This window comes from Sporosarcina sp. SAFN-015 (assembly GCF_051966875.1).
In the GTDB taxonomy this organism is placed as follows: domain Bacteria; phylum Bacillota; class Bacilli; order Bacillales_A; family Planococcaceae; genus Sporosarcina.
In genome coordinates this window covers 150,351-248,891 of record NZ_JBQCKP010000005.1, presented here as the reverse complement: position 1 = coordinate 248,891, position 98,541 = coordinate 150,351, and the positions used below count along the sequence as shown (strand labels likewise).

General features: G+C 42.4%; 96 protein-coding genes, 7 tRNA genes, 2 other RNA genes, 2 pseudogenes and 1 riboswitch (1 of these 108 cut by a window edge). Of the genes and pseudogenes, 76 read left to right on the top strand and 31 right to left on the bottom strand.

What is annotated here, in order from left to right; genetic code table 11:
• Positions 1–115 precede the first annotated feature (115 nt).
• The 6 genes from ACTHPA_RS11400 (at position 116) to ACTHPA_RS11375 (ending at position 715) form a co-directional block, all read left to right on the top strand.
• Positions 116–191, top strand: a tRNA-His gene (locus ACTHPA_RS11400).
• Positions 192–200: 9 nt separating this feature from the next.
• Positions 201–272 (top strand) — tRNA-Gln (locus tag ACTHPA_RS11395).
• A 5-nt stretch (positions 273–277) separates the two neighbouring features.
• A tRNA-Gly gene (locus ACTHPA_RS11390) sits at positions 278–352 on the top strand.
• Between the two features lie 10 nt (positions 353–362).
• Positions 363–436 (top strand) — tRNA-Cys (locus tag ACTHPA_RS11385).
• A 34-nt stretch (positions 437–470) separates the two neighbouring features.
• A tRNA-Leu gene (locus ACTHPA_RS11380) sits at positions 471–551 on the top strand.
• Positions 552–634: 83 nt separating this feature from the next.
• Positions 635–715, top strand: a tRNA-Leu gene (locus tag ACTHPA_RS11375).
• Positions 716–815: 100 nt separating this feature from the next.
• On the opposite strand, the gene ACTHPA_RS11370 is transcribed toward ACTHPA_RS11375, so the two are convergent.
• Positions 816–1,529 carry a B3/B4 domain-containing protein gene (locus ACTHPA_RS11370; RefSeq protein WP_440500381.1) on the bottom strand — a complete coding sequence of 238 codons (714 nt, stop codon included), beginning with the start codon at positions 1,527–1,529 and terminating at the stop codon, positions 816–818.
• Positions 1,530–1,584: 55 nt separating this feature from the next.
• Between ACTHPA_RS11370 and queG the strand changes: the two genes are divergently transcribed.
• From queG to ACTHPA_RS11355, 3 genes are all read left to right on the top strand, one after another.
• Positions 1,585–2,712 carry a tRNA epoxyqueuosine(34) reductase QueG gene (gene queG / locus ACTHPA_RS11365; protein ID WP_440500380.1) on the top strand — a complete coding sequence of 376 codons (1,128 nt, stop codon included), beginning with the start codon at positions 1,585–1,587 and terminating at the stop codon, positions 2,710–2,712.
• 13 nt (positions 2,713–2,725) lie between these two features.
• A complete protein-coding gene (trmL, locus tag ACTHPA_RS11360) occupies positions 2,726–3,199 on the top strand; it encodes a tRNA (uridine(34)/cytosine(34)/5-carboxymethylaminomethyluridine(34)-2'-O)-methyltransferase TrmL (protein WP_440500378.1) in 474 nt (157 codons plus the stop codon).
• 407 nt (positions 3,200–3,606) lie between these two features.
• Positions 3,607–4,392 carry an aldo/keto reductase gene (locus tag ACTHPA_RS11355; RefSeq protein WP_440500392.1) on the top strand — a complete coding sequence of 262 codons (786 nt, stop codon included), beginning with the start codon at positions 3,607–3,609 and terminating at the stop codon, positions 4,390–4,392.
• Between the two features lie 54 nt (positions 4,393–4,446).
• Here ACTHPA_RS11355 and ACTHPA_RS11350 read toward each other — a convergent pair whose 3' ends face one another.
• From ACTHPA_RS11350 to ACTHPA_RS11340, 3 genes are read right to left on the bottom strand one after another with little or no spacing between them, the layout of a single operon-like run.
• Positions 4,447–5,301: an RluA family pseudouridine synthase gene (locus tag ACTHPA_RS11350; protein WP_440500376.1), complete on the bottom strand. Its 855-nt coding sequence runs from the start codon at positions 5,299–5,301 to the stop codon at positions 4,447–4,449.
• Complete coding sequence (locus ACTHPA_RS11345; RefSeq protein ID WP_440500375.1) at positions 5,301–5,777, bottom strand: thioredoxin family protein; 477 nt, start codon at positions 5,775–5,777, stop codon at positions 5,301–5,303. Before ACTHPA_RS11345 ends, ACTHPA_RS11350 begins: the two co-directional genes overlap by 1 nt.
• 1 nt (position 5,778) lies before the next feature.
• Complete coding sequence (locus tag ACTHPA_RS11340) at positions 5,779–6,204, bottom strand: disulfide oxidoreductase (RefSeq protein ID WP_440500373.1); 426 nt, start codon at positions 6,202–6,204, stop codon at positions 5,779–5,781.
• A gap of 129 nt (positions 6,205–6,333) precedes the next feature.
• On the opposite strand from ACTHPA_RS11340, the gene ACTHPA_RS11335 reads away from it, so the two are divergent.
• Positions 6,334–7,878, top strand: a complete 1,545-nt coding sequence (locus ACTHPA_RS11335) for a GNAT family N-acetyltransferase (protein WP_440500372.1) — start codon at positions 6,334–6,336, stop codon at positions 7,876–7,878.
• A gap of 281 nt (positions 7,879–8,159) precedes the next feature.
• On the opposite strand, the gene ACTHPA_RS11330 is transcribed toward ACTHPA_RS11335, so the two are convergent.
• Entirely contained in the window at positions 8,160–9,494 is a 1,335-nt protein-coding gene (locus tag ACTHPA_RS11330; protein ID WP_440500370.1) for a hemolysin family protein, read from the bottom strand.
• A gap of 163 nt (positions 9,495–9,657) precedes the next feature.
• Here ACTHPA_RS11330 and chrA point away from each other — a divergent pair, with 163 nt between their 5' ends.
• From chrA to ACTHPA_RS11310, 4 genes are all read left to right on the top strand, one after another.
• On the top strand, positions 9,658–10,839 hold the full coding sequence (chrA, locus tag ACTHPA_RS11325; protein WP_440500368.1) for a chromate efflux transporter: 1,182 nt from the start codon (positions 9,658–9,660) through the stop codon (positions 10,837–10,839).
• Between the two features lie 615 nt (positions 10,840–11,454).
• Positions 11,455–13,194, top strand: a complete 1,740-nt coding sequence (locus ACTHPA_RS11320) for an ABC transporter ATP-binding protein (protein ID WP_440500367.1) — start codon at positions 11,455–11,457, stop codon at positions 13,192–13,194.
• Between the two features lies 1 nt (position 13,195).
• Positions 13,196–14,947, top strand: coding sequence for an ABC transporter ATP-binding protein (locus ACTHPA_RS11315; protein WP_440500366.1), 1,752 nt, complete (start codon positions 13,196–13,198; stop codon positions 14,945–14,947).
• 722 nt (positions 14,948–15,669) lie between these two features.
• A complete protein-coding gene (locus ACTHPA_RS11310; RefSeq protein WP_440500364.1) occupies positions 15,670–16,926 on the top strand; it encodes an MFS transporter in 1,257 nt (418 codons plus the stop codon).
• Between the two features lie 37 nt (positions 16,927–16,963).
• Here ACTHPA_RS11310 and ACTHPA_RS11305 read toward each other — a convergent pair whose 3' ends face one another.
• Both ACTHPA_RS11305 and ACTHPA_RS11300 read right to left on the bottom strand, forming a co-directional pair.
• A complete protein-coding gene (locus ACTHPA_RS11305; protein WP_440500362.1) occupies positions 16,964–17,122 on the bottom strand; it encodes a hypothetical protein in 159 nt (52 codons plus the stop codon).
• Between the two features lie 46 nt (positions 17,123–17,168).
• A complete protein-coding gene (locus tag ACTHPA_RS11300; RefSeq protein ID WP_060204273.1) occupies positions 17,169–17,372 on the bottom strand; it encodes a YheE family protein in 204 nt (67 codons plus the stop codon).
• A gap of 70 nt (positions 17,373–17,442) precedes the next feature.
• Here ACTHPA_RS11300 and ACTHPA_RS11295 point away from each other — a divergent pair, with 70 nt between their 5' ends.
• Both ACTHPA_RS11295 and ACTHPA_RS11290 read left to right on the top strand, forming a co-directional pair.
• Positions 17,443–17,832, top strand: a complete 390-nt coding sequence (locus ACTHPA_RS11295) for a ferritin-like domain-containing protein (protein WP_440500361.1) — start codon at positions 17,443–17,445, stop codon at positions 17,830–17,832.
• A gap of 172 nt (positions 17,833–18,004) precedes the next feature.
• Positions 18,005–19,342 carry a serine hydrolase gene (locus tag ACTHPA_RS11290; RefSeq protein WP_440500360.1) on the top strand — a complete coding sequence of 446 codons (1,338 nt, stop codon included), beginning with the start codon at positions 18,005–18,007 and terminating at the stop codon, positions 19,340–19,342.
• A 44-nt stretch (positions 19,343–19,386) separates the two neighbouring features.
• Here ACTHPA_RS11290 and ACTHPA_RS11285 read toward each other — a convergent pair whose 3' ends face one another.
• The 3 genes from ACTHPA_RS11285 to ACTHPA_RS11275 form a co-directional block, all read right to left on the bottom strand.
• A complete protein-coding gene (locus tag ACTHPA_RS11285; protein ID WP_440500359.1) occupies positions 19,387–20,166 on the bottom strand; it encodes a helical backbone metal receptor in 780 nt (259 codons plus the stop codon).
• Positions 20,167–20,184: 18 nt separating this feature from the next.
• Positions 20,185–21,207 (bottom strand): hypothetical protein, encoded by a 1,023-nt coding sequence (locus ACTHPA_RS11280; RefSeq protein ID WP_440500358.1) that lies wholly within the window; start codon positions 21,205–21,207, stop codon positions 20,185–20,187.
• Between the two features lie 70 nt (positions 21,208–21,277).
• Positions 21,278–22,297, bottom strand: a complete 1,020-nt coding sequence (locus ACTHPA_RS11275) for a S66 family peptidase (RefSeq protein WP_440500356.1) — start codon at positions 22,295–22,297, stop codon at positions 21,278–21,280.
• 107 nt (positions 22,298–22,404) lie between these two features.
• Here ACTHPA_RS11275 and ACTHPA_RS11270 point away from each other — a divergent pair, with 107 nt between their 5' ends.
• The 7 genes from ACTHPA_RS11270 to ACTHPA_RS11240 all read left to right on the top strand — a co-directional run bounded on the left by ACTHPA_RS11270 (position 22,405) and on the right by ACTHPA_RS11240 (position 28,417).
• On the top strand, positions 22,405–22,695 hold the full coding sequence (locus ACTHPA_RS11270; protein ID WP_440500354.1) for a hypothetical protein: 291 nt from the start codon (positions 22,405–22,407) through the stop codon (positions 22,693–22,695).
• 2 nt (positions 22,696–22,697) lie between these two features.
• Positions 22,698–23,348, top strand: a complete 651-nt coding sequence (locus tag ACTHPA_RS11265) for a glyoxalase (protein ID WP_440500353.1) — start codon at positions 22,698–22,700, stop codon at positions 23,346–23,348.
• Between the two features lie 185 nt (positions 23,349–23,533).
• Complete coding sequence (locus ACTHPA_RS11260; protein WP_440500351.1) at positions 23,534–24,676, top strand: DUF445 domain-containing protein; 1,143 nt, start codon at positions 23,534–23,536, stop codon at positions 24,674–24,676.
• A 13-nt stretch (positions 24,677–24,689) separates the two neighbouring features.
• Positions 24,690–25,040, top strand: coding sequence for a YlbF family regulator (locus ACTHPA_RS11255; RefSeq protein ID WP_440500350.1), 351 nt, complete (start codon positions 24,690–24,692; stop codon positions 25,038–25,040).
• A gap of 71 nt (positions 25,041–25,111) precedes the next feature.
• Positions 25,112–26,617 carry a coproporphyrinogen III oxidase gene (locus ACTHPA_RS11250; RefSeq protein WP_440500349.1) on the top strand — a complete coding sequence of 502 codons (1,506 nt, stop codon included), beginning with the start codon at positions 25,112–25,114 and terminating at the stop codon, positions 26,615–26,617.
• A 127-nt stretch (positions 26,618–26,744) separates the two neighbouring features.
• Positions 26,745–27,524 (top strand): enoyl-CoA hydratase, encoded by a 780-nt coding sequence (locus ACTHPA_RS11245; RefSeq protein WP_440500348.1) that lies wholly within the window; start codon positions 26,745–26,747, stop codon positions 27,522–27,524.
• An 80-nt stretch (positions 27,525–27,604) separates the two neighbouring features.
• Positions 27,605–28,417, top strand: coding sequence for an STAS domain-containing protein (locus tag ACTHPA_RS11240; RefSeq protein ID WP_440500347.1), 813 nt, complete (start codon positions 27,605–27,607; stop codon positions 28,415–28,417).
• A gap of 5 nt (positions 28,418–28,422) precedes the next feature.
• On the opposite strand, the gene mgsA is transcribed toward ACTHPA_RS11240, so the two are convergent.
• Together mgsA and ACTHPA_RS11230 are read right to left on the bottom strand one after the other, a co-directional pair.
• Positions 28,423–28,869: a methylglyoxal synthase gene (mgsA, locus tag ACTHPA_RS11235; protein ID WP_440500345.1), complete on the bottom strand. Its 447-nt coding sequence runs from the start codon at positions 28,867–28,869 to the stop codon at positions 28,423–28,425.
• A 76-nt stretch (positions 28,870–28,945) separates the two neighbouring features.
• Positions 28,946–29,131, bottom strand: a complete 186-nt coding sequence (locus ACTHPA_RS11230) for a YhzD family protein (RefSeq protein ID WP_440500343.1) — start codon at positions 29,129–29,131, stop codon at positions 28,946–28,948.
• A 161-nt stretch (positions 29,132–29,292) separates the two neighbouring features.
• Between ACTHPA_RS11230 and ACTHPA_RS11225 the strand changes: the two genes are divergently transcribed.
• The 8 genes from ACTHPA_RS11225 to yhaM all read left to right on the top strand — a co-directional run bounded on the left by ACTHPA_RS11225 (position 29,293) and on the right by yhaM (position 37,504).
• Entirely contained in the window at positions 29,293–29,490 is a 198-nt protein-coding gene (locus ACTHPA_RS11225; protein WP_440500391.1) for a helix-turn-helix transcriptional regulator, read from the top strand.
• Between the two features lie 2 nt (positions 29,491–29,492).
• Positions 29,493–29,804 (top strand): hypothetical protein, encoded by a 312-nt coding sequence (locus ACTHPA_RS11220; RefSeq protein ID WP_440500342.1) that lies wholly within the window; start codon positions 29,493–29,495, stop codon positions 29,802–29,804.
• An 18-nt stretch (positions 29,805–29,822) separates the two neighbouring features.
• Positions 29,823–30,125, top strand: a complete 303-nt coding sequence (locus tag ACTHPA_RS11215) for a DUF3796 domain-containing protein (protein WP_440500340.1) — start codon at positions 29,823–29,825, stop codon at positions 30,123–30,125.
• Positions 30,126–30,187: 62 nt separating this feature from the next.
• On the top strand, positions 30,188–31,087 hold the full coding sequence (locus tag ACTHPA_RS11210) for an ABC transporter ATP-binding protein (RefSeq protein ID WP_440500339.1): 900 nt from the start codon (positions 30,188–30,190) through the stop codon (positions 31,085–31,087).
• Positions 31,080–32,333, top strand: coding sequence for an ABC transporter permease (locus ACTHPA_RS11205; protein ID WP_440500338.1), 1,254 nt, complete (start codon positions 31,080–31,082; stop codon positions 32,331–32,333). Before ACTHPA_RS11210 ends, ACTHPA_RS11205 begins: the two co-directional genes overlap by 8 nt.
• A gap of 121 nt (positions 32,334–32,454) precedes the next feature.
• On the top strand, positions 32,455–33,684 hold the full coding sequence (locus tag ACTHPA_RS11200) for a metallophosphoesterase family protein (RefSeq protein ID WP_440500336.1): 1,230 nt from the start codon (positions 32,455–32,457) through the stop codon (positions 33,682–33,684).
• Positions 33,681–36,569: an AAA family ATPase gene (locus tag ACTHPA_RS11195; RefSeq protein ID WP_440500335.1), complete on the top strand. Its 2,889-nt coding sequence runs from the start codon at positions 33,681–33,683 to the stop codon at positions 36,567–36,569. Before ACTHPA_RS11200 ends, ACTHPA_RS11195 begins: the two co-directional genes overlap by 4 nt.
• An 8-nt stretch (positions 36,570–36,577) precedes the next feature.
• Positions 36,578–37,504, top strand: a complete 927-nt coding sequence (yhaM, locus tag ACTHPA_RS11190) for a 3'-5' exoribonuclease YhaM (protein WP_440500390.1) — start codon at positions 36,578–36,580, stop codon at positions 37,502–37,504.
• Between the two features lie 35 nt (positions 37,505–37,539).
• Here yhaM and ACTHPA_RS11185 read toward each other — a convergent pair whose 3' ends face one another.
• Positions 37,540–38,418, bottom strand: coding sequence for a peptidylprolyl isomerase (locus tag ACTHPA_RS11185; RefSeq protein ID WP_440500334.1), 879 nt, complete (start codon positions 38,416–38,418; stop codon positions 37,540–37,542).
• Positions 38,419–38,559: 141 nt separating this feature from the next.
• Here ACTHPA_RS11185 and ACTHPA_RS11180 point away from each other — a divergent pair, with 141 nt between their 5' ends.
• Entirely contained in the window at positions 38,560–38,652 is a 93-nt protein-coding gene (locus tag ACTHPA_RS11180; protein WP_440500332.1) for a YjcZ family sporulation protein, read from the top strand.
• A gap of 48 nt (positions 38,653–38,700) precedes the next feature.
• On the opposite strand, the gene ACTHPA_RS11175 is transcribed toward ACTHPA_RS11180, so the two are convergent.
• The 3 genes from ACTHPA_RS11175 to ACTHPA_RS11165 all read right to left on the bottom strand — a co-directional run bounded on the left by ACTHPA_RS11175 (position 38,701) and on the right by ACTHPA_RS11165 (position 40,312).
• Positions 38,701–38,886, bottom strand: coding sequence for a hypothetical protein (locus tag ACTHPA_RS11175; protein ID WP_060210602.1), 186 nt, complete (start codon positions 38,884–38,886; stop codon positions 38,701–38,703).
• Positions 38,887–38,945: 59 nt separating this feature from the next.
• On the bottom strand, positions 38,946–39,545 hold the full coding sequence (locus tag ACTHPA_RS11170) for an HTH-type transcriptional regulator Hpr (protein ID WP_440500331.1): 600 nt from the start codon (positions 39,543–39,545) through the stop codon (positions 38,946–38,948).
• 272 nt (positions 39,546–39,817) lie between these two features.
• Positions 39,818–40,312, bottom strand: coding sequence for an SRPBCC family protein (locus tag ACTHPA_RS11165; protein WP_440500330.1), 495 nt, complete (start codon positions 40,310–40,312; stop codon positions 39,818–39,820).
• Positions 40,313–40,456: 144 nt separating this feature from the next.
• Here ACTHPA_RS11165 and ACTHPA_RS11160 point away from each other — a divergent pair, with 144 nt between their 5' ends.
• On the top strand, positions 40,457–40,867 hold the full coding sequence (locus ACTHPA_RS11160) for a hypothetical protein (protein WP_440500329.1): 411 nt from the start codon (positions 40,457–40,459) through the stop codon (positions 40,865–40,867).
• 73 nt (positions 40,868–40,940) lie between these two features.
• Complete coding sequence (locus tag ACTHPA_RS11155; RefSeq protein ID WP_440500328.1) at positions 40,941–41,375, top strand: NUDIX hydrolase; 435 nt, start codon at positions 40,941–40,943, stop codon at positions 41,373–41,375.
• Between the two features lie 58 nt (positions 41,376–41,433).
• On the opposite strand, the gene ACTHPA_RS11150 is transcribed toward ACTHPA_RS11155, so the two are convergent.
• The 4 genes from ACTHPA_RS11150 to ACTHPA_RS11135 form a co-directional block, all read right to left on the bottom strand.
• On the bottom strand, positions 41,434–42,444 hold the full coding sequence (locus tag ACTHPA_RS11150) for a hypothetical protein (protein ID WP_440500326.1): 1,011 nt from the start codon (positions 42,442–42,444) through the stop codon (positions 41,434–41,436).
• 88 nt (positions 42,445–42,532) lie between these two features.
• Positions 42,533–42,895, bottom strand: coding sequence for a YtxH domain-containing protein (locus ACTHPA_RS11145; protein ID WP_440500325.1), 363 nt, complete (start codon positions 42,893–42,895; stop codon positions 42,533–42,535).
• A gap of 118 nt (positions 42,896–43,013) precedes the next feature.
• The gene (locus tag ACTHPA_RS11140; protein ID WP_440500323.1) at positions 43,014–43,538 is read right to left on the bottom strand and encodes a tryptophan transporter; all 525 of its coding nucleotides are present in this window, start codon (positions 43,536–43,538) and stop codon (positions 43,014–43,016) included.
• Positions 43,539–43,654: 116 nt separating this feature from the next.
• A complete protein-coding gene (locus ACTHPA_RS11135) occupies positions 43,655–44,080 on the bottom strand; it encodes an HIT family protein (protein WP_440500322.1) in 426 nt (141 codons plus the stop codon).
• A gap of 151 nt (positions 44,081–44,231) precedes the next feature.
• Here ACTHPA_RS11135 and ACTHPA_RS11130 point away from each other — a divergent pair, with 151 nt between their 5' ends.
• The 7 genes from ACTHPA_RS11130 to ACTHPA_RS11100 all read left to right on the top strand — a co-directional run bounded on the left by ACTHPA_RS11130 (position 44,232) and on the right by ACTHPA_RS11100 (position 53,188).
• A complete protein-coding gene (locus ACTHPA_RS11130) occupies positions 44,232–44,981 on the top strand; it encodes an ABC transporter ATP-binding protein (RefSeq protein ID WP_440500321.1) in 750 nt (249 codons plus the stop codon).
• The gene (locus ACTHPA_RS11125; RefSeq protein ID WP_440500320.1) at positions 44,965–46,176 is read left to right on the top strand and encodes an ABC transporter permease; all 1,212 of its coding nucleotides are present in this window, start codon (positions 44,965–44,967) and stop codon (positions 46,174–46,176) included. The genes ACTHPA_RS11130 and ACTHPA_RS11125 overlap by 17 nt, the downstream gene beginning before the upstream one ends.
• 100 nt (positions 46,177–46,276) lie before the next feature.
• Positions 46,277–46,510, top strand: coding sequence for an IDEAL domain-containing protein (locus ACTHPA_RS11120; protein WP_440500319.1), 234 nt, complete (start codon positions 46,277–46,279; stop codon positions 46,508–46,510).
• Between the two features lie 199 nt (positions 46,511–46,709).
• Complete coding sequence (gene uvrB / locus ACTHPA_RS11115) at positions 46,710–48,692, top strand: excinuclease ABC subunit UvrB (RefSeq protein ID WP_440500317.1); 1,983 nt, start codon at positions 46,710–46,712, stop codon at positions 48,690–48,692.
• A gap of 7 nt (positions 48,693–48,699) precedes the next feature.
• Positions 48,700–51,570: an excinuclease ABC subunit UvrA gene (gene uvrA / locus ACTHPA_RS11110; protein WP_440500316.1), complete on the top strand. Its 2,871-nt coding sequence runs from the start codon at positions 48,700–48,702 to the stop codon at positions 51,568–51,570.
• Between the two features lie 118 nt (positions 51,571–51,688).
• On the top strand, positions 51,689–52,855 hold the full coding sequence (locus ACTHPA_RS11105) for a DUF4097 family beta strand repeat-containing protein (RefSeq protein WP_440500315.1): 1,167 nt from the start codon (positions 51,689–51,691) through the stop codon (positions 52,853–52,855).
• 57 nt (positions 52,856–52,912) lie between these two features.
• Entirely contained in the window at positions 52,913–53,188 is a 276-nt protein-coding gene (locus ACTHPA_RS11100; protein ID WP_440500314.1) for a hypothetical protein, read from the top strand.
• A 102-nt stretch (positions 53,189–53,290) separates the two neighbouring features.
• On the opposite strand, the gene ACTHPA_RS11095 is transcribed toward ACTHPA_RS11100, so the two are convergent.
• Positions 53,291–53,851 (bottom strand): N-acetylmuramoyl-L-alanine amidase family protein, encoded by a 561-nt coding sequence (locus tag ACTHPA_RS11095; protein ID WP_440500313.1) that lies wholly within the window; start codon positions 53,849–53,851, stop codon positions 53,291–53,293.
• Positions 53,852–54,019: 168 nt separating this feature from the next.
• Between ACTHPA_RS11095 and hprK the strand changes: the two genes are divergently transcribed.
• From hprK to ACTHPA_RS11035, 12 genes are all read left to right on the top strand, one after another.
• On the top strand, positions 54,020–54,970 hold the full coding sequence (hprK, locus tag ACTHPA_RS11090; RefSeq protein WP_440500312.1) for an HPr(Ser) kinase/phosphatase: 951 nt from the start codon (positions 54,020–54,022) through the stop codon (positions 54,968–54,970).
• Between the two features lie 4 nt (positions 54,971–54,974).
• Complete coding sequence (gene lgt / locus ACTHPA_RS11085) at positions 54,975–55,781, top strand: prolipoprotein diacylglyceryl transferase (RefSeq protein WP_440500311.1); 807 nt, start codon at positions 54,975–54,977, stop codon at positions 55,779–55,781.
• Between the two features lie 15 nt (positions 55,782–55,796).
• Positions 55,797–56,741: a nucleoside recognition domain-containing protein gene (locus ACTHPA_RS11080; RefSeq protein ID WP_440500310.1), complete on the top strand. Its 945-nt coding sequence runs from the start codon at positions 55,797–55,799 to the stop codon at positions 56,739–56,741.
• Positions 56,734–57,384, top strand: coding sequence for a pyrophosphatase PpaX (ppaX, locus tag ACTHPA_RS11075; protein ID WP_440500309.1), 651 nt, complete (start codon positions 56,734–56,736; stop codon positions 57,382–57,384). Before ACTHPA_RS11080 ends, ppaX begins: the two co-directional genes overlap by 8 nt.
• Positions 57,381–57,905: an acyltransferase gene (locus ACTHPA_RS11070; protein ID WP_440500308.1), complete on the top strand. Its 525-nt coding sequence runs from the start codon at positions 57,381–57,383 to the stop codon at positions 57,903–57,905. The genes ppaX and ACTHPA_RS11070 overlap by 4 nt, the downstream gene beginning before the upstream one ends.
• A 101-nt stretch (positions 57,906–58,006) precedes the next feature.
• Complete coding sequence (locus ACTHPA_RS11065) at positions 58,007–59,530, top strand: tetratricopeptide repeat protein (protein WP_440500307.1); 1,524 nt, start codon at positions 58,007–58,009, stop codon at positions 59,528–59,530.
• Between the two features lie 93 nt (positions 59,531–59,623).
• On the top strand, positions 59,624–60,574 hold the full coding sequence (gene trxB / locus ACTHPA_RS11060) for a thioredoxin-disulfide reductase (RefSeq protein ID WP_440500306.1): 951 nt from the start codon (positions 59,624–59,626) through the stop codon (positions 60,572–60,574).
• A 431-nt stretch (positions 60,575–61,005) separates the two neighbouring features.
• A complete protein-coding gene (locus ACTHPA_RS11055; RefSeq protein ID WP_440500305.1) occupies positions 61,006–61,488 on the top strand; it encodes an NUDIX domain-containing protein in 483 nt (160 codons plus the stop codon).
• Entirely contained in the window at positions 61,488–62,375 is an 888-nt protein-coding gene (rapZ, locus tag ACTHPA_RS11050) for an RNase adapter RapZ (protein WP_440500304.1), read from the top strand. The genes ACTHPA_RS11055 and rapZ overlap by 1 nt, the downstream gene beginning before the upstream one ends.
• A 4-nt stretch (positions 62,376–62,379) precedes the next feature.
• Entirely contained in the window at positions 62,380–63,363 is a 984-nt protein-coding gene (locus ACTHPA_RS11045) for a gluconeogenesis factor YvcK family protein (RefSeq protein WP_440500303.1), read from the top strand.
• Between the two features lie 27 nt (positions 63,364–63,390).
• A complete protein-coding gene (gene whiA, locus ACTHPA_RS11040) occupies positions 63,391–64,338 on the top strand; it encodes a DNA-binding protein WhiA (RefSeq protein WP_440500302.1) in 948 nt (315 codons plus the stop codon).
• 31 nt (positions 64,339–64,369) lie between these two features.
• Positions 64,370–64,627, top strand: a complete 258-nt coding sequence (locus ACTHPA_RS11035; RefSeq protein ID WP_440500301.1) for an HPr family phosphocarrier protein — start codon at positions 64,370–64,372, stop codon at positions 64,625–64,627.
• Positions 64,628–64,728: 101 nt separating this feature from the next.
• Here the strand turns inward: ACTHPA_RS11035 and ACTHPA_RS11030 are convergent.
• A tRNA-Arg gene (locus ACTHPA_RS11030) sits at positions 64,729–64,800 on the bottom strand.
• Positions 64,801–64,984: 184 nt separating this feature from the next.
• Between ACTHPA_RS11030 and clpP the strand changes: the two genes are divergently transcribed.
• Positions 64,985–65,593: an ATP-dependent Clp endopeptidase proteolytic subunit ClpP gene (clpP, locus tag ACTHPA_RS11025; RefSeq protein WP_440500300.1), complete on the top strand. Its 609-nt coding sequence runs from the start codon at positions 64,985–64,987 to the stop codon at positions 65,591–65,593.
• Positions 65,594–65,600: 7 nt separating this feature from the next.
• On the opposite strand, the gene ACTHPA_RS11020 is transcribed toward clpP, so the two are convergent.
• Positions 65,601–66,227 carry a hypothetical protein gene (locus ACTHPA_RS11020; RefSeq protein ID WP_440500299.1) on the bottom strand — a complete coding sequence of 209 codons (627 nt, stop codon included), beginning with the start codon at positions 66,225–66,227 and terminating at the stop codon, positions 65,601–65,603.
• Between the two features lie 149 nt (positions 66,228–66,376).
• Between ACTHPA_RS11020 and ACTHPA_RS11015 the strand changes: the two genes are divergently transcribed.
• The 15 genes and pseudogenes from ACTHPA_RS11015 to ACTHPA_RS10945 form a co-directional block, all read left to right on the top strand.
• Entirely contained in the window at positions 66,377–66,955 is a 579-nt protein-coding gene (locus ACTHPA_RS11015; RefSeq protein ID WP_440500298.1) for a LemA family protein, read from the top strand.
• A gap of 20 nt (positions 66,956–66,975) precedes the next feature.
• Positions 66,976–67,773, top strand: a complete 798-nt coding sequence (locus tag ACTHPA_RS11010; RefSeq protein WP_440500297.1) for a TPM domain-containing protein — start codon at positions 66,976–66,978, stop codon at positions 67,771–67,773.
• Between the two features lie 105 nt (positions 67,774–67,878).
• Positions 67,879–68,106: a glutaredoxin family protein gene (locus ACTHPA_RS11005; protein WP_440500296.1), complete on the top strand. Its 228-nt coding sequence runs from the start codon at positions 67,879–67,881 to the stop codon at positions 68,104–68,106.
• 135 nt (positions 68,107–68,241) lie between these two features.
• Entirely contained in the window at positions 68,242–69,276 is a 1,035-nt protein-coding gene (locus ACTHPA_RS11000) for a sugar-binding transcriptional regulator (protein WP_440500295.1), read from the top strand.
• Between the two features lie 50 nt (positions 69,277–69,326).
• Positions 69,327–70,334, top strand: a complete 1,008-nt coding sequence (gene gap, locus ACTHPA_RS10995) for a type I glyceraldehyde-3-phosphate dehydrogenase (protein ID WP_440500294.1) — start codon at positions 69,327–69,329, stop codon at positions 70,332–70,334.
• Positions 70,335–70,587: 253 nt separating this feature from the next.
• Entirely contained in the window at positions 70,588–71,772 is a 1,185-nt protein-coding gene (locus ACTHPA_RS10990) for a phosphoglycerate kinase (protein ID WP_440500293.1), read from the top strand.
• 13 nt (positions 71,773–71,785) lie between these two features.
• The gene (gene tpiA / locus ACTHPA_RS10985; protein WP_440500292.1) at positions 71,786–72,547 is read left to right on the top strand and encodes a triose-phosphate isomerase; all 762 of its coding nucleotides are present in this window, start codon (positions 71,786–71,788) and stop codon (positions 72,545–72,547) included.
• The gene (gene gpmI / locus ACTHPA_RS10980; RefSeq protein ID WP_440500290.1) at positions 72,540–74,066 is read left to right on the top strand and encodes a 2,3-bisphosphoglycerate-independent phosphoglycerate mutase; all 1,527 of its coding nucleotides are present in this window, start codon (positions 72,540–72,542) and stop codon (positions 74,064–74,066) included. Before tpiA ends, gpmI begins: the two co-directional genes overlap by 8 nt.
• A gap of 17 nt (positions 74,067–74,083) precedes the next feature.
• Positions 74,084–75,379, top strand: a complete 1,296-nt coding sequence (gene eno / locus ACTHPA_RS10975; RefSeq protein ID WP_440500289.1) for a phosphopyruvate hydratase — start codon at positions 74,084–74,086, stop codon at positions 75,377–75,379.
• Positions 75,380–75,985: 606 nt separating this feature from the next.
• The gene (gene secG / locus ACTHPA_RS10970; protein WP_060209912.1) at positions 75,986–76,213 is read left to right on the top strand and encodes a preprotein translocase subunit SecG; all 228 of its coding nucleotides are present in this window, start codon (positions 75,986–75,988) and stop codon (positions 76,211–76,213) included.
• Positions 76,214–76,372: 159 nt separating this feature from the next.
• Positions 76,373–77,119: an alpha/beta hydrolase gene (locus tag ACTHPA_RS10965; protein ID WP_440500288.1), complete on the top strand. Its 747-nt coding sequence runs from the start codon at positions 76,373–76,375 to the stop codon at positions 77,117–77,119.
• 88 nt (positions 77,120–77,207) lie between these two features.
• The gene (gene rnr, locus ACTHPA_RS10960; RefSeq protein ID WP_440500389.1) at positions 77,208–79,496 is read left to right on the top strand and encodes a ribonuclease R; all 2,289 of its coding nucleotides are present in this window, start codon (positions 77,208–77,210) and stop codon (positions 79,494–79,496) included.
• Positions 79,497–79,557: 61 nt separating this feature from the next.
• On the top strand, positions 79,558–80,025 hold the full coding sequence (gene smpB / locus ACTHPA_RS10955) for an SsrA-binding protein SmpB (protein WP_440500287.1): 468 nt from the start codon (positions 79,558–79,560) through the stop codon (positions 80,023–80,025).
• Between the two features lie 103 nt (positions 80,026–80,128).
• Positions 80,129–80,489, top strand: a transfer-messenger RNA (tmRNA) gene (ssrA, locus tag ACTHPA_RS10950).
• A 404-nt stretch (positions 80,490–80,893) separates the two neighbouring features.
• Positions 80,894–81,033, top strand: a riboswitch (cyclic di-AMP (ydaO/yuaA leader).
• 176 nt (positions 81,034–81,209) lie between these two features.
• A pseudogene (locus ACTHPA_RS10945) lies at positions 81,210–81,369 on the top strand (Trk family potassium uptake protein); the annotation flags it as partial.
• Positions 81,370–81,406: 37 nt separating this feature from the next.
• On the opposite strand, the gene ACTHPA_RS10940 reads toward ACTHPA_RS10945, so the two are convergent.
• From ACTHPA_RS10940 to ACTHPA_RS10915, 6 genes are all read right to left on the bottom strand, one after another.
• Positions 81,407–82,510 (bottom strand): Ger(x)C family spore germination protein, encoded by a 1,104-nt coding sequence (locus tag ACTHPA_RS10940; protein ID WP_440500286.1) that lies wholly within the window; start codon positions 82,508–82,510, stop codon positions 81,407–81,409.
• Positions 82,497–83,630, bottom strand: coding sequence for a GerAB/ArcD/ProY family transporter (locus ACTHPA_RS10935; RefSeq protein ID WP_440500284.1), 1,134 nt, complete (start codon positions 83,628–83,630; stop codon positions 82,497–82,499). Before ACTHPA_RS10935 ends, ACTHPA_RS10940 begins: the two co-directional genes overlap by 14 nt.
• A gap of 4 nt (positions 83,631–83,634) precedes the next feature.
• Positions 83,635–85,110, bottom strand: a complete 1,476-nt coding sequence (locus ACTHPA_RS10930; RefSeq protein WP_440500282.1) for a spore germination protein — start codon at positions 85,108–85,110, stop codon at positions 83,635–83,637.
• Between the two features lie 497 nt (positions 85,111–85,607).
• Positions 85,608–86,381 carry an SDR family NAD(P)-dependent oxidoreductase gene (locus ACTHPA_RS10925; protein WP_440500281.1) on the bottom strand — a complete coding sequence of 258 codons (774 nt, stop codon included), beginning with the start codon at positions 86,379–86,381 and terminating at the stop codon, positions 85,608–85,610.
• Between the two features lie 47 nt (positions 86,382–86,428).
• On the bottom strand, positions 86,429–87,610 hold the full coding sequence (locus ACTHPA_RS10920) for an NAD(P)/FAD-dependent oxidoreductase (protein ID WP_440500278.1): 1,182 nt from the start codon (positions 87,608–87,610) through the stop codon (positions 86,429–86,431).
• Positions 87,611–87,648: 38 nt separating this feature from the next.
• Positions 87,649–88,092: a DUF1641 domain-containing protein gene (locus tag ACTHPA_RS10915; protein WP_440500277.1), complete on the bottom strand. Its 444-nt coding sequence runs from the start codon at positions 88,090–88,092 to the stop codon at positions 87,649–87,651.
• 447 nt (positions 88,093–88,539) lie between these two features.
• On the opposite strand from ACTHPA_RS10915, the gene ACTHPA_RS10910 reads away from it, so the two are divergent.
• From ACTHPA_RS10910 to ACTHPA_RS10900, 3 genes are all read left to right on the top strand, one after another.
• Positions 88,540–89,700, top strand: a complete 1,161-nt coding sequence (locus ACTHPA_RS10910) for a YhgE/Pip domain-containing protein (protein WP_440500276.1) — start codon at positions 88,540–88,542, stop codon at positions 89,698–89,700.
• 66 nt (positions 89,701–89,766) lie between these two features.
• Complete coding sequence (locus tag ACTHPA_RS10905; RefSeq protein WP_440500274.1) at positions 89,767–90,306, top strand: PadR family transcriptional regulator; 540 nt, start codon at positions 89,767–89,769, stop codon at positions 90,304–90,306.
• 129 nt (positions 90,307–90,435) lie between these two features.
• Positions 90,436–90,585: a hypothetical protein gene (locus ACTHPA_RS10900; RefSeq protein WP_440500272.1), complete on the top strand. Its 150-nt coding sequence runs from the start codon at positions 90,436–90,438 to the stop codon at positions 90,583–90,585.
• Between the two features lie 138 nt (positions 90,586–90,723).
• Here the strand turns inward: ACTHPA_RS10900 and ACTHPA_RS10895 are convergent.
• Both ACTHPA_RS10895 and ACTHPA_RS10890 read right to left on the bottom strand, forming a co-directional pair.
• Positions 90,724–91,257: pseudogene (locus ACTHPA_RS10895) on the bottom strand (polysaccharide deacetylase family protein); the annotation flags it as partial.
• Between the two features lie 752 nt (positions 91,258–92,009).
• Positions 92,010–92,438, bottom strand: a complete 429-nt coding sequence (locus tag ACTHPA_RS10890; protein WP_440500271.1) for a HEAT repeat domain-containing protein — start codon at positions 92,436–92,438, stop codon at positions 92,010–92,012.
• A 189-nt stretch (positions 92,439–92,627) separates the two neighbouring features.
• Here ACTHPA_RS10890 and ssrA (ACTHPA_RS10885) point away from each other — a divergent pair.
• The 4 genes from ssrA (ACTHPA_RS10885) to ACTHPA_RS10870 all read left to right on the top strand — a co-directional run.
• Positions 92,628–92,985: a transfer-messenger RNA gene (gene ssrA / locus ACTHPA_RS10885) on the top strand.
• A 285-nt stretch (positions 92,986–93,270) separates the two neighbouring features.
• The gene (locus tag ACTHPA_RS10880; RefSeq protein WP_440500270.1) at positions 93,271–95,463 is read left to right on the top strand and encodes an ATP-dependent nuclease; all 2,193 of its coding nucleotides are present in this window, start codon (positions 93,271–93,273) and stop codon (positions 95,461–95,463) included.
• The gene (locus ACTHPA_RS10875; RefSeq protein ID WP_440500269.1) at positions 95,448–97,382 is read left to right on the top strand and encodes a UvrD-helicase domain-containing protein; all 1,935 of its coding nucleotides are present in this window, start codon (positions 95,448–95,450) and stop codon (positions 97,380–97,382) included. Before ACTHPA_RS10880 ends, ACTHPA_RS10875 begins: the two co-directional genes overlap by 16 nt.
• Before the next feature lie 171 nt (positions 97,383–97,553).
• Positions 97,554–98,541, top strand: partial view of a threonine aldolase family protein gene (locus ACTHPA_RS10870; RefSeq protein WP_440500268.1) — the 5' portion only. It continues 47 nt past the right edge of the window; 988 of the gene's 1,035 nt are visible here — the first part of the coding sequence; the start codon lies at positions 97,554–97,556; its stop codon lies off the right edge, out of view.

Genomic DNA, 98,541 nt, shown 5'->3' with positions numbered 1-98,541 from the left:
CGGTCGTGGCGAAGTGGTTAACGCATCGGATTGTGGTTCCGACATTCGGGGGTTCGATTCCCCTCGTCCGCCCCATTCTATGCAATCTACAATTTTTAAAAAAATAATTATTATGGCGGTCGTGGCGAAGTGGTTAACGCATCGGATTGTGGTTCCGACATTCGGGGGTTCGATTCCCCTCGTCCGCCCCATTTATTCTTTGGGGTATAGCCAAGCGGTAAGGCAACGGACTTTGACTCCGTCATTCGTTGGTTCGAATCCAGCTACCCCAGTTTTTGCGGAAGTAGTTCAGTGGTAGAATACGACCTTGCCAAGGTCGGGGTCGCGGGTTCGAATCCCGTCTTCCGCTCCAACTTTCTTACGGCGGCATAGCCAAGCGGTAAGGCACGGGTCTGCAACACCCTTACCACCGGTTCGATTCCGGTTGCCGCCTCCATACTTCATGTATGCTGTAAGTAATTTGTTGTTATGCCCGAGTGGTGGAATGGCAGACACGTCGCACTCAAAATGCGATGCCGCGAGGCGTGCCGGTTCAAGTCCGGCCTCGGGTATCCACGTCGAAAAGATGCAACCCTGGTTGCATCTTTTCTCTTTCTACATTATTGTAATAAATGTTCTTGATACACTCTATTATGCCCAAGTGGTGGAATGGCAGACACGTCGCACTCAAAATGCGATGCCGCGAGGCGTGCCGGTTCAAGTCCGGCCTTGGGTATCCAGTACACATTTAATAAACGCTCCTTCCACATTCGCGTGGATAGGAGCGTTTTCCATGGGTTGGAGTCGTGTATTGCTAGTCAATCGTCCATATGTGTTCAAAAAGTGAATGGTTCCTTTCCATTCACTAGCACGGAAGGACTTTCTTCATCAATTACATAGCAAGACGCCTCTCCTCCGCTAATGGACGTAAACATATTGCCGCATGCAGTAGTCAGTTTCAAAGCTTCCTCCTTATCCATAGAAGGTCGGAGAAATAGAACGTGCAGCGCATCCGTCGTCTCTTCCGTCACGGCCGTTCTGATAGAGTCTACATAAGGACTGCCGAAAGGGCTGTATTCATCTTTTAATTGAAGGATGTTGTGAAGTGAGTTGAAACGTCCATTCAAACCATCATATCCATCTTCTTCTCCGCCAACGGTTAATTGGATATCTCCGACAAGCTTAGCTGCATCGTAAATGCCTGCAGGAATTTCATATTGGAGAGAGAAAAATGTATTGAGGTCAACCGCAGTATGGACAGTGTGCAAGTAATTCTGCTTCTTAATTCTTCGGTAAAGAGCTTCCACGGATGGTCTGTATCGGTTTGGATCCGCTCCAAAAGCTTTCCAGGTCTCTCTCCATTCCTTAATGCCAGGAAAGTCAGTCAGAGGTTTGGTGTCCAATTCGAAAAAGAGCTGTTCTTGGAATAATTGAAGCCTTCCTCTTAGCATTTGAGGAGATTCAGACACTGTAATTTTGGTATAATGGATAATGCCCAATTTCAATCCGGGCATCTGCTTCAATAGATGTTTATTTAAAGTTATTTTCATCCTCATCACCTTTGTTATCTTTTCATCAATCCTATCATAAAGGAGGCGGAATGTTGTGAATGTCGCTCATCTACAGTCGTCCATCAAAGAATATGCAGCTATGATCGGCATCGATAAAATTGGCTTTACAACCGCCGCTCCTTTTCTCGAATTAAAAAACAGGCTGCGACGTCAGCAGGAATTGGGCTATCAATCCGGCTTCGAAGAAAGTGATGTTGAAAAACGGACAGAGCCACTCATGTTGCTCGATCGCGCTGAAAGCATTATTTCCATAGCGATCGCTTACCCTTCTAAAATGGCAGAGGCGCCAAAAGGAAAGAGGGGAGAGCGGCGAGGCATATTTGCGAGGGCATCGTGGGGAATGGATTATCATCACGTTCTTCGTGAAAAGCTGCAGCTCTTAGAATCGTTTATATCCGAAAAGATGCCAAATGCGACAATGCGTTCGATGGTGGACACAGGAGAACTTGTTGACCGGGCTGTGGCCGTCCGAGCGGGAATTGGCTGGTCCGGTAAAAACTGTTCAGTGATCACACCTGAATTCGGTTCGTATGTGTATTTAGGGGAAATGATTACGAATATCCCGTTTGCGCCTGACGTTCCGATGGAGGATCAATGCGGGGATTGTACGCTCTGTTTAGATGCCTGTCCTACTGGGGCTTTGATTCAAGGAGGGCAGCTCAATGCACAACGATGCATCGCCTTTTTGACACAGACGAAAAAGCCTATACCTGAAGAATTCCGTGCAAAAATCGGAAATAGGGTATACGGCTGCGATACGTGCCAAACTGTATGCCCGAAAAATAAAGGTAAATATAATCTTCACCAGCCGGCGTTTCAACCTGAGCCCGAATTGGCGAAGCCGCTCCTCGTACCGATGCTTAGTTTGTCGAATCGTGAATTCAAGGAAACGTACGGACATATGTCGGGTTCCTGGAGAGGCAAAAATCCGATACAGCGGAATGCCATCTTGGCACTTGCTCATTTCAAGGACGAGACTGCTGTACCTACTTTGTCGGAACTACTTGTGAAAGATCCACGTCCGGTCATCCGCGGAACAGCTGCATGGGCACTCGGACAAATTGGGACGAACGAAGGCATTGAAGCGGTTGAGAAGGCATTGCATACAGAAGAGGATCCGAACGTACGGATCGAGATGGAAAAAGTATTGGAAATTATCTAAAGGAAGTGCTGAAATGGCAATACATGTCGCATTATTTGAACCATTGATACCCGCGAATACAGGCAATATCGCTCGTACATGTGCCGGAACAGGAACAAAATTGCATCTTATAAAACCACTCGGATTTTCCACTGATGATAAGATGCTCAAGCGTGCCGGGTTGGATTATTGGCAATACGTAGATATTACGTATCATGAAGGGATACAAGAATTTTTTGACGCATATCCTGAGGCACAGTTTTTCTTCATTACGAAATTCGGGGAACGGACGTATTCAGACTTTAATTTTTCGGATCCTTCCAAGGACATCTTCTTCGTTTTCGGGAAAGAAACGACAGGCCTACCTAACGAAGTGATTGAACAGAACAAAGAAAACTGCTTGCGCATACCGATGAATGATCATATAAGATCATTAAACTTATCCAACACAGCTGCGATTCTTATTTACGAAGCGCTACGGCAGCAGTCATTTTTAGAATTGAAATAAACAAAAGCGGAGGGTGGCGGTAAGCTGTCACCCGAAGCAGGATGATAAAAAACGGGACAGCCACTTATGGCATGTCCCGTTTTTACTACTTATTTTTTCACTTTACCTGGTTTATCTTCGTATCCGCCTGTAAGGATTGCAGAAAGGAAAGCGAAGCAAACGCCCATGATAAGGATAAGATTCATCAGATGTACCTCCTGTAAAATCAGTAGTCCTTCAATTAGTATACCCTAATAAGTTAGAAAATGAAATGACTGGACTGAAAAATTGTGTCATTCTTATTAACAATTGATTATCTCTATTCGTCAAAATTATGAAATACAGGTACAATATAATCAGAAACAAGATAGGAGGAGAGTGGATTGGATTCTTTCGACAGTAAGGTGACACTGACAAACGGAGTAGAAATGCCTCAGCTCGGTCTTGGCGTTTATAAAATGACTAACAGGGAAGAGACGATACAAGCGATTTCACATGCCTTAAAAGTCGGCTATCGTGCTATTGATACAGCTGCAATCTATGAAAATGAGAAAGAGACAGGCGAAGCGATCCGGCAATCGGGAATTCCGCGTGAGCAGCTATTCATCACGTCAAAAGTGTGGAACACTGATCAAGGGTATGATGCGACGTTAAAAGCATTTGAAGCCTCATTGGAAAGGCTCGGTATGGAGTATTTGGACCTTTACTTAACCCATTGGCCAGTGTCCGATACATTCGTGGACACATATCGTGCAATCGAGCGGCTTTATGATGAAAAACTGATCCGGGCTACAGGAGTATCCAATCATCATATCCATCATCTTAAGCAGGTTTTCAATATCGCGAATGTGAAGCCTATGGTTAATCAAATCGAATTGCATCCTCGGCTTACACAGGAACCACTACGTAACTTCTGCAACGAACATGGCATTGTCATCACTTCATGGTCGCCATTGGCAAGAGGGAGGCTTATGGACGAACCGACGTTGATGCAGATTGGAATGAAATACGGAAAGACGCCTGCCCAAGTCATAATCAGATGGCATTTGCAACATGGTTTGGTTGTCATTCCTAAATCGGTGACACCATCCCGCATTGAGTCAAACATTGATGTAAACGACTTCGAGTTGACGTTGGAGGATATGATGAAAATCGATTGCCTGAATCTCAACGAGCGAACGGGTACAAATCCGGAAACGTATGACGAGGCGTAAAATACCAATTAAAAAACGCGGAATAAATGAATTGTTCATTTACTCCGCGTTTTTTTATATAACTTCTATCGTAGTCTGTTCATTAGTAAAAGGATGTTCGAAAGAAACCTTTTTTGCCACTAAACGGTAGTTGCCATCTGCAGTTTCACTTCCACCATAAAGTATATCGCCTTTGACAGGATGTCCGATATGGGAAAAGTGTACCCGGATCTGATGGGTTCTTCCGGTTTCAAGGCTTGCCTCCACAAGTGTTGTGTCATCATTTCGTTCAATGACACGGTAGCGGGTGATGGCATCCTGTCCGCCAGGAGATACCCGGCGGCGCGTTGGATGGTGGCGGTCCCGCCCAATCGGATATTGTAGCGTCCCGCGCATCCGTTTCAAGCGTCCTTCCACTTCTGCGTGATAGTTTCGTGTAATGGCACGTTCCTCGATCATCCGGTCGAAAAGTGCTTTTGCAATTGGATGCTTCGCAACGAGCACGATTCCTTCCGTTCCTTTGTCAAGACGGTGGATATGCTCTGCATAAGCTCCGCCATTGCTTGCGACATGCGCCATGATGGAATTCATGAAAGTCCCGCCCTCATCGTTCTCATCGGGATGAATAGCTATGCCAGCCGGTTTCGTAGCGGCGATGATATGCTCATCTTCGAATAAAATGGAAACTTCCGCTGTATCATCCGGTTTATAGGAGGACACGGCGTCCTTAAAGTGAAAAACGAGTTCTGTCCCTGCTGCCAAAGGCGTGCGCCAGTCGACAGGCTGTATGGCTGTATCCGTAACAGCCTTTTCCATTCTCATTTGATGAACTGTCTTCTTACCTGCTTTCCAATCGTCCCGAAGAATTTCCTCAATCGTCTGTCCGTCTCGGATTATCTGATAACGGAAGGCTGTATGATGCTTTTCCATCATTCTTTATCGTACGCATCGAAGAAGGCTCGGATATCTTCTTCGGGATTTTTTGGCAAGCCAACGGAACGTGCAACTTCTTTTCCATCCTCATAATGTATTAATGCCGGCCAAGATGTAATGCCGTATGGCTGAGATTCCTGTTGGAACTCAAGCATATTGTACTGATACACGTGAATTCCTTTTTCCTTCGCAATCGGCATAAGGATTGGTGTCATTTCCATACAATATGGGCATTCTGGAGAAAAGAAGTACGCAGTAACAGATTCACCGGACGTCACTTTTTCGTAAAGGTCATCTGGTAAGATAATATTGCTGTAATTTTCATTTCCAAGCAAATCGATTGTCGCCTGGTCAAGTTTGTTTGTTCCATATGGATTATCTTTCAGCTTTTCTTTGTTGGATTGGTTATTCAATACGATGATTAAAGCGAAGATGGCGACGATGACACCGCCGATAATAAGTAATTTCTTCAATTCAATTAGACTCCTTTTGCCATTTCAATAAGAAAAGGCTTGTAATGAGGATCAGCACAAATGCCGTTAAAGCCATGAACGGAATTGTGATGAATCCAAGGTAGTTCACATACTGTCCTGTACAGGATACATCTCCGCAAGCGGGCGCACTATCTTGTAAAAAACGCAGTTTCTGCAGTCCGTAATGGTAGATTGAAATGGAACCGCCGACAATCGAAAAAACAGCTGCCGTCAATGCAATTTTTGCGTTTTTCTGGAATAAAGCGACGCCGGACATCAACACGATCGGATACATGAAGATACGTTGATACCAGCATAGTGTGCAAGGTTCAAATCCGCGTACCGTTGAAAAGTACAAAGATCCTAATGTTGCGATGAGGGAAGTAGTGAAAATGAAAACAAGTCCGTTCTCCAAGCGTTTGTGCATACGATCAACTCCTGTTCCTACGACTCCACCTTGATTATACGGGGAAGGTGTATTCATGTAAAATATTCGTAACTAGATGACTTTACTTCATTGATTATGGGTACATATTATGTAGAAAGGGTGAAGTGGATGAGTGAAGAAATTGATTTATCATCATTTGAAATGAGCATGATCATCCGGGAGATGAAAGAGGATGACATCGAAAAGATTTTGAAGATGCAAGAAGTATGTTTCCCGGGCATGGATCCGTGGGAAGAGGGGCATTTGAAAAGCCATCTGTCCATATTTCCGGAAGGGCAGTTCGTTGCTGAGCTCGACGGGGAAATTATCGGATCCTGTTCAAGCTTGATCATCAATTTTGATGAATACGATGATCGGCATTCGTGGGATGATATTTCCGCGCATGGCTATATAACGAACCACAATCCTGAAGGCTATAACCTATACGGCATCGAAGTGATGGTTCATCCGGATTATAGGAGAATGAAGGTAGGGCAACGGCTGTATGAGGCGAGGAAAGAGCTTGTACAACGATTGAATTTGAAGTCTATAATTATCGGGGGAAGAATCCCGAATTATCATCGGTATGCTGCGGAAATGTCTGCCCGTGAATATGTAGAAGCGGTAACGCGACATAAAATTTATGACCCCGTCCTCACATTCCAGCTACTAAATGATTTCACGCTTATGCGGATCAATCCTAATTATTTGCCTGATGACAAGGCATCAAAAAGATACGCTACATTGATGGAATGGAATAATGTCGATTATAAGGCGACGACGAAGCGGCATTATAAGACAAGCTATCCGGTACGTATTTGTGTTGTTCAATATTTGATGAGAAAAATATCTTCATTCGAAGAAATGGCAAATCAATGCGAGTACTTTGTGGATGTTGCGTCTGATGCAAACTCGGATTTCGTCGTCTTTCCTGAAATATTTACGACGCAGCTCATGTCGTTCTTGGATGAACCTTCTCCAAGCAGGGCCGTGCGGAAAATGACAGAATACACACCACAGTACATTGAATTGTTCACGAATCTTGCCGTCCGATACAATGTGAATATTATCGGAGGCTCCCATTTTGTTGAGGAAGATGATGAGGAAATTTACAATATCGCCTATCTATTCAGAAGGGATGGGTCGATTGAGAAACAATATAAGATCCATATTACGCCGAATGAACGGAAATGGTGGGGAATCAGCCAAGGCGATGAAATAAAAGTTTTTGATACAGACTGCGGAAAAATTGCCATCCAGATCTGTTATGACATCGAATTTCCAGAGCTTGCGCGCATTGCGACGGACAAAGGGGCGAATATTATCTTCACTCCTTTTTGTACAGAAGACCGACAAGGCTATTTACGCGTACGGTATTGTGCACAGGCCCGGGCAGTTGAAAATCAGATTTACACAGTGATTTCTGGAACTGTCGGCAATTTGCCGCAAACGGAGAACATGGATATCCAATATGCACAATCAGCCATCTTTGCGCCTTCTGATTTTGAATTTGCGAGGGATGGAATTGTAGGAGAGACGAATGCGAATTTGGAAATGGTGTTAATTGGTGATGTGGATCTTGAAATTTTGCGAAGACAACGCCAAGATGGAACGGTAAAACAGTTGAAAGACCGCAGGCATGATGTGTATCGAGTGGAGTATAAGAAAGGATAATACAGACAAACGGCACCCCTCAAAATGGGATGCCGCAGCCTGTTGACAAACGCTCGCATCCGTTGTTGCTCGTCTCGCTCGTCCGCTCATGAACTTTAGTTCTATTCGCGTCTTCGCTCGACTTCACGCCTAGGCTGACAAGCGTTTTCAATCAGGCTGGGGAAATTCCTGCCCATTGTCACTTGCCTTAAAAAGAGTGTAGACAAAGTCTGAAAACGACTTTGTCTACACTCTTCGGCATCCCTCAAAATGGGATGCCGTTTAGCTTTTATCTACTATAGTTACGCTTCGATCTGCAGGTCAGCAGATCCATTCGTTTTTTCATTTTTCATGACTTCCAAGTAAAGGATATGATGTCCTTCAACATCTTTCACAGTAAACTCATAGCCTTGTTCAATGATTTTTTCACCCGGAACAGCTTCGAAACGTTCCGACATGAACCATCCTCCGATTGTATCGATATCCTCTTCATTAATATCAATATCGAGTACATCGTTAACGCTTTCAATTAACATTTTTGCGTCCAAAATATAATGGTTATCATTGATTTTCTGTACTTCAGGCACTTCGTCCATATCAAACTCATCTTGGATTTCTCCGACAATCTCTTCTAAAATATCTTCAATTGTCACGAGTCCGGAAGTTCCGCCGTATTCATCCATCAGAATGGCCATATGAATCCGTTCGCGTTGAATTTTAAGTAATAAATCACCGATTGCCATCGATTCGATGACCCGGATGATTGGTTGCATATATTCGCTGACAGGCTGATCTCCTGTTTCAGGATCTTTAATGTAAGCTGTCAATAAGTTTTTCATATTCACCAAGCCGATGACATGGTCTTTATCGCCGTCTGTGACCGGGTATCTTGTAAATTGCTCAACACCCATCAATTCAAACATTTCCCTCAAAGTGACGTCTTTCTCAATTGTCATCATTTCAGTACGGGGCACCATGATTTCTTTGGCGAGCCGATCATCGAACTCAAATATTTTATTGACAAACTTATATTCCGACTGGTTGATTTCTCCACCTTTTAAGCTATCAGATAAGATCATCCTCAACTCATCCTCAGAATGGACCATTTCCGATTCTGAAGCTGGTTTGAAACCGAAAAGGCGGATAATGGCACGTGCCGATCCGTTCATCCCTTTAATGACAGGGTACATAATGAAGTAAAAAAATATGAGCGGTTTCGCTGATGCCAGCGTAATGGCTTCCGCTCGCTGAATTGCGATCGTTTTAGGAGCCAATTCACCTACTACCACATGTAAAAACGTTACGACTGTAAATGCGATGATGAAAGAAAGGATGGTCGCAGCATTCGGGGCAATATCAAATTGGGTAAATACTGGCTTCATAAGTAGTTTGACGGTCGGTTCGCCTAGCATACCGAGACCTAAAGCAGTTATCGTTATTCCCAATTGACAAGCAGATAAATACTCATCGAGATTGCTAATGATTTTTTTTGCTGTAATCGCCCGGCGGTTCCCTTCCGCAACAAGCTGGTTGATCCGTGTTGTTCGTACTTTCACTATTGCAAATTCACTCGCAACAAAAAATGCGGTGAGTGCGATCAAGGCAGCAAATGCTGCCAATCGTATGGCAATGTCCAAATAAGTTTACTTTGCCCCGCGCCCGAATGAGGGGTAGAACAAAGTGCACACCTCCTGTAAAATTAAAATGGGTATTTAAGATAATGATAAATTATTTACAAGAAAAAAACAAATGGTTTTGCCTAAGTTTTGTATAATGGATGAAATGATCGGAGGTTTTAATTTGAAGAAACGGAATAGTAAAACAGAGATTTTGCGTACATCTCTACTATTAGGACTAACATCTTTCGGAGGTCCCGCGGCCCATATCGGTTACTTCCGAGATGAATATGTAAAGAAAAAGAAATGGCTTGACGATAAAATGTATGCGGATATCGTGGCGTTATGCCAATTCCTGCCTGGCCCTGCAAGCTCGCAAGTCGGAATTGCAATCGGATTGATGAGAGGGGGGTTACTCGGAGGGATTCTTTCCTGGATTGGTTTTACATTGCCGTCTGTATTGCTGCTAATGGCATTCGCATGGCTAATTTCATCGTCAGCAACATTCGATATCGGGTGGATTAAAGGATTGAAGATTGTTGCAGTTGCTGTAGTCGCACATGCGCTAGTCGGAATGAGCAAATCATTGACGCCGGATCGGCCGAGAATATCACTTGCTATCGTTGCGGCAGTTTTGACATTATTGATTCCGACTGCGATTGGCCAAATCGCCATCATCGTTGGAGCTGGTATTGTCGGGTATATGTTATATCGGAGAGAAAAGGCGCCGAAGCCGGAGTCAATCGATCTTTCATTTGGAAAGAAGACGGGAGTGGCGGCATGGGCAATTTTCTTCTTACTTCTTATCATCGTTCCGGCGATTAGGACTTTCATTGAAAATACGTTCCTGGCCATTTTTGATATTTTTTATCGGGTCGGTTCAATTGTTTTTGGAGGAGGACATGTTGTATTGCCGATGCTGGAACGGGAAGTCGTGCCAGCTGGCTGGATGGACGCTGAGACGTTCATCGCAGGATACGGGGCGGCACAAGCGGTACCTGGGCCACTTTTTACATTGTCCGGTTATTTGGGACAGTTAATGAATGGACCGTCGGGGGCTGCGGTTGCGGTAATTGCAATGTTCTTGCCTTCATTCTTGCTTGTCATCGGCACATTGCCATTTTGGTCGGCAATTCGATCAAAGCCTGGAATTCAAGCAGCCTTAAAAGGAGTGAATGCGGCGGTCGTCGGAATTTTGCTTGCAGCGCTTTATGACCCGGTATTCACTAGCGCTATCGGCCAGCCGGTCGATTTTGGAATTGCAATCATCGCTTTCGGTCTTTTAATGTATTATAAAATGGCTCCTTGGCTCGTAGTACTGATTACGGCAATATTAGGAGCACTATCCCATTTGTTCATAGGATGATGCATTTTAAGCTGCAACTCGCGCATACAATGAAAAATGCCAGGAAACGTTCTCCTGGCATGCCCATTTCTATATATACTTTGCCGTGGGGTTCTGTTGATGAACTTTGCCGCACATCAATAACAACCAGTAGATGACCACTTCATCAAATACTTTGAGTGGTATAGTTTTTAATACCCGATTGCCATGTATTAAAACAATGGATGTAAATTGTGCAGAAATGTATTGACAAATGGAAATTATCAGTGGTACTGTTGAATTATTCGAAAATCGAAATAGTGAGGAAGGTGCGGAAAATGAAAAAAGTCCTTTTTATCAAAAAACAATCAAATATGTATCCCGTGCTGACCTGCTCTTTCTCTATTCTATGAAATGTACCAGGGCGGCATGACTTAGTCGTCCCTTTTTTTGAGCACACGCTTATGTTAAAAGGCGTGTGCTTTTTTGTCTTTAGAAGGAATATTTGGTGTTTCCACGTCATATACGTGTGAGATATAAAAAAATGAAGGAAAGGAGCGCTGATTATGAAAATTATCAATCAGCAACGGAAACTATTAAAGAAGGAATCTCTAGAAAGTGGATAGTTGAAAGATTTGAAGGAAGAAGGTTGAAAGTATGTTTTCAGTATTATTTAAATTAAAGTGGTTTTTCAAGGAAAATCGCAAAAGGTATACAGTAGCACTTGTCCTTTTAATGGTGGCGAATGTGCTCGTTATTTTACCGCCGTGGTTGATCGGGCAGGCGATTGACGCCATTTATACGAAGACGATGACTACGCATCTGCTTGCACTATTCATCGGAGCGATGTTTCTCATCATGCTTGTAGCGTATGTCGGAAACTTCGTCTGGCAGTATCAGCTTTTCGGAGGAGCATATGTAATTGAAAGGCAACTGAGGACACGGCTTATGCGCCATTTCCTTAAAATGACTCCGACATTTTATGAGAAAAACAAGACTGGGGATCTAATGGCGCGTTCGACGAATGACCTTCGCGCGATTTCGGAAACTGCAGGCTTTGGGATTATGACGCTCGTCGACTCGACTGCGTATTTGGGTACGCTCATTATTACAATGGGATTCGTCGTCTCTTGGAAATTGACATTAGCAGCAATTTTGCCATTGCCAATCTTAGCCTATATATTGCAAGTCCTCGGAAAGAAAATCCACGAACGGTATATGACAGCCCAAGAGGCATTCGGTGATTTGAATAACAATGTGCTAGAGGCTGTGGCAGGTGTCAGGGTCGTTCGTGCATACGTACAAGAGCGCGCTACGGAGCAACGTTTCGCGGATATGACGGAAGATGTGTACAAGAAGAATATGCATGTCGAAAAAATCGACGCGTTGTTCATGCCTTTTTCGAAAGTGCTCACAGCGCTGACATATATGATTGGTCTCGGGTACGGTGCCTATTTAGTGTCTGCTGAGGAAATTACGCTAGGAAACCTAGTCACATTTAATGTCTATTTAGGGATGATCGTTTGGCCGATGTTTGCAATCGGTGAGTTGATAAACGTATTGCAGCGAGGAAATGCTTCCTTGGATCGTGTTATGGAGACGTTGAATTATGAGGAAGATGTGAAAGATCCTGATAAGCCAGTCGATATCGATCAGCCGGAAAGTGTCGGCTTCAATGATGTCAGCTTCACGTATCCAATGTCACATGCGGTCAATTTGGATCATATCGAGCTTCAGTTGGACCGTGGGCAGACGCTCGGCATCGTCGGAAAGACGGGAAGCGGGAAAACGACGTTCGTCAAGCAACTGTTGCGTGAATATCCTGCAGGGGACGGGGAAATCGTCTTTTCGGATGTTGCCCTTCAATCGTTGAAGAAGGATCAAGTCCGTGATTGGATTGGATACGTACCACAGGACCATGTACTTTTCTCGCGTTCTGTTCGTGATAATATCCTGTTTGGACGTCCGGAAGCGACGGAGGAAGATATTGCCGAATCAATCCGTCTATCTCATTTTGAAAAAGATTTACAGATGCTGCCTTCAGGACTTGATACACTTGTAGGAGAGAAAGGCGTTGCATTGTCAGGTGGTCAGAAGCAGCGTATTTCAATCGCTCGTGCTCTTGTGAAAAATCCTGAAATCCTTATTCTCGATGACTCGCTTTCAGCGGTTGACGCGAAGACAGAAGCGAAGATCATTGAAAACATCCAGTCGGAACGGTCAGGGAAAACGACGATCATTACAACACACCGTTTATCTGCAATCCAACATGCGGATTGGATCATCGTACTTGACGATGGGCGTGTTATTGAAGAAGGAAGACATGAAGACTTGCTTGCGAATAACGGATGGTATAAAGAGCAATTCGACCGCCAGCAGATCGGGGAGGTTGAATAATATGAGTACTGGAAAACGTTTAGTGCGTTATGCGCTTGATTATAAGAAGCTTTTAATTACAGGAATGGTCCTTCTTGGATTTGCTGTTGCAGCAGATCTAATGGGACCGATGATTGCAAAGAAGATCATTGACGATCATATTGCCGAGGCGGTTGATAAGACGATCAATTTTACACCAATCGCTAAACTGCTGGCTGTATTCTTTGGGCTAGCTGTAGTGACAGCTGTTTTAAGGTATTTCCAATATTTATTGCTGCAAAATGCTGCAAACCGAATTATCCAGAAGATGCGGAATGAATTGTATGGGCATATCCAAACGTTGCCGATCCGTTATTTCGATAATTTACCTGCAGGAAAAGTCGTCGCGCGAATTACAAATGACACAGAAGCAATCCGAAATTTGTATGTGACGGTCGTTTCACAGTTTGCAATTAGCGGTATGTATATGCTTGGGATTTTCATCGCCCTTTTCATTTTGGATCCGAAAATGGGAGCCATTACGCTTTTCGTCTTGCCAGTACTATACGTCTGGATGAAATTGTATCGGAGATTCGCTTCGAAAGTGAACCATATTATCCGGAGCAAAAATAGTGAAATGAATGCGATGATTAATGAATCAATCAACGGCATGACGATCATCCAAGCTTTCCGCCGTGAAAAGCAGATGGATGGCGAATTCAATGAATTGAATGATGAACATTATAAGTACCAAAGTAAATTATTGAAAGTCGAAGCGGCGACGTCCCATAACCTGGTCGACATTATCCGCTCGCTAGCATTCGTCTTTCTGATCTGGTATTTCGGTGGTGCTTCATTGTCGGCGGAAAGTGTCATTTCTGTCGGGATGCTATACGCATTCGTCGATTATATTACACGGCTATTCAACCCGATTACCGGAGTCGTCAACCAGTTTGCGCGACTTGAACACTCACTTGTCGCCGCTGAGCGTGTGTTTAGCCTGATGGATCGCCAAGGGGAGCCAGTCAGCGATGAGAAGATTGCCCGGTATCGAGGAAACGTCAGATTCGAGAAAGTCTGGTTCGCTTATAAAGATGAGGAATATGTGCTGAAGGATATATCTTTCGAGGCGAAGCAAGGGGAGACCGTTGCGCTCGTTGGTCATACCGGATCCGGAAAAAGTTCAATCATGAACTTGCTATTCCGTTTCTATGATGTATCAAAAGGTAAGATAACGATCGACGGAATGAATATCGGCAACATGTCGCGCCAAACAATACGCGATCATATGGGAATCGTATTACAGGATCCGTATTTGTTTAGTGGAACAGTAGAGTCAAACATCAGCTTGGGAGATGCTCGTATTTCACGCGAAAAAGTACAAGAGGCGCTTGATGCGGTCGGTGGAGAACGCGTACTGAAGCACTTGCCTGGTGGGATTGACGAGCCGGTCGTGGAGAAGGGAAGCACGCTTTCTTCAGGGCAGCGCCAGCTTATTTCATTCGCACGCGCACTTGCCTTCGACCCTGCGATTTTAATATTGGATGAAGCGACATCAAACATCGACACGGAAACAGAGGAAATCATCCAGCATGCGATGGATGTGTTGAAGAAGGGGCGGACGACGTTCATCATCGCCCACCGTTTATCGACCATTAAAAATGCTGACCGCATTTTAGTATTGGACCGAGGCGAAATCGTCGAGCAAGGCGATCACGATGAGTTGCTTGCGCTCGGCGGACAGTATGCACAAATGTATAAACTGCAGGCGGGGAACGGTTCAAAAGTTGGATGAATTGTATGTGCGGACTGTCACGGAAAGTCAAAACAATGACTTTTCGTGGCAGTTTTTTGTTTGGGAGAAGGCGCGCGTCCAAAGTGAGAGGTTGCGCGTCCAAAGCGAGGGGTTGTGCGTCCAAAGCGAGGGGTGGCGCGTCCAAAGTGAGGGGTTGCGCGTCCAAAGCGAGGGGTTGCACGTCCAAAGCGAGGGGTTGCGCGTCCAAAGCGAGGGGTTGCGCGTCCAAAGTGAGGGGTTGCGCGACCAAAGCTCTTCCCCAAAGTCCGCTGAAACTTCCATGTTACTGAACCGTAAATGTAGCAAGGGCCATGCAGAAAATAGTTAGTTGAAATGAGGAGGAGTAACGTGAAAAACTTTAGTGTGAGAGAGTGTCCGAAATGCGGCAGTCACGAGATTGGTAGAGGGAAACAGTCAGGATATGCAGGGATAACACCATATGGAAAAATTGGATTTAACCATAGTTTAATACATTTGATATGTACAGATTGCGGATGGGTCGTTGGTAGTTATGTTGAAAATCCGGCAACTTTCAAAAAGACAGTTAGTGATTATGTCCGTGGTATTTAGCGTATCAAGTAGCAGAAATTAATAATGAAAGCGACTTCATTTTTTATTACTTTTCAAAGCTTAGATTATAATGAAAATTCCGTTGCGAAATGTTTCGTAAACACGTATATTTAGAGTGTCGAAGTATTTGTTGCGGAAAGTTGGAATTATAGATGAAATGGTTCAGTGAATGGGGACGTAAATTTTCCTCTTTCAATCGGAATGTTAGGCTTTTTATAATCGGGAACGCACTTATCCAAATCGGTATGGGTGTTTTCATGGTCATGTACAATTTATACATAAGAGAGTTAGGAATGCCCGAAACGGTAAATGGGAAAGTGATTTCCATGACTGCAATGGCTTCCGCAATCATGCTTGTACCTGCGGGTTTTTTAAGCGACCGATTCGGTCGTAAATGGATGATTGTCGGTGGTGCCGTATTAGCGGTGACAACGCTCTTCTATCGGGGGATTGCAGTAGCAGAGACTCCGATTATTACAGCTGCATTTTTGACGGGTTTATTCATGGCATTCGTTCAAGTATCGGGCATTCCGTTTCTGGCGGAGAATTCATCACCGACAGAAAGGGTAAAGCTTTTCAGCGTGAATTTTGCAATCGTCACGATCGCAAATGTCCTCGGTAGTTTGGCAGGAGGCATTATAGCGGACGTTTTGGAAACAGTGTTCAAGCTAAGTACAACGGAAGCAATTCGATATGCATTGCTTTTAGGCGCTGCGATTTTCACAGTCGGCTTAATTCCACTATTCAAATTGCAGGAAAAACCCATTGAATCTGCCAAGGAGAAAAAAGGGCAAATAGAAGAGACGTTACCACCAGATGATAGCTTCAAGCGGAATTTAATAGTCATTTTCCATTTTTCATTCGCAAGCTTATTGATAGGATTTGGTTCTGGTTTAGTCATTCCATATTTGAATTTGTATTTTGCGAATCGGTTTGATGCTTCCAATTCCTATATCGGGCTTGTTTTATCATTAGGTTCAGCAATGACCGCAGTTGCCGCGATGATTGGTCCAGCACTCTCGCGGAAAGTTGGTAAGGTGAGAGCGATTATTTTATTCCAAGCGTTATCGATCCCGTTCCTACTATTAACGGCGTATACGACATCATTATGGTTGGCGTCTCTAGGATTTTTGCTTAGACAGGCGCTTATGAACGCGGGCAACCCGATCCAAAGTGCCGTCGCGATGGAAGTCGTGTCCGACAAATACAAAGGACTCGCCAATTCTATGAATCAGATGGTATTTAATCTTGGATGGGCAACGATGGGATCGGTTGCAACAGGATTAGTCGTTGCGCATGGATCTTATTGGGGCTACGCGTATGCATTCACGATTACTGCTGGACTTTATATTGTATCGTCATTCTATTATTATTTCATATTCGGAAGAAGGAAATTGGCAGGGGAATGAGAAAAGCGGAGGGCTGTGTTTAGCCTCTCCGCTTTTTTTATTCGCCTCGTCTGTACTGAGTTTCTTTCCAAGCATTTTGCTCATTCGGTACTCGGCTTTTATCCTCGAAGACATTTTCGGTTTTCTGGTTTTGCACTTTCAACTGTTCTTTTTCTTTCTGCAACTGTTCAGGGGTCTTTTCATTTTCCTTCATCATATCTATCCCTCCTTATCGAGGGATAGTATGGACGGAAAAATTTCCATCATTCATAGACATGGAATGTCATCAGCTCGTGGATCATTTTTTTGACGTTTTCTTCGTCGGTTGGCGTTTCGCCAGTCCATTCAATAGTGCCGTCTGGCTTATAGTCTCCCGTGAAACGTTCGTTTTTATAAAAAAAGGAAAACGTCCATCCAGGCAAGCTGCCGCCTGCAAACATCGGTTTATAGCTAAAATGCTGAAGCAATTGAATCGCTCCTTTCATAGACAAGCGCCCATCCGCATAAAGTGTACAAAAGACGCGAAAGGGTGCTGACGTGTTTGTTGATAAATTAAAGCAGGCAATCGAAGGTGAGTACAAGGATTATTACTTTTACAAGTCCATGTATGAGAAAACGGATGATCCTCTTTGGCGGGACTTCATCCAGCATGCATATGAGGATGAAAAAAGCCATTATGAAATGTTTCAACAACTCTATTATATGATGACTGGGACGTTTGTACAAAATCCAAAGAAACCAATTCCATGCTACAATTTCAAACAATGTGTCAAACAGGCACTCGTTGGTGAATTGGATGGCGTAGAGACGTATAAAGAAATGTTATTGACGATTCCTTTTCAGCAAGCGTACAATCCTTTGTTCATCGCCATGCATGACGAAATGGAGCACGCGATCCGGATGTCGACAATCTATAATTCATTATGAATCAAAAACACGAGACCATCTAGTTATGATGATCCCGTGTTTTTTACATACAACGATACTCTTCCTTCCATAGTCTATTTTTGAATACCTGTATGATAAGTTTGAAATATTTTGCATTTCCTATATTATTAGACTGAAATGTCTTTAAATTTATTTTGCTGAAAAAGGATGAATGGAAAAAAGGAAAGGATATGACTTTATGAACGTTTGGGCCTGGATTGGAATGTTAGGTATTATAATTCTTACACCTTTGTCATTACTTAAAAAAGAGAATCGAACGAAAGAGGAAATCAGGAAAGTGGTCGTGATGGAGATAATTGCGCTAACAATTATTATCGCGGTCCTCTTGTTTAATGTGAATTATCTTCTTGCAATTGTTGTCGGTTTTATTGTGATGATTGTATTCAATAAAAAAACGTATACAAAGAAGAGATTAATAACTTATGGCGCAATTATTCTTGTTATAGGAATTGCAGTCAGTTATGTATTTCGAGATAATCCGGATTATGTTTTAAATCATTTAATAGAAAATCCGCAAACGACGTCTTTTTACTTAGCGGAAAATGGCGTTGAATTAATCACTTATCAATCGGATGTCGTCCGGCCATTAGCAAGCACAGTAAAGATGTTGATTGCTGTCGAGTATGCAATGCAAATAGATGAAGGGGTTTTGGATAAAGATCGGTCTGTGCCATTGGATGAGTTATCCCGTTATTATGCAAAAGGAACGGATGGCAATGCACATGTAGAGTGGCTTAAAGCGATGGAAGGCGAAGGGAAAGTTGTAGAAAATAAAGTAACGCTGCATGACGTTGCAAAAGGAATGGTGACGTATAGCTCCAATGCCAATACAGATTATCTAATAAATTTGCTTAGAGCAGATGCTATCAATGAGCGGGCAATATCGCTCGGGCTTACTAGGCATGAAGAAGTATATCCGATTGTTGGTGCGCTCTTAATTCCGGAATACTGGAAAAGTGAATCAATGAACAACGAGGAACTAATTAGAGGGCTTGAAGCGATACCGATTGATGAATATCGAGAGTTAGCGATGCATTTAAGTACTCAGCTGAAGGAAGAGGTGATCAAGATTGAAGATTATACATTTGATTTGCCTTTAAAGGTACAAAAAGTATGGTCGGATCGTCTAATTGGTGCATCAGCTAATAATTATGGGGAATTATTGGCGGTAGTTTCGAATGAGCAGCTTCCTGAGAAAGCTGCTGAGACAGCAAGGGATTTACTTGAGTGGCCAATGCAACTAAACGTAGGCAACAAGAAGCGTTTTGTTCATCTTGGGGCAAAAGGCGGATCGACTGCATTTATAGTAAACGATGCAATGTACGCAGAAAATCATAATGGGGATAAAATTGAAATGGTGATCTTCACCGATGACTTAAGCCTTTGGCAAGGAATGCTCATTCGAAACAATCTTAATTCGTTTGAATCCAAATTACTTGGTAATGAGGAATATCGTCTAAAGATTGTGAAAGAACTCTCCGATTTGTAATGAACCAAAAAAGCCAGCATCGAAGTGATGTTGGCTTTCGTTTACTATATTTCTAACTGTTGTTGAAAGTAAGCTGCAGCTTCCAGCATCCGCGGCCCGTACCAAAACATTTCTCCGTCAACGAGGACTGGTTCGGTTTCCGGCATCATATCCATAAACTCTTTGAAATGTTTTTCTTTAAACGGAAAGGGTTCTGATGCGAGCAATACATAATCCAATTTCGCATTTTGAAAATCGTCGGCTGTAATGGCGGGATATCTTCCTTCCGCTTCGGTAAATGGATTGACGAATCCCATCTTTTCTAATAACGAGTTGATGTATGTATCTTTCCCGACGACCATATACGGTTTTCTCCAAATGACGTAGCCAATGCGCTTACTAGATGCTTTTGGCAAGGAGGCGAATTGGTGTTGGATAGAGTTAATTAACTTCGCCGCAGCAGCATCCCGATCCGTCAAAGTTCCGATTTCCTCAATCATCACGTATGCATCATCTACTGATTGAACTTCGGCGACGTACACAGGGAAGAATTTCTCCAGTTGCTCTACAATTTCTTTCGTATTTTCCTCTTTTTCAACGATGATGAGATCCGGTCGAACATCTTGGATTGCCTCCAGTTTGATGTCCTTTGTGCCTGCAACAGCAGGTACATTTTCGACTATTCCTTTCGGGTAGATGCAAAATCGTGTCCGGCCAACAATCTTCTCTTCAAGGTCAAGTGCAAACAACGTATCAGTAATGCCCGGACATAAAGAAACGATTCGTTTTGGAGGAAAGGGAAAAGTAACACTTCGTCCGACACGGTCTACAACAGTTTTATTCAAAACTTTGCTTCATTCCTTTCATACGAAGAATTTTGCCGCTTCTTTGGCAACCTCTTCAGGGGCTTTCAAGGACAAAGGTTCTCCATGCAAGTAATTGAAAACATTCATATCGCTTGTTTCAAGCATCCCGATTGTCATTCGTGGAATCAGCCGGACATGAACTTTCTCGGATGTCTGCTTGTTCACTGGGATGAATAACGCAGCATTGAAGCTTGCCAATCCAACTTCTTTGAAATAGCTGAAGAAACGGAGAAGGCTTTTTGCAAGATCATCATAGCTGTCAGCAGTCAATTCATTGAAAGAATCCGCTTCGAAAACTCCGATAAAGTCGCAATGGCTCTTAGGAGCATAAGCGTGCATCCAGTTGATGCCGCCTTCATTTCCGATCCAGCGTTCGTTCAGCTTGTTTTCTTCATTAACAAGTGAAGTAAAGTAGTTCCTTCCTTCATTTTCATAAAAAGCAAGGCTGTTTGACGTCACGGTTGCCTGATAATTCGTCGGCTCCTCCGACGCCAAAACATGGATATGTGGATGAAGGATGCTGCCTCCTGAGGGTGGCAAGTAATTCCAATTGACAGAGACGTACTCGGTATTTTCATCAAACTCCAGCACTTTTTGGATATATTGATGAGCGGCTTTAAAAGCATCCGAAATAAGAGCTTCAGTAAATTCCTCAAGCTTCACATAATGTTGATTGGACATACGGACGACAGCATTATGCTTGCTGTAAGGAAAGAGATTCGGAAAGACAACCGCTTCTTTTCCAACGAATCGTCCACCTTCCACAAGTTCATCAGGAAAACGAGGCGTGATTTTGGATACATTTTCAGCGCAAAAAGGACATTTTTCGCCTTCCGTAACCTTGGCAAGCTCTGAATAATCCTTTGGCACGAATGGGGCACCCGGATCGAAAATGATCCGTGACGTTTCACCGGTTAACGGATCGAATCTAATTTCTGTTTTTCTGTCAATCAACTTCCCGTCTTGCATCGGATCATGGAATGTGAAAAATTCTTCACGTTTGCGAAATGAAATTGGCATCGTCATACTCCCCCTTAAAAACATCTTTCTTCCATTCTATCGTTGACTGACAGAAAAGTCAGCCGGTTGCTTATCGAAATGTCGTAATCACACGCCCTTTTCCATTTTTAACTGACACTCGTCCTTGAGCCCCATTCACGAATGTAATTTGAGGGGGGACGTGCCCTACATCAGCGTCGTATACGACCGGCAATCCAATCATCTCTTTTAATCTTTCCATTGAATCCAATACAGTAAATCCACCGACTTCTTGACCAGCAGGAGAGCGGCCGAAGATAATTCCCGCGGCATTGTCAAACCATCCTGCATAGGCGAACTGAAGCATTGATCTATGAAAATCAGTAGCGTTCATCTCGCAGTTCTCGAAATACCATAAAATCGGCTCGTCGTTCAAGAAGTTCTTCTGAAATGAAGCGATATCGCCATAAGGAGTTCCAACGAGATGACGGATCGTATCAATGCAACCGCCTAAAAAGCGTCCTTCCAATTCAATCGTTTCTGTTCCAATCGTCTTCCATGCTGTCGAAGAATCGAGTTTATATACATAAGGATCATTCGGAGCATCATGCTGCCATTTGGATTGAAACTTTTCAGATGAGTGTTGTTCAATAATTGATCCTTCAGAAGCTTGTAGTACATTCATGAACTGGCTTGCGACAGGTTCCCATTCATCACTGCGCAATTCTACGAAGTTTGGTCCATGCGCAGTCGCAATTCCCGTTTTGACAGTCATCGCAAATAGGAAGGTGCTCATATCCGAATAGCCTAAAATCCACTTCGGGTCAATTTTGTCCCAATCGATAAATGGCAATATTTCTAATAGGATTTCTCCACCCCATGGAGGGATGATTGCGTTTATGTCCGGATTGTTGAACATTTCCATTAGCTTCGCTGCACGGACTTCTTTAGTTGCTGAAGCAGCCTTGTATTGCGTCCAAACCGTATCATCGACATGTACATTGAACCCTCTTTTTTCAAACTGGTGTTTTGCATGATGGACAAGATGGTGAAGACTTTCGTCAACTCCGGACGAAGGAGCTGTCACGCCGATCGTGTCTCCTTGTTGCAATGGTCTTGGATAGCGGATCATAAGAATCACTCCATTTTCTTTCATAATATATGGTAAGATAATTGTATAGTAGTTTATCAAGAATTCTCTAAATTGTCCCGAACTATTTACAGAGGGGGGAAAAGGGCTTGTTGAAATATAAAAAGATGTTTGGATTGAGTGTCATCCTTTCAGTGGCTTCAGCGTTTATACTTCCGGGGAATGAAAATGGATTCGGATGGCCATTTGCATGGATGGAATACCATGGGCACTCCTCAATTACATTTGGATCGGAGCTATTTCAACCGAATAATTTCGGAGCTGTTTTCTTCGACCTATGGAATTTAGTATTCGGGGCATTACTAATTTACATTGTCCTTTTATTGATTTACAAAGGTCTGAATAAATTAAATATAGATGCAGAGATAGGGGAAAAGTGAAGATGATTAAGTCTGCGAAATTGTACACAAATAATATAAAAGCATTACGGCGTTTTTACGTAAATATATTGGAGCTCGATATGACCGAGTCGACATCGGAACAGTTTACAGTGAGAATCGGCGAATCTTATCTTACTTTTACTCAGACAGACAAACCGGCCTTTTATCATTTTGCTATCAATATTCCGGGGAATCAGTTCTCGATGATGAAATATTGGATCACGGATCGTATCACATTGAACCGCGAAGAAGGGAGAGACGAAGTCTATTTCCCAAGCTTTGATGCGGATTCAATGTATTTTGAAGACCCAGCCGGCAATATTGTTGAATTGATCGGTCGTAGGAAACGTGATCTTTTTGGAGACCTGACAAAAGAATCGTTCTTAAATATTAGTGAAATCGGCATCACAACCCCTCATGTTGTCGAAGTAGGCGATGAGTTGCAGGACCTTGGGATTCCGTTACGCAATGGAACCGAAGTGGAGCCAAATGAACTGAACTTCCTCGGACGCGGAGACACCTTCATCGTCCTTGTTCCGCCAGGCCGCCGCTGGTATTTTTCAAAGAAGGTAGCGGAAGCATATCCGCTTGAACTTACTTGGAATGATGCGCATATTAAATTGAACGGGGAAGGGAACCTTTCTATTGAATAACTGAGGAAAGCCGATTGCATCTTCAGCAATCGGCTTGATTTATGTTATGAGCTGGATTAATAGATCACTCACGCGGATTTATGATCACCTACCACGAAAATCCTCTCCATCATATCGTATGCTTTTTCCAATTGAACTCCTTCTGTTATAATGGAAACCGAACGAAATGGAAATAAGGTGAAGCGATGGATTTCATATGGACGTTATTGTTTATGGCTTTCATTGGGGCATTGATAGGTGCCTTTACGAATCATTTGGCGATTAAAATGCTGTTCAGACCCCATGAAGCGAAATATATCGGAAACTGGCGGCTTCCTTTTACGCCGGGGTTAATTCCAAAACGGCGTGACGAACTTGCCGTGCAATTAGGGAGGACGGTCACGAACTATTTAGTGACGCCCGATGTATTGAGAAATAAATTATTGACGCCAGAAATGGAAAGAAAAGCAGAAGCATTCCTCCAGAAAAAGATTGAGGATCATGTACTTCATTCGGACAAGACGTTGCATGATTGGCTTCACGTGGCGGGTGCGAACGATGTTGTTGAGAAAGCTGAGCGTAAAATCGAGTCTCTCTTAGACGCCCAGCTTTTGAGCGTCCGTACAAAATTGACGTCGGGCACGATTGAAGAGGTTGTACCAATGGAATGGCAGGAACGGGCGAAAGCACAAATTCCTGTCATGACAAACTATGTCCTGAAGCGATCCGAGCAGTTTGTGGATTCGTATGAGGGTAAGGTCATGTTCCAGAAATTGATCAATGACTTTCTTGAGTCAAAAGGGACGTTCGGCGGCATGTTGAACATGCTTTTCGGCGATTCCAACTCACTCGTTGAGAAGGTGCAGCGGGAAGCATTGAAATTCATCAATGCGCCAGGAACTTACAATCTCTTGCATTCTGTTATCGATAAGGAATTTGAGAAGCTGCAAAAACGGCCAATGGAAGAACTGCTTGCAGGGTTTAATTGGGATGGACTGTTCACTTCCGTCAAAGCATATGCTAACAAGGAACTTGCGCTAGATGCCCGGTTGAATAAAACAATCCGGGATTATTGGCCAAATGGTTCCGAATGGACGGCAGAAAATTTGACGCCAAAAGTTACACAGTTCGCTTTTGATCAAGCGCAAAAGCAGTTAGAGGAATCTTTGAAAAAACTGAAGCTCGATCAAATTGTCAAAGAGCAAGTCGATACATTCCCGGTAGCTGTCCTGGAAGATCTCGTCCTTGGCATTTCCAAGCGGGAATTCAAAATGATTACGATCCTGGGCGGGTTTTTAGGCGGTCTCATCGGGATTGTGCAAGGGTTAATCGTCTTGCTTACTAACTAAGGGGGAATAGAGGATGACTATTAATATTTATGACGACTTGAACAAATTGGAGTCTACACTTCGGAAGACAGACGAATTTGCAGAGGTGAAAAACGCGATTGAGGAAGTAAAGAATGATGAGCAGGCGCTTGAGTTGTTCAAAAGCTTCCGTAAAATCCAAATGACGCTTCAGCAAAAGCAGATGCAAGGCGAAGAGATTGCACATGAAGAATTGGAATATGCGCAAAAAACGGCTCAATTGGCTCAGCAAAACGAAAAGATTATGCAAATGCTGCAAGCGGAAATGAAACTGAGCGGCCTAATTGAAGAAGTGAACCGTGTTTTAATGAAACCGGTTCAAGAAATGTATGAATCCATGCAATAAAACCGGCCTAGCCGGTTTTTTTGTGTTATTATTTCAGGGAGTCGAAACGATAACAGAAAGATGGAGTAACCATGCAAAAAATAATTTTAACAAAATCATTCGAACAAGATTGGATACGGATGTTCACCCATCTCGCCAACCTCTTCTTCGAACAATCTAAAGTCATCACAGATTCAAAAGAAGAAGGCATACTTGTCGATTTATCCATAAATAAAGACAGTGAAACAATACGGGGCAGCGCCCATTTAACCTACGATGGCAATGAATTCAGCGCGACGTTTACTGAACAAGTAACAATGGACAATTCTGAAACCGAGACGCGTCAGTTGAAAAGGGTTTATTCCCACGTATTCCTCGAAGTATTGGAACAACTTACTGGAATGAAACAATCTTGGGGCATCCTAACCGGGATTCGTCCAATGAAACTTTTCCATAAATACCGCCAACAAGGACATGATATCGAAGCGGCAAAGCGCCTATTAATGGAGAAGCACCGGATTTCTGAAGAGAAAAGTGAGCTTTTAGCGACGATTGAAAACGTTCAGCTACAGGCAATCCCTGATTTGCATCAAATCCAAAACGATGTGAGCATTTACATCGGCATTCCGTTTTGCCCAACAAAATGTGCATACTGTACGTTCCCGGCTTACGCAATTCATCGGAAAAATGGCCGCGTCGAATCTTTCCTTGACGGGTTGCATGAAGAAATCCGTGAGATCGGGAAATGGTTGACAGAACGGGATATCAAGATCACGACAATTTATTTTGGCGGAGGAACGCCGACTTCCATCGAAGCAGACGAAATGGATGCTCTTTATAAGACGATGTATGATTCATTCCCTCATATGAATGAAGTGAGGGAAGTAACCGTCGAAGCGGGTCGGCCAGACACAATTACCCCTGCTAAAATCGATGTGCTGAAAAAATGGGGCATCGACAGGATCAGCGTCAATCCGCAATCATATACAGATGAGACGTTGAAGGCGATCGGAAGGCACCATTCCGTCCAAGAAACGATCGATAAGTTCTGGCTGTCGCGAAATATGGGAATGAAAAACATTAATATGGACCTTATTATCGGCTTGCCGAATGAAGGGCTCGAAGAATTCCGCCATTCGTTAGACGAAACAGAAAAGATGCAGCCGGAATCGCTGACAGTTCATACGCTTTCATTCAAACGGGCTTCCGAGATGACGCGGAATAAAGAGAAATATAAAGTGGCGGATCGGGAAACGGTTGAACAGATGATGCAGATGGGTGAGCGTTGGACGAAGGATAATGGTTATGTTCCGTATTATCTGTATCGACAAAAAAACATTCTCGGCAATTTGGAAAATGTCGGATATGCGAAACCTGGCGAAGAGAGCCTATACAACATCATTATTATGGAAGAAGTGCAAACGATCATCGGAATCGGCTGTGGAGCGTCAAGTAAATTCATGGATCCTGCTACCGGCAAAATTACGCAATTCCAAAATCCGAAAGACCCTGCTGCGTATATCCTTACATTTGAAGAGTATATCGATAAGAAGATCGAACATCTTGAAAGAATCTTTCCTGAAGTAAGTTATAGCTGAATAGTAAAAATTTAGACCTTAGTAATTTTCGAATGCTAAGGTTTTTATTTGAATAAAGAGGGTATAGCAAGACAGTTATCGAATTAAGTAGTGAATAGCAATTCATAAATGAAGGGGTGGGACATTTATGTACACTACAATAAAACTTTCAATAGATGGCCGGCTTGCCAGATTGATGTTGCATCGTCCACAGTCCATGAATGCAATGGATGATGTGATGATGAAGGAAATTGGGGATGCATTTGAATCATTGAAATCTAATCAAGACGTTCAAGTGCTGATCATTCAAGGTGATGGAAAAGCATTTTCAGCTGGCGGGGATATAAAGAAAATGGTTGACCCAGACTCTCCAATGGATATTGAGAAAGTGATGGTCGATGTATCGCGTTTGGCAAAAGCGTTATACGAACTGCCGCAAATTACGATTGCTTCAATTCACGGTGCTGCAGCTGGGCTCGGTTTTAGTATGGCGCTCGGTTGTGATTTCATCGTAGCTGAGGAGAGTAGTAAACTTGCAATGAATTTTATCGGTATCGGGCTTGTACCTGATGGTGCCGGCCATTTCTTCCTAAAAGAACGGATTGGAGTGCCGAAAGCGAAGCAGCTAATTTGGTCGGGTGAAGTGATGAATGCTGGAGTAGCTATGGAGAGAGGGCTCGTCGATCAAGTCGTTCCGGACGGTACTGCCGGACAAGCTACTGAAGCGCTTGTTGAAAAGTTTCTATCAGCTCCAATCGCGGCAATGCTTGCTTCCAAAAAGATATTACATGAGCAGAAAATTGCTGAGTTGGAAAATGTATTGCGAATGGAAAGCGAAATGCAAGTGGCGATGCGAAAAACAAAGGATCATTTGGAAGGAATTAAGGCATTTGTAGATAAAAGAAAACCGGTCTTTATAGGAGAATAATTTTTCGGACAGCTGTTGTCCTTTGTATTTTGGATGACAACTGTCACTACATAGAGACATGAACTCATCGGAGGGAAGTTATGACAAGCTCAATTAATTTTGAAGTGAATAAATTTATTAAAGAAAATGGGGAGCATTTTGAAGAAGAATTATTGAAAGAGGCGTCGACTGTAAGGGAAAAAATTAATGAAATCCTCGAAGTCGGGAATATTGATTTAATTAATAATGCACATAAACTTGTCTCCTATACGATGGAATCGAGAATGGAAGAACTTCAGCAATTCGCAAAAGGAGAAGGAATTGCTTGGGCAACTTATTCATTGACACTAGCGTTTAAATTGGAGTGGGTCCAAGCTATCCGGAGGACAGTTTGGACATTCGTTCAAAAATTTATCGAGGTTAGGGAAGTCGAAATCGACTTTTTTCACATGGAGAAACAAATTAATATATCTATCGATAAATTCCTGAACACATTTTTCATTAGTTATTCTGAATATAAGGATGAACTCTTGAAGGCACAAAGGGAACTCGTTGAGAATCTATCGGTGCCTATCATCCCGATTACCCCTACTGTTTGCATTCTTCCTATTATAGGTTCGATCGATTATTACAGGTCGAAAGTAATGGAAGAGAAGGTGTTGATGGAAGTTGGCAGATTGCACACTCAAACGTTGCTGATGGACCTATCTGGGATAGCGGTCATGGAAGCGGAAGTGATTGATCAGTTAAAGAAGATCATTGATGGGGTAGCCATGATGGGATGCACAACAGCAATTACAGGATTACGACCAGATGTCGTCCGAAGCATGGTACGTCTTGGTGTCCAATTTGAAAGGAACACACAAATGGTTGGAACACTGCAACAAGCACTGAGAATTTATTTCACAAATTAAAGGACTTACTCCCCTAGAGGAGTAAGTCCTTTTGTTTTGTATTTATCCGCTGTGTCGCGCCATGTGAAATAGCCTCTTTCCACTGCCGCTATTAACAATTCAGCAGTCGCAATATTCGTTGCGAGCGGTATTCCATAAACATCACAAAGACGCAGTAATGCACTGACGTCAGGCTCATGGGGCTGGGCGGTCAAAGGGTCACGGAAGAATAGGATTAGATCCAACTTTCCGGTAGCAACCATGGCACCAATCTGCTGGTCGCCTCCTAACGGTCCTGACATCATCCGGTTAACATGAAGATCAGTTTCCTGCATAATCCGTTTTCCAGTTGTACCAGTTGCATACAACTCATATTTTGAAAATACATGTTCATATGCAATCGTGAAATTCACCATTTCATCTTTTTTCTGATCGTGTGCAATGAGTGCAATATTCAAGTGGAGCACCTCCATACTGTGGCTTGCACCTTTAACATATCATAGGGGCATAATCGAAGCCAAATCTTATAAATGGTTTTACCAATTCTTATTATACGTGAAACAGCAATAGTTTCCCTGCTGGTGAAGCGAGGCGATGCGTTTGTTCAAGGAGATTTTTTTCTTCGAGCAAAGCATGGCCTTTTTCTTTTGCCGAATCATCGTTATCTGCCGTGAATGTTTCCTCTGTAATTAACTGTCCTGTTTTTTCATAAGCCGTCAATTTATAAGTTCTCAACCTAATCACCCTTCCGTCCTTTTCTCCATTATACTATGAACGCTTCAGAAATGAATAGCTATTCATTCCGAAAACGAATTGTAAAGGTTGCTTGACATTCTGCATATAGTAAAGTAACCTTTACGTAAAGCAACCTTTACAATGAAAGGGGGAGCATGTAACTGAATAACGTGATTAAGGAATTGCGAACGTCGATGGGTTGGACGCAGGATGATCTTGCGGAAAAGTTAGAAGTGTCAAGGCAAACAATCATCTCTCTGGAAAAAGGAAGATATAATCCATCGTTGATTTTAGCATTTAAAATTGCGAAGCTCTTTAATTGCCGTATTGAAGATATTTTTCAACCGGAGGAGGTTTGAAGATGTACGAAGGATTTGATATTTGGGCGTTTTTGGCGGGCTTGCCGCTCGGGCTAGTTATATGGGGAATTGTGCATTATTTAATGTGGAAAAAAGGAAAGAAGGAGCGGTTATTTGATGAAAGGTATACAAACCTTCATCGACACGCGAGATCGATTTCATGGAAGGTAATGACCGTAGCTATTTTACTTGCTTGGATCATCGTCATGATTGTTGAAGGAGCAAAATTGGCGTTTTTTATCTTAACTGGGCTGTGGGTTATTCACATGCTCTCCTGGATGGTAGGGGCAGCGATTGTGAACAAACATCATTAATGGGAGAGGGGGGGAACTATGGTTCCATCAATTGAAAGTATATCAGGATTTATAACAGGGGCGGGAATCGTACTATTGATCGCCTTCCTTTATTTCAAAAAGGGAAAGAAAGAACGCCGCTTTGATGAAAGATATCAGGAGGTTCACGGGAAAGCGAGAACACTGTCATGGTCAATTACACTTATTGCGCTTATGTTGATGTGGGTAGGAGCACTTATTTTCGAAGGTCCGAAATTGGCCTATCTCCTACTGTCATCAGCATATGGAGTGATGCTCATTTCATATTGTATCGGGGTCCTAATAATGAATAAGCGGATGTAGCGAAACTATTATTCAATGAAACACGTAAATGAATAAAGCCTGAAAAGGGAAGGGAGAAACAAATGGCATTACAAATCGAAAATGTAACAAAGCGGTTCGGGGATTTCACTGCTGTTGACCAATTGAATCTTACGGTGGAAAAAGGTTCTATGTACGGATTCCTTGGAGCGAACGGGGCTGGTAAAACGACTACGTTCCGCATGATTTTAGGGTTATTGAATGCGAATGAAGGACATATCACTTGGAACAATAAAACAATTTCCTATGATACAAGTCCGGAAATTGGCTATTTGCCGGAGGAACGAGGACTTTATCCGAAGATGAAAGTGGAAGACCAGCTAATTTTCCTCGGTGAATTGAGGGGAATGAAGAAGGCGGATGCAAAGAAGGCAATTGATTATTGGCTCGATCGGTTCGAAGTGTCGCAAAATAAGAATAAAAAAGTGGAGGAGCTATCGAAAGGGAATCAACAGAAAATACAAGTCATCGCAGCATTAATGCATGACCCGAAGCTCCTTATCCTCGACGAGCCATTTTCTGGACTCGACCCGGTAAACGTGGAAATGTTGAAGAAGGCAATCACCGATTTCAGAAATAACGGAGCGACCATCCTTTTCTCCAGTCACAGGATGGACCATGTGGAAGAATTATGTGAGAAGCTTAGCATCATCCATCATGGTAAGCAGGTCGTGAGCGGCTCGTTGCGGGATGTGAAACGGTCATTCGGCAGACAAAATGTACGAATCCGTTCTGATTATGATTTGAAGAACCTCGATAATGTTCCGGGCGTCATTTCCGTCGCTCATTCCGTTGAAGGCGCTGTCTTCCAGATCGAGGAGGAAGAAGTGGCGACCGATTTGTTGACAGCTGCATTGCAAGCCGGTCCGATCCGCCACTTTGAAATCGAAGAGCCTTCCTTGCAAGACATTTTTATCGCAAAGGTGGGGAAAGAATATGCGTGAGTTTTGGATCGTTTTTAAACAAGCATTTGCGTCAAAGGCAAAATCAAAGTCTTTTATTATAACAACCGTAATTATGATAGCCGCAATATTTTTATTAGCAAACATATCAAAAATTATTGATACAGTTCAGGAAGTGACAGGAGCAGGTGATTCACAGAATGCCCTACAAGTCGTAGATTCAAGCGGGATGCTCGTCGATAGGCTGCAATTGCAGTTAGCAGACGATATCTCTATCGAAGCGACCGACGAATCGGAAAAGAATCTTGAGGAGAAAGTGTCGTCCGGGGAAATCGATTCATTCCTTAGCCTCTCAGTCGATGATGGAGGAATTATCCATGCGAAGTATACGACGATGAGCATGATGGATTTTTCATTCCCGATGCGTATACAAGATGCATTGCAATCAATCCAAACAGAAATGAAGGCAGAAGAGCTTTCCCTTTCAAGTGCACAAGTTCAAACTTTGTTTACTCCAATTCAGTTTGACCAGAAAAACGTCTCGCCTTCCGCAAAATCGGAAGAGGAGCTGAATCAGGCGAGAGTTCTCGTTTATGTTCTCATGTTCGTCATCTATATGGCAGTCATCATGTATGCGAGCATGATTGCGATGGATGTCGCGAATGAAAAATCTTCAAGGGTAATGGAAATCCTTATTTCAAGCATTTCACCTGTAAAGCATATGTTTGCGAAAGTGTTAGGAATTGGATCATTAGGGATTCTTCAAATTATCATTTACGGAGTGACAGGCTACATCGCATTGAAAACGTCCGCGACGGAAGTACCTGGAGGGTTTTCGGATTTCTTCAGCATGAAAGATGTAAGTATAAGCACATTGGTGTATGCGGCAGTATTCTTCGTGCTCGGATACTTCCTCTATGCAACTCTTGCTGCTTTACTAGGTTCGTTGGTGAGCAGGGCAGAAGATGTCCAGCAAATGATTATGCCGATGACGATGCTTATTGTCCTAGCATTCATCATATCCGCAACGGGCTTGGGCAACCCTGAACTCGGCTATGTGACATACTCTTCATACTTCCCATTCTTTGCTCCGCTCGTCATGTTTTTGCGGGTAGGTATGCTCGATTTGCCGATGTGGGAACCGTTGCTTTCAATCGCCATTATGTTATTGACGATATTTGTTCTCGGCTGGTTCGGTGCGCGTGTGTACCGTGGCGGAGTCCTTATGTATGGACCTTCACGTTCATTGAAGGACATTAAAAAAGCGATCCAGTTAGGGAAAGAATAATGACAAGCCGTTTTTCGTCGAAATAATCGACGGAAAGCGGCTTTTTCATGAAATATTTTCTAATCTGCTTTCACGTATGGTAAAATTAGAACAAATATTCGTGAGGAAGGGAAGATGCTTCTTGTCTACAATCCGTTTTATACATACGGCAGATTTGCATCTCGACAGTCCGTTCAAAGGGATGACAGGACTGCCACCGGCACGGTTGAATGAACTGCGGGAAAGCACATTCACTGCTTTCAACCGACTCATTGACTATGCGGTCGAATCTTCGCCGGATTTCATATTAATCGTTGGAGATATTTATGACGGAGAAGATCGCAGCTTGCGGGCTCAGAGGAAATTCCAAGAAGGGATGGAAAAGCTCCATAAAGCAGGGATTCCTGTCTATATCACTTATGGAAATCATGATCATCTAAGTGGGAATTGGACCCGTTTTGAACTGCCGCCGAATGTCCATGAATTTTTAGGTGAGGTAGAAGAAGTGTCATTGACGGTAAGAGGGCAGGAGGTCGTGATCCATGGCTTCAGTTATCCAAACAGATATGTTAAAGAGGAAATGGTCAGCAAATACCCAACCGCTTCAAACAATCAATCATTCCATATTGGGCTGTTGCACGGAAGTCTCGCCGGAAACGAAACACATGCTGTCTACTCGCCTTTTACAATCTCGGATTTACAGTCAAAGCATTATGATTATTGGGCTTTAGGCCATATCCATCTCCGTCAGCAATTATCGGACAACCCTCCGATCGTCTATCCTGGGAATATTCAAGGACGTCACCGGAATGAATCAGGGGAAAAAGGGTTTTACGAAGTGGAGCTCAGTAAAACGGATGCAGTCCTATCATTCATCACGACTTCAGCCGTCCATTTCGGACGTATTCAAATCCCTTGTGCACAGATTACACATGCGAATGAATTCCTCACTGTTTGCGAGGAGGCATTGCTTTCATTCGCTTCGGAACATGGGCCTGCCGTCGTCGATGTTGAAATCTTGCATCTTGACGAGGAAACCTCCGCTTTTTTTGCACAGACAGCGGAAGATATATGGCTGGATGCCATACGTGAATTGATGGAAGGCGATGAACCGTTTGTATGGGTTCAGCGATTGACAAGTATCTATGCTCTCCATAAACAGGAAAACAATTCGCTCGTAGAATCTGTACTTGGACAAGTTGACAATTGGTCGACTGAACAGTGGAAACAAGTGCTGGAAGACGTTTATCAGCATGTGCGTACTACAAAATACCTCGACCCGTTAACAGAACAAGATATCCACGACTTACGGAATGATGTTGAGAATCTCCTGTTGAATGAGTTGCCTACGATGTTGGAGGTGAATCGGTGAAAATTAAAAAGTTGGTCATTTATGGCTTCGGAAAGCATGAAAACAAAACGATAGAATTCAGTGATGGCATAAATGTACTCTACGGCCATAATGAAGCGGGCAAGACGACGATCCAGCAATTCATTATGCAAACGCTTTTCGAATTTCCCCAAAAGAATAGTGCACAGATTCGATATGAACCGAAAGCGGGCGGTAAATTTGGCGGTCAAGTCCATCTGCACGATGATCTGTATGGAAACTGCATCATTGAGCGCGTGCAAGGAAAATCAGCGGGAGACGTTACCGTATATTTCGAGGATGGCACACAAGGCGGGGAAGAAGCTGTCAAAGCAATCGTAAGGCAGTACGACCGCGCCTCATTCGAATCAATTTTCTCTTTTTCTCTTCTTCAGTTGCAAGGCTTCGAGCGGATGGATGAAACCGAGTTAAGTAGGACGCTCCTCTCCTCGGGTACAACTGGCGTCGATACATTATTACGTGTTGAAAAAAAGATGGAGAAGGAGATGGGGGATTTATTTAAAAAATCCGGTCGCAATCCGGAAATGAATGCCCGAGCCAGCGAATTGAAGGAAATGGAGAAAGAGCTGAAAAGCGCACAGGAGCGGATTTCAGCATACGCTCCGAAAACGAAACGTATCCATGAACTTGAAAGGGAATGGGACGAAGCTAAACGAGCGTATGATTCATTGCGGGAGCAATATCGGGATCTGGAAGTAGATCTTCAATTATTACCGTTGAAGGAGAGGAAAATAAAACTCTCACGCAGACTGGAGGAAGTCCGTACTAACACTTTTCCAGCTGATGGAATTCGTCGCTTTGAAATGATTACTAGCAGACTGACAGAGATGGAAGCGAAGAAACGTGGTTTGGAAGCTGAAATAACGGCGCTGGCAGAGAAGGTGCCGGATAATCCTAGCCCGGAAAGGATCGCAAATTTTGAACGTTTGCTTGCGCGTGAGCCGGAGTGGCATGAATGGCGTTCGACAATCAGTGCGCTCCGCGAAAATATGGCACAGTTAAAAGTGAAAAGACTTCGCCTACTGGACCGTTTAGGCTTAGGTAAAGCAGATACTGTGCTGCATGTGGACGTTTCGATTCATAAAGAAGAACAGTTATATGAACAACTGCAGAGAGCGGATGCTATGAATCAGCAAATCGGCTTTATGGATAGGCAGCTTTCCCAATTAGAGAATGAATTGCGGGACATTCGAAATGAACAGCTCACATTGCAAAAGAACTCTCCTTCAGAAGTGGAGAGGAAGAAAGCGGAAGAGTGGCCATCCATTCGAAATCGGCTGGCCGAAGCGAAAGCGTTTATTCAAATGGGACAGTCAAGCAGGGAAGACGGCAATTCAACAATGCTTATGATTTTGCTCATAGTGGCGGCCGCATTGTCCGTTGTAGGGCTTTTTAGTGACCAGTGGATCGTCGTCGGACTTGGTGCGGTTCTTGCTGTGCTTGCTGTCATTGCAAAGCTTGGGAAACGCAGCGGTCAGCCGTCCCAAAAAGATATGGAAATGAAGCGGTTCGTCGATGCTTACGCCGGACAAGAAGCGATGATGGAAGCTATTGTTGAAAAGGTACGGGAATACGAAGAGAAGCAAAGTAGGCTGACAGAAGCCGCACAAGCAACTGAACGGAAAATGGGAATGATTGAGGAAGAGTATGGAGTTATCATGCAAGAAAAAGAACAGCTAGATACATCTTTAAGCGGATTCTTTCTTGCATATGGATTACGGAAAATACCGAACTCTGGAATCCTTCACGAGTTTTTTAGCATGGTCCGATCGTTGCAGGAAATGGAACGCGAGTTGGAAGACAATGAGCGCAGGTCGGAAGCGATCCAAGAGGAGATTCGCTTGAGGTACTCAGAAATAGAAAGTCTTTTATCGAAGGAAGTTCCGGAGTCATCGATCTACGATCAATTGCGCTCGGCTTACATTTCATTAAAAGAGAAGTCGCAATCATTTAAAACGACCACTCGTAGGATTGAAGAAATCAAAATACAAAAGCAAGAGGCGGAAGAGTTGCTATCTTCGTTAAGCAGTCAGCAACAAGAATTGTTCGGAGATGCCGGCGTAGAGACGGAAGAGCAATATTACAAAGCTTATGCGGCATTTCAGGAAACACTCACTTTGACGCAGCAAATCGATGATATTAATTCCCAACTCTCAATGCATGACGTGACAGAGAAAGAGCTTGGACGTCCGGAAGGCGAACTTCGGGAAAAACTCCATAAGATTGAAAAGCGCCTTTCTGGACTGGAAGAAGAGATGAATTCGTTAGTGAAAGAAAAAACCGCCTTGGAAGTTGAAACGGAGAAGTTGTTAACCGACGATTCTTATCAACGGAAACAGCAACTATTTGAAATGAAGAAAGCGGAGTTTGCCGAGCTTGCGAAACAATGGTCAGTCCGCCAAGCGATTGTCGCTGCAATCAGTGGCATGATGGAGGAATTAAAGGAGAAAAAGCTGCCTGAAGTGCTGAACAAAGCGGAAAATATATTCAATGAACTGACGGGCGGTGCCTATATATCTCTCGTATTATCGGAGAATGGTTTATTCCAAGCTGTTGCTCAAAACGGAATCCGTTACCCGATCATTGAACTGAGCCAGGCGACAAAGGAGCAGGCATATATCGCGTTGCGATTGTCATTGGCTAGCGCCAAAGAGGAAACAGCTCCATTTCCACTATTGTTGGATGATCCTTTTGTCCACTTTGACGAAACGAGATTTTCACGTATGATGGAAATTATGGAACGGCTTAGCACGAAGCATCAGTTCATCTACTTCACGTGTCATGATAAGATAGTAGAATACTGGACGAATGCAACGATTATTAACGTTTCCGAGATGGGAAGCGCCAAGGGGGCGATGACAAGGTGAAAAAAATAATGGAACATCAGGCCGGGGAACCGGTTGATCTTTTTTTACTCATTAAACAATCGACGAAGGGCATTACACAACAGGGAAGCCCTTTTATGACACTTATTTTGCAAGATAAGAGCGGTGATATCGAGGCGAAGCTTTGGGATACCGGTGAAGAGCAAGAACGTCTATATGCTGCCGCGACGATCGTCAAAGTCGGCGGAGAGGTGCATGAGTACCGAGGAAAGAACCAGTTGCGCATTAAAAGCATCCGTCCTGCAAAAGAAGAGGAAGGCGTGACAATTTCAGATCTAGTCCCTTCTTCTGCAAAAAGTAAGGAAGTCCTTTTTGAAGAGCTATTGCAATATTTCTTTGAGATGAAAAATCCGTATATCCAACGTATTACGAGACATTTATTGAAGAAGCATCAAACGGACTTCCTCGTATACCCGGCTGCGACAAGGAACCATCATGATTATGTATCGGGCTTGCTCGATCACGTCGTCTCGATGCTGAAGCTAGGCAAGGCGATTGCCGAACTGTATCCAGCTTTAAACAAAGATTTATTATACGCTGGCATTATATTGCATGATATCGGCAAGGTCGTTGAACTATCAGGCCCTATCGGCACGCAATATACGATAGAGGGGAACTTGCTCGGCCATATAACGATCATGGTGAATGAAATATCGAAAGCGGCGGATGAACTTGAAATTCAAGGGGAGGAAGTGATGCTTCTTCAGCATATGGTCTTGTCCCATCATGGAAAAGAGGAATGGGGAAGCCCGAAACGTCCAATGCTGATGGAGGCGGAAATTCTTCATTATATCGACAATATCGATGCGAAAATGAATATGCTTGGTCGGGCATTGTCCAAAACGGCGAACGGTGAATTTACAGAGCGGATTTTTCCGCTGGATAATCGATCATTTTACAAACCGAATATTGATTGAAAAAAAGGCTGCCTCAGGGGCAGCCTTTTTAGTCATTATTTTTCTTCTTTTGCGTCAGCTTTTGCAGGCAAGTAGCTGTCCAAAGCTTTTTTAAACTCATCGACTTTAATGTCGACATCAGCAGCTTTGATTAGTTCTTGAAGCTTCTCTTCGAATTGAACACGTTTCAAGCTATCTTCGATTTCAGCTTTGATTTCATCTTCTGTTTTTTCGGTTTCGGCTTTACGTGTGTCGAGCAATTCAATGATATGGTAACCGAAGCTTGTCTTTACAGGCTCACTGATTTCTCCTTTTTTAAGGGCGTAAGCTGCATCTTCAAATTCTTGGACCATTTTTCCAGGACCGAACCATCCAAGATCTCCACCTGTTTCTTGTGCAACAGGCTCAGTGGAATATTCCTTCGCTAATTTAGCGAAATCTCCACCGTCTTTCAATTTGGTCAATACTTCTTTTGCAGTCTTTTCGTCTTTAACGAGGATATGGCGTGCATGAATTTCTGTTTTCGCACGTTCTACGCCTTTTGCGATATCTTCATCGGACACTTTCAAAGACTCGATCATTTTCTTTTGAAGCATTTGAGATTTTACGTTCTTCTCAAAGAATTTTTCAGTAATTCCTTGTTGTTGGAGGTACATTTCAAAGTTTTCTCCGAAAGGTTCTTTTTGAGCTTTGATTTCCTCGTTTAGTTCCTTATCAGAGATTTTATATTCTGTTTCCAACGCTTGTTGAAGAAGCAAGTTTTCAACAACTTGTACACCAATTGCGTCCTTCATTTCTTCATATAGGTCTTCTTTTGTAATATTTCCGACTTTGGTTGTAGCGATGATTTCATCATCAGCTGCTTTTTGGTCGTTACATGCCGCTAACGTTAAAACTGAAGCTGCCATTGTTATTGCAAGGACTGTCTTTTTCATTATTTTTTCTCCCCTAACTTTTCTGTACGACAGTTGATACTATAACATAAAAACGATTATAAAACAAAAAGGTTCCTTACCGAAATGCCTATAACCAAAAAAGTCCAATGCATAGGATACAAAGAGAGAGGAGGTGCTCCAATGAGTGGATATGGCCAAGGCTCTTCTGGATTCGCTTTGATTGTTGTGTTGTTCATCTTGTTAATCATCGTCGGAGCTGCATACTTGTACTAAAAGAAAAAGTCCAACTCCCTGTTAAAAGGGAGTTGGACTTTTTCATCCTTAAACGTTCAATAAGACTTCAAGATAGAACGAAAGAATTAAGATCGTAATAAGAATATTGACGGTACGATATATTTTTGGTTGCTTTTCTTCAGGGATTTCCCGTGATTGACAAAGAGCGAATGTCATCTTGTTGATTTGGAATAAATAAAACAATGAGAACATGACAGTTACGATAAGGATCAAATCAATTCCTCCTCTTTACAGCTTCACTTCATCATAGCAGACATTTGAGGAAAATGACATTAATTTTCTTCGACGGCTTGTAATTCGGGAATATCTAGCGACTCTGTTTGGTTATGGTCCAAGGAAACTAAGTCATCGTTGAAAGAATTATCAATTCGTTTGAAGCCAAGCTCAAAGATTTCCATGAAGTCTTCTCCGTAAATATTACGTATGACAGACATGACTTCTAAGAATTCAGGAAATTTCCCATAAATACTTTTTATTGGAAGTGAACCGTCCAAGATGCCGTGTTCGGAGTCATAATAATGTTCGTTCATGCCTGTAATAAGTTCTTCACCTTCTTTGGTGACTGATACATATGTATTCCGACGATCATCTTCTTTTTTGGAGAATTGCAAGTATCCTCGTTCTTCAAGCTTTTTGGAGAAATTGAAAGCCGTGGAAACGTGCATGACGCCAAATTTTGCGATGTCAGAGATAGTGGCACCTTGGAGATGGTAGGCAATCCATAGAATATGGTGTTCATTAATATTCAAGTCATAAGGTTTTATCCATTGCTGCCAATCTTTTTCGACCGCTTTCCAAAGTGCTTTTGACATCTGGGCAACGCGTTGACTATAAATCATTGCTTCTTTTTGGGAAAACTTTTGCTCAGCCATAAGATACCTCCAACATCAAATAGTTAATCTTTTTTCATTATAGCAGGAAAACTTCAAATTAAAAAGTTGAAATTCCAAAAATACTATATATTCATAAATGATTTAATGTGGTGAAGTAGGAATGGTGAGGTTTTCCGGGCTAGTTTGAAAGGAAACGTTGTTTGAGATTCATTCAAATGAAGGTATTCGTGTTTAATTTATTTTAAAGAAAGTTGTAAATGGAATGTTAAAACCATCTATTAAGATCAAAACAATAGATGGTTTTACGCATTTTATTTAATTGGTTGACAACATAAACTTCCTTCACCTTTTTCAAGTGCAGACTTTAAACTGTTTAGTACACCCGACCAAGCCATTTGGTGCCATTCAAATGCTTCTCTCCAATTAACATCTTCTTCAAATCCTGAATGCTCAACAATAACTTTTGTAGAGTTAGTATCAACAGATTCAAAACTAACTTTTACAGTAGTTAATTCGTTATCATTATTCATTACAGAGTCAAATTGATCTGGGCCTTTCCAAGTGAATTGTAATTCCTTTTCTTCAATAAGCCTACTAATTTTACAGCCTTTCGTATTCATTCCGGTTTTATTTCCAGGAATAAAATAAAGCTCGTAAGCCCCGCCTTCTATAGCTTCTATGACTGTTTCGGGAGCGAACCATTCTGACACTCGTTCCGATATTGTCCAGGCATACCAAACTAAATGTAAAGGGGCATTAATGGTAACCTCATTAATAATGGTTCTGTCATTTGTATTGATTGTCAAAACAATTCCTCCTCATGGAAATATTTTCATATGTAGAATATCATTTATAGTGAGTTGAATAAAGAACTTTTTTAATTTGTCAACTATTCAAATGATTAATGTCGCTTAGAGGAGAGAACTTGCATTAGAATGGGGAGAGGTATTTTGAAAAAGAGAATGGGTGTTATATTATTTGCTTTGTTATTGTTAATCGGTTGCAATGACAACAACATTAAACGAAACAAAGAGTTAGAAGAAGATGTCAAATCATTTATTATTATGGTGTCAGATGATAGTGACAGCGAACTTCATTTAAGCGGTATCGTCGATTTCAACTGGGACAAGGCGTTTTTAATAACTCCATATACTTCACAAGAAGAGATAGAAAAACAAGTAGGTGTAAAGCTCAAAGACATCAGTAATATTAGTTTGCGGGATGATATCTATTTATTGATATTCATCAATAACGACAAAGTAGTTCAATATGCAGAAATAAATCGTCTGCAAACTACTTTTTCGTTAAGTGATCAAGAGTATCTTACCCCCTCAAATGATTCAATTTACATAGAAAGGTAACGGCGCAACACTTCCTGTTATTGATCTGCTTTGAGCTGGCAAGAGTTTTATCCAAATTAAGGGAGGAAAGTGAATGAAAAGAGTCAATGTTGTTTATGTGCTTTTGTTCGATGAAAATAAGGAAAAAGTATTAATGGTAAAAAATAAAGGGGAGAACTCATCTTACTATACTCTTCCTGGTGGTGCAGTAGAAGATGGTGAAACATTGGAGGAAGCCGCAATTCGTGAGGTTAAAGAAGAAACTGGAGTAGATGTTGAAGTAGACGGTATTTTAACAGTCAGTGAAGCATTTTTTGAAAAAAGAGGTCATCACACTATCCTCTTCACCTTTGTAGGGAAAATAATTGGAGGAGAATTAAACATCTCCTATCCTGAAGAAATTGAAGAAATTACTTGGATGGAACTAAATCTGGCAGAAAACTATATACATATACCAAAAGAAATGAAAGGATTAATAGTTAACAATTCCCCAGTACCATATATTTTTAGGGGAAAGGTTATTCATTGACTAACCGTTTCGTCGCAATATATAGAGAGAATAAGATTATGAAGGACATAGGGGAGAATCAAAAAAGTGATTCTAACTTAACAGGGCTACAAATAACAAACGTAAAAATACATATTTCACAAGAAAAAATCCAAAAACAATGCAAGACGATCGAATAAAATATAGTTTTACGAGAGGGATGTTTCATTCGGTAAATAGAATCGTCCAAAGCGAGCCGCTCCGCGTCCAAAGCAAGCCATCCAGCGTCCAAAGCGAGCCGCTCCGCGTCCAAAGCAAGCCATCCCGTGTCCAAAGCGAGCCGCTCCGCGTCCAAAGCAAGCCATCTCGCGTCCAAAGCGAGCTGCTCCGCGTCCAAAGCAAGCCACTCCGCGTCCAAAGCAAGCCATCCCGCGTCCAAAGCGAGCTGCTCCGCGTCCAAAGCAAGCCATCCCGCGTCCAAAGCGAGCCGCTCCGCGTCCAAAGCGAGCCATCCAGCGTCCAAAGCAAGCCGCTCCGCGTCCAAAGCGAGCCATCCCGCGTCCAAAGCGAGCCCCTCCGCGTCCAAAGCAAGCCATCCTGCGTCCAAAGCGAGCCATCCCGCGTCCAAAGCAAGCCGCTCCGCGTCCAAAGCAAGCCATCCCGCGTCCAAAGCGAGCTGCTCCGCGTCCAAAGCGAGCTGCTCCGCGTCCAAAGCAAGCCATCCCGCGTCCAAATCGAGCTGCTCCGCGTCCAAAGCAAGCCATCCCGCGTCCAAAGCGAGCTGCTCTGCGTCCAAAGCGAGCCATCCCGCGTCCAAAGCGAGCTGCTCCGCGTCCAAAGCAAGCCATCCCGCGTCCAAAGCAAGCCATCCTGCGTCCAAAGCAAGCCGCTCCGCGTCCAAAGCAAGCCATCCCGCGTCCAAAGCGAGCCGCTCCGCGTCCAAAGCGAGCCCCTCCGCGTCCAAAGCGAGCCATCCCGCGTCCAAAGCGAGCCGCTCCGCGTCCAAAGCAAGCCATCCCGCGTCCAAAGCGAGCTGCTCCGCGTCCAAAGCAAGCCATCCTGCGTCCAAAGCGAGCCCCTCCGCGTCCAAAGCAAGCCATCCCGCGTCCAAAGCAGACCTCCCAATCATAGAAAGGACCTATATTAGCTCGAAAAAAGCCAAACTCATTATAACTAGAGTTTGGCTTTCGTCATGTCTTTCACTTCTGTTGCGCTGCAATCGATTGTTCCAACTCTGCGAGCGAGTTCTGGATTGCTGAAAGTTCCTTCTCCAGCTTAAGTCTGTTAGTCTCCGTGGAGAGTTGCCATTGTTCGATTGATCCCTTAATTCCATTGACGGCTTCAGGAACTAATTCTTTCGCTTCCTTCGTCATATGAGTGATGGAATCTTTCAACTCGGAGATTTTTCCTTTAACATCTTGCAATTTATGCTTCATATCAGCTGAAGCGTTTTTAACGGACGAGCGAATTTCGCTGCCTGTTTGTGGAGTGGAAAATAACACAGTGACAGCGGCTGTCACCGAACCTGCAAGTAGCCCAGCGAGAAACGTAGATGCTTTCATGGGGGAGTGCACTCCTTTCATTTTGAATAGTATTCCTTTTCATAGTTTAATTAAAACATGGTAAACAGTTTCGGGCAAATGAAAAAAGCTTCCCCCCTCGAGGGAAAGCTTGATGTTATTAGTTTGATAATGCTGTTTTGAATGAAGTGCGTTTCAATAATGACTTAATGATCGGGGAAATGATAAAGAAGGCAACCCCATTCATTGCTATTGCAGGAAGAACGACTGTGATGAACAATAATCCGAATGGAATATTTATGCCCATAATGAAGATGGCGACAGATAGGAAAATTGTTCCGGATAACAGTGTTCCGCAGCAAGTGATGATGATTGAAACGATTAAATTGTTTGCGGCCTTTCTGAGCAGTGCAATGACTGCAAAAACGACAAAGGCTGTAATGAACTTATCGATGACATTTGGAATGAAACCACCTGGAAGGCTTGTAAAAATTCCTGAAAGCACTCCTGTCGTAGCTCCGAGTAAAAAGACGCTTCTAACATCCGGAAATAAAAAGATGCCGATGAACATCATCGTCAACATGAAGTCTGGCTTCATGCCTTCCCCATAACCTGGAATGACCAAGTACAAAGCGGCTCCCACTGCTACTAGCAGCGCCATCAACGTAAGATTTTTCGTATTCAATTCTCATCTCTCCTCAACTAGACTCTAATTTTTTGCGTTCTCCTGACGTATCCTCGTGATCGGCAGCGAAAACTTATATAAATTATACAGGTATTCTTATGGACTAGCAAGTACCATTACTTTCCGAATCGAGCTCGAATTTGTTCCGCAATTTCCTGAATCCGTTCTTGTGTGAACTCTTCCACCTTCGGATTCCAGTCCGATTGGAAGCCGTCCGTTTGATCATATCGCGGGATGAAATGCATATGGAAGTGGAATACAGCTTGTCCGGCCGCCGCTCCATTATTTTGAAGCAGGTTCATACCAGCAGGCGTGAACTCCTCTTTTAGAACGTTCGCGATTTTTGGTGCAACCGAGAATAGATGGGAAGCTTCTTCTTCGGTCATGTCATACAGATTCTCACGATGGTTTTTTGGAATAAGAAGAACATGCCCTTTCGTTACGGGCATGACGTCCATAATGGCGATAACGTGCTCATCTTCATAGATTTTCTGACTAGGAAGCGTGCCTTCTGCAATTTTACAAAAGATACATGATGTCATTTGAGGTCATCCTTTCCGATTCTAAGACTCCGTTTAGGAGAAGTATTCATTAATGACACAAGTGTAGCATATTTTCTGTTAATGCGTGAAAGATGGACAAAGCATTCCGGTTCGATGTTTGGTAAAATGGAAACAAGAATGGAGGATGACTATGGCGATTCTTGAAGTTAAAGACGTGACAGGCGGATATACACGAAAACCTGTCTTGCATGATTTATCTTTTGAAATTGGACAAGGCGAGCTTGTCGGTTTGATCGGTTTGAACGGTGCCGGAAAAAGTACGACGATCAAACATATTATCGGGCTAATGAATCCGCATGAAGGCGAAATCGCAGTGAATGGTGTCACGTTTCGTGAAAACCCTGAAGCATACCGTCAAGCGTTCACATATATTCCGGAAACACCGATCTTATATGAAGAGCTTACGCTGAAAGAACATTTAGAGTTGACAGCAATGGCGTACGGATTGGACCGGGAAGTGTTTGAGGCGCGAACTGAAATGCTATTGAAAGAGTTCATGATGGAGAAGCGGTTGAATTGGTTTCCATCGCATTTCTCAAAAGGGATGCGACAAAAAGTCATGATTCTTTGCGCGTTTTTAGTGGAACCTTCGCTATATATTATCGATGAACCGTTTGTCGGATTAGACCCGATCGGAATCCGTTCATTGCTCGATCAAATAGAAGAAAGAAAAGCGAACGGCGCCTCAGTACTGATGTCGACACATGTGCTCTCCACTGCAGAAAAGTATTGCGACCGGATTATTTTACTGCATGAAGGACGTGTAAGGGCGCAAGGGACGATGGATGATTTGCGGAAAGCCTTCAACAGGCCCAATGCTACGTTGGACGAGTTATATATTTCGATGACCGGGGATCATGATCATGAACAGTTTGCGTGAGATTTGGAGCGATCGTTTTGTCCGGTACATGACAGAACTGCAAAAGTATATGAAGTTCGTTTTCACAGGCCATTTAGCAATCGTTCTGCTCTTTACGATTGGGGCAGGCGGATACGCATACAGCGAATGGTTAAAAGAAGTGCCGTCTGAATTCCCTTCAGCGATTATCGCGGCGGTTCTAATCGGCGCAGTATTGTCCATCTGCTCGCCGGTAACATTGCTGAAGCCCGCAGACATCGTCTTTTTCCTTCCGATGGAAAACAAACTTGAAGAGTATTTAAAACGGTCGCTGCGATATTCGCTATTTTCACAGCTGCCGCTTCCATACATTTTATTTATCATTCTATTACCTTTGCTAGCAGCAACGGATGTTGCGGGAAAACCACAATTCTTATTGACTGCCATCGTCATTTTGCTCGTGAAATGGCTGTATGTCGAGACAGAATACCATTATCGCCGTGCTAATGAAGGAGAGGGGATTTGGAAAGACCGTCTCGTCCGGTTCGTGTTAGCAGCGCTGCTCATGTATGTGATGCTAGCTGGCAGTCCTTATTTTATTCCGCTCGTAGGTGTGCTTATGGCTGTCTATTATTTATTCTGGAAGAAAAGAAGTGCAGCAAATCCTTTCCCGTATGAACATTTCATATCGGTGGAGCAAAATCGTATGATGCGTTTTTATCGCTTCGCCAATTACTTTACGGACGTACCGCATTTGAAAGGGTCCGTCAGCCGTCGTGCATGGCTCGGGTTCCTATTGCGCTCTGCTCAATTCGGACAAACATCGCCTCAACGATATTTGCTTAGAAGGACTCTCGTCCGGACGGATGATATATTTTGGCTTTGGGTCAGATTGACTGTTTTATCAGTACTAGGTGTTGCTCTCATTCCGTTTCCGATTGTCGTCTATATCTTTATCGGAGCATTGGCCTTTGCATCATCCATTCAATTAGTGCATGCATTGCGCGCGGGTGATGATTTCCGAATGGATATGCTTTTCCCGGAATCGGAAAATACAAGGACACCTGCCATACGAAAAACAGTTAGCGGAGTCCAATTATTACAAGCAATTTTTGTACTTGTGACAGGTTTAATTGCAATCGGAATATCCGTAACACCGGTTATTATGGCGATCGTTGTATTCGTAGTTTCCGAAGTGACAATCCGTATGTCGAACGAGAAAACAGAAGAGATTTGATCGGCTATCCAAAAAAAGTAATAATAGAATATTCTTAAAAACCTTGCAATTGATCCCGGAATTTATGTATAATAAAAAAAAGGCATCAGGGGTGAGGGAGATGGAAAACAATTATTCATATGCCGAGTTCTTAAAAGCCGTGGGGAAAAATAGTACTTCGCTTCAAGCGGAGAGATTATTGAATGATATTTACATGGATCTATTCCTGAACCATATTCATCGAGAACAAACGAAAAAACGTCTCTTGAGGCTGATTGATCTTGCGCTTGATGAAAAGGACGAGTGCGCTTTTAACGAGCTTACGGATGAATTGGTGAAACTGGAAGAAAATTAAACAAATTTGCAGCGGGCTGCCAGCTAGTCGAAAACCGATTAGCTGAGTAGACCCGCTTTTTATTATTTCTACTGAATGGGTAAGAAGCAAATATAGCTAGTAGTATTGAAATTTATATTTGAACATACGTTCTCTTATTTCTTTGGTCTTGGCAAAGTCTATGTTAAAATGGAAATAATTCATTTGGGGAGGGGCTTCAATGGTCCGAAAATTCGATTTGCACGCTCCTTATGTTCCGTTAGGCGACCAACCTGCCGCCATTTCAAAACTTGTGGAAGGCATAAAGGAAGGCAAAAAGCATCAGACACTTTTAGGTGCGACCGGAACAGGGAAGACGTTCACCGTTTCAAACGTTGTAACGGAAGTTAATAAACCGACACTTGTCATTGCGCATAATAAAACACTTGCTGGCCAGTTGTATAGCGAGTTCAAAGAATTTTTTCCGAACAATGCAGTCGAGTATTTCGTGAGCTTCTACGATTATTACCAACCGGAAGCTTATGTGCCGCATACGGACACATATATAGAAAAAGATGCAACAATCAACGATGAGATCGACAAGCTGCGCCACTCCGCGACATCTGCGTTATTCGAAAGGAATGATGTGCTCATCGTCGCATCCGTCTCTTGCATTTACGGCCTAGGTTCGCCGGAAGAATACGGGAAGCATGTCGTTTCCCTCCGTACTGGTATGGAGATCGGCAGGAATGAGCTGCTTCGTCGGTTCGTTGATATCCAATACTCAAGAAACGATATCAATTTCACGCGTGGTACGTTCCGGGTGAGAGGGGACGTCGTGGAAATATTCCCGGCCTCCCAAGACGAAAACTGTATTCGCATTGAATTTTTTGGTGATGAAATTGACCGTATCAGAGAAGTGGATTCACTTACAGGAGAAATTTTAGGGGAACGCGAACACGTCGCCATCTTCCCGGCATCCCACTTCGTTACTGGTGAAGAGAAAATGGTGAAGGCGATTGCGAATATCGAAACCGAGTTGGAAGAAAGACTTGCCGTTTTGCGCAAGGAAGATAAACTTCTGGAAGCTCAGCGACTTGAGCAGCGCACTCGTTATGATTTAGAGATGATGCGGGAGATGGGATTCTGTTCAGGAATTGAAAACTATTCGAGGCATTTGACATTACGACCTGCGGGGGCTACCCCTTATACATTGCTTGACTATTTTCCTGATGATTTTCTGATCGTTATCGATGAAAGCCATGTCACCTTGCCGCAAATCCGAGGTATGTATAACGGTGACCAAGCGCGTAAGCAAGTATTGGTCGATCACGGGTTCCGCCTGCCTTCCGCTTTAGACAATAGACCGCTCATGTTCGATGAATTCGAGCGCTACGTCCATGAAGCGATCTACGTGTCTGCAACACCCGGTCCTTACGAGATCGAGCATACACCCGAGATGGTTGAACAGATCATCCGACCGACTGGCTTGCTTGACCCGATTATCGATGTACGGCCGATCGAAGGGCAGATTGATGATTTGATCGATGAAATCAATGAGCGTATAAAGCGTAACGAAAGGGTATTGATTACTACATTGACGAAAAAGATGTCCGAAGATCTTACCGACTATTTGAAGGATATCGGCATTAAAGTCCAATATTTACATTCGGATATCAAAACATTGGAGCGGATTGAAATCATTCGGGAACTCCGTCTTGGTAAGTACGATGTTCTCATCGGCATCAACTTGTTAAGGGAAGGGCTCGATATACCTGAAGTGTCACTCGTCGCGATATTGGATGCGGACAAGGAAGGATTCCTTCGTTCAGAACGTTCCCTCATCCAAACAATCGGACGGGCAGCTCGTAACTCCGAAGGAAAAGTCATCATGTATGCAGACCGATATACGGATTCGATGAAGAAGGCAATTGAAGAGACGAAGAGACGTCGGGAAATTCAAATGGCTTATAATGAAAAGCATGGAATCACTCCGACGACGATCAAAAAAGCAATACGTGAAGTTATTCGAGCAACTCAAGTCGCTGAAGAAGATATTTCAGCTTTGGAAAAAGTGACGAAAGGCAAGAAATTGTCGAAGGACGATAAAGTGAAATTGCTTGCGAATCTCGAGAAGGAAATGAAAGAGGCAGCAAAAGCACTTGATTTCGAAAGGGCTGCCGAATTGCGCGATACGATTTTAGAATTGAAGGCTGAAGGGTGAAAATGCGATGAAAAACACGGAAATAGTCATTCAAGGGGCAAGAGTTCACAATCTGAAAGATATTGACGTCCGCATCCCGCGTGACAAGCTTGTCGTTATGACAGGCTTGTCAGGTTCCGGGAAATCGTCTCTTGCATTCGATACGATTTACGCGGAAGGGCAAAGGCGGTATGTCGAATCGCTCTCCGCTTATGCGAGACAGTTTTTAGGCCAGATGGACAAGCCCGATGTGGACGTAATTGAAGGGTTGTCGCCTGCGATTTCAATTGATCAGAAGACGACGAGCCGCAATCCACGTTCCACTGTCGGAACAGTTACTGAAATCTATGATTACTTACGTCTATTGTTTGCACGTGTCGGCAAGCCGATCTGTCCGAATCATGGAATTGAAATTTCGTCCCAGACGATCGAGCAGATGGTCGACCGCATTATGCAGTTGCCGGAACGTTCCCGGCTTCAAATCCTTGCGCCTGTCGTATCCGGCAGGAAGGGAACGCATGCGAAGCTAATCGAGGACATTAAAAAACAAGGCTATGTCCGGATTCGCGTCAATGGGGAAGTAATCGATCTCGATGACAATATTGAGCTGAATAAAAATAAAAAACATACGATTGAAGTCGTCATTGACCGGATTGTCGTGAAGGAAGGGATTGAAGCCCGTTTAAGCGATTCACTCGAGTCGGCGCTTCGATTGGCGGAAGGAACTGTGCTTGTCGATGTGATTGGTGTCGAAGAATTACTGTTCAGTGAGCACCATGCATGTCCAATATGCGGATTCTCCATCGGCGAACTTGAACCTCGGATGTTTTCATTCAACAGTCCGTTCGGGGCTTGCCCTGATTGTGATGGTCTTGGGACGAAGCTTGAGGTTGACCCTGAACTTGTCATTCCGGACACGTCCCTCTCTTTGAAGGAAGACGCAATCGCTCCTTGGATTCCTACGAGCTCACAATACTATCCTGAACTATTGAAGACAATTTGTAAGCATTTCAAAATACCGATGGATGTACCGGTGAGCGACTTGTCTGATGAAGATCTGAACATCATTTTGTACGGTTCGAAAGATCAAAAAATCAAATTCCAATATACGAATGAATTCGGCAATACACGTGTGAACAACATCTATTTTGAAGGTGTACTCGCAAACGTGGAGCGCAGGTTCAAGGAGACGTCCTCTGATTATATTCGTGAACAAATGGAGAAATATATGGCGAGCCGCGCTTGTCCGACTTGTCACGGATACCGATTGAAAGAGGAAACACTTGCGGTTAAAGTGAATGGCACGCATATCGGAGAAGTGACTGCGTTGTCCATTACGGAAGCAGACCGTTTTTTCAGCAACCTCGTGCTTTCTGAAAAGGACATGCAAATTGCAAGATTAATATTGCGAGAAATCGCTGAAAGATTAGGATTCCTCATCAACGTCGGGCTAGACTACTTGACGTTATCGAGAGCTGCTGGCACATTGTCCGGTGGGGAAGCGCAGCGAATCCGGCTTGCGACGCAAATCGGATCCAGATTGACGGGCGTCCTTTATATTTTGGATGAGCCTTCGATCGGTCTCCATCAACGTGATAATGACCGTCTTATCGGAACGTTGCAAAGCATGCGCGATATAGGGAATACGCTTATTGTCGTAGAGCATGACGAAGATACGATGATCGCTGCCGATTATTTAATCGACATCGGACCAGGTGCAGGGGCTGCGGGAGGGCAAATCGTTTCCGCCGGCACACCGGAAGAAGTGATGAACGATCCTCAATCATTGACGGGTCAATATTTGAGTGGAAGGAAGTTCATTCCTCTGCCAATGGAACGACGGAAATCCGATGGCAGGGTCGTGTCCATCAAAGGTGCGTCCGAGAACAATTTGAAAAACGTCAACGCAGACTTCCCGTTAGGACAGTTCATTGCGGTGACAGGCGTTTCGGGCTCCGGGAAAAGTACGCTTGTCAATGAAGTGCTATATAAAGTACTTGCACAAAAGCTAAACCGCTCGAAACAAAAACCTGGCCAATTCAAGTCCGTTACAGGCCTTGAAGAGTTGGAAAAAGTGATCGATATTGACCAATCTCCAATCGGACGGACACCGAGATCGAATCCGGCGACATATACAGGGGTCTTTGATGATGTTCGGGACGTCTTTGCGATGACGAACGAGGCAAAAGTAAGAGGTTACAAGAAAGGTCGCTTCAGCTTCAACGTAAAAGGTGGCCGCTGCGAAGCTTGTCGCGGCGACGGAATTATTAAGATTGAAATGCATTTTCTGCCAGACGTATATGTTCCTTGTGAAGTATGCCATGGTAAGCGATATAACCGTGAAACGCTTGAAGTAACATACAAAGGGAAGAACATTGCAGATGTCCTTTCCATGACCGTTGAAGATGCGCTCGTTTTCTTTGAAAACATTCCTAAAATCAGTCGGAAACTGCAAACGATTGTCGATGTCGGTCTAGGCTACGTTCAACTTGGGCAGCCTGCCACGACTTTATCAGGCGGGGAAGCACAAAGGGTGAAGCTTGCATCAGAATTGCATCGACGTTCAAACGGAAAATCGTTTTATATTCTAGACGAGCCGACGACAGGTCTCCATGTCCATGATATTGAAAAGCTTCTTCACGTATTGCAACGTCTTGTCGATTCCGGAAATACCGTCCTTGTCATCGAGCATAATTTGGACGTTATTAAAACCGTCGACCATATTATCGACCTTGGGCCTGAAGGCGGGGATAAAGGCGGGCAAATCATTGCAAAGGGAACTCCTGAGAAAGTGGCAGAAAGTGAAGTTTCATACACCGGCCGCTATTTGAAGCCGATTTTGGAACGAGACCGACAAAGAATGAAAGAGCTGATCGAAGCTGCCGCTGGAAAAGAATGAAACCTTCTGATAGATGATTCGTATATATAGTAAGTGTTAAAGGAGTCTCCTCCAGTTTTGCATGAGGCGGAGGTTCCTATACGAAAAGAAATCTCAAGCATACTTAGGAGGCGGAACAATGCAGAATGAACGCAAACGTATCTTGACAATGTTGGAAAACGGCACAATTTCAATGGACGAAGCATTAACCCTTTTAGAAGCGATGGAGAAAAAGCAGCCATCGACTGACAATGGGTCTACCCAAACGACTGAAACAAAGTTTACAGGGGAAGATGCAAACCAAGATAACGCAAACGACTTTTCCGGACAATCAAAAGACAAGGATCCATCGATGGATGAATTCATTGAAGATATCCGGAAAGATTTCGTAACTGTAGGAGATCGTTTCATGCAGTTCATGCAATCCACCGTGGAAAGAATGAAAGGATTCGATTTCGATATGCCATTTGGCGGCGGTTCGACATTCCATCACACGATTGTGAAACAAGCCGATGACTTAGATGAAATTCTCGTCGACGTCGATCACGGAAGCGTATCGATTCATGCAACTGACAATCCAGAAATTCGAGCGGAATTCACCGTCAAATCGTTTAATGGACGATCTGAAGAAGATGCGAAAAAAGAATTTCTCGATAAATTGATCTTCCTTAAAGACGAAGGAAAGCTGCGTTATTTAAGTGATTTGAAATTAAGTCAGGTAACTGTCGACTTATTCATTCCAAAACAGGATTATCGTAAAGTTTCCGTAAGACTACTGAATGGTAATTTCAACTTGAAGGATATTACGGTCGATCGTCTTTATTCAAAAACAGCGAACGGAAAAGTCGATGTGGAACGTATTACTTTTAAAGAAGCTGAGTTAGAAGCTGGCAACGGATCGATTCGCTTGAACGATAGCACAGGCGATACACTTGAAGCTGAAACAATTAACGGACGCGTGTACGTATCTGGTAAAGTGAAGGATGTTGAAGCGAAATCGTTGAATGGTCATGTAGTTGTGACAACAACGGATGCTGATGCACAAAAAATCGATGCTAAAACAGTGAGCGGTTCTGTTGAGCTATATATTCCATCTGATGTTTCACTTCGTGGTGAAATCTCAACGAATATGGGACGTTTGGATCTTCAGCTGAATGATGTCAGCAAAACGACAGAACAAGAACAGTTTCTGAGCCGTACGATCATTTTCAATAAGGATGCGGAAGGCAATGCCACTCAACTCCATGTTCACGGGGAAGCGAAAACTGGCTCTGTTATTGTTTGCTATAATGTGAAGCATAATTAATGAAAAAAGACTGCCCAGAAAGTCAGTGCAAACTGACTTCTGTGGCAGTCTTTTTTGATGAAATACGTGTCTTGCTCAAGAAAGCAAATTAGCGCTCAAGAAACCAAATTGGCGCTCAAGAAACCAAATTGGCGCTCAAGAAACCAGATTGGCGCTCAAGAAACCAAATTAGCGCTCAAGAAACCGAATCCGCGCTCAAGAAACCAGATTGGCGCTCAAGAAACCCAAATTGGCGCTCAAGAAACCAGATTGGCGCTCAAGAAACCGAATCCGCGCTCAAGAAACCAAATTGGCGCTCAAGAAAACAGATTAGCGCTCAAGAAAACAGATTAGCGCTCAAGAAAACCAGATTGGCGCTCAAGAACCCAAATTAGCGCTCAAGAAACCAAATTAGCGCTCAAGAATTCTGTCCCTGCGCCCAAAGCAAGCCGCGAGTCAGATGAGCTTCTCCCGAAAAAGCCAATTCAAAATGCCGAAGCTGATCGCCCGTGCGCATTGCACGCGGTACGCTTTAGATAGTAAAAGAGCAGCCTCTTCGCGATTGGTCATGAAACCGCACTCCACTAACACGGCAGGCATCTTTGTATCCCTCAATACTGCAAAATTTGCGGTTTTTACCCCTCGGTCTTTTCGTCCGCAAGCAAGTATCAATGAGCTGTGTATTTGTTCAGCCAATATTGCGGTTCGTTTGCTTGCTTGGGGATACATATATGTTTCGATGCCATGCGCATCATTCCAATTGGAGCCATATGCATTAGCGTGGATGGATACGAATGCGTCTGCATTCAGCCTGTTGGCGATCGAAGTCCTTTCAGGCAAAGGTACATCACGTCCATTTTCATGTGAATAAATGACGTTCACCCCTTCCAGCACCAAACAATGCTTTACAATTTGCGCCACGGCAGAATTGAAGCGGAATTCAAGTAGTTTGCCATCTGGTGAGCGTTTTCCAGATGTGTTCGGTCCGTGTCCTGCGTCAAGGATAAGTAATGCCATCTTATCTCCTCCTTGCCACTTATATAGTTTGATACGTATCATTCGTGGACAAATTCGGACGAAATCATTTCAATTGAATTCGTTCATGGTAAAATGGTGGATAGGGTTTGCGTTACATAAGATCATTCGCAAAGCGGTCGAGAAATTATATAGAAAGTAGGGGAATTAATGTCGGTTGTTACAGTAGAAGACGTTCAAAATCGTTTTGGACTTGAAGTTGTTGCAGGTGTAGAAGGTATTGAACGGAAAATCCTTACGAGTGACATATCACGGCCGGGGCTTGAAATGGCCGGTTATTTTGATTTTTACTTGGCTACACGAATTCAGCTGCTCGGGAAAACAGAGCTGTCCTTTTTTAATAAACTGGATGAAGCGGATCGTCAGGATCGCATGGATCGACTCTGTTCAACTGAAACACCAGCTTTCATCATAGCGCATAATTTTGAATGTCCATTAGAACTCAAACAATTTGCAGACGAGAGAAGCATCCCCGTGCTCCAGACCGAGCATCCGACGACTAGATTCTCAGGAATGCTCACCAATTTCCTTGAAGGTCAGTTAGCTCCCATGACGACAGTTCATGGTGTGCTCGTCGATGTGTACGGCATTGGAGTTTTACTTACGGGAAAAAGCGGTGTCGGTAAAAGTGAAACCGCTTTGGAGCTTGTAAAGCGTGGTCATCGTCTAGTCGCGGATGATGCTGTGGAAATACGGCAAGTCGCAAAAAACGTCTTGATCGGAAATTCGCCGAAGCTGCTTAGGCATATGCTTGAAATCCGTGGAGTTGGTATTATCGACATGATGATGCTTTTCGGTGCAAGCGCCGTAAGGGATGACAAACGGATATTAATGGTCATCGATTTGGAGACGTGGAATCCGGATAAAGTGTATGATCGGCTAGGCATTGATGGGGAAAAGATGAAAATCATGGATTCTGATTTGACGAAGCTTACTGTTCCTGTAAAGCCGGGTCGAAACTTATCGGTCATTATCGAAGTGGCCGCTATGGATTATCGGATGAAACGATTAGGCATCAATGCGGCAGAGACATTTTCGAAAAAACTAGATATGGCAATTAGCCAAGATACAGGAAAATCTGATGAAGAGGGGATAGAGTAAACTCATGTTTGATTTACTAGCGATTGATCCGACGGCTTTCAGTCTGGGTCCAATAGATATCCGTTGGTATGGAATTCTAATAACAACTGGTATTATTCTTGCATTCATCGTCGTTCAAAAAGAGATGGTGAAGCGGGGGATGCACCCGGATTTCTTAACGGATCTGCTTATTTGGGCAGTACCGTTATCTATCATAAGTGCGAGGATTTACTATGTCATATTTTCCTGGGATTCCTATAAAGACAACCCTGCAGATGTGTTCAAAATATGGGAGGGCGGTATTGCCATCCACGGTGCATTGATAGGTGCCTTTTTAACGACATACTTTTATACGAAACGTCGAGGCATTTCATTTTGGAAAGTGGTGGACATCGCTGTACCGGGAATATTGATCGGTCAAATCATCGGTCGATGGGGAAATTTCATTAATCAGGAAGCGCATGGCGGTCCAGTTTCGCAAAGTTTTCTGGAAAACACATGGATTCCTGACTGGATTATGAATCAAATGACGATTAACGGAGTAACGTATCATCCGACGTTCCTCTATGAATCGTTGTGGAATGTTGTCGGTCTCATTATCATTTTGCTTTTGCGAAGAGTCCGGTTAAAGCGAGGCGAAATGTTCTTCTTCTATTTGACATGGTATTCAATCGGAAGATTCTTCATCGAAGGGATGAGGACGGACAGTTTGTACGGCGGAGATCTTCGCGCTGCGCAAATTGTTTCCATTATCGCCATTGTATTTTCGGTGTCAATGTTCATTTGGAGAAGATTTATAAAGAAAGTTAAAGTGGAATATCAAGATAAATAGAAGAGAGATGGGGAAATGCAAACGCTTCGAGCTGGTTTGGCCGCTGGATTAAAAACGACGTGGACATTAGGGAAAGTCATTTTCCCGATTACTCTCCTCGTCGTCATATTGCAACATACACCTGTGTTGCCTTGGGTAGTTAAGTTGATTTCACCGTTCATGGGTTTATTCGGACTGAGCGGGGAAGCAGCGATCCCGTTAGTACTTGGCAATGCACTGAATTTATATGCTGGCATTGCAGGAATCCTCTCGCTCGACCTGACCGTGAAGGAAGTTTTCATTTTGGCTGTTATGCTCAGTTTTGCGCATAATATGTTCATTGAGACGGGAGTCGCGTTAAAGGTCGGAGTGAAACTGTGGATTGTTTTAGTCGTTAGATTCGGTTTAGCTGCTTTTTCAGGCATCATTATCAACTTATTCTGGAAAGGCGGAACCGAAATTGCGCAGTATGGTATGGCGCCTGAAGTGTCCGCTGTTCCGGAAGGTTGGTTGGAAATCGGATTGCTCGGCTTACAGAAAGCGTCGTTTGGCGTTTTGCAACTTGCGCTTATTGTCATTCCGCTTATGATTATTGTTCAATTTTTGAAAGACAATAACTACTTACAGAAGTTTTCGGAGAAACTGGCACCATTTACAAAAGTCATTGGTGTTCAACCGAATGCATCAATGACATTGGTTGCCGGACTTGTTATTGGTCTTGCCTACGGGGCAGGTGTCATGATTCAAGCTGTACAGGAAGATGGCGTCAGCAAAAAGGATGCAACGCTTGCATTCATTTTCCTAATTGCTTGTCATGCGGTCGTTGAAGATACACTCATATTTTTACCTTTAGGCATACCGATCCTGCCATTGCTCATTATCCGCCTTGTCACAGCGTTTACATTGACGATCGCGGTTGCTTACTTATGGAAACAGGCAGAACGAAAAAGGGAGAAGGAGGTAACAGTTCTGAATGGATAAAATTACAACATTGTTATTTGACTTCGATGGAACGTTACTAGATACGAACGAGCTCATCATTCAAACGTTCCAAACGGTTTTGAATGCACATTATCCGGGAAGGTTTGAAAGAGAAGACATCCTGCCTTTCCTCGGACCGACGTTAAGGGAAACATTCGAAAGCATCGATCCAGAAAAAACGGAAGAACTGATGGCTGAATATCGTACATGGAATTTGGCTAATCACGATTCTTTTGTTAGTGAATTTGATGGGGTCACGGAAACGCTCAGACAGTTGAGAAATAAAGGGTTGAAAATGGCGATCGTGTCAACGAAGCGAAATGAGATGGTCATGAGAGGCTTGCGGCTCATTGAAGCGGAAGAGCTCTTTGATACGATTGTCTGTTTGGACGATGTACAACATGCGAAGCCTGATCCGGAGCCATTGTTACTTGCGATGGAACGATTGAACTCGTCCCCAAATGAAACGATGATGGTCGGCGATAATAGTCATGATATCCTCGGAGGAAAGAACGCTGGAGTTCGCACTGCTGGTGTAGCATGGTCAGCTAAAGGCGAGAAATTCATCCGTGAGCTGAAGCCTGACTTTGTTTTGCAGGATATTTCAGATTTGCTGTCGATCGTAGAAGGCGAAGAGGCTTGAGACGGACCGAGCGTTATCCTGCTGAAGGAAATGCGAACTCCCTTTGGCATATATACAAAACGGTTTCATTTCTAAAAGTGGCAAAGAACTTCGTCTTTATCCAAATCGGACGGTATACGCCTTTCATTCCGTTGAAGAATTTCATCTATCGAACATTTTTAGGAATGAAGATAGGGGAAAAGACATCATTCGCATTAATGGTCATGCCCGATACGATGTTTCCTGAGCGCATTACAGTCGGTGACAATTCAATCATCGGCTTCAATACGACGATTTTAGCACATGAATATTTGATAGAAGAGTATCGAATCGGTGACGTCATCATCGGTGATCGCGTCATGATCGGTGCGAATACGACAATCCTTCCAGGAGTGGAAATTGGAGACGGCGCAATCGTATCGGCAGCTTCACTCGTCAACCGCGACATTCCCGCCGGTGCAATGGCAGGGGGCAACCCTGTGCGGATCATTTACACTTCAGAGCAGTTGGAGGAGCGCCGAAAGACAGATAGTGATGGCTGACAAGAAATAGGATGACGGAAATGGAACTTATGATATAATGAAGCCAGCTGATTGGAGGGACGTGTATAGCGTTCCTTCTAATTTTTTTCGGAGGAATTTGATTGGATAAAAAGTATAGGAACATAGATAAGAAAGTCATTTCATTTATCCCTGACGGTGAATTCTACTATCAAAAAGGCGTTAAAGCTATGCAGCGCGACCGTTTTGATGAGGCTCATAAATATTTGCAAAGGGCTGTTGAACTGAGTCCTAATGATCCGCTTATTCTTATGCAATACGGCATTCTCATTATGGAAGAGGGAATGTTTGAGGAAGCGTATGAAATTTTGGCCGCAGCGCACGGTCTTGATCCGGAAGAGGAAGATATCATCTTTTACTTAGCGGAAGTCCACGCTCATTTAGGTCTTCTTCGAGATGCGAAGATATATGCGGAAAAGTATATTGCATTGGCGCCTGATGGACCTTTGGCAGACGACTCGATGGAGATTATCGATTTTGCCGAGCAAGAGGAGGCCTTTTTTACCGACGAAGAAATGCCCGACGGAGAAGTGTATTTCTTGCAAGAAAAAGCAAGAAGGTTGATGGAAGAGGGTTCTTTTAAAGAAGCAATTGAAATTTTAGAGTCCATCATCACAGATTATCCTGACTTTTGGGCTGCCTATAATAACTTGGCGCTCGCCTATTTTTATGTCGGTAGTATTGAACAAGCGAAACTATTGTTATTTGATGTGCTCGAAAAGAATAAAGGAAATTTGCATGCACTATGTAATCTCGCCGTCTTTTATTATTACGAGAAAGATAAAGAGGAATTGGATGCAATGCTCGAGCTCCTCATGAAAATAAAGCCGTACCAATTTGTACATCGTTATAAATTAGGGGCTACATTCGCGTTAGTCGGCAAACATAAAGAAGCGTACGGTTGGCTCAGAAGCTTGCAAAAACGTGGTTTTGAAGGGGATGCCGGTTATTATTTCTGGCTCGCTCATTCTGCATACTTTTCCGGCAATGAGCAAGTTGCGAAGGAGTCGTATGAGAAGTTGGTCGAATTAGATCCATCCAAGGCGGGTTTTGAGCCATGGAAAGATGTACATTCATCGACCAAGCCGGAATCATATGAACAAGACCGTGAATTTTTATTAAGTAAAATTACGAATAAATATAGAAGTGAAAGATTGTTAGGGTTTTATTTGCTAGGAAAATCAGCACATAAACAGGAGATCGTTTCGCATCCCACGTATATTGATCTCGAAAAGCTAAGTGTCATTGAGCAATTATTTTTGGCGCATAGCCTCGATTATGAGTTTACGGTGGAAAATGAATTTGACCATTCATTCATGCGTGCATTGGAAGCGACCGAGTTGTTATATGAAAAATATAAACCATTGGAACGGCAAGGGACCCATCTATTCCAAATGTGGTTCACCCTTTGCGAAGTAGGACTCATCCGATCCTATCATTTTAGGAACCCCGCGGCATTGGCTGCAGCGGCGGATTATATGTTCCAGTCTTCTCGTTATAAAGGAGTTACAAAAGCGGCAATAGCCCGAACTTACGACATTTCGGTGCCTACGTTAACGAAATACGTCAGTGATTTGATGGAGTTTTTGCCGCAATTCAATGTGTAAGCAGCGAACGATCATGTAAGCATATATATTGATTGGCCCCTCGGAATCTTATACGATTTGGTCAGTGGTATATGTACTGGAGGAGGATAAGGTATGACAACCGAGAAAATATACGACGTCATTATCATTGGCGCAGGACCAGCTGGAATGACCGCTGCGGTTTACACATCTAGAGGAAGTTTATCGACTCTCATGTTGGAGCGCGGCATTCCGGGCGGACAAATGGCAAACACGGAAGAAATCGAGAACTACCCTGGATTTGAGACGATTCTCGGTCCTGATCTTTCGACAAAAATGTTTGAACATGCGAAAGCTTTCGGAGCTGAATATGCATATGGCGACGTCACAGAAATTATAGATGAGGGGAACCTCAAAACAATCAAATCGGGCAATAAAGAATATAAAGCGCGTGCCATCATTATTACAACAGGTGCCGAGTATCGTAAAATGGGCATCCCTGGTGAAAAAGAACTGACTGGCCGTGGAGTCAGCTATTGTGCAGTATGTGACGGAGCTTTCTTCAAGAAGAAAGAAATAGTTGTCATCGGAGGCGGAGACTCCGCAGTCGAAGAAGGTGCATATTTGACACGCTTTGCGGATAAAGTAACAATTATCCACCGACGCGATGAACTTCGTGCACAAAAAATTCTTCAAGACCGTGCGTTTGCAAATGAAAAAATAGACTTCATCTGGAATTCAACAGTTAAGCAAGTGAATGAAAAAGACGGCAAAATCGGCTCTATTACACTCGTTTCTACAGTGGACGGCACTGAAAAAGTAATGGAAACTGAAGGCATGTTCATTTATATCGGAATGGACCCGTTAACGGCACCATTCAAGCATTTAGGAATTTTGGATGAACATGGCTATATCGTGACTAACGAAGAAATGGAAACGAAAGTACCTGGTATCTATGCAGCTGGCGACGTTCGTCAAAAAACACTTCGCCAAGTCGTCACAGCAACAGGCGACGGCAGCATCGCAGCCCAAGCATGCCAAAAATATATCGAAGAACTAGCGGATAAAATGGCTGCTGAAGCTTAAGAATAAAAAAGAGATCCTTGATAGGGTCTCTTTTTTATATGGGAAATATCTCTTTTCAATCTCCATTGCTTGGAGTGAAGGCACGTAGACTCCTGCGGGAAAAGCGTCAGCAGAAGACCCCGCAGGGAGCGAAGAATGAGCGGACGAGGAGGCTGAAGCGACGCCCGCGGAAAGCGAAGTGCCGTAACGGAAAGCTGAATCCAGCTACGCAACTTAATATTTAACAAGATTAATCTATCCTTAATGTTCCTGTAACCGTCCTGCAATACAAAAAGGTTATGATAAGAATATCAATTGACCCCCCTTTTTAATATAGCAACATTTTAAAGACGATCTGCCCTTCAAACGGCAGGTGGTCTTCTTTTTTTGTCGTTTGCTTTCAAAACATTGTATAATGGTTATATGCGTATTGAAGAAGTGAGGAAATGGTCATGCAAAGAATCGCAAATTTACTTATAGTCAAAGACAACCAAGTTCTTTTATTGAAGAAACCGAGACGGGACTGGTATGTTGCTCCCGGCGGCAAAATGGATTCGGGTGAATCGATCTACGACGCAGCCATCCGTGAATTTACCGAAGAAACTGGCGCGACACCTGTCAATCCTCACGTAAAAGGCATCTATACAATGATGATTGTCGATAAAGAATCAAAAGAATTACTGAACGAATGGATGCTATACACTTTCGTTGCGAGGGATCTCATTGGAACTCCTTATGAATCAAACAGAGAAGGCCTGCTCGAATGGCATCCTGTAGAAAGTTTACACACACTTCCGATGGCGGAAGGAGACCGGAAAAATTTGTTATTTGCAGCCTCCCAAACAGGCGTGCAATATGGTACATTTTATTATACAGAAGAGTTTGAACTGTTGGATGAACACATACAAAAATCAATGGAAGGTGACCTGGATTAATGGAGAATGAATTACCGAACAGCGATGTTGAATTAGTTATCATTACTGGTATGTCAGGTGCGGGAAAAACAGTTGCCATGCAAAGTTTCGAAGACCTGGGGTTCTATTGTATCGATAATTTGCCTCCTGAACTGCTCGTTACTTTTCTCGATTTGATGATGAAGTCGGAAAATAAGATGAGACGGATTGCTGCTGTCATGGATACGAGGGGCGGCGACCTGTTCGACGCCTTGATCGGGGCGTTGGATAACTTGCTGCAAATGGACGGCGTATCGACGAAGTTGCTTTTCTTGGATGCGGATGATGAGACGCTCGTCAGACGGTACAAGGAAACGAGAAGGTCACACCCACTTGCGGTAGGCGGGCTGCCATTGACAGGCATCCGAAAAGAAAGAAACCTCTTAACTGAATTGAGAGGCCGGGCCCGTTCCATTTATAATACATCCGAATTGAAGCCGAGGGAATTAAGAGAAAAGATCATGTCGACATTTTCCTCCGCCGGGGATACTTCGTTCACCCTCAATTTCATCTCTTTCGGTTTCAAGCATGGCATGCCAATAGACGCAGATGTCGTCTTTGATGTCCGTTTTTTACCAAACCCCTATTACATCGAAGATTTGAAACCACTAACCGGGTTAGAGAAAGAAGTTTATGAGTATGTGTTAAAATGGAATGATACACAAGTTTTGATTGAAAAGTTGACAGACCTGTTCAAATTCATCATTCCTCAATATAAAAACGAAGGCAAATCGCAAGTCGTCATCGCGTTTGGTTGCACAGGCGGACAACATCGTTCGGTGTCGTTAGCAGAATACTTCGGAAATCGTTTCAAAGAGGAATATAAGACGTTAATTACCCATCGGGATGTAGAGAAGAGAAAGGGTTGACACTATGCTGCAATCCGGAAAATTGAAGAAAATAGTCGTCTTTGGAGGCGGGACCGGATTGTCCACGTTACTGCGGGGATTGAAAGCCTATCCAGTCGATCTGACCGCGATTGTAACGGTCGCGGATGACGGAGGAAGCTCGGGACGACTGCTGGATCAATACAATATCCCGCCACCAGGGGATATCCGTCAAGTGATGGCAGCGCTTTCAGATGTAGAGCCGTTAATTGAGAAAATGTTCCAATACCGTTTTTCCAACTCGGACGATTTGAAAGGGCACTCACTCGGCAACCTCATGCTAGCTGCATTGACTGATATAACAGGCGATTTTGCCCGTGCTGTCGAAAAGATGGGCAGAGTGTTGAATATTAAAGGGAAAGTATTGCCTGCCGCAAACCAAAAGATCACCTTGCATGCTGAGCTCGATGATGGCACAATTGTAACCGGTGAATCTAAAATTCCGGTGTATGGGCGCAAAATTCGAAAAGTCTATGTATCTCCGCAAGAAGTGGAGCCTTTGCCTGAAACGGTAGAGGTTATCAATGAAGCGGACTTGATCATTTTTGGGCCTGGCAGCTTATATACGAGCATTTTGCCGACGATACTTGTAAGGGATATTCGTGATGCTGTTCTAGCGTGCCGTGCAAAAAAAGTATATATTAATAACTTGACGACGCAGGAAGGCGAAACGTATCAGTACACTGCATCTGAGCATGTGAAAGCGTTATATGATCATGCCGGCAGTCAATTCATTGACACGGTTCTGTTGAACAAAACGGATTTTCGAACTTTATTAAACGGGGAAGAGCCGTCCGATGTTCAGCTCCCTGTAGAAAATGATATTGATGCTTTGCAAATGCTAGTCCCTACTATCGTATTAGGGGACTTTTCGACGGTTTCAGACGGAAGAATTATCCATGATGCTGAAAAAGTCGCATCGTGGATTATGGGTTATATGGAAGGTACGATCGTAAGCGAGGAGACCTGATCATCGCCGAGAGAGAGGGGGAAAATCATGTCTTTTGCATCTGAAGTGAAGAAGGAACTGACACAAATCGAATCCAAGGAATGCTGTGTGAAAGCGGAAATTGCCGCCTTTATTAGGATGAACGGTGCTCTATCGTTTTCCAATAAACAATTGAGCTTGGACGTGCAAACAGAAAACGCGGCAATCGCAAGGAGACTTTATTCAAACATCAAGCGGCTATATCCTTATAAAGTCGAATTGCTCGTTCGTAAAAAAATGCGCCTGAAGAAGAACAACGTCTACATATGCCGAATTCGGGAAGGTGCCAAGCAATTATTAGAGGACCTTTATATACTGACAGGAACCTTTCAATTTAAAAATGAAATTGTAGAGCAATTGGTTAAAAAGAAATGTTGCCAGAAGTCCTATTTGCGTGGTGCATTCCTCGCAGGAGGTTCTGTCAACAATCCCGAAACGTCTTCCTATCATTTGGAGATTTTCTCTTTTTACAAAGAGCATAGCGAAGCGTTAGTGGATCTGATGAATAAATACCAACTGAATGCGAAATCGATTGAACGGAAAAAAGGTTATATCGCCTATTTGAAAGAGGCGGAGAAGATTTCAGACTTTCTTGGTATCATTGGAGCACACGTATCGTTGATGAAATTTGAGGACGTCCGGATTCTAAGGGATATGCGGAATAGCGTCAATCGCCTTGTCAATTGTGAAACCGCTAACTTGAATAAAACAATCGGAGCGGCACAACGGCAAGTTGAAAATATAAAATTCATCCAGAGCACGATTGGATTGGATCAATTACCTGACCGTTTGCAGGAAATCGCTCAATTGCGCATCGATAACCAGGACGTCACTTTGAAAGAGCTCGGTGAAATGGTGAGCGGCGGTACGGTTAGTAAATCGGGCGTGAATCATCGCCTTCGTAAAATTGAAGAAATCGCGGAAAGCCTCCGCAGTGGAGGAATTGTTAGCCGATAAAATAGACGAGTCAGAGAGGAGTCAATGGAATATGGCAGAAAGAACGGTTGAAGTAAAGATGAAGACCGGATTACAAGCACGACAAGCTGCACTTTTCGTACAGGAAGCAAATCGATTCACGGCGGACGTATTCTTGAAAAGAGATGAACGTCAAGTGAACGCGAAAAGTATTATGGGTGTAATGAGCTTGGCAATCGCAAGAGGTGCTGAAGTGACATTGATCGCTGAAGGCGTCGACGAGGAGCAAGCAATCGAAAAGCTATCTGCGCTTGTGGAGAACGAAAATTAATATAAAAAACAGCCGTTTCACTATGAAAATAGGAAACGGCTGAAAAATAAAAAAGCCGTAAACATGTTTTCATGTTTACAGGCTTCTTTAAAAACTTTATACGCCCTCGGCAGGAGTCGAACCCACATTTCAAGAACCGGAATCTTGCGTGCTATCCATTGCACCACGAGGGCAATTTCTTGCTACTATCAGTAACAGACAAGATTAATTATACAAAGAAAGTGGTATGATTGCAATACCTAAATTAAAAGCGTTATATTTGACCTTTATTGACCATAATATGTATGATAGATGTACAGTTGAAACAACTGGTTTCAGCAGAACGATAATCCTGACCCATCATAAGGAGGAAATAACATGAATTTAATACCTACAGTTATTGAGCAAACGAATCGGGGAGAGCGCGCTTATGATATTTACTCCCGTTTATTGAAAGACCGGATCATTATGCTAGGCAGCGCAATCGACGACAATGTAGCAAACTCGATTGTTGCGCAATTGCTTTTCCTAGAAGCGGAAGATCCAGAAAAGGACGTATCGATCTACATCAATAGCCCGGGTGGCAGCATCACTGCAGGTATGGCGATTTACGATACGATGCAATTCATCAAACCGGACATCCAAACAATCTGTATCGGTATGGCTGCATCGATGGGATCTTTCCTATTGACAGCAGGTACAAAAGGGAAACGTTATGCGCTTCCTAATGCAGAAGTAATGATCCACCAACCACTTGGAGGAGCGCAAGGGCAAGCGACTGAAATCGAAATCGCAGCTAAACGCATTCTCTTCCTACGTGAAAAATTGAACACGATCCTTTCCGAGCGCACAGGCCAGCCTGTCGAAGTAATCGCGAAAGATACAGATCGCGATAATTTCATGACAGCAGAACGCGCGAAGGAATATGGTTTGATCGACCACATCATCACTCGCAGCGACATGAAAGAATTGGAATCGAAAAAATAATACTGAACTACTGCCGACTCTGATTATGGAGTCGGTTTTTTTTTGTGTGCATTTGTCGGGGGCTCAACAAAAGTGCTTCCGCGTCCAAAACGAGTGTCTCCGCGTCCAAAGCGAGTGTCTCCGCGTCCAAAGCGAGTGTCTCCGCGTCCAAAGCGCGTGCCTCCGCGTCCAAAGCGAGTGTCTCCGCTTCCAAAACGAGTGCCTCCGCGTCCAAAGCGCGTGCCTCCGCGTCCAAAGCGAGTGTCTCCGCTTCCAAAACGAGTGTCTCCGCGTCCAAAACGAGTGTCTCCGCGTCCAAAGCGAGTGCCTCCGCGTCCAAAACGAGTGTCTCCGCGTCCAAAGCGCGTGTCTCCGCGTCCAAAGCGAGTGTCTCCGCGTCCAAAACGAGTGCCTCCCCGTCCAAAGCGCGTGCCTCCGCGTCCAAAACGAGTGTCTCCGCGTCCAAAACGAGTGTCTCCGCGTCCAAAGCGCGTGCCTCCGCGTCCAAAGTGAGTGTCTCCGCGTCCAAAGCGAGTGTCTCCTCGTCCAAAACGAGTGCATCCGCGTCCAAAGCAAGTGTCTCCGCGTCCAAAGCGAGTGCCTCCGCGTCCAAAGCGAGTGTCTCCACGTCCAAAGCGCGTAGCTCCGCGTCCAAAGCGAGTGCCTCTGCGTCCTAACTAGATTTATTTCCGCTAGGTTTGAAACCTTTTCGGACTACATACGATAAATAATGTATACTTGCTCAATTGTTTGGAAAGCGGTACTGGTTGGGTATTGCAAATATATCGAATGGAGTGTGAAAAGATGAAAAAGATATTAGGGCCAATAGCAATAATTGTTGTCATTCTTGTAATTCTTGGCGTCATACTCGTGCCGAGCTATAACAAATTTGTCAATTTAGAAGAGAATGTCGATCAGTCGTATGCACAAGTTGAAAACCAGCTGCAGCGCCGACTTGATTTGATTCCAAACTTGGTGAGCACGGTTAAAGGATACGCGAGTCACGAGAAAGAAGTGATTGCTGAAATATCCGATGCACGCGCAAAGCTTGCAGGAGCGAGTGGGCCTGAGGAGCAGGCGGCTGCTGATACGGAGCTTTCGAACGCACTTGGCCGATTGCTCGTTGTCGTGGAAAATTACCCTGACCTTAAAGCGAATCAGAACTTTACACAATTGATGGATGAGCTTGCCGGAACGGAAAACCGAATTGGCGTTGCAAGGATGGATTATAACAACGTCGTAGCGGATTATAACCGGCAAACAAAGCGTTTTCCAGGTAAACTCGTAGCTTCCATTTTTGGATTCGACGAGAAGGAATATTTCAAAGCGGATACAGCTGCGAATGAAGCGCCTAAAGTCGATTTCGGAGATGACAGCAAGTGATCCGTAGGGCATTCCAATGCATGATTATTATATGTCTTAGCATCATGATCATGCCGGCAATGGCGTTGGCAGCTGACGTCCCGCCATGGAATACACAGGATTACTTTATACAGGACCATGCGAATATTTTGTCGGCGGAACAGAAAGCCGAGCTGAATCGATTAGGTGAACAGTTGAATAACGCGACTGGTGCAGAGCTTGCGGTATTGACGTTGCCGAGTATAGGTGATGAACCGGTAGAAACATTTGCTGTAAAAGCGCTCAGGGAATATCAGCTTGGCAAAAAGGATAAGAACAACGGTGCATTACTTGTCGTGACAACTATTCCAAATTCGGCTGGTGACAGGCATTTCGAAATGTCGACCGGGTATGGCTTGGAAGGCGCTTTGCCGGATGGGAAAGTAACTAGGATTATGGATGAAGTGGCGGTTCCGTATTTGCAAAATGAACAGCCAGATCTAGCTATAATGGAAGCATACAAATCGTATTATAACGAAATTGCTGCTGATTATGGATGGAATGGGGAAGTCGCGGAAGTGAACACACTCGCTGGCCAAGGCGGTTCAGGAATTGGCATCCCATCACCAATCATTATCTTAATCATCATATATCTGCTATTCCGCTATATGGGTGGCGGCCGCGGAGGTGGCGGCGGTCCAGGCGGCCGAAGAAGAGGAAGAAGTGGTCCGATTTTCTTCCCTGGCTCCTTTGGAGGCGGAGGAGGCTTCGGTGGTGGAGGCTTCGGCGGAGGTGGCGGAGGCGGCTTCTCCGGTGGCGGCGGATCTGGCGGCGGAGGCGGAGGAGGGCGAAGTTGGTAAACTCCCGAGTCTCGACAACATAAATAAACGGCATTCTGCAAAACTTTTTGCGGAATGCCTTTTTTCATTTATACTAAAAGAAAACGCTAATCGAGGTGTCCAGTTATGCATGTCCAGTTCTACACAAAAAAAGGCTGTCATTTATGCGACGAGGCGGAATCGATGATGAAACTCGTTCAGGAGGATTTTCCGTTAACATGGTCGACGATTGACATTGAAACGGATGACGAAAGCCATGAAAAATATATGCTGATGATTCCAGTCGTAGAGAAGGATGGCGAAGTCCTACTATACGGTTCCATCAGTTATGTTGACTTGGTTGACTTATTCTAAAATGTGTCAAAAAGTTTGAACTTATTGACAGTAAGGTATATACTAATAATAAGAAATATATTTTTTTGCACTAGGTGGGACAAATAAAATATAGGTGGGCTGAAATTGTCCTATCGTTGAAAGAGGGGCTTTCCTATGATCCCGAAAATTATAGAGGCACAACGAAAGCTTGTGCCAGAAATGATGGAGTTATTACATCAGCGGTACAAAGTTTTGAAATTCATTGAAGTGGCAGGTCCGATTGGAAGAAGACCGCTTGGCCAGATGGCGGATATTTCGGAACGGGAATGTCGAAACCTGATGGAGATGTTGCGGTCGGAAGGACTGATCCGAGTAGCAAAAGAGGGAGCCACGATTACGCAAGAAGGGGCAGCCGTCCTCGACACGCTTGGGTCAACAATAGAAGAATGGACCGGACATGGATTGATTGAAAAAAAATTGGGCGATTTATTAGGTATTGAAGGTGTACAAATTGTTCCTGGAGACTGTGATGAAAATCCAGCTGTGAAGAGTTTGATTGGCAAAGAAGCTGCTGAGGAATTCATGAGTCGGATAAGCGACAGTCAAATTATTGCTGTCACGGGAGGCAGCTCGGTAGCCGCAATTCCGCATCATATTCATACGATCGAAAATGCCGACCGTTTACATTTCATTGCCGCAAGGGGAGGGGTCGGCGACGATATTGGATTACAAGCGAATGTCATCGCAGCCTCTTTCGCTGAAGCGAGCGGAGGGACGTACAGCACGTTTTACTACCCCGAATCGCTAAGCGCTGAAGCGCATGAAGTTTTCAAGCGGGAGCCTACCGCTATCGAGATGATGGAACTGTATGAGAAGACGGATTGCGTCCTGCATGGAATTGGGAATGCGCATCGTATGGCTAATTTGCGGAACACGCCTGAGAACGAAATCATTCAATTGCAAGAGCAAGGCGCGAAAGGTGAAGCGTTCGGCTATTACTTCGATGGCAGCGGAAATGTCGTCCATCGTATTCGAACGGTCGGAATTCAGACGGAGCAGTTGAAGAAAATTCCGCTCATCATTGCTGTAGCAGGTGGGAAAAGCAAAGCTGAAGCGATCATGTCCTATATGGCAAGCGCTCCCCGTCAAACGATTCTTGTCACGGATGAAGGAGCAGCGCGTGCCATGCTGATGAAAATGGAAGGTTAACACGAGTGAATAACGCAAATACTTGAATAGAATCTTAGGAGGTAATGGAAATGACGATTAAAATGGCAATCAACGGATTTGGACGTATTGGAAGAGTAGTTATGAGAGAGGCAAGAAAGCATGATGAAATTGAAATCGTAGCAGTAAACGATTTAACAGATGCACAAATGCTAGCGCATCTATTGAAATACGATTCAGTGCACGGAATTTTAGACGCAGAAGTTGGCTCAGAAGAAGACTATCTCATCGTCGATGGGAAGAAAATTAAAGTATACGCTGAAAAAGATCCTTCCCAATTGCCTTGGGGCGAATTAGGTGTCGACGTCGTCATCGATTCGACAGGCGTATTCCGGGATGAAAAATCATTGATGAAACATATTGAAGCAGGCGCGAAAAAAGTAATCTTGTCTGCACCTGCAAAAGGGGACATGAAGACGCTCGTCATGGGTGTGAATGAAGAATCTTATGATCCACAAAACGACAAAATCGTTTCGAACGCATCATGTACGACAAACTGTCTTGCGCCTGTCGTCAAAGTGTTGCAAGACCAATTCGGCATTAATCGCGGTATGATGACGACAGTCCACTCATACACGAATGACCAACGTATTTTGGATTTGCCGCATTCCGACTACCGACGTGCGCGTGCAGCTGCTGAGTCAATGATCCCTACGACAACTGGTGCAGCTTCAGCAGTAACGAAAGTTATTCCGGAATTAAAAGGGAAATTGGACGGTATGGCTGTCCGCGTGCCGACGCCAAACGTATCTCTCGTCGACTTCGTAGCTGAACTTGGAACAGAAGTAACAGTGGAAGACGTGAACGCCGCTTTGAGAAAGGCTTCGGAAAATGAATTGAAAGGCATTCTCTTCTATAATGAGATTCCACTTGTTTCGACGGATTATAACGGCAACACTGCATCATCGACTGTCGACGGTCTATCAACGATGGTATTGGACAACAATATGGTGAAGGTCATCGCTTGGTATGACAATGAATCAGGTTATTCTGCCCGCTGCATCGATTTAGCCCTTTACATGAATGAAAAAGGTATCTAACTTATACGTCTAGACTCCGGGCGCTAGCCGCTCGGGTCATAAGACATCTCCGCTGCACGGCAAAGGGCGCCGTTTGGCAGATCTGCCTTATGCCTTTCGCAGCTAAGCAAGCGCCCTTCGCTTTTGTATTAGCCATTCTAATGGCGACCCATTATAATAGATAGATGGGTAGGAGGAACGGAGAGACCCGTTCCTTTTTTTTACATTCCTCGCCGTTTTTGGCGCTCAACTTTCTTGGAAGGGTGCGGTTTACATGATAGCCAAACAAACAATCAAAGATATTGAACTGAACGGGAAGCGCGTTTTTTGCCGCGTTGATTTCAATGTGCCGATGGAGAACGGTGAAGTAGCGGATGATACGAGAATCCGCGCAGCTGTTCCGACAATTGAATTCATGGCGGAGCAAGGGGCGAAAGTCATTCTCGCCAGTCACCTTGGAAGGCCAAAAGGTGAAGTGAACGAAGAAATGCGACTTACGGCAGCCGGTAAAAGATTATCGGAACTGCTTGGGAAAGACGTGAAAAAGCTTGATTCTTCCATCGGGGAAGAAGTTGAACAAGCTGTCGCCGATATGAAACCGGGCGACATCATTCTTCTTGAAAATGTCAGATTCCATGCTGGGGAAGAAAAGAATGATTTGGAGCTCGCGAAAAAGTTTGCGGATTTAGCCGATGTCTTCGTTAACGATGCATTCGGAGCTGCACACCGTGCACACGCTTCGACTGCGGGGATTGCACAATACATTCCGGCGGTGAGCGGATTCTTACTCGAAAAGGAATTGGAAGTCCTCGGAAAGGCATTGTCGAACCCGGAACGACCGTTCACAGCAATTATCGGCGGCGCGAAAGTGAAGGACAAGATTGGTGTCATTGACAATCTTTTAGACAATGTGGACCACTTATTGATTGGCGGCGGACTTTCTTATACATTTACGAAAGCGCAAGGCTATGAAACAGGTAACTCGTTAGTCGAAGAAGACAAAATCGAGCTTGCTCAATCATTCATTCAAAAAGCGAAAGAGAAAAACGTCAAGCTCCATTTGCCGATTGATGCGGTAGTGGCGGATGCGTTTTCCGAAACTGCGAATGTGAAAACGGTAAAAATCGACGAAATCCCGGATGGTTGGATGGGGCTCGATATCGGACCGGAAACGGCTGAACTGTATGCGGATATCATTAAAAATTCCAAGCTCATCATTTGGAACGGGCCGATGGGCGTGTTCGAAATGGAACCGTTTGCTGCAGGTACGAAGAAAGTTGCATTGGCAATGGCTGAAACGGAAGCTTACACTGTTATCGGTGGTGGAGATTCTGCCGCGGCTGTAGAAAAGTTCGATGTTGCAGAAAAAATGGATCATGTGTCAACTGGCGGCGGCGCGTCATTGGAGTTCATGGAAGGAAAAGAATTGCCCGGCGTAACTGCGCTGAATGATAAGTGACGGAGGAAGAAAAATGCGAAAACGAATCATTGCAGGAAACTGGAAAATGTATAAAACGATCGGTGAAGCTAAAAACTTTGTAACTGAAGTGAAAGACCGCTTGCCTGAAACAGACAAAGTCGAAGCAGTCATTTGTCCGCCTTCTCTATACCTGTCCGAACTTGTAGGGGTAACAGAAGGCACTTCATTGAAAATTGGTGCTCAAACGATGCATGACGTCGATGAAGGGGCATTCACTGGAGAAATAAGCCCAAAAATGCTGGCGGATCTGAATGTGCCATTCGTCATTCTCGGCCATTCTGAACGTCGCCAATATTTCAATGAAACGGATGAAGCGGTGAATCGTAAAGTATTGGCAGCCTTTTCGAAAGGATTGACGCCAATTGTTTGTGTCGGTGAAAGCCTTGACGAGCGGGAAGCTGGGAATACTGTAGAAACAGTAGCAGACCAAGTGAAGAAAGCGTTTGAAGGCGTGAGCGCGGAGCAGGCAAAAGCTGCAATCATCGCTTACGAGCCGATTTGGGCAATCGGAACAGGCAAAACGGCGACAGCGCAAGATGCGAATGAAGTATGCGGAGAGATCCGTGCTGAAATCGGCAAGCTATACGACGATGAAACAGCTTCGGCAATCCGCATCCAATACGGCGGCAGCGTGAAACCTGGCAATATCGGTGAGCTTCTGTCGATGGAACATATTGATGGTGCGCTTGTCGGGGGAGCGAGCCTTGAACCGGATTCATTCCTTGAAATGATCGGGGTTGCGGCGAATGACTAAAGCACCTGTCGCATTGATTATTTTGGATGGCTTCGGACTAAGGGAGGAACGGTTCGGCAATGCGGTTGCACAAGCGAGCACACCGAACTTCGACATCCTTTGGAATGAATATCCGCATTCTACATTAACCGCTTGCGGTGAAGCTGTCGGCCTCCCTGAAGGGCAGATGGGGAATTCGGAAGTTGGCCATCTGAACATCGGCGCAGGCCGGATCGTCTATCAAAGCTTGACGCGGATCAATAAGTCCATCAAGGACGGGGACTTCATGACGAAACCGGCTTTGCTTGGGGCAATTGATCATGTGAAACAGAACGACTCATCCCTTCATCTGATGGGGCTGCTTTCGGACGGCGGTGTACATAGCCATTATGAGCATTTATTTGCCCTCCTTCGCCTTGCCAAAATGAAAGGCATTAAAAAAGTATTTATACACGCATTCCTGGACGGACGGGACGTCGGACCGCAAACAGCTCCAGGCTATGTTGAGCAGACTGAAAAGGTGTTGGAAGGGCTCGAAGTCGGTAAGATTGCCACAGTTTCCGGCCGGTTTTATGCAATGGACCGGGATAAAAGATGGGACAGGGTGGAGCGCGCATACCGGGCAATTGTCGACGGTACAGGTGAAACATTCAAAACAGCTACGGAAGGCATATTATCTTCGTATGTGAAAGGCATCCACGATGAGTTTGTGGAGCCGTTCATCATTGAGGAAGATGGCAAGCCGGTCACAACAGTGAAAGACGGGGACGCGGTCGTTTTCTTCAATTTCCGTCCCGATCGTGCGATTCAATTATCGAAGGCGTTTACTGATCCATCGTTTGACGGTTTTCATACAGGACCTGAAACGTTCGAAAACTTGAAGTTCGTCACATTTACACAGTATAGTGATGAAGTTGAAGCAGACGTTGTGTTTGGAAATGAAAATTTGCAAAACACGTTAGGAGAAGTGCTTTCTAAAAATGGACTTCGCCAGCTGCGGATTGCCGAAACGGAAAAATATCCGCATGTGACGTTTTTCATGAGCGGCGGCAAGGAAGATGAATTCGAAGGCGAGAAAAGGATTCTGATTGCAAGTCCGAAAGTCGCAACGTATGATTTGAAGCCTGAAATGAGTGCCATTGAAGTGACAGAGGCGTTGCTGAAAGAGATTGAAGATGAAACGCAGGACGCGATCATCCTCAACTTTGCGAACCCTGACATGGTCGGGCATAGCGGAATGCTTGAGCCGACGATCAAAGCGATCGAAACGGTCGATGCATGCCTTGGAAGGATCATCGACGCATTGTTGCTAAAAGGCGGAACGGCAATCGTCACTGCGGACCACGGGAACTCCGATGAAGTCGTGACGATGGAAGGGAAGCCGATGACTGCACATACGACAAATCCGGTGCCGGTCATCATTACAAAACCTGATATCGAGTTGCGGGAAGGCGGTATACTATCGGACCTTGCCCCGACAATGCTAAAATTATTGGAAATCGAACAGCCGGAAGAAATGTCCGGAACACCATTATTCTAATAAAGGGAGAGATTGAAATGCCAATCATTACTCATATCCAAGCAAGAGAAGTTCTTGATTCACGCGGAAATCCGACTGTTGAAGTCGAAGTGTTTACAGAAAGCGGAGCGTTTGGCCGTGCCATCGTTCCTTCAGGAGCTTCCACAGGTGAATACGAAGCTGTCGAACTACGCGACGGCGACGCATCCCGCTATCTTGGAAAAGGAGTTTTGAAAGCGGTCGATCATGTCAATGAAATCATCGCGGATGAAATCGTAGACAATTATTCAGTGCTCGATCAAGTTGTCATCGACAATGCGCTGCTTGAACTAGATGGTACGAAAAATAAAGGCAAGCTAGGCGCAAATGCGATCCTTGGCGTTTCAATGGCAGTAGCACACGCTGCAGCGGATTACTTGGACGTTCCACTTTACCAATACCTTGGCGGCGTAAACGCGAAGCAATTGCCAGTTCCAATGATGAACATTTTGAATGGCGGAGAACATGCGGATAACAACGTCGACATCCAAGAATTCATGGTCATGCCTGTAGGCGCGGAATCTTTCCGTCACGGTCTTCGTATGGGAGCTGAAATTTTCCATAGCTTAAAAGACGTGTTGAAATCGAAAGGCCTTAACACTGCTGTAGGTGATGAAGGCGGCTTCGCACCGAACTTGGCATCGAACGAAGAAGCGCTTGCTACAATTATGGAAGCAATTGAAAATGCTGGATACAAACCAGGTGAAGAAGTATTGCTTGCAATGGACGTTGCCTCTTCCGAGTTCTACGACAGCAAAGAGAACTTATACCGTCTTGCTGGGGAAGGAATTACAAAAACTTCCGAAGAAATGGTTGCATGGTATGAAGAGCTTTGCTCGAAATATCCGATCGTTTCGATCGAAGACGGCCTTGACGAAAATGATTGGGCTGGGCACAAGCTATTGACAGAGCGTCTCGGCACGAAAGTTCAATTGGTAGGAGACGATCTATTCGTTACGAATACAGAGAAATTGGAGCGCGGCATTGAAGAAGGTGTCGGCAACTCGATCCTCATCAAAGTGAACCAAATCGGTACATTGACAGAAACATTCGATGCGATCGAAATGGCGAAACGTGCAGGCTATACAGCAGTCATTTCCCACCGTTCCGGCGAATCCGAAGATACAACAATCGCTGATATCGCAGTCGCGACAAATGCAGGGCAAATTAAGACAGGTGCACCTTCACGTACAGACCGCGTCGCGAAATACAACCAATTGCTTCGCATTGAAGACCAATTGGATGAAACAGCAGTCTACCTTGGAGCAAAAACGTTCTATAACTTAAAAAAATGACAACAATAATCAGCCGGCAATGACCGGCTGATTGTTTTTAAGTGGGGAGATCGTATTTTTGAGCGCAGAATTGAAATCTTGAGCGCTGGACTGGGATCTTGAGCGCGAGACTGGAATCATGAGCACGGAACTGAAATCATGAGCGCGGAACTGGAATCATGAGCGCGAAACTGGAATTCATGAGCGCGGAACTGGAATTCATGAGCGCGGAACTGGAATTCATGAGCGCGGAACTGAAATCATGAGCGCGGAACTGAAATCTTGAGCGCGGAATTGGGATCTTGAGCGCGGAACTGGAACCATGAGCGCGAAATTGGAATCATGAGCGCGAAACTGGAATTCATGAGCGCGTGACTGGAATCATGAGCACGGAACTGGAATTCATGAGCGCGGAACTGGAATTCATGAGCGCGGAACTGGAATTCATGAGCGCGGGACTGGAATCTTGAGCGCGAGACTGGAATCATGAGCACTGAACTGGAATTCATGAGCTCAGAACTCGAATCTTGAGCGCAAAACCGTAATCTTCCCGAATTTTGTTGTAACAGTTTAATATGTTTGATAGAATATAAATGTTGAGATGCTCTATGCAGGAGGTGGAACAAAGTGCATGCTTTGTTAATGACATTACTATTAATCGTATCATTGGCGTTGATTGTCGTTGTATTATTGCAATCCGGAAAAAGTGCAGGTCTGTCTGGAGCCATCTCCGGTGGTGCCGAACAACTTTTTGGAAAACAGAAAGCACGTGGACTAGACTTAGTGCTTCAAAGAGTGACAATTGTACTTTCAATTTTATTTTTCGTTTTGGCGATCGCCATCGTGAAATTCTAATCGGAACTATATAATCACATAACTGTCAAACGCCTGGCCACCCGAATGGTCGGGCGTTTTTTTCATCATAAAAAGGGAAAGATAGGATACATAAGGCTTTTTTATTTAAATCTACATGAATTTTTGTAATGCCGGGATGGAAGAGAAAGGATGAGGGATATGAGAATAGCACAGCCGAAGCCGTTCTTTTTTGAAAGTGGCAAACGGGCCGTCTTATTATTGCACGGCTTCACAGGAACATCCGCAGACGTCCGGATGCTTGGTCGTTTTCTAGAAAAGAAAGGCTATACATCACTAGCTCCGCACTATAAAGGACATGGTGTCCCGCCTGAACAACTGATTGGAACAGGACCCGACGAATGGTGGGAAGATGTCATTGCGGGCTACAATGAATTAAAAGAAGCTGGCTATGAAGAAATCGCAATCGGCGGATTATCATTAGGCGGTGTATTTTCATTGAAATTAGGGGTTAAAATGCCTGTGAAGGGTATTGTAACTATGTGCTCGCCAATGGTTATGAAAACTCCGGATAAATTGTATGAAGGCGTATTAAAATATGCTTCAGACTATAAAAGATATGAAGGAAAATCGAAAGCCGAAATCGAAGAAGAAGTTGAAGCACTCCGCGGCAAAACGATGCCGTCTCTTGCCGAATTGACGCCGCTAGTCGATGAAGTAAAGGGACAGCTTCCGGAAATCGATGCTCCACTTCTCGTCATCCAATCACGTAATGACGAAGTGATCGATCCTAATTCGGCCAACATCATTTACGAGAATGCATCATCTGAAAAGAAACAGATCGAGTGGTATGAAAAATCCGGTCATGTCATTACACTTGGACCTGAAAAAGAACATCTTCACGAAACGGTATTTGAATTTCTTGAATCACTCGACTGGAACGTGTGAAAATGAAATCAGTTGACGATAGTTATGAATGGAGGGATGGTAATTGGATTTTATTGACGAAGAGTTAAAAACAAGACTGTTGTCTTTCATGAAAGAGGAATCGTATAAGCCATTGACGGTTCAGGAAATCCAGGAGTCATTGGGCATTGAAGGGGCTGCAGAGTTCAAGGAGCTCGTAAAGATGCTCGTGCAGCTCGAACAAAAAGGCGAAATTGTCCGCTCACGCACAAATCGATACGGCGTCCCTGAGCGCATGAACTTAGTGAGAGGTAAATTCATCGGACATGCGAAAGGTTTCGGATTCGTCACGCCTGAAACGGAAGGGATGGACGATATATTCATTCCACCGCCTGAAGTGAACGGGGCGATGAACGGGGACATTGTCCTTGTACGTGTTTCGAAAGGTGATTACGGCGACCGTCGCGAAGGCTCGATCATTCGAATCGCTGAGCGGAAAACGACGAAGGTTGTCGGCACGTACCAAGATAACCGCGGCTTCGGCTTTGTTATCCCGGACGATAAAAAACTTCCGATGGATATTTTCATTGGCAAAGGAAATTCACTCGACGCCGTAGACGGACATAAAGTCGTCGTGGAAATTACAGATTGGCCAAGTGAACTGAAATCCGCAACAGGCATGGTCGTGCAAATCCTCGGACATAAAAACGACCCAGGTGTCGATATTTTATCGATCATCCATAAGCACGGCATTGAAGTCGAGTTCCCGCCTGAAGTGATGGAGCAGGCAAATCGTACGCCGGATGAAGTGCAAGAAAAGGATCTGTTCAAACGCACTGACTTGCGGGAAGATCTCGTCATTACAATTGACGGCGCCGACGCAAAGGACTTGGATGATGCCATTTCCCTTGTGAAAAACGAGGATGGCTCTTATGTATTATCCGTCCATATTGCGGACGTCAGTCACTATGTACAGGAAAACACACCGCTTGACGATGAGGCGTACGAACGGGCGACGAGCGTCTATTTGACGGACCGAGTCATCCCGATGCTTCCTCATAAGCTGTCAAACGGCATTTGTTCCTTGAATCCGCATGTCGACCGTCTGACGATGTCGTGCCGCATGACAATCGATCGAAACGGTAAAGTGATCCATCATGAAATATTCGAAAGTGTCATCCAGTCGAAGGAAAGAATGACATACACAGACGTCTATAAAATTATTGAGTTAAAAGACGAAGAACTCATGAAAAAATACGAGCATATCGTTCCGATGCTGAATGATATGGCCGAGCTCGCGTCCATCTTAAGACAGAAACGGATCGACCGTGGCGCGATCGACTTCGATTTCAAGGAATCGAAAGTGATTGTCGATGAAAAAGGATGGCCGACTGATATCGTGTTACGGGAACGTACAGCGGCGGAACGTCTTATCGAGGAATTCATGCTCGCGGCAAACGAAACAGTTGCCGAGCACTTTCACTGGATGCAAGTGCCGTTCCTTTACCGGATTCACGAAGACCCGAAAGTGGAAAAGCTTCAACGATTCTTTGAGTTTCTGACTAACTTCGGAATCGTCGTGAAGGGTACTGGGAATAAAGTGCATCCTCGTGCCTTGCAGGAAATCGTCGAGTCGATCGAAGGCATGCCGGAAGAGACCGTCATTTCGACAATGCTCCTCCGCTCAATGCAACAAGCGAAGTATTTCGAGGAAAGCCTTGGCCACTTCGGTTTGTCAGCCGATTTCTATACGCATTTCACGTCACCAATCAGACGTTATCCGGACTTGATCGTTCATCGACTGATCCGGACGTATTTGATCGAAAAAGATGTTTCGTCTGAAACGATTGCTCATTGGAACGCAAACATGTCTGAAATCGCTCAGCATACATCAGAGCGTGAACGCCGTGCAGTTGATGCGGAACGCGATACAGACGCATTGAAGAAGGCACAGTACATGCTCGATAAGATTGGCGAGGAATTCGACGGCGTCATTTCATCGGTGACGAACTTCGGTATGTTCGTGGAACTTGAAAACACAGTCGAAGGACTTGTCCATGTCAGCTATATGACGGACGATTATTACCGTTTCGATGACCGTCAAATGATGATGATCGGCGAGCATACCGGCAAGCAGTTCAGGATTGGTGATGAAGTGACGATCCGCGTCGTTTCCGTAAAACCTGAGGAATCGGCGATCGACTTTGAAATCGCGGGGATGAAGCAGTCCTTCCATCGCGCGCGGAAAGAGACGCCGAAGGTCATCCACGCGAAGAAGCCATCAAGTGGCGGCGGTCGTCGAGGAGATTCCGATAAGCCTAAAGGTGAGAAGAAAAAAGGCGCTCCTAGCCAGAAGAAGAAGTTCTATGAAGGTGTAGCGAAAAAGAAGAAGAAACAGGCTCCAAGAAAGAGAAAATAAACGTAGCGGCATTCGTTCAGGCGAATGCCGTGGAGTTTTTGATTGAACAGGGGGGATTTTCATGGCGAAAGGCCAAGGAAAAGTTCTAGCAATTAATAAAAAAGCAAACCATGATTATGCGATTGAAGAGACAATAGAAGCAGGCATCGTGCTGCAAGGAACGGAAATCAAATCGATCCGAAACGGCAAAGTCCAGCTTCGCGACGCATTCGTCTTGATCCGCAACAATGAAGCATGGATTTCCAACATGCATATCAGTCCGTACGAACAAGGAAATCAATTCAACCACGACCCATTGCGTTCGCGGAAACTGCTGCTTCATAAGAAACAGATTGCAACGCTAGTCGGGCAAGTGAAGCAGGAAGGTTACACAATTGTGCCGCTAAAGATGTACTTGAAAGACGGCTTCGCGAAAGTATTGATCGGCGTTGGTAAAGGGAAGAAGCTGTATGATAAACGCGACGATCTGAAGAAGAAAGAAGCGAAACGCGACATGGAACGTGCCTTCAAAGCGAAACAGCAATATTGATTTTTACGTAAAAATGTAGTATGATACTAGTAGTGATATAGTTCAGAAGCCTTTCAACAGGCATTCCTGACATCCCTTTAAAGGTGTAACAACCTTTTATAACGGGGACGTTACGGATTCGACAGGGGTGGTCTGGGCTTGAGCTGCGCGTCGGAGGGATCGTCTCCGTCAGAAACGACAGTTAATAATAACTGGCAAAACAAACAACAACTTAGCATTCGCAGCGTAAGCTGATGAATCTGCCTAGCAGTTCCATCGCCCATGTGGCATTGTTAGGCTCACCTATTAGTGGGATACGGTAACGGTCGCCTCCTGAGGCCGTTGCAAGAGATTATCAGGATAGCGCTCAAGACGCCTTGATTGACGGCATAATGCAGTGCGAATCGCAAGTAGTCAATCTACACGCGTAGACGCTGAAGTAGCAGAGCCTTTGGACGCGGGTTCGACTCCCGCCGTCTCCATACTAAGCCCGTAAGCCTTGATGCTACGGGCTTTAATTTTAAGTATAACTTTGCCGCACTGGCAAGGATATACTTAAATTTATTTTTGGCAAGAAATATACTAAATTGGTTATTATCAAGTGAAGGAACATGAAATATCAAGAAGTTATGGTAGTAAAAATTGTTTTTCTATGACTAAAATTGAATCTGTGACGTAAAGCTAAGTTTTCCAAATGGAAAGCTTATGCTTTATTTTTTTATGGAAATCTTATGGTTGTTTTAAGGAATACTATGGCGTTATTTTTTATCCTTGATAAACACGTTATTCAACAAACGGGTCAGGTTGTTGAATAACAATTTTAAAGAAAAGTTGGTATTGTGAATACAAGTGTTATAAACAGGAGTAAAATTAGCTCGTAAATAAGAAAACTATCAAAGCCAAATCTCAACAATTGAGAACGGAGGACCCAATCTTTTGGGGTTAATTCTGCATTGCAGATAGGATGATATATATACTCTTTCGCCATCCTAACCCGTCGGCTAATGCGAAGGAGGTCATAAAATAGACCGCCTTATTCAAGTATTCTTTTTGTCGTTTACTGTAAAATTTAAATCGGTCTTTTCACGTTCATAAAACTTTATTAATTATTTTAGAATAAGAAATAACCTCGACGGTAAAACATACCTAAGCTTGGAACAAGTGTATGGGTAAATATACTTTTAACTTAATTTTAGGAGAGAGTTATGAAAAAATTCAAAGAGAGCCTTAATCCATCGAAAGTACTTGTTATGGTTTTTTTCCATTTTAATCCTAATAGGAGCTTTTTTATTGACTCTCCTGATAGCGACAGAGGATGGTAAAGGACTTCCATTCCTAGATGCGTTATTTACAGCTACTTCTGCTATATTTTGTTTACGTTATAAGTTATTCAATAGAAAAATTAAAGGTTTTGCCTTTTTGAATTTGCATCCGTCAAAGGATCAATATTAATATTGTATTTTATTTTAATGTCCATCTTCTCAAACATTTCAATCCATTTTTTTTCTTCCATTGGTTTTGAGAATGGTCTTTTTGTTTGTATGCCAAGCTGTAATGGATCCACTTTCAATTCTTGGATCTTTTTAATTAGTTCATGTGTTTGTTTTTCAAGGTGGGTTTCGATATCTTTTTTCATATTTTCTAACTCCTTTGGGTCAAATAATTGCTTCTCTCCCCGGTATTCCTCAATCCTAGTGTCTATATTCACGGTATAGGTCATTGTAGAATAGCTGCTATCGATATCTACTATTATTTTAGATCTAACATGACCCAGTACAATTTCAAATTTTTGAATCGGTAAAACAGCTAAGTAGTGATCGTTGTTTATCAGCTGGAAGATACGATCATCTAAAGATGAAATAGTTTCAACTAGCTTGTCATCTTTAAACAAGGCTGTACCTTCATAGTTGACCCCATCCTCTTCTATTTTGAATACAGGCAAGAAAGGATCTGAATAAGGAGTATAGAGCAAATTTTTAAATTGATGAAGATTAACGACAGTTAATTCTCCTTGGTTTTTTTCCTCATAATGCTTCAGCATTCGGTAAAACGAGTAATCAAAGTTTTCATCTTTGTCCAATTGACTTTCCAAGTATTCATCAAAATTTCCTTTTACGATAACTAAATAGATTCTCGGAGAAATATCCGGATCAGTCAATAATACATTTATAATGGACATAATCCCGTCTTTTCCAAGTTCATCACTAATTACCAGCATCCGCATTTGTCCGGATTTAATTTCCTGGTAGAAGTTTAAGTTGTACTTCTGTACTCCCTCCTTTAATAAGCTGACTTCTTGTGACATAACAAACTTATTTTCTTTACTTAGAGGAGGCATAATTGTACTGACTTTTAATTTCCCTTTATCCCCCTTACTAATTGACAAAAAGGTAACGGGAGAAATCTCTTCAATAAGGTTATTTTCGGTAAAAGGGGCACAGCCAGATAACCAAAATGTCATAAAAAGGATTATCAATCTTTTACATATCTTTTTATATAGACACATGTTTTTTAACCCCCTGTTCTTTTTTCATTACTAAAACAATAACAAGTGGAACAAGAAAATAGCTTATGCTTCCAGCTATAATTTGAAGATTAAGTAAAAAGTTCTCCTTCTCCCAGGGTTTCCAAAACAATTCATTCAAAAGAACCATTCCGATAAAAATAAGGATTACACTGAATAATAAACCTTTTCCACTGGACGGCTTGCTCATTTTACCAAAAGCTATTTTAGATGCTCCATAAAACAATAGTAGAAATAGAGAAACCGCAAAAACTAAGTTAAATAATTCAAAGGAAAGCATGATCATATCAATTCGTTCAAACACTGGGTTTTGAAAATAACGGGTCATATTAATAATTGGATATTGACTTTTACTTAAATAATTGGAACCGAAAAAAAGTAGGGATGCTATAAATAGGAATACATACTCTACAACGGTGAGAGCGTTGCCGTAAGATAAATAGCGAAAGGTTTTATTGTTTGTTTTAAGCCATGGTCCCATAAATACCAGAAATTCTGGGCCAGAATAGGAAGACAAAATTAAAAAAAAAGCTTTCCAATTTTCTACTTTCCACTCCATTGGAATAAGTGGATACAAATCACTGAGTTGAGCTATTGGAGGAAAGAAGAAAAAAATGAAAAATGTGATCATCCAAAATGTACAGAAAAAAGAAATCAACACAAAACGAATGGTATGTTCAATGCCCTTACCTGCGACATAAAAACAGAACAACAAAATAAAAAAGACAAGAAAATTTGTATCTGTTGATGGAAGTATAAATGTTTGAACAATTTCGCTGAATCCTAAGGTTATGACGGAAAGTTTAAGTAGAATAAAGAACAACCCGATGAAAGAGAGAAATCGCACCAATTTTTTCCCGAACAATTGGACAAATCCATTATATCCATTGCTAGATAACCGGGTTAAAAGCCACTTCGATAAAAGAAGAAGGTTTAGTTGGGATAATATCCCGACAGCTATAAGCACCCAAATCATATATGGATTGATCAAGATGTTTGGCATAATCAGAAAAAAGTATAGCATTTGGAGGCGATTTACCAACAACATGGCATAGAGCCCATTATAAGTTTCATTTTTTTTAAATAATTGGTGGGTTTCCATCAAGTCATCTCCTAGTTTTATATCTCTTCAGTTTTAGAGGTTTAAGATGCTCTGGACGCTCCAACATTTTGTCTAATGGCCCTCGTATGAATAAGTCAATCCAATCCTTTCCAAAGAAAGGGGAAACTGGTGAAAAATAGGGTTGCTTGATTGAAGACAAGCTATTAAGATGGGCTAAAATAGCAATGCTTCCTAGTGCAATCCCAATTATCCCAAGTAAAGAAGAAAAAACTAGAAGCATCAATTGAATTAATGAATTTGCTTTTGTCATAAGGTAGTTGGGAATAAGAAAGGAAGCTATCGTGGAGATCCCAACCATGACAATTAATACTTTGCTAGCGAATCCAGCCTCAACAGCTGCTTGACCAATCACAATACCACCAATAACCCCAAGTGTTTGACCTGTTTTTGTAGGCATTCTTAAACTTGCTTCTTTTATGATTTCAATAAAAATTAACATGATAAATGCTTCCCAAAAAGGAGTAAAAGGAAGCTTGCTCCTTGAGTCGACCAAGACCAGAAGTGTTTGCATAGGAATCATTTGATAGTGATGAGTTGTCAATGCCACATAGAAAGGAATCAATGTGATTGACAGAATGAAACTGATATATCGGAGGATTCGCAAAAAACTGGAAACTACCCATCGATTAATATAGTCCTCGGGTGATTGGAACAAATGGAAAAAAGTAATGGGTGCAACAAGAGCAAATGGGGTATTGTCTACCAGAAGGGTGATCTTTCCTAATCCCAGAGAATAAGCAACTACATCAGGCCGGTCAGTTTGCTGAAACTGAGGAAAAATACTGTTTTGATGTTCCTCCATGAATACCGCAACTTGAGAGGAGTCAAAGAAGAGATCAAAATTAATTTCAGAAATCTTCTCTTTGACTGTTGAAACAAAATCTGGATTAGTCAGCCCCTCTATGTACATTAAAACAACACTTGTCTCACTCATAGAACCGACAGTAAACTTCTCTGCTTTCAGTTCATGTATGGGGAGTCGTCTTCGAATAAGCGTAATATTTTGTTCTACTTGTTCACTAAAGCTGTCTTTTGCTCCGAACAGGATGGTTTCTGTTTCAGATGTTTCAATGGCACGTCCAATAGGATTTTGTAATGGCACAGCTAACCAAAGGTTTTGCGAAGAATCAAATAACAAAATGGACCCTGAAAACAACTGTTTTTTTGCCTCTATAAAAATAGGAATGTGAATAATTGAGGAATTCACAATGCAATCTTGAATAGACGGTTTGGAACAATTAGTTAAAGGATTTATAATGCTTTCATTTAATTTTTCTGTGTCAATGAGAGTTCGTATGTAAACAAGATGAATTTTTCGAATATCGGAAATGTCAATTTCCACAAATTCTGCATCATCCATTTGAACGAGGCTTTTTTTCAGAGCTTCTATCGATAATTCTGATTCAGCTATTGATTGAGCAGCAAGCTTACTTTCAATTTGTTTTTTTTTCCAAAACATGTACATCCCAGCCCTCTAGTCTTACTTAAATATTCATACACATTATTAGCAAATTAATATTAAAATATACATAACACGTAGAGGAGCATAACGACCCAAGAATTGTTAACCATACATATGCCAAAAATAAAATAATTATCTAAAACGATACCAAAAGTTAAAGGTAAACCCAATTCAATCAATCTAATACTTATAATTTGAGTGGATATAAAAATCAAATACGTTGAAAGGGTTGATATTACTGTACTGGCAAAAATATCGCTAAGTAAACGGCGAAGAAATAATTAAAATCACAAGTAGAAGTACAAATCCTCTTCATGGAGGATTTGTACTTCTTTTTTTGTCCATCTGTTCTTTGAAGGAAGTGTTATTTGTAATATGGGCTGTTTAGCAGTTAGGGAATTAAGAGTCCTGTACTGCACAGAACCCTCGGATACTCCTATTGGAGTTCCCGAGGGTTCAGAATTTTACTATGGCGTTATGAAAATCTGCGTAACTTATTGTTGCATTTTACCTGCAGTATAACCGCCATCCACTGCAAGTGTTACACCGCTAATTGATTTTGCAAGATCTGAGCATAGGAATACGACAGCATTTGCTTGATCTTCAGCGGTAGACATTCTTCCAGCTGGAAGTGATTTGAGTACGCCTTCGTATTGTTCTGGAGATGTTTTTGCCCAAGATTCAATTGCAGGTGTAATCGTTGCACCAGGTGCAATCGAATTAATGGTAATGCCTTTTTGACCATATTCCAATGCAACTGATTTCGTTAAACCAGCAATTGCATGTTTAGATGCTGTATAAGGGGCCATGTTTGGTGATCCTTCAATACCAGCACCTGAAGCCGTATTGACAATTGCACCGCCGCCAGTTTTCAACATTGCATTGACTTGGTGCTTGATGCAGTAAAAAGTACCATACAGATTTACTTTTAGTGTAATATCCCAGTCTTTAGAATCCATTTCTCCAATTGGTTTAAGACCTTTGTTGATACCTGCATTGTTATGTGCAAAGTCAAGCTTGCCAAATGTTTCAACTGTTTTATTGACAAGTGCGATTACTTGCTCTTCATCACTTACGTCACATTTGAAAAATGCTGCTTCGCCGCCGTTATCTTTGATGATTTGTACAGTTTCTTGTCCTGCTTGTTCGCTTACGTCAGAAATCATTACCTTTGCGCCTGCTTTTGCCAATGCAACTGCAGCTGCTCTACCGATTCCAGACCCTGATGCTGTGACTAATCCTGCTTTACCTTCCATAATTCCTACCATGAAAAACACTCCTTTTTTTTGAAATACAATATGAAAAATTTATCTTATTAATAAGCTAAACTAAATAACCCATTGATATGTGTTAAATAACGAACGTTACTCGCTTCCTTCATTAAAGAAGCAGGTAAACCTTTAAGTGCTATATTGTTAGCTCCGATTGAAGCCACACCGTCTTTACGACCAAGGCTTGCCAATGTACCGGAGTTTGTTGGATCAAATGCTTCTAACGTTTTTCCTTGTAAATACGCATATAGGTTATATCCTACAAGTTCACCCATTTGCCAAGCATTTTGTGCAGTAGGAGCATATGGACGACCACCTTCAGAAGGGAAGGCAACCGCACTGTCACCTACAACGAATACATCTGGATGTGAGCTTGATTGAAGAAACTCATTAACCGTAGCACGACCGCGATCTACTGCAAGTTCTGATTCACCAACCAATGGATTACCCGCTACTCCGCCCGTCCAGACAAATGTATTTGCTACAATTGTACGGCCATCTTTCAACGAGATTTCATTACCACTCACATTTGTTACAGGTAGTCCCATTAAGAATTCTACCCCACGTGCTTCTAGGCTTGCGGTTGCGCGCTCTATTAAATGATCTGGTAATACTGGCAATACTTTTGGACCGGCTTCAACAAGTTTGATTTTCAATTCTTTTGGATCGACACCAAAACCTTTTGCAATTTTGGGCATATGGTCAATAATTTCCCCGACTAATTCGATACCGGTTAAGCCGCCACCACCGATTACAATGGTAGCGTCAGCTTCATTTTTAGATTTTGCGTATTCACTAATTTTACCTACGATATGATTGTAGATTTTAGTAGCATCATTTACTGATTTTAACACCATGCTATTTTCTTCAAGCCCTGGTATACCAAAGTAAGCTGTTACACTGCCTAATGCGACCACAAGTGCATCATATTTTACAATTGAACCATCAGAAACCTTTACCTCTTTATTGTCGACTGAGAAAGACTCGACCTTTGCTATTTTTAGGTCGATATCTTTTCCTTTGAAAAGCTTTTCTAAAGGTATCGAAACGGCCTCTTCAGAGATTGTCCCACCTGCAAGTCGATGCAATTCAGTAATAATCTGGTGTGTTGGATATTGATTGATAACAGTAATTGTAGCGTCATCACTTGATAAATAGTTGCGGACAGTTAGAGCAGTTAGAAGACCACCATATCCTGCGCCTAAAATTACAATGCGTTTTGACATTTTGTTATCCCCTTTCTTATCGTCTTGGAGTAGAAGAATTATCTTCTGTTCTCACGTTCAGCTGCTACTTGCAAATATGAATTCACAAAACGGAAAAGCTTTTGTGCCTGTGGATCTTTCATCATTTTCAGAAGACCAAAAAGACCAATCACTTCGTTGCTATCCTCGGCACGGTCTTTGGCTTCGATCATTGTAGCTGCAATATTTTTTACAGAGTCTTTTACCGGTTCGCCTATTTCTTTTATGAAACCAAATGTATCATTTACTAATACATCATCGGTTGCAACAGATTGAGCAAAATCATAGGACTTATTCAAAATGGTGAGAAGCTCGGTTAGTTTCGGCAATTGCTCTACTAAAGCTGTTAATGACTCTTGTACTTCAGGTTTTAATAGTTGATCAAGAACATCTAGTTTTTCTTGATTTGAAGGTACATTCACGAGTTCTTCAGCAGGATTTGTTGCATTATTCTGTGCTGTCATTTGCTATTCCCCTTTACTTTATTATTAAAATTAAACTGATCCTTACATCAGCAATAAATCAAATTACTGTTGAAATATAACGGAAGAAAACCTCTACTAAGTTTTCCATTGAACAATATACGCCCATCTTCAAGTAAAATCAAACATATTATTTGATGTCTAACTATTAAGCATGTAAAACAACCAAAAGTATATGCATTCTTCAATTTCTAATGGATTATGCGCCTCTTTAATTTACTAGCTGAAAGAGGCTGCTTTTATGGAGAAAGGGAGGTATGGACGTTATTTTTCATAAAATGGACAATAAGTAAAAAAAAATATTTGTCATGCAAGTATTTGAGATTGTAATTTGCACTCAAATTTTATAGAATAACAAACATAGTTCAATTAGAGTACTTTAATTAAACTATAATTCGTAAAAATTGAGATGTAGAGAGGAAATAGTAAATGAAATTTAGAGAGTTTTTAAAAGGTAAAGGTGCGACCTCCGCAATATTTATGGGGGTTTTATATGCAGTTTGTATGTTAGGGATCTTTTTGCCAGGTTACACGGCAATTCCAGGAAATATCGATCAACTACCAATTGCTATTATTAATGATGACGAAGGAGAATTTGGGGGGCAAGTTGCAGAGAGCCTAGAAGAACAACTCCCATTCGAGAAAATAACAACAGATATTTCGAATAAAGTAGCTTTAGAAGACTTAGAAGATAACGAATTAGCTTTAGTTATTCATATTCCAAAAACGTTTTCAGCTGATTTGAAAAATAGTGATGTATCATCAAGCATTGAGTTCACTCTCAATGAAGCTGGAGCAACAGTTGTAGCCTCTTCCATGAATCAAGTTGTTTCTCAAATTAATGCGCAATTAAGTGCACAATTCTCACAGCAAACAGCAGAAGGCATCTTAATGAACTTTAACGTGCCTGAAGAGCAAGCAAAAGAAATAGCGAAGACAATTGAAAACAGCTATGTAGGGAATATTGTTACAATCAATGACATTCCAGATGGTATGCATAATAATATGCTACCCATGTTCTTAACGATGGCCTTGTATGTAGGGGCAATGATTGCAGCAATGCAATTAGTGGGAGCGTTTAAAGCGAATCGCGGGAAAGCTACGAAAACACGTTTATTCATCTACGTGCAATTAACAGCTATCCTCGTTGGATTAATTGCTGGTTTAGTATCCACAATAATCGTGATGGGGATTAATGATTTAAGCGGGGATTTATTCCTGCAGATTTTGGGGCAACAAATCCTTAATTATTGGGTAAGCTTTAACTTCACGGCAACTGTCATCTTCTTGTTTGGAGAAGCAGGAATGGTTCTAAATATCCCAATCTTATTAGTTCAGACACTTGCAAATGGAGCAGTCATTCCACGTGATATGATGTATGCGCCTTATAATTGGGCAAGTCACATTTCACCGATGTATTACTCGGTACAAGCTTATTTTGCGAATCTTTTTGGTAGCACAAGTGTAAGCCCTTATCTGTTAGGATTAGCTATAGTTGGACTAGTCGCGATGGCACTTAACATTGTTATCGTTTGGATCTTACACAAGCCAATGCCAATAGAGAAGTCAATAGAATCTGCAAATGTTTAAAATCTGCTGAAGTAAATGATTGGTTTTGATAGAATAGAACTAATGATTACCGAAGGAGCTGAAATAATGGCGATTCAAATTTTCATTCTGACTAAGCTTATGGAAGAAAATAATTACCCTTATAAATTGAAAAAACAAATCGCAGAATTACAGCCTCTAGAGACGATCAATGGTTTGACTGAAAGCAAGTTGTATTACCATTTTGAATCATTAGCAAAGCAAGGCTTCATTGAGGTAAAAGAAATCATTAAAGAAGAGCATCGACCAGATAAACAAGTATTTGCAATTACTGAAAAAGGTCAGGAAGTCTTACCGAAAAAGATTTATAAACTCTTTGAAAATGCAAATTCAATCGGGGATATGGTGATTGGTTTAGCCAATTTGAAATATGTGGATCGTGATAAAGTCGTCGGTATATTAGAGAAAAAGGTAAACGGCATAAAAACGAATTGGGACAAGATGTCCAAATTCGAGGGACGACATTTTATTGAGCCCGGACAAGAAATATTAGCTGACTTTATTGGCGATTATGCGAACTATAGAATAAATTCCTCCATACAGTACTTTGAAAGATTAATTAAACATATTCAAAAAGAGGAAATATAGGAAGTATGGGGCGTCTCCATAGACTTTATTCAACAAATAAAGGTTAGAGGTATACTTCACTATAGAATGTACATTATATTTGTTGAATAGTATCTCGTGAAGCCGAGATAAGAAAAGTAGGTGAACATAATGGGGAAATATCAATTGGATAACAAAGGTAAATCAGCCGTGACTAAATATCATGAAAAAAACAAGCCTGCTCAATTTGATAAAAAGCAGCAACTGGAAAAAATACGTGCGGAGTATTTGAAGAAAAAGCAAAAACAAACAGATAAATAATATGAATGAAAACATAGGAAGACTAAGATCTCCCTATGTTTTTTCTTTTTCCAAGTTCTCTTGTTTAAATTTAATTAAATCATAGAAGCTAGGCTGTTTTTTGGATTGGGCATTAAAAAGAAATAGAAGAGGGACCTTCTATTTCTTATAGGGAATATTCAACAATTCAGGAACAGTGACAAACTCGTACCCTTGCTCTTGCAGTGCCGGAATTATTTGGCGAAGCGATTTGATGGTATTCGTTCGATCTCCACTCGATTCTGCGCCATCGTGCATGAGAATGATTGAGCCTGGTTGAATGTTGTCTACTACTTTGGAAGTAATAACTTCCGGCGGGTCTTCTTGCCAATCCAAGGAATCCACCGACCATCCAATTACGTAATTGTTCATTTTACCAAGCTTTTCGACGAGTTCATTGTATAAGAAGCCATATGGTGGCCTAAATAATTTTGTCCGGTAACCAATAATGCCGTTAAGGGCATCTTCCGTTCTAGCCACCTCCCGCTTAAGAGTTTGGAGGTCGGACTCTTTGACAAGGTTCGGATGGGAATACGTATGGTTTCCGATTACATGTCCCTCGTTTTGCATTCGCTTGACAATATCAGGATTAGCAACGGCTTTTGAACCTAACACGAAGAATGTTGCTGGTACATTGTACTGTTTCAATACATCTAATACATCATTTGAAAAGCGTGGGTCAGGACTATCATCAAAAGTTAAAGTAACTCGTTTTTAATCGGTAGGATCTTGTAAGAAAAATATAGCCGGATACCGCTGCTGTAAAATTCGTAGGTCAACAGGCTGCTGAATTTTCCGACCAGAATTATCAGTTCCTCCGTCAGGGTCAGGCAAATCTTCTTCCTGGTCATCTTGTATGACTGCTTTCGACTTTTCCTACGCTATATATACCAAGGGCTCGTCATTCGCATAAACAGATGCATACAAAATAAAAACCCCGTCACCAACAACCACTTCAATATTCGAAGTTGCATCCCTTCATCTCCTTTTTTTATTCCATAACAGAGACTATTTATTGTCATCATTGTTATGATCAACTGAAATGGGTTATTTATTCAGAGAGAAATGAACGTGCCTCTAATTTGAAATGGCAGTTAATAAACAAACAACAACCTAGCATTAGCAACGTAAGCTGATGAATCTGCCTAGCAGTTCCATCGCTCATGAAACGTGTGCGCGAATCGCAAATCGTCAATCTTCACGCGTAGACGTTGAAGTACACAGAGCCTTGAAGCGAGGATTCTCCATAATTTATGGAAAACAGTAAAGATAAGAAGCATAAATTCTCTTATTGGGGATTTGTGCTTCTTTTTTGTGCAGACATTTGAGACTGTTCGAGAATCACTGATAAGAAAAAGCCATCCCCTCCACATGCCGGAGAGAATGACTTTCCTTAAAACAACTCATTATAGTTTTGCCCAACGTTCCTCTAACCAGTTCATAAATTGTTCACCCTTGTCACCTTCATACGCATCAAAGACATCTAAACGCATACGTTTTAGCTTATCCGCAAAGTCTGCCACTGTATGGTCCTTCGGCAAGCTCTTTCTCACCCGTAGGAAAATTTTGTCCGTGTCTTTAATAATATCAAAACGTGCAGGTGACGGCTTCTCTACGTCTTCACCAAACGCCACAAGTGCTTCATAGGCTGCTAATTGCACCTTGTTGACAGTATCATACTTCATACGATTTTTTAATAAATCAATGACTTTATCATGTTGATAAGCCGATAGTATTTCGACTGCGTCTAATCGATCTCGCCAGCTAGACGTATAATTGGCCTGTTTTTTTAACGTTTCATATTGCTCAGGTAATGCTGTTTCAAACTGTTTCAAGTAAAAGCACCTCTTTTTTAAACTAGAGGAAAAATGAATTCTTCTCTGCCTCATTTATTATACGTTGTCTAGGTGAAAATAGCGATGAATGGCTTGTAAGGCGATTCATAAATTAGCGAGTGCCTGGTACTTGAATTTTTGAATTTCGAATGGTTTCAGAAAGTTGCACCGTGAAATACCACTCTTTTTGGGGACGTTAAGGATTCGACAGGGGGCTGGGCTAGAGCTTCGCGTCTGAGGGCTCGACTCCCTCAGAAACGGCAGTTAATATAACTTTTAAAACAAACAACAACCTAGCATTCGCAGCGTAAGCTGTTGATCTGCCTAGCAGTTCCATCGCCCATGTAGCATTGTTAGGCTCACCTATTAGTGTGGGATACGGTAACGGTCGCCTCCTGAGGCCGTTGCAAGTGATTATCAGGATAGCGCTCAAGACGCCTTGATTGACGGCATAATGCAGTGCGAATCGCAAGTAGTCAATCTACACGCGTAGACGCTGAAGTAGCAGAGCCTTTGGACGTGGGTTCGACTCCCACCGTCTCCATAAGATAAGAATAATAGATTAAATTCATTGATATTCAAGTTTTTTTCTTTTGGAGTATGCCAATATCCTTTATTAGTTTTTAAATGTTTTTAACTGAATATGTAATATTATTTTGCGTTAACTCAATTTTATTTCTTATTGGAATTTATTTGTTATGATTCTATAGACATATGAGTTTCCAAAATGTACTATTAATGAAAAGTGATTGACAGTTTAATTAGTTTATTGTTTTATTCTATGCTATGAAAATTGTTATCACTTAGATAAATAGATTGGAGGAAAACTAGAATGATTAGTATTGAAAAGCTTGTAATAAAAAACTATAGAAAATTACAAGATGAGGTAATTACTCTAGACAATCATTTAACAGCAGTAGTAGGTTCTAATAACTCTGGTAAAACATCTTTAGTAGAATTATTATCTAATACTTTTAGAGAGCGAAAAGATTATATAAATATAGATGACTTGAATAGTAAAACACGTTTAGAGAATGATGAAAAAATAGAAGGAATTATTAATGATAATAATTTGAGTATTGATGATAAGAAAGATAAGTTACACAAGATACATAAAGAACTAAAAAAAATTAAAATAGGTGTAGCAACTAAATATGATGATGAAAGTGATGATCTTGAATATTTTTCAAGATATTTATCAGATATAGATATTAATAAAAAAAATTTTTATTTTCTAATTGAATATGAATATACCCCTGCTAAAGAAAAGGACATATTAGATATATTGAATGGTGAAAGAGACTTTAGAGAAATATTTTCAGAATTGCAATCAAACATTTATTACTGTAACGAGGATTTTAAAAATAAAATCAGTATTCCTGATAAATCGAATTTCTATGATCTATTTAATTACCATTGTGTGTACGCGATTAGAAGACTTGCTGATACTTCAGATGATAAGCAAAATTTTTTAAGTAAACATTTGCTGAAAACTGTACAGAACAATAGTGTTTGGAAAGAAAGTTTAAAAGTTCTGATAAATAGCATAAATACATTATTGAATCAACAAAAGTTATCGAATGAGATTGATGCGATAACACTAAAACATATCAAGAAAACTCTCCATAGTTTTTCAAAAACAAATGGAGGAAATACTGGAAATCTAGGAATAGACTTTAGACTGGAAAATAAGGATATAGAAAAGGTCCTCCTTGATTTTATACATATTTACTTTGAACAAGATGAAGGTTTAAAAGTAAAGGAACAAAAACAAGGCCTTGGCTATAGTAATCTGATCTATTTATTATTAGAAGCACAAATTTTTAGTGAAAAAATTGATCCTAGAAAAGTGAATTTACTAATTTTTGAAGAGCCTGAGGCACACCTTCACCCCCAGATGGAAAATATTTTCATTAGATATATTAATATCATTGCGAACGGCTCTGAAATAAAAGTTGAAGAAGTCGAAGGCGATGTAGAAGAAGGAGAAGTTCAAAAAGCAGCAGCAACAACAGAAATAATAGGAGGAGTGGAAGTATCTGAAGAAGAGTCAAAAGCAAAGTCAAAAGCAGAAGTAGCTACTGCGGCTGCGGAATCTTTAAGCACTTCTACAGCAATTGTTTTAGTAGAAGATATTGTTGCAAATGAAGAGAAAAGTGTACCTTTCCAAATGTTAATCACAAGTCATTCGAGTGAGATGACAAAAACAATTGGATTAAATAATATCCGTGTATTTAGATCTAAAGGGCATACAGAATCAAAAGTGTACGACTTAAATCATTTTATAAATATCCCAACAATAAATAAAGAGTTTTATCAAAAGTTCTTTCAGTTCAATATGGTTGAAATGGTTTTTGCAGATAAATTAATTTTATTTGAAGGAGATGCAGAAAGATTATTATTTAAGTATTTAATTTCAAATATTAAAGATTTTGAAGACTTATCAACTCAGTATATTTCATATATTCAAGTTGGTGGTGCATATGCCTATCAATACTTAGACTTAATACAGTATTTAGAGATTAAAACTTTAATTTTCACAGATATTGACTATGAATACTCAAAAGAAGACATTAATTTGGAAACGGACGTTCTTACTAAGGATATAATTAACCGTTCCACAACTAATGACACTATCAAGAAATTTACGGGAGAATCCATTATCGCTAATATCTTTAAAAAAAATACCGAAAAAAGTGGTATGTTCTTAGAGGACACTAGCGTTTGTTTGAAATTTCAAACAGACCTTGATGGGTATGCACGCACCTTAGAAGATGCAATATTAAACAAGCTCTTGAATTTCAAAACCGTTTTTGACAAGATCTCCAAAGCTGATTTTCAATTATTAATTGATAATAATAAGCTATTATTACCTAATACTAGTAAAAGTGAAACATCATTAAGAGATAGAATTGATAAATTAAAAAACAAAACGGATTTCATGTATTCATTAATTGAAACTGAAAGTATTGAGGAAGCAATCCCTAATTATATCGAGGAGGGATTAAATTGGTTGAAGGATTAAATATAAATAAACAATTCACTCTTGTTAATGCTCCTGCTGGTAGTGGAAAAACAACTGCTCTTTCTAAAACAGTAAACAAACTTCTTCAAACGCCTCAAAAAAGAATACTATGTATAACTTATACTAATAGAGCAGCCAATCAGTTAATAGAAAAAATTGACAACGACAAAGTTGAAGTAAGTACTATTCATTCATTTATCAGTAAGTTCATGAGACCCTTTTTTAAAATCGAACCAGTTATCGAGTATTTTGTAGAGTTTTATGAAAATGATATTAGAAGTCTATTAGGAAGTGATGATGAGAGAGATAGAATTAAATTACAGAGATTTAAAGATAAATTTAATTTAGAGGAGGATTGTGAGGTAACACTACAAACTATTAAAGAAAATATCTCTGAATTAGAATATGGGGAGACACAATTCACATCAGTTCTATATGGTAGACTGTCTCATGATGATTTATTAATATTTGCAAATAAAGTATGTCATGAGTTCCCGAAACTCAGTAAAGTAATCTCACAGAGATATTCGTACATTTTTATAGACGAATATCAGGATACACAATCAGAAGTCTTGGAGCTGTTTTATCATTCGTGTATAGGTAGTGAGACAAAATTGATACTTCTAGGTGATGAAATGCAACAAATCTATAATGAAAGAGTCGAAGGATTTCAATCAATAATAGAAGACAATTTTGTTAGAAATTACTCATTAAAGTTTAATTGGCGCTCCCAAGGGAATATTGTAAAGCTATTAAATAATCTATACTTTGATTCTTCGTATCAACAAATCCCTAAAATTATGGATGAAGAGAAACCAAAGCTGTATATAGTAGATGATTTAGGTACAGAAATAAGTGAGGGTAATTTACAGTTAGTTTTATATAATAGTGATTTGTTTAAAGCAATAGGCGCCTATAATTTGTATGTTGCATATAATGAGAGGTATAAATTATTCGATAAACACAACACGAAAGAGATATTATTAGATATGTCCATGGATAATCCAGATGATTTAATTGTTCTTTTAATATTTATAACAAATATTAGTGATCTCTTTGATAATAAACAATACAATCGAATAATTGGCGAAATTAGAAATTACAAGTTTTCAAATAAGGAAATATGGAAGATTAAGAACCATAAAGATAAAATAAAAATAGCTCAGTATCTAAATCAATTGAGTAATGAATTAAAAAAGGATTTAACAATCGAAGAATTGTTGAATTTTTTGCGCGGAAATGAAATTATATACAAATCACATATCGATATGATTATTAGTCAGATAGATGAAAATGAAGAATTTAAAAATAAAATTAACTCAGTGAAGTTTGAAGAATTTATTCACTGTTATATAGAATCTAAAAGTCCGGAATTCTCAACCCAACACGCAGTTAAAGGTGAGGGTTATGATAATGTTGCTTTAAAGATCTCGGATGGTAATAATCCAAATGTAAAAATGTATTTCTTTTTGGATTTAATTTCAAGAGATTTATTTGATTATCTTGAATTAACTTCTATGCAGAAAGAAATTAATGAAAATATTAATGCACTTAGTGAAACTACAATGAAAAGAATATCTGAGATAAAAGCAGCCGATTATAAAAATTCTGAGAAACAATGCGAGGTGTGTTACTTAAATATTAAAAAAGTTCTTGTTAATAACGAAGAATTATTTAATGCTTTTTTTGTTGATATATTCTCGAAATACGAGGAGAAACCAAACCTTTCAAATTTTTTGAAATGTATTAGATTAGTAAGAAGAATAGAAGGGGCATTATTAGCTTATAAGTTATTTTATGTTGGCTGTTCTCGTGCCAAAAGAAAATTGAGTGTATATGTTGAGAAAAGTAATATTCATAGCTTTGAACAAGAGTTCATTTCAAAAATGGTGAATTTGAATTTTGAAGTTGTAACTTAGAATAGCCAGGCACGCAAACAAATCCGAATTCATTCCAAAAAAGTGTGACTTTAAGTAAATCTTTGTCTCTAAGACAAAGATTTACTTAATTTTATTTTCAGGAGAAGCTATACTAAAAATAGGTTTTTATGTTAAGTGCCACGAAATTACTGCAAGGGAGGAAGGATTATAATGATACGTTTTGAAAGTGATTATGCTGAAGGTGCTCATATACAAATTCTGAATCGGCTACTGAAAACCAATGAGGAACAGACACCTGGCTATGGCGTGGATGACTATTGTGAAAGGGCTAGAGGGTATATTCGAAAAGCGTGTGATATGGAGAATGCAGATGTACACTTCTTAGTTGGCGGAACACAAGCAAATACTACAATTATTTCTTCCATCTTGCGTCCGCATCAAGGAGCGGTTTCTGCGATTACGGGTCATATTGCAGGACATGAAACGGGAGCAATTGAAGCGACTGGACATAAAGTGCTTACGTTGCCGAGTGATGATGGGAAGATTACAGCAACACAAGTAAAAGAGTTATATGATACTCATTGGAATGATGCCACTCATGAACATATGGTGCAGCCAGGTTTGGTTTACATATCTCATCCTTCCGAGAATGGGACGACTTATAGTAAATCCGAATTGGAGGAATTAAGCAAGGTTTGCCGGGAATGTGGTTTGCCCTTATTTATGGATGGTGCTCGTTTAGGATATGGTCTCGCTGCAAAAGACAACGATCTATCTCTTATTGATATCGCAAGACTTTGTGATGTGTTCTATATCGGCGGAACGAAAGTTGGAGCGTTGTTTGGAGAAGCTGTTGTCATCACAAATGATGATCTTAAAAAAGACTTTCGGTATATGATCAAACAAAATGGAGGAATGCTCGCTAAGGGGCGTTTGTTAGGGATCCAGTTTGAAACCTTGTTTGAAGGTGGCTTATACTTTGAGATTTCTAAGCATGCTGTGGACTTGGCGATGATGATTCGAGAGGCGTTTGTTGAAAAAGGGTTTTCATTAAAATATGATTCCAAGACAAATCAACAGTTTCCTATTTTGCCGAATGACGTGGTGGATGAATTGAGCAAGAAGTATTCTTTTTCCTATTGGGAGAAAGTCGATGATACACAAAGTGTTGTGAGATTTTGTACGAGCTGGGCGACAA

Bases quoted from the DNA above. Each gene is read 5' to 3' on its own strand.
- ACTHPA_RS11370 (WP_440500381.1), bottom strand. From the start codon at position 1,529: ATGAAAATAACTTTAAATAAACATCTATTGAAGCAGATGCCCGGATTG.
- trmL (WP_440500378.1), top strand. From the start codon at position 2,726: ATGGCAATACATGTCGCATTATTTGAACCATTGATACCCGCGAATACA.
- ACTHPA_RS11355 (WP_440500392.1), top strand. From the start codon at position 3,607: ATGCCTCAGCTCGGTCTTGGCGTTTATAAAATGACTAACAGGGAAGAG.
- ACTHPA_RS11350 (WP_440500376.1), bottom strand. From the start codon at position 5,301: ATGGAAAAGCATCATACAGCCTTCCGTTATCAGATAATCCGAGACGGA.
- ACTHPA_RS11340 (WP_440500373.1), bottom strand. From the start codon at position 6,204: ATGCACAAACGCTTGGAGAACGGACTTGTTTTCATTTTCACTACTTCC.
- ACTHPA_RS11335 (WP_440500372.1), top strand. From the start codon at position 6,334: ATGAGTGAAGAAATTGATTTATCATCATTTGAAATGAGCATGATCATC.
- ACTHPA_RS11320 (WP_440500367.1), top strand. From the start codon at position 11,455: ATGTTTTCAGTATTATTTAAATTAAAGTGGTTTTTCAAGGAAAATCGC.
- ACTHPA_RS11315 (WP_440500366.1), top strand. From the start codon at position 13,196: ATGAGTACTGGAAAACGTTTAGTGCGTTATGCGCTTGATTATAAGAAG.
- ACTHPA_RS11310 (WP_440500364.1), top strand. From the start codon at position 15,670: ATGAAATGGTTCAGTGAATGGGGACGTAAATTTTCCTCTTTCAATCGG.
- ACTHPA_RS11305 (WP_440500362.1), bottom strand. From the start codon at position 17,122: ATGATGAAGGAAAATGAAAAGACCCCTGAACAGTTGCAGAAAGAAAAA.
- ACTHPA_RS11290 (WP_440500360.1), top strand. From the start codon at position 18,005: ATGGAAAAAAGGAAAGGATATGACTTTATGAACGTTTGGGCCTGGATT.
- ACTHPA_RS11280 (WP_440500358.1), bottom strand. From the start codon at position 21,207: ATGCCAATTTCATTTCGCAAACGTGAAGAATTTTTCACATTCCATGAT.
- ACTHPA_RS11275 (WP_440500356.1), bottom strand. From the start codon at position 22,297: ATGATCCGCTATCCAAGACCATTGCAACAAGGAGACACGATCGGCGTG.
- ACTHPA_RS11265 (WP_440500353.1), top strand. From the start codon at position 22,698: ATGATTAAGTCTGCGAAATTGTACACAAATAATATAAAAGCATTACGG.
- ACTHPA_RS11260 (WP_440500351.1), top strand. From the start codon at position 23,534: ATGGATTTCATATGGACGTTATTGTTTATGGCTTTCATTGGGGCATTG.
- ACTHPA_RS11255 (WP_440500350.1), top strand. From the start codon at position 24,690: ATGACTATTAATATTTATGACGACTTGAACAAATTGGAGTCTACACTT.
- ACTHPA_RS11250 (WP_440500349.1), top strand. From the start codon at position 25,112: ATGCAAAAAATAATTTTAACAAAATCATTCGAACAAGATTGGATACGG.
- ACTHPA_RS11245 (WP_440500348.1), top strand. From the start codon at position 26,745: ATGTACACTACAATAAAACTTTCAATAGATGGCCGGCTTGCCAGATTG.
- ACTHPA_RS11240 (WP_440500347.1), top strand. From the start codon at position 27,605: ATGACAAGCTCAATTAATTTTGAAGTGAATAAATTTATTAAAGAAAAT.
- mgsA (WP_440500345.1), bottom strand. From the start codon at position 28,869: ATGGAGGTGCTCCACTTGAATATTGCACTCATTGCACACGATCAGAAA.
- ACTHPA_RS11220 (WP_440500342.1), top strand. From the start codon at position 29,493: ATGTACGAAGGATTTGATATTTGGGCGTTTTTGGCGGGCTTGCCGCTC.
- ACTHPA_RS11215 (WP_440500340.1), top strand. From the start codon at position 29,823: ATGGTTCCATCAATTGAAAGTATATCAGGATTTATAACAGGGGCGGGA.
- ACTHPA_RS11210 (WP_440500339.1), top strand. From the start codon at position 30,188: ATGGCATTACAAATCGAAAATGTAACAAAGCGGTTCGGGGATTTCACT.
- ACTHPA_RS11205 (WP_440500338.1), top strand. From the start codon at position 31,080: ATGCGTGAGTTTTGGATCGTTTTTAAACAAGCATTTGCGTCAAAGGCA.
- yhaM (WP_440500390.1), top strand. From the start codon at position 36,578: ATGGAACATCAGGCCGGGGAACCGGTTGATCTTTTTTTACTCATTAAA.
- ACTHPA_RS11185 (WP_440500334.1), bottom strand. From the start codon at position 38,418: ATGAAAAAGACAGTCCTTGCAATAACAATGGCAGCTTCAGTTTTAACG.
- ACTHPA_RS11180 (WP_440500332.1), top strand. From the start codon at position 38,560: ATGAGTGGATATGGCCAAGGCTCTTCTGGATTCGCTTTGATTGTTGTG.
- ACTHPA_RS11170 (WP_440500331.1), bottom strand. From the start codon at position 39,545: ATGGCTGAGCAAAAGTTTTCCCAAAAAGAAGCAATGATTTATAGTCAA.
- ACTHPA_RS11155 (WP_440500328.1), top strand. From the start codon at position 40,941: ATGAAAAGAGTCAATGTTGTTTATGTGCTTTTGTTCGATGAAAATAAG.
- ACTHPA_RS11145 (WP_440500325.1), bottom strand. From the start codon at position 42,895: ATGAAAGCATCTACGTTTCTCGCTGGGCTACTTGCAGGTTCGGTGACA.
- ACTHPA_RS11135 (WP_440500322.1), bottom strand. From the start codon at position 44,080: ATGACATCATGTATCTTTTGTAAAATTGCAGAAGGCACGCTTCCTAGT.
- ACTHPA_RS11130 (WP_440500321.1), top strand. From the start codon at position 44,232: ATGGCGATTCTTGAAGTTAAAGACGTGACAGGCGGATATACACGAAAA.
- ACTHPA_RS11125 (WP_440500320.1), top strand. From the start codon at position 44,965: ATGAACAGTTTGCGTGAGATTTGGAGCGATCGTTTTGTCCGGTACATG.
- ACTHPA_RS11120 (WP_440500319.1), top strand. From the start codon at position 46,277: ATGGAAAACAATTATTCATATGCCGAGTTCTTAAAAGCCGTGGGGAAA.
- uvrB (WP_440500317.1), top strand. From the start codon at position 46,710: ATGGTCCGAAAATTCGATTTGCACGCTCCTTATGTTCCGTTAGGCGAC.
- uvrA (WP_440500316.1), top strand. From the start codon at position 48,700: ATGAAAAACACGGAAATAGTCATTCAAGGGGCAAGAGTTCACAATCTG.
- ACTHPA_RS11105 (WP_440500315.1), top strand. From the start codon at position 51,689: ATGCAGAATGAACGCAAACGTATCTTGACAATGTTGGAAAACGGCACA.
- ACTHPA_RS11100 (WP_440500314.1), top strand. From the start codon at position 52,913: ATGAAATACGTGTCTTGCTCAAGAAAGCAAATTAGCGCTCAAGAAACC.
- ACTHPA_RS11095 (WP_440500313.1), bottom strand. From the start codon at position 53,851: ATGGCATTACTTATCCTTGACGCAGGACACGGACCGAACACATCTGGA.
- hprK (WP_440500312.1), top strand. From the start codon at position 54,020: ATGTCGGTTGTTACAGTAGAAGACGTTCAAAATCGTTTTGGACTTGAA.
- lgt (WP_440500311.1), top strand. From the start codon at position 54,975: ATGTTTGATTTACTAGCGATTGATCCGACGGCTTTCAGTCTGGGTCCA.
- ACTHPA_RS11080 (WP_440500310.1), top strand. From the start codon at position 55,797: ATGCAAACGCTTCGAGCTGGTTTGGCCGCTGGATTAAAAACGACGTGG.
- ppaX (WP_440500309.1), top strand. From the start codon at position 56,734: ATGGATAAAATTACAACATTGTTATTTGACTTCGATGGAACGTTACTA.
- trxB (WP_440500306.1), top strand. From the start codon at position 59,624: ATGACAACCGAGAAAATATACGACGTCATTATCATTGGCGCAGGACCA.
- ACTHPA_RS11055 (WP_440500305.1), top strand. From the start codon at position 61,006: ATGCAAAGAATCGCAAATTTACTTATAGTCAAAGACAACCAAGTTCTT.
- rapZ (WP_440500304.1), top strand. From the start codon at position 61,488: ATGGAGAATGAATTACCGAACAGCGATGTTGAATTAGTTATCATTACT.
- ACTHPA_RS11045 (WP_440500303.1), top strand. From the start codon at position 62,380: ATGCTGCAATCCGGAAAATTGAAGAAAATAGTCGTCTTTGGAGGCGGG.
- whiA (WP_440500302.1), top strand. From the start codon at position 63,391: ATGTCTTTTGCATCTGAAGTGAAGAAGGAACTGACACAAATCGAATCC.
- ACTHPA_RS11035 (WP_440500301.1), top strand. From the start codon at position 64,370: ATGGCAGAAAGAACGGTTGAAGTAAAGATGAAGACCGGATTACAAGCA.
- clpP (WP_440500300.1), top strand. From the start codon at position 64,985: ATGAATTTAATACCTACAGTTATTGAGCAAACGAATCGGGGAGAGCGC.
- ACTHPA_RS11015 (WP_440500298.1), top strand. From the start codon at position 66,377: ATGAAAAAGATATTAGGGCCAATAGCAATAATTGTTGTCATTCTTGTA.
- ACTHPA_RS11010 (WP_440500297.1), top strand. From the start codon at position 66,976: ATGATTATTATATGTCTTAGCATCATGATCATGCCGGCAATGGCGTTG.
- ACTHPA_RS11005 (WP_440500296.1), top strand. From the start codon at position 67,879: ATGCATGTCCAGTTCTACACAAAAAAAGGCTGTCATTTATGCGACGAG.
- ACTHPA_RS11000 (WP_440500295.1), top strand. From the start codon at position 68,242: ATGATCCCGAAAATTATAGAGGCACAACGAAAGCTTGTGCCAGAAATG.
- gap (WP_440500294.1), top strand. From the start codon at position 69,327: ATGACGATTAAAATGGCAATCAACGGATTTGGACGTATTGGAAGAGTA.
- ACTHPA_RS10990 (WP_440500293.1), top strand. From the start codon at position 70,588: ATGATAGCCAAACAAACAATCAAAGATATTGAACTGAACGGGAAGCGC.
- tpiA (WP_440500292.1), top strand. From the start codon at position 71,786: ATGCGAAAACGAATCATTGCAGGAAACTGGAAAATGTATAAAACGATC.
- gpmI (WP_440500290.1), top strand. From the start codon at position 72,540: ATGACTAAAGCACCTGTCGCATTGATTATTTTGGATGGCTTCGGACTA.
- eno (WP_440500289.1), top strand. From the start codon at position 74,084: ATGCCAATCATTACTCATATCCAAGCAAGAGAAGTTCTTGATTCACGC.
- ACTHPA_RS10965 (WP_440500288.1), top strand. From the start codon at position 76,373: ATGAGAATAGCACAGCCGAAGCCGTTCTTTTTTGAAAGTGGCAAACGG.
- rnr (WP_440500389.1), top strand. From the start codon at position 77,208: ATGAAAGAGGAATCGTATAAGCCATTGACGGTTCAGGAAATCCAGGAG.
- smpB (WP_440500287.1), top strand. From the start codon at position 79,558: ATGGCGAAAGGCCAAGGAAAAGTTCTAGCAATTAATAAAAAAGCAAAC.
- ACTHPA_RS10940 (WP_440500286.1), bottom strand. From the start codon at position 82,510: ATGTGTCTATATAAAAAGATATGTAAAAGATTGATAATCCTTTTTATG.
- ACTHPA_RS10935 (WP_440500284.1), bottom strand. From the start codon at position 83,630: ATGGAAACCCACCAATTATTTAAAAAAAATGAAACTTATAATGGGCTC.
- ACTHPA_RS10930 (WP_440500282.1), bottom strand. From the start codon at position 85,110: ATGTTTTGGAAAAAAAAACAAATTGAAAGTAAGCTTGCTGCTCAATCA.
- ACTHPA_RS10925 (WP_440500281.1), bottom strand. From the start codon at position 86,381: ATGGTAGGAATTATGGAAGGTAAAGCAGGATTAGTCACAGCATCAGGG.
- ACTHPA_RS10920 (WP_440500278.1), bottom strand. From the start codon at position 87,610: ATGTCAAAACGCATTGTAATTTTAGGCGCAGGATATGGTGGTCTTCTA.
- ACTHPA_RS10915 (WP_440500277.1), bottom strand. From the start codon at position 88,092: ATGACAGCACAGAATAATGCAACAAATCCTGCTGAAGAACTCGTGAAT.
- ACTHPA_RS10910 (WP_440500276.1), top strand. From the start codon at position 88,540: ATGAAATTTAGAGAGTTTTTAAAAGGTAAAGGTGCGACCTCCGCAATA.
- ACTHPA_RS10905 (WP_440500274.1), top strand. From the start codon at position 89,767: ATGGCGATTCAAATTTTCATTCTGACTAAGCTTATGGAAGAAAATAAT.
- ACTHPA_RS10900 (WP_440500272.1), top strand. From the start codon at position 90,436: ATGGGGAAATATCAATTGGATAACAAAGGTAAATCAGCCGTGACTAAA.
- ACTHPA_RS10880 (WP_440500270.1), top strand. From the start codon at position 93,271: ATGATTAGTATTGAAAAGCTTGTAATAAAAAACTATAGAAAATTACAA.